This is a genomic window from Burkholderia sp. LS-044, from assembly GCF_004803625.1.
Lineage (GTDB): Bacteria > Pseudomonadota > Gammaproteobacteria > Burkholderiales > Burkholderiaceae > Burkholderia > Burkholderia cepacia.
Map to the genome: position 1 here is coordinate 570,961 of NZ_SSWO01000002.1, position 114,516 is coordinate 685,476.

Consider the following 114,516-nt stretch of genomic DNA (forward strand, 5'->3'; position numbering starts at 1 on the left):
GGCGCTGCTGTTCGTCGGCGGCGTGATGAACGTCGTGTGGATCGCCGCGCTGTCGGTGTTCGTGTTCGCGGAAAAAATCCTGCCCGGCGGCGAGCGCGCCGGGCGCATGCTGGGCGTCGTGCTGATCGCATGGGCCGGTGCGACGTTGTTCGTTTGAGCCGGGCATCCGCGTCGCGGCTTCGATGAACAACGGGAATGTCTTCGGAGCCGCGGGGGGCTGTCGATGAAGACCTGCTTTCACGCGTTCGCCGCGTGGTGCGCGGCGGCCGTCGTTGCGATGCCGGCGTTCGCGGGCAGCGACATGCCTGCGATGAGCATGGGGCGTTCGACGATGTCGGCGCCGGATGCGGCGCTGACCGATGCCGAGGTCAAGGAGATCGATGCCGGGCGCGGGCTGGTCATGTTGAAGCATGGCGCGCTCGACAACGTCGGGATGCCGCCGATGACGATGGCGTTCAAGGTCGGCGATGCGGCGATGCTGACGTCGCTTCATGTCGACGACAAGGTCAGGGTGCGGGTCGAAAGCGTGAACGGCACGCTTACGATTGTGAAGATCGTGAAGCGTCGGTGACGACGCGTGGCATGCGCAATGTGCCGGGACCGGCGGTGTGCGGTCCCGGCCGTTTTTTTGGAGTCGTGCTACGTAACGCCGGATCGGTGTTACGTCGGTGCTGCCGGAACGCACGGTCGGATCGAACGCCGCGGGTGGAGGCGCGGGCGATGTGCTGCGCGGGAGTATGGCGTCGGCAGGGGCGCTGCGGTGCGGCGGCGGGATCGTTACAGGAACCGACGGGTATGGCACGGTAGATGCTTGCAGGAAGGATCGCGCTGAATTGCGGACGGGGGCTTCCATGCAAAATCATTTCATCAAGGCGAACGTTGCGCTCGCCGCCATTGCCGCGGCGTGTGCGCTGGCGGCTTGTGGCGGCAGCGATGTCACGGCGCCGAAGCCGGGTGGTAACAACATCGGAACGAGTACGAGTGGAACGGGCGGGACTAGCGGCACGAGCGGAACTAGTGGCACGAGTGGAACCAGTGGCACGAGCGGCACGAGCGGCACGAGCGGAACCAGTGGCACGAGCGGAACTAGTGGCACGAGCGGAACTAGCGGCACGAGTGGAACCAGCGGCACGAGTGGAACCAGCGGCACGAGCGGAACCAGCGGCACGAGTGGAACCAGCGGCACGAGTGGAACCAGCGGCACGAGCGGCACGAGTGGGACGAGTGGGACGAGTGGGACGAGTGGGACGAGTGGGACGAGTGGGACGAGTGGGACGAGTGGGACGAGTGGGACGAGTGGGACGAGTGGGACGAGTGGGACGAGTGGGACGAGTGGGACCAGCGGCACGAGTGGGACCAGCGGCACGAGTGGGACCAGCGGAACGAGCGGGACGAGCGGAACCAGCGGCACGAGTGGAACCAGCGGAACGAGCGGCACCAGCGGAACCAGCGGCACGAACGGAACCGGCGGCACAAGCGGCACCAGCGGAACCCCCGGCACGAACGGCATCATCAGTTCCGTCGGCGTGGTCGTCATGGATGCCGGCGCCACGATCAGCGGCGTGAGCCCGCCGGGAGTCGGCAAGGGCGTGACCACCGGCCTCGGCAACACGGTCACGGGCGTGGGCACGATCATCAGCGACACGTCGAACGCCGTGAGCAACGGCATCGGCCAGACCGGTTTCACGGCGAACCCCGTCGGCACGACGGTCGCCGGGCTTGGCTCCATCGTCGGCTCGGTCGGCAATCCGGTCGCCGGCCTCGGCGACACGGTGAAGGCGCTCGGCACCGGCCCGCTGTCGCCATTGGCGCCGCTCACGACACCGGTCGGCGGCCTGCTCGACACCGTGTCCGGCGGCATCAAGACGGGCGGCACCATGCTCGGCTCGGCCCTGTCGTCGGGCCCGGTCCAGCAGACGACGCAGGCGATCAGCACGGCGATCACGCCGCTCGTCACGACCGTCGGCCAGGTCACGCAGCAGGTCGGCACGGCGACCGGCCTCGGACAGCCGGTCGCGGGCCTGCTCGGACAGATCGGCGGCGCGATCACGTCGGCGGGATGGAAGGTGACGTCCGCGTCGCCCCAGCCGCTGGTCGGCGGCGTCGGCGGGCTCGTTCGCGCGGTCGGCAACACCGTGACCAACGTGGGCGGCCTCGTGAACCCGAGCGGTGCGAACGGCGCGGTGCCAGTGGCGGGCCTGGTGACGAGCGTGGTCGGCGGCATGCCGGCGACCGTTCGCAACGGTTCCGCGACCGGCGCGGACGGCGGCTCGCCGCTGGGTGCGCTTGCCAATCCGCTCGCGCCCATTACGGGGCTGGTGGGCGGCCTGCTTGGCGGCGTGGCCGGCAAGTAGCCGATCGGTGCGGATCGTCACGGCGGTAACCGGCCAGATGAAGATTGGCCTCCGGTTACCGCCGGCCGGGTTTCTTGATGGTCTCCCGCGGAAAGCGGACCGGGCGGGGCCGCTCGATGCGTCAATCGCGAACGATGTCGCGCGGCGACGGCGGCCGCGCCAATCCGCGTGCGGGCAGCGGCGTCGACATCACGATCGACGTGCGTGTTTCGCCGTACAGGTTGATGCGTTCGATCAGGTGTTCGAGATGGGTCATGCTGATCGCGACGAGTCGCATCACATACGAGTCCGCGCCCGTCACGTGATGGCATTCGACGACTTCGGGAATCGTCTCCAGCAACCGGAGGAATTTCGCTTTCGCCGGTTGCGGCACCGTGATGCCGATCAGCGCGCTGACCGGATAGCCGGCGGCGGCAGGATTGATCCGCGCGGTGTAGCCCTCGACGACGCCGGCCGCTTCGAGGCGCTTCACGCGCTCCGTCACCGCCGGCACCGACAGGTGCACCTGGCGCGCCAGCTCCGTGTAGCTGATGCGGCCGTTGGCCTGCAGCAGCGCCAGTACCTTCCAGTCCAGATCGTCCATCGCGGTGGAATTTTTTAAGGTGAAGCCGCCATTTTTCCTTAAAAACCGCATTCAGCGATGACCGGACTTTCCCTACGATGCCTGTTCAACGCGTCATATGTCGCAAGGAGCAGGCGATGCTGTTCATCAAGTCCGTCGTAATGGGGCTGTCGATCGCGGTGCCGGTCGGCCCGATCGGCATGCTGTGCATCCAGCGCAGCCTGAGCCGCGGCTTTCAGGCGGGATTCGCGACGGGCGTCGGCGCCGCGTGCGCCGATGCGATCTATGGCCTGCTCGGTGCGCTCGGCATCGCGGGTATCGTCACGGCGTTCCCGATGCTGACCGTCGGGTTGAAAATCGCCGGCGGCGCATTCCTCGTGTGGCTGGCGTGGACCATCGCGCGCCAGGCGCCGGCCGAGTCGACGGCGCAACGCGACCTGCCGCGCACGACCGTCCTGCGCGATTTCCTGACGACGTTCGGCCTGACGCTGTCGAACCCGATGACGATCCTGTCGTTCGTCGGGATCTTCGCGGCGCTCGGCCCGCTGTCGGGGGCGCGGGAAGGCGCGATGTGGCCGTCCGTGGCGCTGATGGTCGCCGGTGTGTTCACCGGCTCCGCAACGTGGTGGCTGTGCCTGAGCGGTACGACCGCCGCGTTGCGCACGCGGATGTCGTTCGCGTTCATGCACGGGCTGTCGCGCGTGTCGGCCGCGGTCGTCGCGGGGTTCGGCGTGATTCAGGTGGTCGCGGGCGTGCGCGGCGTCATTTAGGTCGATGCGTCGCGCGCATCGCGCTGCGACCGGATCGCGTCGATAGTCGTCCGGATATGCGCGAGCAACTCGAGTAACACCGCCTTCCTGAAAAACTGGTTCATCCGCGTGCTGACGACGAGATCGGACGGCAACGCGTCGATCGCACGCTGAACCGACAGCAGATCGTCGGCGAGCCGTGCCAGCGCAGCGCGATCGAGCGTGCTCACGGCAACCGCGATCTCGTCCGGCCAGAAACCGAATGCGTCGATGCCGCAGCATGCGGCGACACAGTCCGTCTCCAGTGCATCGATCAACGACATGACCCCGGCCAGACAGGGATCGATCGCGACCGCCTGCGCCTGCCCGCCCGACAGATCGCCGAATTCGATCCAGCGATCCGGGCCGATGCCGATGTCGTCCTTGTGGGGTTTGCCGTTCATCGTCTGACGCTCGACGGATTCAATTCAATGCAGGCAAATGCGCACGCACGAAGCGCGCGATTTCCTGGCCCAGTTCCATGTCCTCGGGTGCACCCATGAACCCGCCATGCGGCATGCCTTCGAACAGGTGAAGCTCGGTCGGCACCTGCGCACGCCGCAATGCGCGGTGCAGGCGGACCGCGTTCGACAGGAACAGGTCGCGTGTGCCGCTCTGGATGAAGGTCGGCGGGAAACCGGCAGCGAAATCGCCGAACAGCGGCGACAGATACGGATGCGCGAGATCGGCGCCGTTCGCGTAGAGCAGGTTGTTCGGCATCAGCGACGTCGGCAACACCACGTCGACGAGGCGGTTGGTTTCGAAGCTGTCGCCGGATTCGGTCAGGTCGACTTCCGGCGACAGCAGCACCAGCGCGGCCGGCAGCGGCAGCCCTTCGTCGCGGGCGCGCAGCACCATCGCGGCGGCGAGGTTGCCGCCCGCCGAGCGCCCGCCGATGACGATGTTTTTCGGTGCGTAGCGCTCCAGCACGTACGCATACGCGGCGATGCAATCGTCGAGTGCGGCCGGATAAGGATGTTCGGGCGGCAGGCGATAGTCGACGCCGTAGCATCGAATGCCGAGCCGGTCGGCTTGCATCTGCGCGCCGGCGCGGCATGCGGCGCCGCCGCCGAGAACCAGCGCACCGCCATGCAGGTCGATGTACGCGCATTCGCCGGAAGCCACTGCCTCGGGCGTGGCGACGTGCACGTCCGCAGCGCCGGCCCGGATCGTCTCCACGCTTGAACGCAGATGACCGCCGAGCTGCTCGATGGCCGCCGCGTAGTGCGCGTCAGCGGCCGCCTTCACGCGCATCCATGCGTCGAAATCGTCCGGGGCAGGCATCACGTGCAGCGCGTTCAGCGGCACGCCGTCGCTGCCGACCAGCCGTTGCAACGCGGCTCGCGCCTCTTCGCTGATCGAGGCCGGGAAGGGGACGACACGGCTCGGCAGGACCACGCCGTCGGGTTGGTCTTTCATCGATTCAGCTCCGTTGGGCGAGTCATGCGGCGCAAGGCCAGTGGCGCAGCATCACGTCCAGCGCATCGAGACTGCGCAACCACGACGCGTCGGAAGCCGGTGCACTGTGCGAGAACCCGCCGGCGCTTTCGAGTGTGACGTAGCCCATGAAAAAGCCGCCGAGCAGGCGGATCGCATGCGGCTGCTCGGCTTCCGGCATGTCGTAGCTGCGCAGCACGGCCGAGGTCATCCTGACGAGCCGGCCGCCGGCGCTTTCAGTGGCGCGCTCGACGCTCAGCGGGTGGCGCGCGGCTGCAAAACGGCCGGGGTGCTCGCGCGCGTAGTCGCGATAGACGTTGGCGAGCGCTGTCAGCGCGTCCTTGGCGGTACGGCCGGCCAGTGCTTCGGTTGCGCGATCGGCGAGTTCCCTCAGCGCGAAGAGTGCGATCCGGCTCTTGAGGTCGTCGAAACTCGGGACATGGGAGTACAGGCTGGCGAGCTTGACGTCGAAGTGACGCGCGAGCGCTGCGCCGGTCAGGTGCTCGAAGCCGGTCTCATCGGCGAGCTGTGCGCCGGCTTCGACGAGTTTGTCCAGAGTGATGCCGGCGCGTGCCATGACGGATGCTATTTAAGTTAGTCAAGCGGCTAATTGTATTAGGTTTGGCGGGATTGTCAATTTCCCGGGCGTGCCGGTTCTGCCTGTGCGCCATTGGGGTGACATGTTCCGGTGCGTCGAAGCGCTATGGCTTCATGTGATCGGGGATGGCCGCTTTGGTCGGGTGTCGTGCGTCAGGAAGCGGAGACAAACATGTGCCGGGCATGTAAGCCATATCCACCCGGCTGTCGCGGCGATCGGGATCTGCGTCGTCTGCGCATCACCCGTTCCGACGGGTGGCCCGTTGATGCCCGCACGATGCCCGTACCTGCCGTACAAGGGCCGTAGAGGGCGGAATTACCCAGCCACGCTTGCTGACGTTGCATCGCGTAGCGACTTGGGCGTCCGCCCTGTTCGTGACGATTACCCCAGCTCGAACGACGTCACCCCGAACACGCGATCGATTGCAATCGGCGGCGCGTTTTTCGTGTACATCCGCGCGGTTTCGAAGACGCTCGTCATGCCGTGCCGTTCCGCCAGCGCGACGGCTGCGGGGTTCGTTTCCGGCACGTCGAGCACGATGACCTCGCCGGGCATGCGCGCGGCCAGCGCGCGAAACAGCCCGGTGGCAACGCCAGCGTCGTCGGCGAACAGCGGGCCGACCTTGCAGCCCGCCTTGCAGCGGCGCACGACACCGTATCCGGCGATACGGCCGGCGTCGACGGTCACGAGCGCCACGGCATCCGGCTGCGCGATCCACGCGGAGACGAAACGCGCGCGTGCCGCTGGAAAGCACTGGCGGTCGTAGGCGAGCAACTGCTCGAACGGTACGTCGGCCGCGGCTGTCACGTGCGCGCACCCGATGCCGTCCACGCGCCCCTGATAGCGGATGTTGCGATACGCGAGCGCGAATCCGGACTTCCGGTAGTTCGCCTGCTGGGCCACGACACCATCGAGCCCGATGTTGCGATCGGCGAGGTAACGCATGCCGTGCTGCCAGATTCGGATGCCGAAGCCCTTGCCGCGAAACCCGGGTTTCACGATGTAGAGGCCGATGAAACCAAAGCGTTCGTCGTAGGCGACGGCGGCGAGGCACGCGACGGGCTCGCCACGCCAGACGCCGACGAAGAACCCGGCCGGGTCCGCTTCCCCGAAACAGGACGGATCATGCAGGCCGGGGTTCCAGCCTTCCGCCGCCGCCCATTCGATCGACATGGCCACCTCGTCGGCCGACATGGTGCGCACGATGAAGTCTTCGTATTGATCCATGATTCACCTCGGTCGCTGCGCTCGGGAATGCGCGTTGCGTTACGTGAACTGCATCGAGGACGCGTGGGCCGGCAGCCCCGTGGCTGCCGGCCGGATCATCATAGTCCGAAGAATGGAACGAGTGTGTGATGACGGATGCCGAGCCGAAGCGGCCGTGATGGGGCATATACCCGACGTTCGGGAAAATCTCCGTCGGTGAAAAATTCATGGATGGAAGGTTTCGCCACGCAGCAGCATGTCGATGAACTCCCCGATTTTGCGCGCCCTTGTTTCGGGCCTTTTGGCATTCTGTATGCGATACAGGATCGCATAGCGGTTACGGCTGTTCAGGGTTGCGAAGAATTTCCTGGCTCCGGGATTGGCGTCCAGAGCCGCCTGCAGGTCGTCCGGCACGGTCGAGTTGCTGGCCGACGTATAAGCAGCGTTCCAGCGGCCGTCCTTCCGGGCTTTCTCGATTTCGCTCATGCCGGGCGGGCGCATTCTGCCTGCGGCGATCAGTGCTTCAGCCCGGTCCTTGTTGAGTTGCGACCACAGGCTTTTTGCGGTGCGTGGGGTGAAGCGTTGCAACCAGTATTGGTCGTTTCCGGCCCGCTTTTGACCATCGATCCAGCCATGGCAGAGGGCGCTTTCCAGCGCCTGTTCGTAGGTGACGGTTCGCTGCCCGGTGCCTTTTTTCGCGAGACGCAGCCATGCGCCGGTTGACGTGCTGCCGTTTTCCCCTAACCAGCTTTCCCATTCGACCTGACTGGAAAACGTTAGCGTGCATTCGGTCATGTCGATGTCCTGAATGGTGAGTACATCCACGGGGATGGGCGTCCGCAGTCTAACAGTGTTGATACGGACATTGACGTCCGTGGCGCGACCGAAAGAACGGCAGATCCGCAGTCACCAGCCTGTCGACGGGTTTGGGTCGCAATACCGTTTCCCATACCCGGTGACGGAAGCATCGAACACCGCTTCCCAACGGGAGACCTTGCCGCCCACCGCGCCGAGGCCTCCCCATCCACCCGTCAGAACGTGTAACTCACCTTCCCGAACGCTGTCCGCCCAAGCGTGTTGTATCCATACGCGGTCATGTACTGCCGGTCGAACAGGTTCGACACCGTCGCCGACACCGTCAGGTGCGAATTGATCCGGTACGACGCGCGCAGGCCCACCGTCAGGTACGACGGCAGATAGGTCGAGTTGGCCGGATCGTCGAACGTCGTGCCGCCGTAAAGCAGCGACGCCCCCGTGCTCAACGCATGCAGGTGGAGTTCATCCCACGTGTGATCGATGTTGACGCTGACCGTCTGGCGCGGGCGGCGGCTGAGCCAGGAGTCGTTGGTCTCGTCCTGCGGATTCAGGATCCCGACCGCGACGCTCACCGGCGTCGAGCGGCCGATCGTCCCCTTGTACGACAGGTCGATGCCGCGAATATGCGCGCGACCGATGTTCATCGGAGAGAACGTCGCCGGGTTGTACGCGATCAGGTTGGTGACCCGCGTGTCGTAGATCGCGGCCGTGAACGTACCATACGACGTGTTCGCATCGACCGCGGCCTCGACCGACGTGTTGCGTTCCGGGCTGAGCCCCGGATTGCCGTAGCCGGGGTAGTACAGGTCGTTGAACGTCGGCAGCTTGAACGCATTGCCGTACGACACGCGCGCCGTATACACCGGCGTGATCGCCCACGACAGCGCCGCGTTACCCGTATTCACCGACTGCCCGGCGATGATTTCATGGCGCCCCGCGAGGAACATCGTCACGCTGCCGAGCGTCGCCGACTGATGCAGCGAGAACGCGGAATCGTTGCGCGTCGGTATGCCGTCCGGAATATCGACCGGCAGGAACGCCTGCTCGCGCGTGAAGTCGTACGCGAGCTTGGTCTCGCCCGACAGCGGCAGCCCGAACAGGTGGAACCCGCGTTCCTGATGCGTCAACGACGTCGACGTGCTGATGCGCTGCGAATTGATCTGGTCGGTCGGGATGCCCGGATCGCTCGCGTAGAGGAACTGTCGATCGTTCGCATAACCGAACGACTGGTCGAACTGCGTGTCGGGCGTGATGTCGAGATGGAACGCGATACCGGTCGTCAGCTGATGATCGAGCTGGCGGTTCGCATAACCGCTGTTGTCGTAGGACAGATCGGACCGGTGATACAGCGCGAACGTCGAGATCGACCAGTTGTCGCGCGCGTAGCCGAGGCGGGCATCGAGATCCTGCGCGTGGTACGGGTTGCGGCCGGCCTCATGGTACGGCAGCACGGGCCGCGTCGAGTCGATGCCGGCCGTGTTGTACGAGCGCAGGCCGAGCGAGTAGGTGAGCCCGCCGAGCGCGGCGAGCGGCCCGGTCGACGGCACCGTGCCCGACGTGCGGAGCTGCGTGTCGAACGTCTTGTTCGACCCGCCGCCGAACGACACGGTCGTCTGGTTCGGCTGGTTGGCGGCGCGGCGCGTGAAGAGCTGCACGACGCCGCCCATCGCATTGGCGCCGAACGACGCGGCAGCCGGCCCCGAAATCACTTCCACGCGTTCGAACGCTTCGGTCGGCAAGTCGGCCCACGGCGCGATGCCGGTGGTCGGCGAGCCGATCCGGATGCCGTCGATGAACACGGCGACCTGGTTGGCCGACGAGCCGCGGATGCTGACCGACGCGGACGAACCGGGGCCGCCGCTCTGCGAGACGGTCACGCCGGGCAGCGTCGCAAGCGCCTGCGTGATGCTCGGGTCGCTCGGCGACAGCCGGTCGAGATCGGTGCGCGTGAGCACCTGGGTCGTCGCATAGCGTTGGTCGAACGACTCGGGCAGGCGCCGCGTGTCGGTCACGTTGATCGTCGGCAGGTCGGTGCCTTCGGCGGCCGGGGCCGGTTGCGAAACCGCGGTGTCGCCGGCGGCGTGGGCGAGGGGCGAGAGAAGCGCGGTCGCGGCGGACGTGGCAAGGAGGTGTCGAATCTTCATGAGGCTGTCGTTGTCGTCGGGCTGCGCTGGCGTCGATCGTGAACGGGCGGCGCGCAGCACCGGTCTTGTTATCGGTGATCGGGTTATCGCGCGACCGGGCCGGGCAGGCCGGTGTCGCGGGCGTCGGCGCGGTGCACGCCGGCGGACGCAATCGATAGGGAACGGCACGCGCGTGCGTGCGGGCCGTGCAGGCCGGCGGCGTGCCGGCGCGGCGCTTCCGGTGCGGAAGCGGATGCGGTAACAATGGACATCGGGCGGATCCTGAGGTCGGGCCGTCCATGCAGCGGGCGACCGCCAACGGCGGTGCCTGGCGCGCCGGGACACCCCGCCCGGTGCGGCTGCCTGGACCTCGGGTCGATGGCAGGTCTCCTGGCTCGCGGGTCGTCATTCGTGCGGGCCTTCCCGGTTTCCCAGTGGCACGCAGTGGCACGAATTCACCGCTCACAGTTGCGGGGGCAGCCGCAGATTCGAGGCATGGCCTCTCCTGCGTTCCCTTTTGATCCCGTCTCCGGGCACCATCAGCGCGCAAGGGTAATGGCGTGCGCGCCGCCGCGTCAAATATCCGGCGACGCAGGGATGCGAAAAAACGTCATTGCCGGGCAAGACCTTTCGAAATCCTTTCTTTCAGGCGTCGGTGCCGCGTTTCATGTCTGATGAAACGGGGCGGTTCGAAGCCGTGCGATCGCGCCTGAACCGGCTCGGCGCGACCCCTGTCCACCGGACGAACGCGCGGCGAAACGCCTCCTCGCCGCCGAACCCGAGATGCGCGGCGACCCGCGCGACCGGCCAGTCCGATTCGCGCAGGCAGCGTTGCGCGGCTTCGGCGAGACACTGCTCCCTCAGCGCGTGATAACCGGTGTGCTCGGCCATCAGCCGCCGCCGCAACGTCGCCTCGCTGACGCCGAGCCACGCGGCCAGTTCGGCGAGCGCCGGCAACGCTTGTTCGTGCGCGAGCGCCGCATCGAGGAAACCGCGCACCTGCTGCGTCCACGACACGACGGCCGGTGCCGCATCGATCAGGCGAAACGGAAAATCGACGAGAAACGCGTCGAGCTCGGCCGGCTGCCGGATCACGCGGCACGCGAGCCGCGCCGCATCGAACGCGAAACCGTAGGTCTTGCGACCCACTTCAACCGGCGCATTGAACAGTCCGAGCAGTGGCATCGCGTCGTCGCGGCGCGGATGGCCGAGCCACACGTCGGTCGGCCGCAACGGCTGCCCGATCAGCCAGCCGAACAACTGCAGGTAGCAGAACAGCCCGGTCAGGTCGACCAGGCACGCGGCCGGGCTGCGCGTACGCCGCAGCGAATCCATCCGGAACAGCGCACGCCCGTCGCGCACCGCAAGCGTCAGGTGACCGGCGCGCGGCTGCAGCATTTCGCAGAACTCGGCCGCACAGCGGATCGCGTCGGCGAGCGTCGCGCAACTCAGCAGGCAGCGGCACATCAGGTCGACTTCGCGCTTGCGCATCGGCGGGTGACCGTCGCCGCGCGCGACCCGCGCCTCGAGCCGCTCGATCGCGTCGCGGTACAGCGCGACGAAATCGCCCGGTGTCGCCGCCGGTCGAGGCGGCTGCGCATCGCGGTCGACCGGCGGCGCGCCGCTGCGCGTGAGTTCGCTCAGCAGGCGCGCGCCGAGGCCCGGCAGGATGCGGCCGCGGGCCGGCATGGCGCGCTGTTTCATGAGTTTCCCGATCTGATCGTTGCGACAGGGGCCGGTGAGCGGGCCGGTAGGGGCCCGCTCATCGCCGCCACGCAAGAATGCTATCCACGCCGGCCGCCCGCGGCCTCGCCGGAACGGCGTAGGCCGGCCGCCGATCCCTGTCACGAACGACCACGGACGACACGCGAATGATCCAGATCGTAGACGAAATCACGCTCGCGCCCGAGCGCATTCCCGACGTGCTTGCGCTGCTGCGCGACCGCTACCTGCCGGGCCACGCGGCACGCGGGCTGACGGCGGCCGGCCACTGGGTGTCGCCGCCCGTCGCGGTGCCGGGGCAGCCGAGCACGCTGTGGCTGACCTGGCACGTGGCCGATGCGCCGGCCTACTACCGGATGCGCGCGCTGACGGATGCCGGTGTGGTCGGTTTCTGGATGGCGGTCGACGCGCTGTGCGACGTGCGCCGCCGCCATGTGATGACGGACGCCGATGCGCCGCTGCCCGCGCTGACGGAGGTCGATCATGCGGCATGACACGGCACAGGTGTTCGTGTCGGCGGATCGCGACGCCGGTGGCATCGAACGCGCGTTGCACGAAGCGGCACACGCGCTGGCCGGGGCGAAACGCGTGGCGCTGGCGCGCAACCAGGACGGCAGTTGGGGCGCGGGCGACTACACGCTCGACGTGCTGCGCGACGATTCGGCGACCGACGGCACCGCGGATTTCGCCGCGCTCGCGCAACTGCCGGGCGTCGTACGCATCGACGGCGCCGTGTGCCGCGCGATCGGCGGCGGCCTGCGCGAACCCGCGCTGCGCGATGGCGTGTGGCGCACGCTGATGCTGCGCGTGCGGCCGCAGGCCGGCGCCGCGCAGGTCGCCGCGCTCGAACGCGAACTGCTGCGCATGCCCGCGTACATGCCCGGCATCCGCAACTGGCGCCTGAGCCGGATCGCGCCCCCCGGCGCATGGACACATGTGTGGCAGCAGGAATTCGCGCGCGTCGGCGATCTGCTCGGCGAATACCTGATGCATCCGTATCACTGGGGCTGGGTCGACCGCCGGTTCGATGCCGAAAGCCCCGACTGGACGGTCGATGCGATCTCGCATGCGTTCTGTCCGCTCGCGTCGAGCCTGCTGGCCGAGACGGCGGCGTGATGCGGCGCGAACGTCAAGCTGACACCACCCCTGGAGACACGAAGATGCGAGCCCTGTTGATCGATCGCGCCGGTCATTCCGACGCCTTGCGGATGGCCGACGTGCCGGCACCGACGCCGGGCCCCGGCGACGTGCTGATCCGCGTTGCCTTTGCGGGCGTCAATCCCGCCGACTGGAAATGCCGCGAAGGCTACCTCGGCGCATTCATGCAGTACACGTTTCCGTTCGTGATCGGCTTCGACGCTGCGGGCGTGGTCGAAGCGGTCGGCGACGGCGTCGACGGTTTCGCGCCCGGCATGCGGGTGTTCGCGCAGACCGACGTCGGCGCGGGGCGCTGGGGCGCGTATGCGGAATACGTGGCGGTGCGCCACGACTCGGTCGTGCGCGTGCCCGACGCGGTGAGCCTCGCGGAAGCCGCCACGGTGCCGACACCCGCGCTCGCCGCGTGGGCCGGCCTGTTCGACGACGGCGGGCTGAAGGCCGGACAGACCGTGCTGGTGCACGGCGGCGCGGGCGCGGTCGGCACGTTCGCGATCCAGCTCGCGGTGCAGGCCGGCGCGCGGGTCGCGGCGACGTGTTCCGCGCGCAACCGCGAGACGGTCGAATCGCTGGGCGCCGCGGCAAGCATCGACTATCGCGCGCGGGACGTCGCGGCGGCGCTGCGCGCATGGGCGCCCGGCGGGGTCGACCTCGTGCTCGACGCGGTCGGCGGCGACACGCTGCCCGACGCGCTCGACCTGCCGGCACCGGGCGGCACGCTGGTGAACATCATGACGCTCGCACCGGGCGACGCGCAGCGGCTGGCCGCGACGGCCGCCGAAGCCGCCCGGCGCGGCCTGCGCACCGCGATGACCTACAGCCGGATGCCGAGCGGCGCCACGCTCGGCCGGATCGCGGCGCAACTCGAGCGGCGCGCGCTGCGCGTGCCGCGCTTCGACCGATTTCCGCTCGAACAGGCGGCCCGTGCCCTCGATCTCGTTCAAACGGGCGAGGCGAAAACGAAGCTGGTGCTTCATGTTGCGGATATCGCCGGTTGAGCGGCCCGCACGCCCATCACAGGAGACAACGATGACCGATATTCGAACCGGCATACTGGCCGGCAAGTGCGCGCTCGTGACCGGCGCAAGCCGCGGCATTGGCCGTGCGATCGCACAGCGCCTGGCATCCGAAGGCGCGACCGTCGTCGTGACGGCGCGCAGCCTCGCGCGATCGGCCACGACCGCCGGCACGCTCGCCGAAACGGTCGCGCTGATCGAGCAGGCGGGCGGTCTCGCGATCGCGCTCGCGGCCGACCTGTCGAACGCGGCCGAGCGCGACGCGCTCGTCGGGCGCGCGGCGCAGGCGGCCGGTGGCCTCGACATCCTCGTCAACAACGCGGGCGTGGCCGACTATGCGTGCGTCGACGCGATGCCGATGACGATGTTCGACACGACGATCGAACACTATCTGCGGATTCCGTTCGCGCTGGCGCAGGCCGCGATCCCGCTGATGCGTGCGCGCGGCGCCGGCTGGATCGTGAACGTCGGCTCGGTGACGGCGCTGCCGCCGCTGCGCCCGTTCGACGATTTCTCGCGTGCGGGCGGCGCGACCGTCTACGCGGCGGCGAAGGCGGCGCTGTCGCGCTTCACGCAGGGGCTCGCGGCCGAACTCGAAGCCGACGGCATCGCGGTGAATCTCGTCGCGCCGAGCACGGCGATCCGCACGCCGGGCGCCGCGCGCTACATCCCCGAAGGCTATCCGACCGAGGATGTCGCGTATCTCGCGGAAACCGCGCTCGCGCTGTGCCGCCTGCCGGCGCGCGAACGCACCGGCCTCGTCACGCACAGCCTGCATTTCCCGCTCGCGCAGCAGCTCGCGGTGCATTCGCTCGACGGCCGCACGGTGCTGCCGCCGCCGGTGATTCCCGCGTACGCGCATCCCCACATCGACCCCACAGGACTCTGATCGACATGACGAACCCGATTCGCTTCGACGGCGGCACCGCCGTCATCACCGGCGCGGCCAGCGGCATCGGCAGCGGGCTTGCACGCCATGCTGCCGGGCTCGGCATGCGCGTCGTGCTGGCCGATCTCGACCCGGCGAAGCTCGACGCATTCGCCGCGACGCTCGACACCGACGTGCTGTGCGTGCCGACCGACGTCAGCCGGCCGGAAGCCGTCGATGCGCTGGCGGAAGCCGCGTGGCAGCGCTTCGGCGGCGTCGACCTGCTGTTCAACAACGCGGGCGTGATGGCGACCGGCTTCAGCTGGGAAATCACGCCGGAGCGCTTCGAGCGCAGCTTCGCGATCAACGTGCACGGCGTGCTGAACGGGATCCGCAGCTTCGTGCCGCGGATGCTCGAACGCAATGTGCCGGCGCGCATCGTGAATACCGCGTCGGTGGGCGGGTTCCTGCCGAGCCCGCTGATGTCGCCTTATTCGGCGACGAAATTCGCGGTGGTCGCGCTGACCGAATCGCTGTACGGAGAACTGAAGATGCTCGGTGCGCCGGTCGGCGTGTCATTGCTTGCGCCTGGCCCCGTGCAATCGGGCATCTTCAACGACCCGTTCGGCGCGGTGCACGACCGGCCCGAAGTGCGCGGCTTCGTCGACACGATGCGCTCGATGCTGAACGCGCACGGGCTCACGCCCGACGCGTTCGCCGAGCGGGTGTTCGACGGCATCCGTGCCGGGCGCTACTGGCTGATTCCGCAACCGGAGACGATCGACGGCGCGCTGCAGCGGCGCACCGACGACATTCTGGCCGCGCGCGATCCGTCGTTGCCGTCGTTCTGAGGGCCGGGCGGCAGCGGCGCCCGGCGCGGGCCGTCACATGTGCGTGCCGGAATGCGTGCGGCCGCTCGGGTCGCCGCCGCGATCGGGGGGCGTATTGTTCTGGTCGATCTTCGCGAGCACGAAGCCGGCGTGCGGCAACGCGGCGGGCGAGCGGTGCGTCGCTTGCGCGATGGCGTCGTGCGGCGACGCGGCGGGAAACCCGGATGACGTCACGCCCGGTTGAGCGAGCGCCGAAAGGGAAGCGGCCGTCAGGGCGGCGGCGACGATCGCGTGCGTTTTCATGGTGGCTCCTTCACGACTGACTGCGCGACGGATTGCGGGACAACGTAATCAGTCTAGGGCGCGAAACTTAACGCGGCGTGAAGGCGTGATGCGGCGGGATGCGGCGCGGAGGACGGAATGGTCATGCGCGCCGCGATGGTCAGGCCGACGCCGACACCAGCGTGCAGAAGTTCTCGAGATCGACGTTGCCGCCGCTGATCACCACGCCGACGCGCTTGCCCTGCAGCGCGTCCTTCATCCGTCGCACGGCGGCGAACGACAGGCAGCCGGTCGGCTCGACCACAATCTTCATACGCGTGGCGAAGAAACGCATGCAGTCGACCAGTTCTGCGTCCGTCGCGGTGAGGATGTCGTCGACGTCGCGGCGGATGATCGGGAACGTCAGGTTGCCGAGGTGCTGCGTCTGCGCGCCGTCGGCGATCGTGCGCGGCGTGTCGATATGCACGATCGCGCCGGAGCGGAACGATTGCTGGCCGTCGTTGCCGGCTTCCGGCTCGACGCCGTACAGCGTCGCGTGCGGCGACAGCGCGCGCGTGGCGAGCGCGGTGCCCGACAGCAATCCGCCGCCGCCGAGCGGCGTGAATACCGCGTCGAGCGGGCCGACTTCGTCGAACAGTTCCTTGGCCGCCGTGCCTTGGCCGGCGATCACGTCCGGGTGGTCGTAGGGCGGGATCAGCGTGAGCCCGTGCCGCGCCGCGAGATCGCGCCCGATCTGCTCGCGATCCTCGGTGTAGCGGTCGTAGGTCACGACCTTGCCGCCGTAGCCGCGCGTCGCGGCGATCTTCGCGGCCGGCGCGTCCTGCGGCATCACGATCGTCGCGGGAATGCCGAGGATGCGCGCCGACAGCGCGATCGCCTGCGCATGGTTGCCGGACGAGAACGCGACGACGCCGTTGCGGCGCTGCTCCGCGTCGAAGCGCGACAGCGCGTTGAACGCGCCGCGGAACTTGAACGCGCCCATGCGCTGCAGGTTCTCGCACTTGAAGAACACCTGCGCGCCGAGCGCTTCGTCGATCGTCCGCGACGTCATCACCGGCGTGCGGTGCGCATGGCCTTCGAGCCGGGCCGCGGCGGCGGCAACGTCGTCGTACGTGGGGAGAGTCGGAGCGTTCATGGTCGTTTGGGGTCGGAAAGGTCAGTCAACAGGGACGCCGCGCGCACGGCGCGCCGGAATCCGGAATCATTTCGCATCGTTGTAGACGGTCGCGCGCGAGACGCCGAGATGCTGCGACACGATTTCCATCGCGCGGCGCACTTCGAGGAAACCGTCGGCCTTCAGCGCCTGCATCAGCTCGCGGCGCTGGTCGGTCTTCAGTTCGCGCGGCGTCGTCGCGAGGCGCATCGCGAATGCGTCGATGCGTTGCCGGATCGCGTCGGCGCCGGCCGGGTCGAGCGTTTCGGCGACGGCTTCGCCGTCCGTGCTGCAGAACTGGTTCAGCATGCCCTGGAAGCCGCGGAACAGCGTGGTGTCGGCGTTCAGGCACAGCGCGGCCACGTAGCGGCCGGTCGAATCCTTGATGCCGATCGACGTGCTTTTCGCGGTGCGGCCGTCGGCGAAGCGGTTCGGGTAGTTCGCGAGCACTTGCGGGAAATCGTCGTCCGCGATGCGGGCGAGGCCGAGCTCGGTCGCGGGATCGCCGACTGCGCGTCCCGACAGGTTGTTGTGGATCGCGAGAATCGCGTGCTTCGGCGTGCGCAGGTCGTGAACCACGACTTCGGTGAACGGCGCGAACATCGCGCCGAGCCCTTCGGCAATGCGCTGCACCTGTTCGATCAGCGATGCCTGCTCGGACGGCGCCTTGTTCCGGGTGGTGGTCATGGTGGTTTCGCGTTCGGGGTTCGGATCGATGCGACGGTGCCAGGAAACGGGCGGCGGGCGGGTTACTCGCCGTTCGCCGCTTGCGGCCGCGTGATGTCGGCGAGCAGCGGCTGCGCGATCCGCACGTAGTCGGCCGCGTCGAGTACGACGGAGCGGTCGAGGCGGCCCGCGTTGAATGCAATCTCGGTGTTGTGTTCGACCAGTGCGGGATCGACGACGAGCGTCACGCCGGCGTCGAACACGAACGGCGGCACGGCGCCCATCACGCAGCGCGTGACGGCGGCCGCGAGATCGGGCGATGCGAGTGTCGCCTTGCGACGGCCGACCGCATCGGCGACCTTGCGGAAATCGATCTTCAGGTGGCCGGGAATCACCGCGAGCGCAGTGGAGTCGCCGCCGTCCTTGAACGTGCACAGCATTGCCTTCGCGCCCTGTTCGGGGCGTGTGCCGCGCAGCGCGGCGATCGCGTCGCATTTTCCTTCGGCCGGATGTTCCAGCACGCGGAATCGTGCGCCGGACGTGTTCAGCAGATCGCAAAGCGTGTCGAAAACGGGGTAGTCGCTCATGTCGCTCCGGGCAGGCGGGGCCGGGGAATCGAGGCGCGCCAGGGGGCGAATGCTTCAGCGTGCCAGTCGATGGATTGTCCAATTATAGACGTTTTGTCATGAGCGTGGCAAAGATGCGTGCGGGCGAGGCGTGGAGGGCGCTACGGGTGGGAAGGGGATCGACAAACAGTTGCGTTGCGCAATGTTGATGAGCGTCGGGGAATTTCCGGCGCGCGGCCCGTTGAAGAATGAGGATTTCGGGCGACGGGAATCGCGACGGGGTTCCGGCGCCAGCGTCATGCCGCCGGCCAGGGCGGGAACGCGCGGATCCTCCGCCGTTACTTCGTCAATCCTCGCTCCTCCCATCGGTCCCAGGTCTTCAGCGCTTGACGGGCCGCCCTGCCGAACAGGAACGACAGCGTGTCGCTCTTCATCGACATCGATTTGCGGTTCACGATCCAGAAGTCCGTCAAGGCCGTTTGCTTCCCGCTCAGCATGTCCGCGATCGTCCGGCCGTTGAGGTGCGTCAGGGCGACGCCGTGACCGAAACATCCACCCGAGTAGATGATGCGTTCGTCGTCGATGAAACCGATCTCCGGAACCATGTCCATCGTCACGGAAACCGGGCCGCCCCATCGATAGTCGATGCGCGTATTCCGTAGCTGCGGGTAGATCCATTTCAGGTGTGCCTCGCAATGCCGCCAGGCGGCGGGCGCGGGAACCTCTTCCATCGAGTCCGTCCGGTAGCTGATCGCGTCCCCGCCTCCCATGAGAATGCGGCCATCGGCCGTCGGCCTGAAATAGTGCAGCATCTGCCGGTTGTCCCCGAAGGACTGCCGCTCCTTCCAGCCGATGCTGTCCCATTGAGCCGCGCTCAAGGGTTCGGTGACGACCTGATACGTCCAGAGCGGATATTGACGCGCTTTCAGGTTCGGAGGGCCGGGAACGTCGCGAGAATAGGCATTCGTCGCAACGACGATCCTGTCTGCCTCGATCCGGCCGTGCGGCGTCGCGATGCGTACCGACCGCGGTGTTCTTTCCAGATTCGTGACGGGTGTCAGCTCGTGAATCGAGACCCCGCTCGACATCGCCAGCGCCTTCAGCGACCGGACCTGCTTACAGGGGTTGAGGTATCCGGTGTCCGACTCGTAGATGCCGCCCGCGAAACGTTCCGAATGGAAGTCCTGCCGGAACTGGTGCGCGCTGCGCCACGCCATGTCCGTGTCGATGCCCAGCTTCTGGAACAATTCGAACGTCTTCTGCATGCGGCCCAGTTGCTGTTTCGTGTAGCTCGCGCGAACCAGGCCGCCATGGCAGTAGTCGGACTGAAAACCGTGTTCGTCGATGAGCTGCCGGGTATGCGCGACGGCGAGCTGCAGGTAGCGATGAGCTTCGATCATCTTTTGCTTGCCCCAGCGCAGCAGGACCAGTTCCGGCTCCAGGCCGAACATCTTCGTGCTGAACCCGGCGTTGCGACCGCTGGCACCGAATCCCACGATGGCGGCCTCCAGCACGACGACTCGAGCGTTGGGATTGTCCCGCTTGAATTGAAACGCGGTGTTCAGCCCGGTGAAGCCGCCGCCGATGATGGCGACATCGACCTTGAGATCCCCGATCAGCGCTGGATTGGGCGAATATTCTCCGTAGGCTTGCTGCCAGAATGACCTGGCCTGAAGCAGGGGTGTTTGATCGAATGCCATCGCGATGCTCGCATGTGGGGAGATCCGGCCGCTGCCCGATGAATGACTGCGAGGGCGAAGCGGCCGATTTCACGGGTGACAGAGGCTCACGCCTGCTGACGCCGGCTATTGATTTCGGAATCCGTAGCTATTCTCTTGTGCTGCTGAATGAACGTGTCGATGCGGCTTGCCAGCACGGCATCGTCACCATTCAACGAGCGCCTCATCATGTCGATCTGGAACTCCTCCTGATCGACCATGTAGTCGAGAAAGTCGCGCGCGTCGGAGGGGCCGATGTCTCGAAGGCGGCGCAACGCTTCGCAGTAGGCGATAGTCTCCGCGTACACGTACTTCAGGAAAGGCTTCAGCAGACACGTCGGGACTGAACTCACTACCCATGCCTTCAGCCGAGTCGCCAGCGTCGGCGAAGCATCCATCCCCCAGCGGGTCGCCACAGCGCGATAAATCGGCGCATTGAACGCTTCCAGCTTCAGATAGGCTGCCCAAAGACGCTGGCGGGGATCGCCGTCGAGGCGCCCCGCCAGTCTTCCGATGGCACGCAGGGCGAACGCGCGGTTCTGGATCTCGTGACGAAATCCGGCGATAAAGGCGTCAGTAGGCATCGAAATTTTCCGCTCGTGTATGGCCGGAGCCCGGCAGGGAAAATCGGTTCCCGGCCATGCAGGCATGTCGATCGCTTCTGGAAATCATGCAGTAATCCTGATAATCAAGGACCGGCTGACATCGACGGCCGGGACAAAAGGGGTTACGTACTCAATCGCTGAACACGCCAGCAGTCCCGCACGCGAAAACGTCCGTGCGGCTTCCCGAGAGGAAGCGATTCTCTGAAGCCCGTTTTAAGCGATGCCGGGCAATCTGCGACGTATGCCGTCGCCGGTGCGTGCAGACGATAATATGTCACATGACCTATTTGCGCAACATCGGCGATGAACGCGCGAGGTGGGCGGCGGATCGCGGCTGCCGCCATCCGGTTCAGCGCTGCGAGGCCGGAGGCGTGGATCGGCAGTTTCGCGAGCAACGTGAGGAAGCGCGCTCGTTGCCACAGCGGGCTGTTTTGCAGGAGAGGCTAGACAAGTGGAAGATGAGCAATGATTCCGCTTGGTATACGGACATCGGGCAGGGAACAGGCCCGCTTGCCGATGGGTACCCTCTCGTCTGCCCGGATTCCCAAACCTGCGTAGAATATCGCCGTCAGGTTCGGCGTTTCGGCCCCCGCCGCAGAGCGGGCGCCGGGAAGCCGGCGGCAAATTCGAGTCGATCGGCGCGATCCGGCGTCGGGTATCGATGCTTTACAAAATCAGGTCGACCAACCTAAATATCCGCTTCCGGTGTATCGAGCGGGGGCGGTTGGTATGCGGCCGGGCATTCGCTCATGGGGCAGCAGGAGGATTTCTTGAAGAGGGCGGCTCTCGATAACGAACGCGTGTTGACCGAACGCGGCAAGAACACGGTGAATAAAATCATGGCCAGCGCGATCGAGATCTTCGTCGTCGAAGGCTATGGTGGGCTGACCATGCGGAAGGTCGCGGCGAAGGCGGGCCTGGCGCTGTCGAACCTGCAACATTACTTCCCCACTCGCGAAGACATCTTCGAGGCCATCCTTTCCGCGACGATGGAGGCCTACGCCAATACGTACGACAGTGTCAGCGCGGACACGTCGCTGACAGCCGAGGGCCGCCTGGAGAAAGTGGTCAGGTTGTTGCTCGAGGACGGCAAGCAGCCCCGGACGCAAAGCCTGTTCGTGAACTTCTGGGCACTGGCGCAGACTCAGGAGTTCGCGCGGAAAATGCTCGAAGAGGGATACGGGTTTCAACGGCGCGTGATCGCCGGATTCATCGAGGCCGTGAACCCGGCGCTGTCGCAAGCCGCGCTCGCGAGGCGAGCCGCGCTGGTTACCGCGCAGATCGAGGGGCTCATCGTATTGATACCGCAAAGAAACCGGTTCCCGTCGGATATCAAGGGAATCGAGGACGATGCGGTGATGGCCGTTCTGGCTTTGGCCAAGGCGCCATGAGTTGAATCGCTGCGATGCGGTTCGACGCCTCTGGCATCGGCTCGAGCGGTCGAAGCCCGTCGAGTCAGGCGCAGAGACATTGACGCGACGAAACTTGCTTGCAACTGGCTGGAAACAGGATCTACGAGGAGAACACGGGCAATGTCGATCGGCATGCGGGAAGCGCGCGGAGATGATTCATCCTTTGGGCGGCGAGACTCACGCGCCCGAAGAAGCAGGAAACTCGACTTTTGCATCCAAACGGTGCTGACGCTCGTCCTGGCGCTGGTTGCGCACTGCGCGTTTGCGTCGAGCAACGTGACCGACGACGAGCAGCAGCAAGCTGCGTTGCGTACCCTGATGGGCATGGACCCGGCCCCGGCAGACAGTGTCAAGGGTGTCGCGCTGTCACCATGGGCGCATGGTCCATCGGCTTCCGGGCCGCTTTGGGTCGTGGCCGCATTGGTCCAGCGCCCGACCGAGACCGTCGACGCGGAGTTGTGGACAGGTGTGCTGACCCGCGACGGGCAAGGGTTCCGCCTGCTCGCGAGCGATCGGAGCGAGCGCGTCGATACGTCACCGATGTTATGGAGTGCCTTCCTGGCCATGGACGTCATTCCCTACCGGATCAGCGCGCAGGAAACGGCCTTTGGCGTGCTCTTCGGCAATAACTACACGTCGACCGCACATAGCGATTCGACCGGGATACTGAGCCTGTATCGTTATCGCGATGGTCGCGTGACGCCCGTCTTCTCCGCGCTAACCGACTGGTCGACCTATGACAAGGACGGGGCTGCGGAATGTGAGGAGAAGAACGACGGAAAACGCGGGAAGCCGGGCGATGCCCGGCGGGATTCCTGTGATGCGGAAAATACGACGGAGACGCATTACGTGCTGTCGTTCAGTCCTCACGTGACGAACGGGCACTACGATCTCCTTGTGCGTCCCAAGGGAAAGGCCGGGTCGGGCAAGTCCGCGCGTTTTACCTGGAACGGGAATACATATCAGCCGCGCCGGTTCACGGGTGACTGACGGGCAAGAGCGGGACGGCCTCGGTCAATTGCATCGGACAGGTGTCGGCCAGGTACGACGGCTTGAACGAGCGCTTCCGTCGCTGGCAATTGATCGCGGTGTTGCCAGGACGTCGTGGCCATCCCAGGAAGACGTCGAGGGTTTCATGCGCGGCCAGGGCCGATGGCGACGGCGATGTTCGCGAGCATCACAATAGCTTTCGCCTTTCATTCGAGAGATCCTTACAAACCATGCAGACGGAAATCGAAGCACCGGGCCCGGCCGGCCCGTTGAAAGGCACGCTGTTGTCCCCGGGTTCCGACGACGCCCCGGTGGTGCTGATCGTGCCGGGCTCGGGCCCGACCGACAGGAACGGTAACGCGCCGAACGGGGTTCAGGCGTCGACCTATCGATTGCTCGCGGAGGGATTGCGCGATGAAGGAATCGCGTCGGTTCGAATCGACAAGCGCGGCATGTACGGCAGCGCGTCGGCGATACCGGATGCCGATGACGTCACGATCGACGAGTACGCGGCCGACGTCCGTTCGTGGGTCACCGCCATTCGCGCGCGGACGGGCGCTTCCCGGGTGTGGCTGTTGGGCCATAGCGAGGGCGGATGGGTGGCGTTGTCGGCTGCCCGGCAAATGGACGACATCGGCGGCCTGATCCTGGTATCGACGGCAGGGCGCCCGCTAGGACCTGTGTTGAGGCAACAACTGCAATCGAACCCGGCAAATGCTCCGATTCTTGCCAATGCAATGTCGATCGTCGAATCCCTGGAGGCAGGTGAACGGGTAGACGCAGCCAGGATCGACCCGGCACTCATGCCGTTGTTCAGGCCGCAAGTCCAGCGCTTCCTGATGAGCGAGTTGATCCTCGATCCGGCAGCGCTGCTGGCCGGTTACATGAAGCCCGTGCTCATCGTGCAGGGGGCGCGGGATATCCAGGTTGCCGTACAGGACGCGGAACTTCTGAAGCAGGCCAATCCGCGGGCCGAAATGGCGCTGATCGCCGACGCCAATCATGTGCTCAAGACGGTTCGCACGTCGGCGCTGCAGGAAAACCTCGCCGCTTATTCGAACCCGGATCTGCCGCTGGCGGACGGCGTGGTGGAGGCAATTTCGGCGTTCGTGCATGCGGCGACAGCGAATCGGCGCTAGTTCCGGTCGAATCCGGTTGATCCGTCAGGGCGGCCTTTATCGAAGCAGGCACCGGTCAAATGACGTCGAGTGTCTGCTGTCGGGATGCGGGCATGGTCACTTCAACCAGCTTCAGTCGAACGCATCGATCAGGCGTCGGCGCAGCACGCGACATTCGACGGACAAACGTCAATCGCCGGCAATCGTGCGCCGTCAACGATTCAGATAATCCGTCACGCGCGCCTGCAAATGCGTGATGGCATCAGTGAGTTGCAGATACGTGTCGACATCCATCAGCGTCCATTCCTGGCCTTCATTGCCGAAACGGATCGCGGTGATTTCCGCAGCGCTCAGCCAACCGGCGAAGAACCAGTGTGGCAGGCGATCGGGTCGGCTCGACGGATAGACCCTGGACCAACCTATCCGGCTGCCCGGTATCGTCAGTCCGAATTCCTCATGGAGTTCACGCAACACGCACGCTTCGGGCGTCTCGTTACCTTCCCTGCCTCCGCCCGGCAGGTCCCACAGGCCGGGAAACGGGATGTCGGGCTTGTCGTCACGTCGATAGACGAGGATGTCCCGGTCCTTGAAGAGCGCAATCTTCGAACCACTGAAGGGGGCAGGCGATTCCATGCATGATCCATATCGTGGAAGCGGGGCTGTCAGTGTAGATTCTCGGGTATCGACGCGTACGCTCGATTTGATATAAGCATCCGCGTGGCACGACAGCGATGTCAGGGCGCGGTACAGCCGCTACCGCCGTTGAACGTTGAAAGCTGGAAATCGAACATGAAGACTTTTGCCATAAGGAACGGCCAATGGGGAATCCGGTATCACGATCTCCCCGGGCAAGGGATACCGACATTCTTCGTTCACGGATTGGGGTGCGCGTCCTCCTGCGATTATCCGGGCGTCATGGCACAGCCTGCTTTGTCGGGGCATCGGGCGGTGCTGGTCGATCTGCCTGGATTCGGGTTCAGCGATCGGCCCGTGGACTTTTCCTACACCATTCAAGAGCATGCCGGAACGATCGTGGCACTCGCTGATCATCTGGCGCTGTCGTCGCTCAACCTGTTCGGTCACAGCATGGGGGGCGCAGTGGCGATCGCCGCATCGATGCAGCTCGGTGAGCGGGTGCGGCATCTCGTGCTGGGCGAGCCCAATCTGGAGCCTGGAGGCGGCTTTTTCAGCAGGAAAATCGCGGCGATGACAGAGGTGGAATATGTGCAAGCCGGGCACGCCGCGCTGATCGCCGAATCCGCCGCCGGCGGCAGCGATATCTGGGCGGCTTCGATGTCGGCCAGTGCTCCGTACGCCGTTCATCGAAGTGCCGTGTCGCTCATCGAGGGCAGTCATCCGAGCTGGCGCGAGCAGCTCCATTCGATGAAGATGCCGAGAACCGTTTTGTTTGGTGCACGCTCGCTGCCCGATGTCGACACAGAACGTCTTCCCGCGGAAGGGGTGAACGTCGGCATCGTGGAAAACGCGGGCCATTCGATGGCCTGGGAGAATCCGGCCGGGCTCGCCTTGGCGATCCGGCAGGCGCTCGAGTAACCGGAAATCCGGCGTCGGCAAGTGTGCCGTCATCGACGCGACCAATACCCGTTCGGCGTGTCCGCTTTCGTAACCGGCTGCGAGCCGTCGTTCGATACCGGGCCACGACAACAGAAAACGAGCCATGACAAACCTGATTCGATTCCGTGTTCGACCGGTATTTCACGGCAGTGATCTGCTGGTCGAGATACTCGATGATCATCGTGCAGCGGATTTTCCGAGCGTCGCCGCGATCCTGCAGGATGCGCTGCACGCTGTCGAGGTTCCGCATCCGCACGGCGTTGATGAACCCGTGGTCGCATTGTTTCACGACCGCTACTTCAGCTATTGGGCCTACGCGCGGGGCCACTATGAAATTGACGACGATATCTGGGGACTGTTCGTGACGGCGTCGATCGACAACTCATCCGTTATCGCGGACATCGAAAGCGCACTCCTGTCGACGGGGAAGTTCGTCAAGGAATACGTGGATTTCCGCAAGTTCGAGTGAGCTGAAGGGGCCGGGAAAGCCGGTGCGGCAATCTCGAACGACAACTCCCGGCGCCGGCAAGGATCGCCCCACGCGATCCCCCGAACTCACCCCCGCACTGCCTTCACCACATACTGGCTCGTCGGTAGCACATCGATCTTGTCGAAGTCGATGAAGCGCCCACAGCTGTCCATCATCTCGGCCACATTGCGCTGGAATATTTCGTCGTCGCCCACCGCATCGAAAAACGCATGCGGATCGGTCATCGCCGCGGCGGGAAAGCATTCCTCGACGATCGCGTCATAACCGGGCGCCGCATGCGTGAGCGCGCGCACGACGACGTTCTGCACGTACAGGAAATTGTCCTGCGTATCGATCGCGACGCGCGTGTGATGCCCGTGCCACACGTCGAGCCATGCTTCGTGCGTGAGGCGCGGCGGCCGCTTCAGGAACGCGAGCTGCGAGAAGCCCGTGGTGCGCTCGCCCGGCCGTGCCGGAAAGCGCGTATTCGGAATCGGCTGCGATTCGGTGACGAGATACGCAGCCATGTGCGGGAGGATTGCACGCACCGCGTCGTCGAACGGCTGGCGGAACATCGCGTTTGCGCTATCGACCCACACCGCGACGATCCCGTCGATGCCCGGGTGCGTGTTGGTCTGCTTCAGGCCGGCGGCCGGCGCGACGTCCGCATCCGCGACGTTCACCTGCACGCCGTGCGCACCGAGGGACAGCAGCTTGTCGGCGAGTTGCGCGCGCACCGTGCGGCTCCACTGATCGGGCGCAGCCCGCGCGTCGCGCCACAACACGTAAATGACTTTCTCCATTGCTCCGGCTCCAGAGGGGAATGACGGGATCGGCGGCGTTGCCGCCGGGGTTCAGGAAGCGGTTTCGGGCGATCCGGCCGACGGGTGTGCGTCCGGCGCGAACCGGTTCGCGGTCAGCGTGAGCGACGGCGGAATCGGGGATGTGACGGTTTCGAACAGGCGCTCGTGGCGCGTCGCGTGAATGCGCCACGCGCCATCGCGTTTCACGTACTGGTCGTCGTAGAACGCAGTGCCGTGCAGCAGGTAGTTGTCCTCGAGATTGATCGCGTGATCCTCGAGAAACCACACGCCGCACGCATGATCGGCCGAGACCAGCGTGAGCTCGGGGTGATGGCCGTGATGCATCGTCAGGAAGGTCGGCTTGCCGATCAGCTCGCGCAGGCTCGACACGAATGCGTCGCGGCCGTCGTACACGTAGCGGCCGCCGTACAGGCGGGCCTCGCAGTCTTCGGTCAGGCAATCCGCGAGCAGCGCCCAGTCGTGCGTGTCGACCGCGCGGAAATACCGGTACTTCAACTGTCGGATCTGCTCGTACTCGTGGAGCGTGCGGGTCGTGTCGTCCATCGCCGGGCCTCGTGGTGGTGTCGTTCGATGGTAGGAACGAAGCCGCCTGCATCACATCGTCTGTTCGGACGAACGCGCCGTCCGCATGCGCCCGGCGCTGCGAGGACGAATCGCCGGTTTCATCCGAACGGGTGATGGCCGACGCATCGCGCGGCGGTAACGTGGCATCGACGCGGCCATCGAACCCCGCCGGCACCGAACAAGGAGACAGGATGACCCTCATCGAATCGCTGGAAGCGCGTGTGCGCCGGCTCGAGGATGCCGACGCGATCCGCCGGCTGAAGGCGCGCTACTTCACGTGCTGCGACCGCAAGGATCCGCAAGGGATGCGCGACTGCTTCGCGCCCGGCCACGTGCACATCGACTACGGCCGCATCGGCACGTTCGACACGCGCGACGCGCTCGTCGACGTATTCGTGCAACTCGGCTGCCATCCGCACATCGTCGAGATGCATCACGGCGTGAATCCCGAGATCGACGTGCTCGACGACGTGCATGCGCGCGGCACGTGGGGCCTGCACTACCAGGTGATCGACACGAACGCGCGAACGCTCACGCAGCTCGGCGCGTACTACGACGACGAATACCGAAAGGTCGACGGCGAATGGAAGATCGCGGGCACGCGCTGCGTCGTCACGTCGACGCTGTCGGCCCGTTACGAAGGCGATGCGCCGGGCGTGCTGTTCGCCGGTGCGCAGCCGCCGGCCGCCTGACGCACGTTAGCGCCGTGCACATGGCGCACATTCCACAGGAGACATCGAACATGACACAGAACCACGATGCGCCGGTCGCCGTCGTGACGGGCGCATCGCGCGGCGCGGGCAAGGGCATCGCGCGCGCGCTCGGTGCGGCCGGCATGACCGTCTACGTCACGGGCCGCTCGCAGAACGAAGGCGATGCGCCGCTGCCCGGCACGATCCACGAGACCGCACGCGAGATCGATGCGCTCGGCGGCCGCGGGATCGCGGTGGCGTGCGACCACGCGGACGACGCGCAGGTGAAGGCGCTGTTCGAGCGCGTCGAACGTGAAAGCGGGCGGCTCGACATTCTCGTCAACAACGCGACCTACCTGCACGATCAACTGATCCAGCCGGGCCCGTTCTGGGAGAAGTCGCTCGACCTCGTCAACATCCTCGATGTCGGGCTGCGCTCGGCCTATGTCGCGAGCTGGCACGCGGCGGCGCTGATGGTGAAGCGTCGCAGCGGGCTGATCGCGTTCACGTCGTCGTTCGGCGCGAGCTGTTACATGCACGGGGCGGCATACGGCGCGCAGAAATCCGGTGTCGACAAGTTCGCGAAGGACATGGCCGTCGACCTGAAGCCGTTCGACGTCGCGGCCGTGTCGATCTGGATGGGCCCGCTGCGCACCGAGCGCACGACGCGCGTGTGGGAAGAACACCCGGATCTGTACAAGGAATTCTCGCTCGTCGCGGAAAGCCCGGAATTCACGGGCCGCGTGATTCACGCGATCCATGGCGATCCGCAGCGCATGGCTTTGTCGGGGCAGGTGCTCGTCGGCGCGGAAACCGCGTTGCGGTACGGCATCGCCGATCTCGACGGCAAGCAGCCGCCGTCGTATCGCGAACTGCTCGGCGGGCCCGTGCAGGCGCATCCGGCGATCGTCGCTTAAGGAGTGCACATGGGCATCCTGAAAGGCAAGGTCGCGCTCGTGACGGGCGCGGGGCAGGGCGTCGGCCAGGGCGTCGCGCAGGCGCTCGCGGCGGAAGGCGCGCACGTCGCGGTAGTCGGTCGTACCCGCGACAAGCTGCTTGCGACCTGCGAGGCGATTCGCGCGCGTGGCGGCGTGGCCGAGCCGTTCGTGTGCGACGTGATGAACGCCGCGCAGATCGTGGCATGCGTCGACAGCGTCGTTGCGCGCTTCGGCGGCGTGCAGATCCTGATCAACAACGCGCAGGTCGTGCCGCTCGGCCGCCTGCTCGACGTAACCGATGCGGATTTCCTCGCGGGGCTCGAGTCTGGGCCGATCGCGACGCTGCGCATGATGCGCGCGTGCCATCCGCATCTGAAGGGCGACGGCGTGATCGTCAATTTCGCCTCGTCGGCCGCGGTGCGCTGGGATGCGTCCGGCTACGGCGCGTACGCGGCGACCAAGCAGGCGATTCGTGCGCTGACGCGCGCGGCTGCTTGCGAGTGGGGCGTGGACGGGATCCGCGTGAACGCGGTCGCACCGCACGCGTTGTCGCCGGGCCTGAAAGGCTGGGTCGATGCGAACCCGCAGGAAGCCGCCGCGTTTTTCCGCACGATTCCGCTCGGCCGCGTAGGCGACTGCGAGCAGGACATCGGCCGCGCGATCGTGTTTCTGGCGAGCCGCGACGCGGCGTACCTGACGGGCGCGACGCTGCCGCTCGACGGCGGGCAGGCGTACTGGGGCTGACGACGGCGGCTGACGGCGGAGGCGCGCGGCACCGGCCGCGTGCCGATCATGATCCGGCAAGTGCGCGCACGCCTGCGCGCGGCGGCCGGCAAACCGGAATCGAAGAGAGGACGACATGGGTCGACTGGAAGGAAAGGTAGCGATCGTCACGGGCGGTGCGCGTGGCATGGGCGCGGCGACGTGCCGGCTGTTCGTCGCGGAGGGCGCGCGCGTCGTGATCGGCGACGTGCTTGATGCGGAAGGCGAAGCGCTCGCGCGCGAGCTCGGCGACGCGGCGCGCTTCATGCGGCTTGACGTCGCCGACGAAGCGAACTGGGTGCGCGTGACCGAAGCGACGGTCGAGCAGTTCGGCCGTATCGACGTGCTGGTCAACAATGCGGCCGTGCTGACGTTCGGCGGCATCACCGAGCTGTCGAAACGCGATTTCGAGCGTGCGGTGTCGATCAACCTCGTCGGCACGTTCGTCGGGATCCGGACGATCGCGCCGCGCATGATCGCGCAGAAGCGCGGGTCGATCGTCAACATCTCGTCGGTGGACGGGCTGCGCGGTGTGAACGCACTGGCCGCGTACGTGTCGAGCAAGTGGGGCGTACGCGGGCTGACGAAGGTCGCGGCGCTCGAACTCGGCCATCAGGGCGTGCGCGTGAATTCGATCCATCCGGGCGGCGTGAACACCGCGATGTCGAACCCGACCGGCGCGCCGCTCGAGGAAATCAACAAGCACTATGCGAACGTGCCGCTGCAACGCGTCGGCCTGCCCGACGAAATCGCGCGCGCGACGCTGTTCCTCGCGAGCGACGAAGCGTCGTACTGCAACGGCGCCGAACTGGCCGTCGACGGCGGGATGGCGGCAGGCGCGTATTACCCCGGATTGCCGGGCGCGCCGTTTTGAGCGGGTGGGCCTGCCGCACGTTCTCGTCGGATGTTTGTGTACGCAACCTAATTCAGGGTTTGCCTGACTAGCGAAAACGTGAATTCGCACGGCCCGCGCGCTCGCTGGCTAAACGCGGGCGCGGCGGGCCGGATTTGCCGCTTCCGCGAAACCCTTGTTGGACGGCCGTCCTGGCCGTTTCGCCCCCCGAAACGCGCGCAATGGCGTTGTAAAAATAATTCACAGGCAACCGGCGTGCCGGGTCGCCGACATGATTGTTTCTTGTTGCAACGCAACGTTTGCCAAATAACGGCGATGGTATGCTGGTCGCCATGGAGTTGTACGGCAGGTTGCTTGCATGGCGAAACTCGCGTTCGCACCTTCTAACGAGACGTCACCTTCTCTCGCACGCATCGCGGCATCGACACGCGCTCCGCTCGCGTGTCCCGTCCTGCGCGCCGCCGCACCCTGCGCTCCAATCGCATCCCCCATCTCGCGGGCTCGCCCCGCATCCCCCATCCTCGCCCAATAATCTGGAGACACCCTCATGTCGCAAAACAATCTGGCCGAAGCGACACACGGCCCGCTGATTGCTCCGCCGGCTTTCGTCAAACATCGCAAGCTGATCGACTGGGTGTCGCGCATCGCGGCGCTCACGGAGCCCGAGCGTGTCGTGTGGTGTGACGGTTCGCAGGAAGAATACGACGCGCTGTGCCAGGCGATGGTCGACCAGGGCACGCTCAAGCGGCTGAACCCGGCGAAGCGCCCGAACTCGTATCTCGCGCAATCCGATCCGTCGGACGTCGCGCGCGTCGAGGATCGCACGTTCATCTGCGCGGCATCGCGCGACGACGTCGGCCCGACCAACAACTGGATCGCGCCCGCCGAAATGCGCGAGACGCTCAACGGCCTGTTCCGCGGCTCGATGCGCGGCCGCACGCTGTACGTCGTGCCGTTCTCGATGGGCCCGCTCGGCTCGCCGATCGCGCACGTCGGCGTCGAGCTGTCCGACAGCCCGTACGTCGCCGTGAACATGCGGATCATGACGCGCATGGGCCGCGAGGTGTATGACGTGCTGGGCGAGGACGGCGATTTCGTGCCGTGCGTGCACAGCGTCGGGCATCCGCTCGAAGCCGGCCAGCAGGACGTTCCGTGGCCGTGCAACCCGGTCAAGTACATCGTGCATTTTCCCGAGACGCGCGAGATCTGGAGTTTCGGTTCGGGCTACGGCGGCAACGCGCTGCTCGGCAAGAAGTGTTTCGCGCTGCGTATCGCATCGACGATGGGGCGCGACCAGGGCTGGCTCGCCGAACACATGCTGATCCTCGGCGTGACGTCGCCGGCCGGCAAGAAATATCACGTCGCGGCCGCATTCCCGTCCGCGTGCGGCAAGACGAACTTCGCGATGCTGATTCCGCCGCAGGGCTTCGATGGCTGGAAGGTCACGACGATCGGCGACGACATCGCGTGGCTGAAGCCGGGCCGCGACGGCCGACTGTATGCGATCAACCCGGAAGCCGGCTTCTTCGGTGTCGCGCCGGGCACGGGCGTGAAGACCAACCCGAACGCAATCTCGACGCTCACGGAAAACGTGATCTTCACGAACGTCGCGCTGACGGAAGACGGCGACGTGTGGTGGGAAGGGCTGACCGACACGCCGCCCGCGAAGCTGACCGACTGGCAGGGCAACCCGTGGACGCCGGAGATCGGCAAGGAGACGGGCCGCAAGGCGGCGCATCCGAATTCGCGCTTCACGGCGCCGGCCGCGCAGTGCCCGTCGATCGACGACGACTGGGAGAACCCGGCCGGCGTGCCGATCGACGCGTTCATCTTCGGCGGCCGCCGTTCGACGACCGTGCCGCTCGTGACCGAGGCGCGCGACTGGGTCGAAGGCGTGTACATGGCCGCGACGATGGGCTCGGAGACGACCGCCGCGGCGGTCGGCCAGCAGGGCATCGTGCGCCGCGATCCGTTCGCGATGCTGCCGTTCTGTGGCTACAACGTCAGCGATTATTTCGCGCACTGGCTGAAGCTCGGCAAGCAGCTCGAAGGCGCCGGCGCGAAACTGCCGAAGATCTACTGCGTGAACTGGTTCCGCAAGGATGCGAACGGCAAGTTCGTGTGGCCGGGCTTCGGCGAGAACATGCGCGTGCTGAAGTGGATGCTCGACCGTCTCGAAGGCACGGGTGGCGGCGGTGAGCATGCGTTCGGCGTGTCGCCGGCATACGAGGACCTGCACTGGGACGGCCTCGATTTCACGCGCGAGCAGTTCGACGCGGTGACGTCGATGAACGCCGACGAATGGCGTGAGGAATTGAAGCTGCATGCGGCGCTGTTCGACATGCTGAAGCTGCGCCTGCCGGCCGAAATGACCGATACGATGAAGAAGATCGAGCAGCGTATCGGCGCCTGACGGCCCGCATCGACGTTGTCGTTCCGACGTCCCGCCGCCGGCATTCGTTGCCGGCGGCGGGACGTTTTTGCATTTCCGCTTGTCGTCATGCACGCCTTTCTTTGTCCGGTGCGGCCGGCGTCGCAGTATCCGTTTCGGCAACCCCAGCCGTATGGGTGGGTGCGGTAACGCACGATTGCCGTCAACCGATCCTGGAAAATCGAAGCGGGTTGTGCTTGTTAGGGCAAGAAGGTCGCTTTATCGAGCCGCAATCAATATCGCCGCAGTCGAAACGAAGACTTGGGCGGCTATTAAATTGGGCGCTCCGTTTCCTTGCCGGTGAACTCGGCGGCAAAACACCAGGCGCCCTGATGAAAACGCATGGGGTGTCTCAATGATCGCCAAAGCAATACATTGGCTCTCGAATGTGGTTAGTGGCGCACTGTCCGCATACCGATATGACCGGCCGCGTTCGGCTTCGACCGGATTGGGGCTGGCCGTGCTTTTCATGGCGATGTTCGTTGGCCAACCCGCGATCGGCCAAACCAATACGCCGGTGCCGGCAATCAACCTGGGCAGTGAAATCAACGACATCATCAACAAGAACGCCAACGATCCAACGCAAGCCATCAACAACTACATGGCCGGTCTCGCGGCGACGAACGCGCGCTGGGTCCGGATCGATATCAACTGGGCGCGGATTCAACCGTCGCAAACCACGATCAACGTCAATGACCCCAACCCCGGGACCAGCAGCGGATTGAACTGGGGAGTGACGGATACGATCATCCGTGCAGCCCGCAACAATGGCCTTCGCGTACTGGGCCTGATATTGCTTACTCCGCCGTGGGCGGCCAGTTCGAAGTGCTCGAGCAGCTATCAACAAGCGAACGGGGTTTCATCCTGGTTATGCGCACCGGATCCGACGTTTTATACCAATTTTGCCCGTGCGGCGGCCAAGCATTACGGTAGCGACAGCTACGGTGGACAAATCGATGCTTGGGAAATCTGGAACGAGCCGAACTGCGGTATCGATTTCATGCCCCACGATCCGGTGCTGTATACGCAAATCCTGAAAAGCGCCTACCCGGCGATCAAGCAGGCTAATCCTGGAGCCTACGTGTATGCAGGGGGAAGCGCGGCATGTACGACATATCCGAACAATACGAGCGGCACGCTGCCGTCGAACGGTGTGGTCGGACTCGTCAACTCGACCAATCCGAGTTATCCCGCGCCGACTCAGTGGGATCCGCGCGACTGGCTGGCCGTGATGTACGCGAGTGGCGCGCACGGGTATTTCGATGCGCTGGCTCATCACCCGTACTGCTATTTCGACGACTGGCAATCGGCTCAGGACCAATGCCCCAGCACGACGCTCAACACCACGTTTCCGCAATACTCGAATGCATTCAACATGATGTGGCACACCTTCCCGTCGCCGTCGTATGCGTGGCCGTCGAGCAGTGGCAACTCGTTTTCGAGTTACACGGGAACGAGCTTGCGCGATCAAATGAATACGGCAGGCGATGCCGCGAAGGCCATCGTTCTCACCGAATTCGGTGCACCCACGACCGGTACGGATGGCGCGACCAATTTCACGGGACAATTGGGCGGCTCGTCGACGCAATACACGAATGCCGATTTTCGGACCATGCAGAATGCGCCATTTCTGACGCAAGCGAACCAGGCGCGCGAATATCGTGCGCTGATGGCATGGATTGCGCAGCAACCGATGGGGGCATACGGACCGGTGTATGCGTACTGCTATTCCGACATGGCGTTGTCATTGCCGAACAGCACGAACATCTACGAGCCGTATTTCGGCATCGTGACGCTTGGCGCTGCGACGGGTTCTAACGGCACGCCTGGTCCAGCGAAAATCGAGGGCACGTCTCAGGTGAAGTCGAGTCAGTACTATCCCGCGTGGCCTGATTTCGGTATTAATGCACGTGCGGCGGCAGCGGGCACTACCGGTTACGCGCCGATTGGCCCGGGCTGGTTCAATGCGTTGGGCAAGTAGGCGTATCGAACCGACCGCAGAGTCGCGCGTCCGGATTCGCACTTCACGACTCCGGACGTGCAGTACCCACTGGCCGAGGTGTCCGACTCGATAACGAAGATTGATCTGTTTATGGGCGCCTGACGATAGGCATCGACGCTTCGATCTCGTCGCCTACCGCGCGCGGCAATGCGCAACGACTTCATCGACCGCACGCTGCACATCGCCGCGCCGGTAGCGCAGCAGCGCGCTGTCGGCGGGATCGGGCTCGTACGACACGACGTTGCCGCGCCCCGTGTAGATCGCGATGTCGGGCAACAGCGGATGCTCCTGGTCGAGCGACGGGACGTCCCGCGGATTGCCCGCCGCGCGGAAGAAGGCCGCGAAGTAATCGGCGAAGCTGAGGTTCTCGTCGCCGACGAGGTAGGCCTTGCCTGCTTCGCCGCGCTGCAGCGCGCCCCAGATCGCTTCCGACAGCGATTGCGTCGAGATGAAGTTGCTGCCGCCGGCCGGCCCGAACACGGGCAGCCCCGCGAACTGGCCTTGCGCATAGCCCGTGTAGGCAGCGAACATCTCGTTGCGCAGCCCCGGCACTGACCCGACGACGAACGGCGCGTTGACGCTGCAGACGGCGAACGACCGCGTCGCGAGCGCGCGGACACGTTCGTCGGCGAGATGGCGCGAGCGCACGTACGGCACCGTGTCGACGAGCGCCGGCGCGACCTGCGGATAGAAGCTGCCGACCAGCACCGCGCGCTGCACGCCCGCGTCGCGCGCGAGCGCGAAAAAGCGCGGCACCGCATCGACGTTCGCGCGCTCCCAGTGCGCGGCTTCGTCCGTGCCGGGCGGCAGGTGGCGAATGTCGTTGCCGGCCGCGAACACCACCGCGTCGAACGGCGCGAGATCGTCGCGCGTGAAGTTGCCGGCCACGTAATCGCGCAGCAGCACGTCGAACTGCGCGAGCGCGCTGCCGGGGGCGGGGGGCTTGCGTGCGGCGAGCGTGACGGGGTTGCCCTGCGCGTGCAGGTGCAGCGCGGCATGGCCGCCGATGAGGCCGGTGCCGCCGACGATCAGGATCTTCATGGTGTCTCCGGTAGCGGCGCGTCCGCGCCGTGTGAAATGAACAGGCGGGCGGTGCCGCTCAGAAATTGAAGCCGTTGCCCGTGACGACGGGCATGTTGGTCCAGAAGCCGTTCGGGTCGCGATACCAGCCGGCCGCCGCGAGCGCGCCGCCGTCGACATGCAGCGTCGTGCCGGTGACCCACGCGGCGAGCGGGCTCGCGAGGAACAGCGCGGCCCCCGCGATATCGCCGGCCGTGCCGAAGCGCCCGAGCGGGATCCAGCGCGGGATGTGCCCGCGATGCTCGGCCGCGACCATCGCGCTGACGGGCACCTGCGGCGTCTCGGTGGTTTCGGGGGCGATCTGGTTCACGCGAATGCCGGCCGGCCCGAGTTCGAGCGCGAGGCTTTTCGTGAAGCCGGTCAGCGCGGCCTTGAACGACGCGTACACGGTGCAGTTCGGAATGGCGCGAAAGCCTTCGATCGACGACACGCCGACGATGCAGCCGCCCGCGCCGCGCTTGCGCAGCAACGGCAGCATCGCGCGCGTGACGACGAACACCTGGCGCAGGTTCGCGTCGAACAGCCGCGCGATGTCGTCGTCGGTGCAGTCGTCGAACGGTTTCGCGATCTGCAGGAAGTCGCCCACATTGTTGACGAGCACGTCGAGGCCGCCGAAGCGCGCGTCGACGGTTCGTGCGAATGCATCGACCTGGTCGCGACGCGTGACGTCCACGGTGCCGACGAGCGCGTCGACGCCCGCCGCCTCGAGCGCCTGGCGCACGTCCTGCGCGCGGGCCGGGTCGATCTCGGCGACCGCGACGCGTGCGCCGGCCGCGCCGAACGCTTCCGCACACGCACGGCCGATGCCCGCGCCACCGCCGGTGACCAGCACGGTCTTGCCGTTGAATGAAATCATCGATGAACTCCTTTGAACGGGAGGGCAGCGCGTCGCGTCACAGCGACGACACCAGTTGCGCGTTGTCGATCCGCAGCTCCGCACCGTTCACGAAACGCGATTCGTCGGACGCGAGGAACAGCACGAGATTCGCGACGTCCCGCGGGTCGCACATGCGTGCCATCGGATCGCTGCCGATGCCGAGCGCGGCCGGATCGAGATCGGGCATCAGCGCCTGCGTCATCGGCGTCCAGATCCCGTCCGGATGGATCGAGTTGCAGCGGATGCGGTAACCGCTGCGCTTGCAATGCACGGCGACGCTGCGCGCGAGCGCCGTCACCGCGCCTTTCGACCCGGTGTATGCGCACATCATCGGCAGCCCGCCGAGCGCGGCGACCGACGACATCATCACGATCGAGCCCGGCGTGTCGTTGCCCTTCATCGCGCCGATCGCATATTTGCAGCCGAGGAAATAGCCGTCGGCGTTGGTGCGCATCACGCGCCGCCACGTGTCGAGGCTCGTGTCCTCGATCGAGCCGACCGGACAGATCGCCGCGTTGTTGACGAGCACGTCGAGGCGGCCGAAGCGGTCGAGCGTCGATGCGATCGCCTGTCGCCAGCCGTCCTCGTCGGCGATGTCGTGGCGGACGAACAGTGCGGCGTCGCCGATCTCGCGTGCGAGCGCGCGGCCTGCGTCCTCGTCGATGTCGGTCAGCACGACACGCGCGCCTTCGGCGGCGAGCAGCAGCGCATCCGCGCGGCCGACGCCGCTTGCCGCACCGGTGACCAGCGCGACCTTGTTTGCGACTCGATTCATGGTCGGTCGTATTCCCTTGACGTTGAAAGAAGGCGGGCGCTCATGCGGCGCCCGGTGCGCGGCCGGCCCTGATCGCGTCGAGCGCGGCCGTGCCGTAGATCTGCGCGATCGTGTCGTCGACGCGCGGGTTGGTGCGCAGTTCGTGGCCGCCGTCGACCGCGAAGCTCTGGCCGGTCACCCAGCCCGACTCGGGGCCCGCGAGATAGCGCACCGCATGCGCGATCGCTTCCGGTTCGCCGAGCGTGCCGAGCGGGATCTGCTCGAGAAAGCTATCGACGAGCGCGCGGTTGTCGAACATCGGCGCCGTTGCTTCGGAGCGCGTGAGGCCCGGGCGCACCGCATTCACGCGGATCTTCGCGCCGGCCAGTTCCTCGGCCGCGCCGCGCACGAGCGCTTCGAGCGCAGCCTTCGCGGTGCAGTACGCGGACAGCCAGCGGAAATTGATCCGCGCGGCCGTCGACGAGATGCAGACGATCGCGCCGCCGCCGCTGTCGGCGAGCCGCGGCGCGGCGTGACGGATCGCGGCGAATGCGCTGTGCAGGTTCAGGTCGATTTCGGCGCGGAAGGTGTCGGCGTCGTGCAGCAGCAGCGGCCGGAAACCCGCACCGCCAACCGTCGGCACGACGATGTCGAGGCGACGGTCGAGCGCCCACGCGCAGTCGAGCGCGGCCTGCAGGTCGCCTTCGTCGCAGGCATCGCCCGCGTGGATCGCGACGCGGCTGCCGGGCACCGCGTCGGTCAGTTGCCGTTGCGTGCGTTCGAGCGCGTCGCGGCGGCGGCCCATCAGCACGACGGCCGCGCCGTCGGCGACGAGCGCGTGCGCGCAGGCCGCGCCGATGCCGCCTGCGCCGCCCGTGACGAGTGCGGTGCGGCCGTCGAGAGGAGCAGCGGTGCGCATCGTTCAGCCCTCCAGCGGCAGGTCTTGCGACCAGTCGACGTGCAGCGTGCGCGCGGCGAAACGCCACGTGCCGCCGTCGAACACGCAGCGGTCGCGATAGCGCAGCCCCCAGTCGAGCTTGCGCTTCACGCCGTCGCGCACGTAGACGTGGCAGGCAACGCCATAGGTCTCGACGTCGGCCTCGCCGCCGTCGAGCGTCACGAGCTGGTTGTGCACGTGATGCTGGGTCGCTTCGTAGCGCTCGATCACGCGCATGCCCGTCACGATCGCGTCGCGGTCGTCGAAGCGGAAGCCGGGGCCGGCGAGCTGCGCATCGGGCGTGAAGAGGACGGTGAGTCGCGGCCAGTCGCGCCGGTCGACGGCTTGCGCGTAGCGGCACGCCAGTTCGTACAGCGCGTGGCGGGGATTCGAATCGGTCATGCAGTGCTCCCGTGGAAGAACGGAAAGAGTCGGCCGCGCCGCGAGTGCGGACGCGGCGGCATTGCGACGTCGAGGCGAAGGTTCGCATCGGACCGATGGCGACTCATCATCCATACGGAGCAGGGCGAGGGTCGGGGAAAACACCGGGGCCGGGCGCCGCGTGCCGCACGATCGCGCAAGGTTGGTGCGGCGCAGCGACCGGCGTGCGACAGGCGTCTGACGATTGGCGCGGCCGGCCGCGACAGGCGCGCAACGCGCCGCGTCTCCTCCGCGTGTGCGAAGCCATCGCGCACGATGCTGCGATGCGACACGCCGGGCGCCCGCCGCTCAGCGTTTGCCCCTAGTCGAAATGGACGATGGCCGGCGGCCGGGCGCTGGCTACCGTGCAGTCATCCGGTGCCGCATGCGATGCACGCCGGACACGAACCGCACCAGCGGACAACCGGAGGGGACGACGATCATGAGACTGACGACTCGCAAGCTGTGCGTACTGGCGATGGGCACGTTCGCTGCCATGGCGATGGCGCGATACGGCGCCGATCAGGTTCCGTCGCCGCCGTATGCGGCCGGCATCCTGCAATGCCGCTCGGTCGACGCGAACGGGCTGCCGGCCGGCTGCGTGCCGATCGATCCGTCGCACTTCGGTTTCGCCGCGCTGCGCGGCATGTAACGTCGGCGCGGCTGCGCGCCGCGCAGGCCGGAAGCCGTGGCGGCGCGATGGCGTACCGACGCCGTTCGCCGCGACCACGTCGGAATGATCGCGCGGGCCGATCCGTTTGACGCGCATCGCGGCTTCAACCGGGCGCGGGACGCGTGCGTCGCGCACACGCACCGTCGCATGCCCGTCCCGGCATCGCGGCGACGTCGGCAACGGGCCGCCTGTCCGGCCCTCGCCGCATCCGCCGCTTTCCATCGCTTCCCTCAGGTTTCCTACACGCTGACCCATTCCTCATGTCATCCGACTATTCCCTGACTCGCCCCCTGAACATTCGCGACGTGCATCGCTGGGATGCCGAACACGATGTCGTGATTGTCGGCTTCGGCGCGGCCGGCGCCTGTGCGGCGATCGAAGCCGCGCGCGCCGGCGCCGACACGCTGATCGTCGAGCGCGCATCGAGCTACGGCGGCACGAGCGCGCTGTCGGGCGGCGAGATCTACCTCGGCGGCAGCGGCGGCACGCCCGCACAGCGGCAGGCCGGTTTTACCGACGACACCGAGGATCTGTACCGCTACCTGATGCTGGCCGGCGGGCGCGACGCCGACGAGGCGAAGATGCGGCTCTACGCGAACGAAAGCCTGGCGCACCACGACTGGCTCGTCGCGCAGGGCCTCACGTACAAGAACACGTTCATTGCCGAGCGGATCGTCGAACCGGAGACCGACGATTGCCTGATCTGGTCGGGCAGCGAGGAAGCCTGGCCGTTCAGCGAGGCCGCGAAGCCGTGCCCGCGCGGGCACACGCCGCAATGGGCGGGCTGGGGCGGCGGGCAGATGCTGATGCGGGTGCTGGCCGAACGCGTGGCGGCGCTCGGCGTCGCCACGCGTTACGACACGCGCGCGCTCGCCTTGATCGTCGACGACGACGGCGCGGTGCGCGGCGTCGTGCTGCGCGCGTATGGCGAGACGGCATGCGTGCGTGCGCGTCGCGCGGTGATCCTGTGCGCGGGCGGTTTCGCGATGAATCGCGACATGGTGCGCCGGCATGCGCCGCAGTTCCTGCGCTCGGATGAACCGATCGGCAGCCCCGGCGACGACGGCTCGGGCATCCTGCTCGGCCAGAGCGCGGGCGGCGCGGCGATCCACATGGACCAGGGCTTCGTCAGCCTGCCGTTCTACGCACCCGAATCGCTGATCCGGGGAATCTTCGTGAACGCGCGCGGCCAGCGCTTCATCAACGAGGACGGTTATCACGGCCGCACGGGCCATCACGCGTTCCACCAGGCCGGCGACCGCATCTACCTGCTCGTCGACCAGGCGACGTACCGCGAGCCGCCCGCGATTGCGCGGATCGGCATCGCGGCGGCCGGCGAAACGTGGGAGGAAGTCGAACGCGACCTGCGGATGCCGGCCGGCACGCTGACGGCGACTGTCGACGTCTACAACCGCCATGCTGCCGAAGGCGCCGATCCGCTGTTCCACAAGGCGGAGAAATGGCTGCAGCCGCTGATCGAGCCGCCGTTCGTCGCGCTCGATTGCCGGATCGACTACGCGTTCTATCCGCACTTCACGCTCGGCGGCCTCGACACGCTGCCGACCGGGCAGGTGGTCGACGCGGCGCGCGCGCCGGTGCCGGGGCTCTATGCGGCCGGCCGCACGACCTGCGGGCTGCCGCGCTGGGGCGCCGGGTACAGCTCGGGGCTGTCGCTGGCCGACGCGACGTTTTTCGGCCGGCAGGCTGGGCGTCACGCCGCGCAGGCGGGGTGCGACGCGCTGCGCAACGCCGCGTAGCGTTGGCTGGGTGGAAATGAACGACGCCCCGGGCAATCGTATTGCCCGGGGCGTCGTCGTTTCGGGCACCGAAGTGCCCAAGTGCTTGAGCGGCCCAGCGGCTCAGCCGCTAAGCGGCCAACCAGGCCAACCAGACCAACCCGCCGTCAGCCGAGGTCGAGCGCGTTCGTGAGATCGCCCGGCGGCGTCGCGCCGCGCGCGGCGAACGCCTTGTTGCGCGCGACCACGCCGTCGAGCGGCGCGAGCCCGTGCACGCGGCTGATGAAGCGCAGGATCGAGTTCGTGTCGTACAGCGTGTGATCGACGAAACCCTTCTTCGCGAACGGCGAGATCACGAGCGCCGGAATCCGCGAACCGGGGCCCCAGCGGTCGCCCACCGGCGGCGCGACGTGATCCCACCAGCCGCCATTCTCGTCGTGCGTCATCACGATCACGGTGTTGTCCCATTGCGGCCCGCGCCGGATATGGTCGATCACCGTCGCGATGTGACGGTCGCCCGATTCGATGTCCGCGTAGCCCGCATGCATGTTCAGGTTGCCCTGCGGCTTGTAGAACGTGACGGCCGGCAGGCGGCCCGCGTCGATGTCGGCGATGAAGTGGTTGGTCGACGGCTCGTCGCCGAGCCCGGCGTCGCGCAGGTGCTTGCTGCGCGCGTCGGTGCCGGGCGCGTAGTTCGCGAAATAGTTGAACGGCTGGTGGTGGTACTGGAAATCGGGCACGGCGCCCGTGTCGCGATGCTCGAGCGCGTACTGCCACGCGCCGCTGTACCACGCCCAGTCGATGTTCTTTTCCGACAGGCGGTCGCCGATCGTCGCATAGCCCTGCGGCGGCATCACGCGATGGTCGGCCGGGTCCGCATACGCGGCGTTGCCCGGGTCCGGCGGCGGCACGTAGCTCGGCTGGTACGGCGGCGCCATCGTGTTCACACCGTAGCCGTCCGGCGTCAGCGGGCCGTCGCCCGCGAACTTCGGCGGGCCGTCGAGCGCGGACGCGGGCGAATCGTCGGCGAGCTTCAGGCGCGTGCCGGCCGGATCGTCGCCTTCGACCTTCGACAGCAGTTTCGCCGCATGCGGATGCTTGTGCGCGTCCGGATACAGCGGCGGCTGCGCGGAGATCAGGAACATGTGGTTCATCCACGAACCGCCGAAGGCCGCCATGAAGAAGTTGTCGCACAGCGTGTACTGCCGCGCGAGGTTCCACAGCCGCAGCGTGTCGGCCGAATTGCGGTAATGGCCCATCACGAGGCCGCCCGAATCGGCCCACGCGGCGAACTGGTCGTTGCGGCCGCCCGCGATCTGCATCTGGTTCTGGTAGAAGCGGTGCCACAGGTCGCGCGTGATCACGCCGTTCGGCAGCGGCTTGCCCTGCGCGTCCGCGATCCGGAACGGCGCATTCGGCAGCTTGTCGATGTCGCGCTCGGCGATCGCGTAGCGCTTGCCGTCCACTTCCTGCGCCTGCGGCACGAGCCCGCCCCAGATCTTCGGCAGCACGGGCAACGGCGTCTTGCCGTCGCGATCGAGCTGCTGCGCGTGCTCGGGCCGCACCTCGCTCAGCGGATGGCTTACGCCCGGGAAATCGCCGTACAGGTTCGCGAAACTGCGGTTTTCCGCATAGATCACGACGATGTGCCGCACGCGCTGGCGCAACGCCTCGTCGACGCGCAGGTCGGCGGCGGAACGCGGCGCGCCGGTGGTTTCGCAGCCGCTGAGCGCGACACCCGCACCGAGCGCGGCAAGGCCGCCGAGCACGCGGCGGCGGTCGGGATCGGCGGGAAGGTCGTCGGGGCGATCGGGGGTGTCGTTCACGTCGTGGGTTCCTCGAATGGGCGGGTGGACGGGGCGTGATGCACGGCGGTGCCGCACAGGCTGCCGTGCCGCAGGATGGAAGGCAACGGCCCGTGTGGGGTATCGGCGCGTGCGATGCGTTTGTCACAAAAGTGTCACGAACGCGACTATAACGCGGCAACGGGGGCGGATGAAAGGTGTTTGTCGGACGATTCCCGTCGCGCCGCGGGCAATGCGCGACGCACTCGCGCGAACTAGACTTGATTCAGGGGCGGCGCGTCGCGGCGTGCCGCCCGGGCGAGGATTGCCCGGCGATGCCGGCCGACGGCGTTGTCGCGGCATCGTTGATGCGCAGGAGCGAGGCGAGATGGCACGCATGTATACCGCTGCCGCATGGCCGCCGATGCCGCGCGCGGGCTGCGCGCGTAGCCACGCACGTCCGCCGTGCCGCGGCAGCGCAGCGTAGCGCCGCGCGCACGTCCGGCCGGATGCCATGGACAGGAAATTCGACTACCCGGGATTGCTGATCGCCGCGGGCTTCTTCGTGCTGTTCGCCGCGCAGTTGCTGATGCTGCGTCCGTCGTCGGCGTCGATCGCGTACAGCGATTTCCACCGGCTCGTCGCCGCACGGCTCGTCGACGATCTCGAAGTCAGCCCCGCATCGATCTCGGGCACGCTGAAGATGCCGCAGGCCGGCGCGATGCTGCCGGCGTCCGACGCCTCGGCCGTGCAGCAGGCCGGTGCGCCGTGGCGGTTCACGACCAACCGCGTGAGCGACGAACACCTGACCGACACGCTGACCGCGGCCGGCATCCGCTATCACGGCGCGCCCGACACGAGCTGGATGGCATCGCTTGCCTCGTGGCTGCTGCCGCTCGTGCTGTTCGTGTTCATCTGGAACATGATGCTGCGCAAGCGCGGCGGGCTGCAGGATTTCACCGGGATGGGCAAGAGCCGCGCGCGCGTGTACGTGCAGCAGGAAACCGGCATCACGTTCGACGATATCGCGGGCATCGACGAAGCCAAGGCCGAGCTGCAGCAGCTCGTCGCGTTCCTGCGCAACCCCGACCGCTACCAGCGGCTCGGCGGCAAGATTCCGAAGGGCGTGCTCGTCGTCGGCGCGCCGGGCACCGGCAAGACGCTGCTCGCGCGCGCGGTGGCCGGCGAGGCGGCCGTGCCGTTCTTCTCGATCAGCGGCTCGGCGTTCGTCGAGATGTTCGTCGGCGTCGGCGCGGCGCGCGTGCGCGACCTGTTCGAGCAGGCGCAGCAGAAGGCGCCGTGCATCGTGTTCGTCGACGAGCTCGACGCGCTCGGCAAGGTGCGCGGCGTCGGCCCGATGTCGGGCAACGACGAGCGCGAGCAGACGCTCAACCAGTTGCTCGTCGAGATGGACGGCTTCCAGGCGGGCTCCGGCGTGATCATCATGGCCGCGACGAACCGGCCGGAGATCCTCGATCCCGCGCTGCTGCGGCCGGGCCGCTTCGATCGCCACATCGCGATCGACCGGCCCGACGTGAACGGCCGCCGGCAGATTCTCGGCGTGCATGTGAAGCGCGTGAAGCTCGCGGCCGACGTCGATCTCGGCGAGCTGGCGTCGCGCACGCCGGGCTTCGTCGGTGCCGATCTCGCGAACGTCGTCAACGAGGCCGCGCTGCATGCGGCCGAACTCGGCAAGCCGGCGATCGGCATGGCCGACTTCGACGAGGCGATCGATCGCGCGCTGACGGGCCTCGAACGCAAGAGCCGCGTGATGAACGCGCAGGAGAAGCTGACCATCGCGTATCACGAGGCCGGCCATGCGCTCGTCGCGGAAAGCCGCGCGCATTGCGATCCGGTGAAGAAGGTGTCGATCATTCCGCGCGGCGTGGCGGCGCTCGGCTATACGCAGCAGGTGCCGACGGAGGATCGCTACGTGTTGCGCAGGAGCGAACTGCTCGACCGGATCGATGCCTTGCTCGGCGGGCGCGTTGCGGAGGAACTCGTGTTCGGCGATGTGTCGACGGGCGCGCAGAACGATCTCGAACGCGCGACCGCGATGGCGCGCCACATGGTCATGCAGTACGGGATGAGCGAGAAGATCGGGCTCGCGACGTTCGACGACGGCGATGTGCGCCAGGGCATGCCCGGCGCATGGCATGCGGGCGACGGGCGCTGCAGCGAGCACACCGCGCGGATGATCGACGACGAGGTGCGCACGCTGCTCGCCGACGCGCATGCGCGGGTCGCGATGACGCTCGGCGAACGCCGCGATGCGCTCGAACGCATCGCGCGACGGCTGCTGCAATCCGAGGTGCTCGAGCGCGAAGCGCTGCAGGCGCTGATCGACGGGCGCGTTGAGCCGGCCTCCGCGACGCAGGCTGCACCGGCACCGGACGACGAAGCCGGCGCACGCGGCGGCGCGATCGAAACGGAGCACGCGTCCGCGGTCGAGCGCGATTTCGTCGCATACGGGCCGCCACGCGAGCCCGAGCGCTGAAGGTGCCGCGAACCTGCGGGCGGCACGCATCGATGCGACTGCGTGCCGGCATTCCTTTCCCAGTTGATCTGCGCGGAGTCGCCATGAGCGAGGCGCACATATCGGTCGATGTCGCGCAGCAGGCGCGCTTCTGTTTCGAAGTGGTGTTTGCCGGCACGACGCTGTCGCCGGTCCTCACCGACGAACCGCCGCCGCTCGGCGAAGGACGCGGGCCGAACCCGATCCGGTTGCTGGCCGCGGCGGTCGCGACCTGTCTCGCGGCGAGCCTGCTGTTCGCGCTGGAAAAGCAGCATGTCGATCCGCAGCCGATTGCCGCACGCATCGATGTCGACATGGTGCAGAACGAAGCGGGCAGGGTGCGCGTGGGCGCGATGTCGGTACGGCTGTCGATCGGCAGGACGTGGGCCGATCTCGCGGCGGCGACGCGCGTGCTCGATCAGTTCGATGCGTATTGCGTGCTGACGGAGAGCCTGCGAGAAGGCATCCCGGTGTCGGTCGACCTGTGCGATGCGAGCGGCACGGTGCTCGGATACGCGGCGACGGACGCGTGAGCGCGCGTCAGGGTTCGGTCGCGGCCGCGACTTCGGCCGCTTCGGCGAGCGCGTCGAGAAAGCGCGTGCGCCACCAGTGCACGTCGCTCTTGCGCAAGATCGCCATCAGCGCCGCATGACGCTGGCGGCGCTCCTCGAGCGGCATCGCGAGCGCACGCTGGATCGCCTGCGCGGTGCCTTGCGTGTCGTACGGATTGACGAGCAGCGCCGACTTCAGCTGCTCGGCCGCGCCGGCAAAACGCGACAGCACGAGCACGCCCGGATCGGCCGCGTCCTGCGCGGCGAGAAATTCTTTCGCGACGAGGTTCATCCCGTCGCGCAGCGGCGTGACGAGCGCGACGCGGCTCGCGCGATAAAGGCCCGGCAAGCGCTTGCGCGCGACGGTGCGGTGAATGTAGCGCATCGGCATCCATTCGAGTTCGCCGTAGTCGCCGTTGATCGCGCCGCACAGGCTGTCCATCTCGCGCCGCAGGTCGTCGTACGCGCCGAGATTCTCGCGGCTCGGCGCGGCGATCTGGATCAGCGTCGCGCGGTCGCGGTTCTCCGGATACTGTTCGAGCAACTCGCGGAACGCATGCACGCGCTGCGGCAGGCCTTTCGTGTAATCGAGCCGGTCGACGCCGACGAGCAACTGGCGCCGCGAATATTCGTCGCGCATCCGCTCGAACATGTCGAGGCCGTCGCGGTCGCGCGCGAGCGCCTCGAACTCGTCGACGTTGATGCCGATCGGGAACGCGCCCGCCGACAGCGTGCGGCCGAATGCACGCAGCCGGCCGTCCGGCAGCCGCGCGGCGCCGGCTTCCGCTTCGACGTAATGCTCGAAGTGGAGCAGATCCGACTCGGTCTGGAAGCCGACGAGATCGTATGCGAACAGCGAGCGCATCAGCCATTCGTGTTCCGGGATCGCGGCCATGATCGGCGGCGGCGGCATCGGGATGTGCAGGAAGAAACCGATCGGATTCGTACAGCCCATCGCGCGCAGCTCGGCGGCGAGCGGAATCAGCTGGTAGTCGTGGACCCAGATGGTGTCGTCGGGACGCAGCAGCGTGCGCAGCTTGCGCGCGAACAACTGGTTCACGCGCCGGTAGCCGTCGGCGAAGCGGCGGTCGAACTGCGCGAGATCGAGCCGGTAGTGAAACACCGGCCACAGCACGTTGTTCGAATAACCGAGGTAGTAGGCGTCGTAGTCCTGCGGGTCGAGATCGATCGTCGCGAGCTGGATGCCGCCGACGTTCTGGATCTGCACGTCGTCGCCATGCGCGGGCTGGTCGTCGCTGCCGCGCAGCCTTCCGCTCCAGCCGAACCAGACGCCGCCGGATTCCTGCAGGCTGTCTTTCACGGCAACGGCGAGCCCGCCGGCCGCGGTTTTACGGGGATCTGCAATGCGATTGGATACGACGACGAGTCGGCTCACCAGCTCTCCTGACGATTGTTGGGGGAAGGTTCGTGCGGCCGTGGCGCGAGAAGCGGACGCCGCCATCGGCACGCGGTGTGCGAAGCGATGGGGCCGCAATACGATCGGACGGGAGTCAGGGCACGCGATTCGCCGTCCGAACGCGGAGTGCTTTTTTAAGCATACTCGTCATTCGTTCGTTTTAAAAGTCTGCGTCGGCGAGCGATGCGCGGGCGAACGCTGCGTTATCTCCATGTCGCCGGTGTGGCAACGCGCGATACATGGCCGGGATCGAAACTTGCGCAACGCTGCAAACGCGGCGTGCGCGATGGCATGCGGAGGACGGGCATCGCGCGCGATCGTCCGTGACGATGCGCATTGCCGGACACGCGCACGATGCCGCGCCGGTCGGTAGAAACGACCGGCGACGACGCGGCTACGCCGACGGGCGAGCTACACGCACGCGTGCCGCGAATCGGAGAGGAGACGCGCGACGGCGCGCGTGCGAACGGTTCGAGCCGGACGGCGACGATGCACAGCGCATCGCGCGGTATGCGCAAGCGTGACGCAGGCGAACCGGCGAAACCGCGTGCGCATCGTCGTCTCCTTGCGGTATCCGTTACGCGGCGGCCGGTTGCCAGTGATGCGCGGCGGGTTCCTGCGCGTGCGCGCCCGACGACGTCACGTGCGTGCCGGACGGCATCCGGAACGCGGCGACCGTTTCGGACAGCTCGCGACCTTGCGCCTCGAGCGACTTCGATGCGGCCGCGGCCTGCTCGACGAGCGCCGCGTTTTGCTGGGTCGTCTCGTCCATCTGCGTGATCGTCAGGTTCACCTGGTCGATGCCGCGGCTCTGCTCGGCCGACGCGGCCGCGATCTCGCCCATGATGTCGGTCACGCGCGCGACAGCCTGCGTGACGTCCGACATCGTCTTGCCGGCTTCGCCGGCGAGCGCCGAGCCGTCGCGGATCGTCTGTACCGACGCGTTGATCAGTTCCTTGATCTCCTTTGCCGCCGTCGACGAGCGTTGCGCGAGACTGCGCACCTCGCTCGCCACGACCGCGAAGCCGCGGCCCTGTTCGCCCGCCCGAGCCGCTTCGACGGCCGCATTCAGCGCGAGGATGTTGGTCTGGAACGCGATGCCTTCGATGATGCCCGTGATGTCGGCGATCTTCGACGAGCTATGGCCGATTTCCGTCATCGTGTCGACCACGCGGCCGACCACCGAGCTGCCGCGATGCGCGACATCCGACGCATTCGCGGCGAGCGCGCTCGCCTGTTGCGCGTTCTCGGCATTCAGTCGCACCGTCGACGTGAATTCCTCCATCGTCGCGGCGGTTTCCTGCAGCGACGCGGCCTGTTCCTCGGTGCGCTGGCTCAGGTCGAGGTTGCCCGACGCGATCTCGCTCACGGCATGCGCGATGCTGTTCGACGAATCGCGCACACGGCCGACGATGCCGATCAACCGCTCGTTCATCGTCCGCAGCGCTTCGAGCAGGTCGCGGGTCTCGTCGTTGCCGCTGACGTGGATGCGGCTGCCGAGATCGCCGTTCGCGACCGTGCGCGCGACGTCCACGGCCGAGCCGATCGGCACCGTGATCTTGCGTGTCAGCCACAGGCCGCCGCAGGCCGCGACCGCGACCGCGATCAGGCAGATGCCGGCCAACAGGTTGCGCTCCATCGCATAGCGATCCGCGAATTGCTGGGCGATCGCGAGTTCGCGTTCATGCGTATAGCTCGCGTAGGCATCGGTCGCGCGCACGAGCTGCGCGAGCAGCGGGCGGCAGTTGTCGTCGATGTCGGCGGTCGCCTCTTCTTTCTTGCCGGCTTGCGCGAGCCCGACGATACGCAGCGCGACGGGCCCGTAGCTGGATTCGATGCGGGCGATGTTGCCCACCAGTTCGCGCGCGCGATCGGAGGTGTCGGTCGCGTTCGCCATCATCTCCTTGAGCTTCGCGAGATGCTCCTGCACGTCCTTGTGCGCCTGGTTCACCTCGGCCAGTTCGAGCTCGAGATCGGACGGTCTGGTCACGAGCACGATGTTGCGCGCCGCGATCGCGCGCCGGTCGACCGCGGTTCGGATTTGCGCGGACTGGTTCGCCCGCGCGTTGATGCCGTTCATGTAGCGGGAAAACTCGGCGTTCGTATCGGAGAGTGCCTTGAGTGCCACGCCCGACACGATCACGACGACCGCGGCGAGCAGGCCGAAGCCGCCAAGGAGTTTTGTCTTGATGCTCATTCTGGCGATATTCACGTTGTGCCCCTGCGCGTGTGGTTGGCAAATTGAATTTATTGTTCGACCAGATACGGGCTCGTGCCGGCATTAACGGGTATACCGAATGATTCTTTACCCTTCGAAAACCCTGATATTAGTTTTTTTAGCGCTGGAATCCTTTTCGGGCGGGTTTGATGGAACCCGATCAGAAAGAGTCGAGGCGCCCGTGATTCAAAGGTTTATACGTGAAATTTGAAACCGGTTTTATGGGGCGAGGCAAAAGAGATCTTTTTGCTAATAATCGTCTGATGAATTTGTTTTTATTTATGGGTGAATAAAGTGGAATTCCCTTGCGCCCTGATTGGGGAGGGAACCGGTGCGCGTCGTCGGTATGTGTCGCGCGATGGGCGGTAATGTCCGGAAAGCGGAAATTCGTGGCGGAGCGGGGGCGCCGCAAAGCGGCCCGCGGCGGGCGCCGCGGGCCGTGAGAGGGTCAGAACGTGGTGCGCAACCCGGCCATCACGCTGCGGCCGCCTTCCGGCGCGAGGCCGCGCACGACCGAGGTCGAGTAGCGGATTTCCTGGTTCGTCAGGTTGTCGCCGCGCAGGTACGCGAGCCAGTGGGTCGCACCGACGCGGAACTTGTAGGTCAGCATCACGCCGAGCGACGTGTAGCCGTCCGTCGAAAAGTCGTTGTCGGGCACGCGATGCTGCGACCACGCATGCGTGACCTGCGCGCGCGCACCGAACGGGCCGTAGCCGTAGTCGGCCGCGAGCGTCGCGCGCAGCGGCGCGATGCGCGGCAGCGGCTGGCCCGTATCGACGTTGCGTGCGTGCGTGTAGTCGGCCGTCAGCTCCAGGTCGACCGTATGGCCGCGCCGCGCGAAGGCGCGCCACTTGCCGTCCAGCTCGATGCCGTAGAACTCGGCGCGCACGCCACGGTAGATCGCCTCGTTGAGCGAGCCGTCGGTACCGGGCGCGACCGGTTCGCCGTCGTCGTCCACGACGCGACCCGTGTTGTACTCGGTCAGGTAGTTCGAGAAGCGGTTGTAGAACACGCCGACGCTGCCGCGATTCGGCCCGCTCGCGTAGCGCAGCGACAGGTCGGTCGACACGGCCTTTTCCTTCGACGCGTTCGGGTTGCCGATCAGGAACTGGCCGGTCGCATCGTGCGGGCCGTTCGAATACAGCTCGTAGAAGGTCGGCGCGCGTTCGGTGTATGCGACGTTGGCCGCCACCGACCACACGGGCGTCAGCGAGAACAGCGCGCCGGCCGAGACACTGCCGGCATTGAAGTCGCGCGGCTGCGCTCCCGCGAATTTCTCGACGCCGGCCGGATCGGGATCGACCTTCACGTGCTCGAAGCGCCCGCCGAGGCTCAGCTTGAGCGCCGGGACGACCTGCCATTCCTCGAGGCCGAACAGTGCGACGCTGTTCGTGCGCGTGGACGGCACGAGCAATTCGTCACCGAGCGCGGAGAACGTGTTCTGGCCGAACTGCACGCCGATCGCGCCTTCGAACGGGCCGATCCTGCGATGCCGCGCCTCGATGCGCGCCTCGTAGCCGCGGTTGCGGAAGGTGGTGGCCGTCTCGCCGTTGTCGACTTCCTTGTGGCGATAGTCGGTGTACGCGAAGTCGAATTTCAGCTTCGTGAACGGCCCGCTCAGGTTGCGTATCTCGGAGGCGAGCGCGAGCCGTTCCTGGCGCATCCGCAGGCGCACGTCGTCCTCGGCGACGGAGCCGTAGTTCGACTCGTAGCCGCTGTACGACAGGCCCGCGAAACCGTCGGCCCACGTGTACGACGCGCCGACCGCGCCGCCATGCACGCGGCCGTCGCTGTTCGGCACGTTGCCGTACGGTTGCGGCGTGTCGGGGCCGTCGATCGCGCGTTGCTGGCTGCTGCGCGCATAGCCGGGAATCCGCAGCTTGCTCGTTTCGCGGTCGAACGCGTCGACATGGAACGCGAAGTGGCCGTTGCCGCCTTCGACCTGCGCGGCGCCCGCGCGTACCGAATTGGCGCCGCCGTAGCGCGCGTCGAGCGCGCCCGTCACGCCTTCGATCGCCTCGCGCGGAATCCGGTTGTCGATCGTGTTGACGACGCCGCCCACAGCATTGCCGCCGTACAGCAGCGCGGCCGGCCCGCGCACGATTTCGACGCGCTCGATCGACAGCGGATCCTGCGGCACCGCATGGTCGTATGACAGCGACGACGCGTCGTAGGCCGCGACGCCGTTCTGCAGCAGCCGGATCCGGTCGCCGTCCATCCCGCGGATGATCGGGCGGCCGACCATCGGCCCGTAGGTGGTGGTCGATACGCCGGGCAACCCGTTCAGCGTCTCGCCGAGCGAATCGGCCTGGCGGCGCGTCAGCGCGTCGCCGGACAGTTGCGCGGTCGGCGAGATCAGGTCGGTGTCGCCGAGCGGGTTCGCGGTCACGAAGATCGGCGCGAGCGCAGTGGTTTGCGTCGGTGCAGACGAGGCGGGCGTATCGGCCTGCGCGTGCGCGACGGCGGCGAACAGCATCAGCGAGACGGGCGAGAGCGGGCGAAGCGGTAGACGAGGGAGGTCGCGCATGGTCGGTGAATCAATTGGAATGGGTTGGAATCCGATCGGAAGGCGAGCCATGCGGGTCACGGCTGGATACGATATATTGTTGCGTCTGCGGCGCGCAGTGACCCGTCTGGATATGACTCGGCGTAACCCGGCCACCGGGATGAAACGGCTTCAGGTGGGCGAGAACGCAAAATGATATGTTATATCATTTCAAATTCCAAGCAAAACGGCGGCCGGCCACAGGGTTTCCGACAAACGGCTGAAATGGCTGCGAAAGCAGAGGCGGGCCGTCGACCCGGCGGCGCAGCGGCGGCTTGCGCGAGACGTCCCGCCGTGAATTCGCCACCGGCGCGCACGATTCCTGCCCCGTTGACGCGTATCAATGCGTTCCGGGTTCGAGCCCGGATACTGGTGCGCTCATCGACCAGACAGGAGCGACGCATGACTCAAACCATGAAAGCGGCCGTGGTGCACGCGTTCGGCGAGCCGTTGCGCATCGAGGAAGTGCCGATCCCGACGCCGGGCCCCGGCCAGATCCTCGTCAACATCAAGGCGTCGGGCGTCTGCCATACCGACCTGCACGCAGCCGACGGCGACTGGCCCGTGAAGCCGTCGCTGCCGTTCATTCCCGGACACGAAGGCGTGGGCGTCGTCGCGGCGGTCGGCGCGGGCGTCACGCACGTGCGCGAGGGCGACCGCGTCGGCGTGCCCTGGCTCTACACGGCATGCGGCCACTGCGAGTACTGTCACACCGGCTGGGAAACCCTCTGCCACGGGCAGCAGAACACCGGCTATTCGGTCAACGGCAGCTATGCGGAATACGTGCTGGCCGATCCCGATTATGTCGGCCATCTGCCGGCGCAGGTCGCGTTCGACGAGATCGCGCCGATCCTGTGCGCGGGCGTCACGGTCTACAAGGGCATTCGCGTCACCGATACGCGTCCGGGCCAGTGGCTCGCGATCTCCGGCATCGGCGGGCTCGGCCACGTGGCCGTGCAATACGCGCGCGCGATGGGCCTGCACGTCGCGGCCGTCGACATCTCGCCCGACAAGCTCGCACTCGCGCGCGAGCTGGGCGCGCAGCTGACGATCGATGCGTCGATCGACGATCCCGCGAAAGTGATCCAGAAGGAAATCGGCGGCGCGCACGGCGTGCTCGTCACGGCCGTGTCGCGCAGTGCGTTCGCGCAGGCGCTCGGGATGGTGCGGCGCGGCGGTACGGTGGCGCTCAACGGTTTGCCGCCGGGCGATTTCCCGCTGCCGATCTTCTCGAGCGTGCTGAACGGCATCACGGTGCGCGGGTCGATCGTCGGCACGCGGCGCGACCTGCAGGAGTCGCTCGATTTCGCGGCGGACGGGCTGGTGCGCGCGCATATCCATCGCGACCGGCTCGGCAACATCAACGACATATTCGCGCGGCTGCGCGAAGGGAAAGTCGACGGTCGCATCGTGCTCACCGACATGCACTGACGCGCATTCGGGCCCGCTGCCGCGACGCGACGGACGTCGCGGCAGCGCTGCGCTCACGCGTGCATCACGGCGCGAAGAACACGTCGGTGCGGTTCGTCAGGTTGCCCGCGCTGGTCTGCACGAAGAACGGGTGGAACGACGATGACGGCATCACGTCGAGCCCCTGGTAGTCGCCGATGAAGAAGCCTTCCGCGTTCGGCGCGAGCTTCATGTCGAACGGGCCGCCGACGCGCCGCTCGTCGGCGAACGTCGTGCCGCCGTCATGCGAGATCTTGCGCCAGAAACCGGTCGGCAGCGTCGTCGTGTTGCCGGCCTGCAGGTCGCGGAAGTCGTAGTAGGTGACCATCACGGCGCCCGTGTTGTCGACGCGCACCGACGGATTGAACGCGGGGCGCCCGGTCGGCGTGTTCAACTGCTGCGGCGTGCTCCACGTCGCGCCGCCGTCCTTCGACGTCGATACGGCGATCTCGTCGTACGTGCCGCCGTTGAAGCGGCTGTCCTGCCACACCACGTAAAGCTGCCCCGAGGCCGGATCGATCGCGGGTTCCGGAATGATGTCGCCGGTGCGCACGGGCTCGCCGGTGTTCGGATCGGTGACGCCGACCGTCTGCAGCCCCGCGATCACCTGCGGCTTCGTCCACGTCGCGCCGTCGTCGGTCGACTTGATGAACGCGACCTTGCCGGCTGCCTTGCTGAACGGCGGCTGGATCAGGTCGAAGAAGTCGTAGAGCGTGCCGCTTTTCGGATCGACGACGATCTGGTTGCCGATCGTCTGCTGACGCGACGGTACGTTGACGATCACCTTCGGGGCGCTCCACGTCTTGCCGCCGTCGACCGTCTTCGAGAACAGCGTCGGCCCGCGGAACGCCTGCGTATGCAGGTTCGCGTACGGGTTGCCGTTCGGCAATTCGAGGCGGTCCCATACCGCGTAGGCCGTGCCGGCCTTCACGGGGTTCGCCGTCACCGATTCCTTGTCGTTGAAGAACTGCGTCGTCGGTTCGTCGTTCGCGATCAGCACGGCCGGGCTGCTCCAGGTCTGCCCGCCGTCGGTCGACACCGACGCGGCCACCGCGTTGGCATTGTTCGACTGGTTGAAGGAGATCGATACCGAATACGCGGTACCGTCCGGCCCGAACGATACCCACGGATCGGACGCGCGCTCGTACTTCAGCCCGCCCGGCGCGCATGCGCTGAACGGCTGCGGCGTGCGGGCCCAGGTCGCGCCCGCGTCGAACGTGTAGCCGGCGACGAGCCCGTGGGCGCCGCCGTTCGACCAGCGGTCCTGCTGCCACACGCCGATCATGTTCATCGGGTTCGCCGGGTTGACCGACAGCCACGGTTCGACCTCGGCGTTCACGTAGTTCGTGCCGGGGCCGCCGATGGTGCAGGCGGCAAACGGGCTCGGGCCGGACACGACCACGGGGTCGGCATGCGCGGCCGCGGCGGCGGCCATTGCCACGGCCGTCGCGGCGGACAGGCGGGTGAGGCCGGTGATAAGCGAGTGGGATACGGTCGAACGTCGCATGGACTGCTCCTCGTTGACGTGCGGCGGCGATGGCGCGGAGCGGCACGTCGCGTACCGGTACGCGGCGGCAACGGATGCCGTGCCGCGCGTCGGATCGTGTCGTTCAGGAAGCCGTTTCGGTCATCGCAATCCGCGTGTGCTGGATGCCGCCAGCACGTCGGTCAAGACACCTCTTGGTTTTCATTGCTTGTCGGGTGCGTCCAGGGAGGCGGACGCGACGGGAAGGCCAGTCCGTGCATACGGCGAATGCGTCGAAGTGGATTGAATGTAGGCGATCGGTATGCGGCGCGGGAGGCAATTTTTTGTAACAGTACGTAGCCGGAAAGCGTTGCCGAAACAGCGCTTCCGGGACGCAAGATTTTCCGCCGGAAAGTTCGGAAACCGAATCGAAAGCACGAATCGGAATCGCTATCGATTACGCGGATTCGTGCCGATGCGGTGCGCGGTCGGCGCGGTTCAGCGTTCGGCAGGAAAGCGATCCTGCAACGCATGCAGCCAGCGCGCGACGACGTCGAGTTCGGCGTCGGAAAACCCGTCGCACAGCTTGCCGTTCAGCTCGCGCAGCAGCACGCGCGCGCGCTTGAGCGCCGCTTGGCCGTCGTCGGTCAGGTACAGCCGCGTTGCGCGGCCGTCGTCCGAATCGGCGTGACGCGTGATGAGGCCGGCCTTTGCCATGCGGTCGGCGAGGCCCGTCATCGCGGACGGCGCGAGCTGCAGCGCGGCGCCGACTTCGCCGATCAGCGCGCCGTCCTGCTTCGCGAGACAGAACAGTGCACCGGCCTGCGCGGCGCTCGCGCGCGTCTCGGTTTCGGCCTTGCGGTCGATCCAGCGCTGCACGCGCCGCTGGCCGATGTTCAACATGAAAAACAGTCGTCGGTCTTCGCTCAAGCTGGGTTCCCGGCTGCAATGGAAAGGGAGGGACGGCCCGCGGTGCGTGGTGCGTCGAGTGCCCGCGCGAGCCAGTCGGCCACGTCGGGCCACAGCACGGTGCCGGTCCGACTGCGAAAGAAGCCCATGTGCCCGACCGGGCCGCTGCCCGCCGCGCGCGGATCGATCTGGCAGCGTTCGACCTGCGCGCGGGTCAGATAGCTTACCAGCAGGCCGATCGCGGCCGGGTTCGCCCACGGATCGTCGTCGAAGCCGAGCGCGAGAATCGGCAACCGTTGCTTCGCGAAGCGCTCGGCCGCGCCGAGCGTCGGATCGTCGAAGAAATAATGCGGCAGCGTCGTCCAGCGGCTCCATTCGCGGAACACGCCGGCCGGCATGTCTTCGCCGAGCCCGAGCCGCTTGCCGGGCACGTAGCCGAGCAGCGCCGACATCAGCGGGCCGAGCACACGCAGGATCAGCCGCACCTTCAGGCGCTCGACCGCCTGCGTGATCAGTCGCGTGCTGCCCGCATGCGCGGCGACGAGCACGGCCGCGCGCAGGTGCGGCGTGGCGGCGGACAGGCCGATCGCGTGCCCGCCGACGCTGTGCCCGACCGCCAGCAGCGGCACCCCTTCATACGCCTGCCGTGCCCATGCGGTCGCGGCACCCACGTCGAGCTCCATCCAGTCGCGCATGCGGGCCCGCAGCGCACCCAGGCGCGCGGGCCGCGATGCACCGATGCCGCGATAGTTGTAGGTGAGCGCCGCGAAACCGCGCTCGGTCAGGAAACGTGCGAAGGCCGCATACAGCCGCTCCGGCACGGCCGTCGCCGGATGGATCAGCACCAGCGCGCGCGGCGCCGCGTCCGGCGACCACAGCGTGCCGTGCAACGCGTAGCCGTCGGCGGCGGAAAACTCGATGGGTTGGGAGGTCATGGCCGTCCTCGTTCCGGATGGTTATTTCGTATGCGAAATATAGTTCGGGATTTATTTCGCGCACGAAATATCTGTCGAGGATTCATTCGAACCGGGTTCCCGGACGGGCGGCGGGCGGCATCCGGCGATACCGGTCACGTCATAAAACATTTGCATCTTTGCATAGAAGAATATTGCGTTTGTTTCATGGTGCGGATCGACGTATCTTCACCGGTTCCATCCGTTCCGCCGGCCGCCGGGCACGGCGGATCACGTGGCGCCGCCATCGCGCGGGCGCCCGCCAACCTTCCGGGAGATCACGTTGCTGAGCCGAATCGTCACGGCACTCTTGCTGGCGCTTGCCGCGCAGCCAGGCATGGCCAAAGACACCGTCACGCTGCGCGTCGGTGAACAGAACTACTTCAACATCCAGGCGTCGATGGAGGCGTCCGGCGTGCTGAAGGACCTGCCTTACACGATCGAGTGGAAGCACTTCCAGGCCGCCGCGCCCGTCGCCGAGAGCCTGAACGGCAATGCGATCGACGTCGGTTTCCTCGGCGATTCCGCGCTGCTCACGCTGGCCGCGCGCGGCGCGCCGGTGAAAGTCGTCGCGGTGTCGCGGCAGAGCCTCGACGGCGTTGCGATCCTCGTGCCGAAGAACTCGCCGGTGCGCACCGTCGCCGACCTGCAGGGCAAGACCATTGCCGTCTGGCGCGGCGCGTGGAGCCAGCAGCTCGTGCTGCGCGCGCTCGAACACGCCGGCCTGCGCGCGGATTCCGTCAAGTACGCGTACCTGATGCCGATCGATGCGACCAACGCGCTCGCGAACGGCTCGGTCGACGCCGTGTCGCTGTGGGAGCCGTTCGTCAGCACGCTCGCGCTGCGGCAGGGCGCCCGGCCCGTGACGACCGCGCAGGGGCTGATGCCCGCGCTGAGCTTCGTCGCCGCGAACGAGCAGGCCGCAACGGGCAAGCGCGCCGAGATCACCGATTTCCTGAAGCGCGTGGTGGCCGCGCGCCAATGGGTCGACAGCCATCCGCGCGAGTATGCCGACCTGTGGGCGAAGCGCGCGAAGCTCGAGCCGGACGTCGCGTACCGCTGGCTCAACAATGCGCACCAGCGCGTGGGCCCCGTCGACGACACGGCCGCGAAGGATGCGCAGAACACCGCCGACTTCCTGCACAAGGCCGGCGTGATTCCGACCGCGTACGACACGGCGAAGCTGCTCGACCGCTCGTATGCGGGCGCGTTCGCCGCGCCCGCGCAGAAGACGGCCGCCGCGCAGTGAGCGTGCCGCAACGCGCAGCCATTTCCGATCGACAACGAGAAGGACCATCGACATGCCCGTCGACATCATCGGCATGATCACCGCGACGCCCGGCGCGGAGGTCGACGTACCGGGCGGCGCCGCCGTCCAGCCCGACTACGCGCGCCGCTTCGCGCAGGCGCACGAGGCCGCCGGCTTCGACCAGATTCTGGTCGGCCATTTCAGCAACGCGGCGGACGGCTTCATCGTCGCGTCGTTCGCGGCCGCCGCGACCGAACGCATCCGCATCCTGCTCGCGCACCGGCCCGGCGTGATCGTGCCGTCGGCCGCCGCGCGGCAGATCGCGACGCTCGACGTGTTCAGCGGCGGCCGGCTCGCGCTGAACGTCGTGTCGGGCGGCGACGATGCCGATCTTCAGCGCGACGGCGATTTCGTGCCGCACGACGCGCGCTATTGCCGCACCGGCGAGTATCTCGACGTGCTGAAACGGATCTGGCAGGCCGACGCGCCGGTCGACCACGATGGCGCGTTCTACCGGTTGCGCGGCGCGTCGCCGCTCGTGAAGGGCGCGCAACGGCCGCATGTGCCGATCTATTTCGGCGGCTCGTCGCCGGCCGCGCTGGCGGTGGCGGGCGAGCATGCCGATGTCTACATGACGTGGGGCGAGCCGCTCGCGTCGGTGCGCGAGCAGATCGCGCGCGTGCATGCGGCCGCCGAGCCGTTCGGGCGTGCGCCGCGCATCAGCGTGTCGTTCCGGCCGATCGTCGCCGATACCGAGGCGGCCGCGTGGGAGAAGGCCGAGGCGATCCGCGAGCGCGTGCGCGCGGCGCGGCTCGCGAACGGCCAGCCGATCGACGGCCACGCGCCGCAAAACGCGGGCTCGCAACGGCTGATGGCCGCCGCCGCGCAGGGCGACGTGCTCGACGAGCGGCTGTGGATGGGCGTCGCGAACCTGACCGGCGCGCGCTGGAATTCGACCGCGCTGGTCGGCACGCCCGAGCAGGTTGCGCGTGCGCTCGGGGCGTATTACCGGCTCGGCGTATCGACGTTCCTGATTCGCGGGTTCGATCCGCTCGACGATGCGCTCGATTACGGGCGCCACCTGATTCCGGCGATTCATGCGCAGGTCGCGGAGCTCGACCGACATCACGCGGCGGTGTCCGCGTAGGCGCATCGCGTCGTTGCAACGCAGGAGGCTGCTTCGATTCGCCCCGGCATTCCCGTTGCGGGATGCCGGGGCGATGTCATTCGGGTGGTCGACGTATCGATGGCCTTCAGAACGACGGCAATCCCGGCGGATTGGTTTCCGCACGCGCGATCGCCTCGCTCTGCAAACCCCAGCGCGCGAGCGCCTGTCCGTAGCGGCCGCTGCCGATCAGCGCGTTCGTCGCCAGCGTCAGCGCGGGCGCGAGCCCGCTGCCGCGCCGCGTCGCGATCGCCACGTCGGCGTTGGCCGGCCAGCCCGCATTGACGACGCCGACACGGCGGATCTTGCCGGTGCGCGCGGCCTCGTACGCGAGCGACGCGTTCGGGTTCAGCTCGGCATCGGCGCGGCCCGACAGCAGCGCGACGCGCGCCGCCGCATCGTCGTCGAAATATTGCAGCTCGGCCGGCTTCAGCCCCAGTGCCACGTTGCGCTTGTTCCACTCGAGCAGGATGCGCTCCTGGCTCGTCCCCGCGCCCGTGATGATGCGCAGGCCGGCGATGTCCTTCGGCTCGGCGATCTTTGCGATCGGGCTGCCGGTGCGCACGTAGAAGCCGTGCAGCCCGAGCCGGTAGGTCGTGAAATCGTATTTCTCCTTGCGCTTCTCGGTCACGCCGACGTTCGAGATCACCGCGTCGTACTTGCCGGACGTCAAACCGAGCGGCCAGTCGGCCCATGCGATCGGCACCAGCACGAGCGTGCGGCCGAGCGCGTCGGCGACGAGCTGCGCATAGTCCGGATCGGCGCCGACCACGGTGCGCGCGTCGGTCGCGTAGGTCGACACGGGCGGCGCGTGCGGTGAAATCGCGACCGTGAATGCGCCGTCGTGCACCCAGCGGTAGCCGGCTGCCGCGCGGATCGCCGCGTCGTCGCGTTCGGCACGTACGCGGCCCGCCTGGCGCGGGTCGAGGTCGGCCGTCGCGGCGGCCGCATGCGCCGCGCGCCACGGCAAGCCCGCTGCCGCGACCAGCGCGGCGGTCATGAACTGGCGTCGGTCGGTCATCGTGCGGCCCCTCGGGAATCGGCAGCGGCGCGCATCACAGCACCCGCGACAGGAACGCGCGCGTGCGCGCATGCGTCGGCGCGTCGAGCACGACGGCCGGCGGCCCGGATTCGACGATGCGCCCGCGCTCCATGAACAGCACGTTGTCCGCGACTTCGCGCGCGAAGCCGATCTCGTGCGTGACGATCACGAGCGTCGTGCCCGAGCGCGCGAGTTCCTTGATCACGTCGAGCACCTCGTTCACGAGTTCCGGGTCGAGCGCGGAAGTCGGTTCGTCGAACAGCAGCACCTTCGGGCGCAGCGCGAGCGCCCGCGCGATCGCGACGCGCTGTTGCTGGCCGCCGGAGAGCTGGCGCGGATAGGCATCGGCCTTGTCCGCGAGACCGACGCGAGCGAGCAACGTGCGGGCGATGCGCTCGGCGGCGTCGCGCGTGACGCCGCCGACGGCGACCGGTGCCTCGATCAGGTTCTCGAGCACCGTCAGGTGCGGGAACAGGTTGAAGTTCTGGAACACCATCCCGACGGCCGTGCGCCGTGTCAGCACGTCGCGCTCCTTCAGCTCGTAGAGCACGTCGCCGTCGCGGCGATAGCCGATCAGTTCGCCGTCGATGTCGATGAAGCCGTCGTCGACGCGTTCGAGATGGTTGATCGTGCGCAGCAGCGTCGACTTGCCCGAGCCCGACGGCCCGACGATCACGGTCACGCTGCCGCGCGGCGCGACGAACGAGACGTTGTCGAGCACACGCTGCATGCCGAACTGCTTCGATACGCCATGCACGGCCACTTCGCCGCCGGCGCGTGGCGCGACGGCCACCGTATCGGCATTGCCATCGGCGCGCACGAGCGAATCATCGCGGCTGGACCTGACACGTCGCCACAGCACGCCGAGGCGCGCGAGCGCGAACGTGACGACGGACGGCGGCGGGTTGCGCAGCGCGCCGCGCGCATAGTGGCGCTCGACCTGCACCTGGATCGCCGACAGCACGGTCAGGATGATTAGATACCAGACGGTCGCAACCATCAGCAGCGGAATCACCTCGAGATTGCGGCGATAGATCACCTGCACCGTATAGAACAGCTCCGGCATCGCGAGCACGTAGACCATCGACGTGCCTTTCGCGAGCGAGATCAGGTCGTTGAACGCGGTCGGCAGGATCGCGCGCATCGCCTGCGGCAGCACGATCCGCGTGGTCTGGCGGCCGCGCGGCAGGCCGAGCGCGGCCGCCGCTTCGAGCTGCCCCTGGTCGACCGCGAGAATGCCGCCGCGAATCACTTCCGCGGAAAACGCCGCGTGGTTCAGCGTGAGGCCGAGCACGGCCGCGAGGAACGGGCTGATCAGGTCGGTGGTCGGCGTGTCGAACCACACGATGCTGGTGAACGGCACGCCGAGCCGCACATGCTCGTACAGGTAGCCGAGGTTGTTCAGGATCAGCAGCAGCACGATCAGCGGAATCGAGCGGAACAGCCACACGAAGGCCCACGCGCTTGCCGACAGCAGCCGCGAACGCGACAGCCGGGCCAGCGCGACGAACGCGCCCAGCACGAAGCCGAACACCGCGCCGAGCAGCGTCAGCACCAGCGTGCGCGCGAGCCCCGACAGCACCGGCGGCGACAGGAACCATTCGGCGAACACCGGCCAGCCCCATTGCGGGTTGCCGAGTATCGAATGCAGGACGATCGCGATCAGCGCGACGGCGAGCACGGTGCCGGCCGTGCGCGACCGGTGGCGCGCGGGCACGATCCGGAAACGCGTGCCGGCGTCGCGCGCGCCGGGGGAAGAAAGCGGCGGCAGCGCGCCGCCGAGGTGGGTCGTGTCGCTCATGTCGGTGGAAATCCTCGAATCGGTCGGGCGGACGCGCCGCGCACGGGCGGCGCGGCGGCGGGTGTCAGGCGTGCGCTTCGGCCGCCGTTTCGGGCGACGCGTCAGGCACCGCGTGACGGCTTGCCTTGCGCGGCAGGCCGAGGTGGTCGCGCAGCGTCGCGCCGGGCAGGTCGCGGCTGTAGCGGCCGCGCGCCTCGAGCGCCGGGATCACGAGCTCGACGAAATCGTCGACGCCTTGCGCCTGCACCGCGAAGCCGAGGATGAAGCCGTCGCCGGCGCCCGCGTCGTGCCAGCGGATCAGCTCGTCGGCGACATGCTCGGCCGTGCCGATGAAGTTCGGGCGCGGCGTGGCGACCGCGAGCGCCGTCTCGCGCAGCGACAGGCCTTTCTGTTTCGCGTCGGCCTTGATCCGGTCGGTGGTCGAGCGGAAGCTGTTGCGGCCGAGCTCGCCGAGTTCCGGGAACGGTGCGTCGAGCGGGTACTGCGTGAAATCGTGGTGATCGAAATAGCGGCCCAGGTAGGCGAGCGCCTCGTCGATCGTCAGCAGGTCGCGGATCGCCTGGTATTTTTCCTCGGCCTCGGCGGCCGTGCGGCCGACGATCGGCCCGATGCCGGGGAAGACCTTCACGTCGCTGCCTTGCCGGCCGTGCTCGATCGCGCTCTGCTTCACGCGCCGCGTGAACGCGGCCGTTTCGTCGAGCGACGGCGAATGCGTGAACACGGCGTCCGCGTACTTGCCGGCGAGCCCGATGCCGGTGTCGGAGGAGCCGGCCTGGAAGATCACCGGCTGCCCCTGCGGGGACCGCTGGATGTTCAGCGGGCCCGCGACCTGGAAGAAGCGGCCGTGGTGATCGAGCGTGTGGAGCTTGTCGCGATCGAAGAAGCGGCCGGTCGCGCGGTCGCGCACGAATGCGTCGTCGTCCCAGCTGTCCCACAGGCCCTGCACGACGTCGAGGTATTCGTCGGCGATCTCGTAGCGCAGCTCATGATCGGGATGCACCTTGCCGAAGTTCTTCGCGGTGCCCTCGAGCGGCGTCGTCACGACGTTCCAGCCCGCGCGCCCGCCGCTGATCGCATCGAGCGACGCCAGCTGGCGGGCGACCGTGAACGGCTCGCTGTACGACGTCGAGATCGTGCCCGCGAGCCCGATCTTCTTCGTCGCGACCGCGAGCGCCGACAGCACGGTCAGCGGCTCGAAGCGGTTCAGGAAGTGCGGGATCGACTTCTCGTTGATGTAGAGGCCGTCCGCGACGAACGCGAAGGCGATGCCGGCGGCTTCCGCCTTGCGGGCGACGCCGATCGCGAAATCGAGGTTGATGCTCGCGTCCGGCGGGTTGCTCGGGTGCCGCCATGCGTTCATGTGGCTGCCTGCGCCTTGCAGCATCAGGCCGAAAGGAATCGATCGTCGGGTCGTCATGGGAGCGTCACGCGTTCTGGTCAGGGGAAAGGGAGCGGTCGGCCGCGAGGGCCGCCTGCAACGGCGTGCTCGACAGCGCGCCGGCGAGCCATTCGGCCGATGCGAGCCGCGCCGCGTAGTCGGTCACCGGCGAATCGATCACGAACGCGTCGACGTCGAGCCGCCGGCTCAGCGCATCGAGCGCGCGGTGCACGCGCTCGGGGGTATCGGCCAGCACCGTCGGGCGCAGCTCGTCGACGCGGTAGTCGGACGCGCCGCTCTGCCGCGCGAATTCGGCGGCCGCCTGCGCACTGGGGAGGTTGAAGCTCTGCCCGCCCGCGAGCTGCAGCTTGAAGATCTTCAGCGGCCCGATCAGTTGCTCGGCCTCGTCGCGCGTCGGCGCGGCCACCGCGTACAGCGCGACCAGCGGTCGTGTGCCGCCCGCGCTGCGATACGCGTCCAGCGAGCGTTCGATGTTCGCGTCGTCGCCGTTGAAATGCCCCGCGTAGCAGAAGCGCCAGCCGTTGCGCGCGGCGAGCGTGCCGCTGTCCGGCGAGCCGCCGAGCAGGATGCGTTCGGGCGCCTGCGGCGGCACGGGCAGCGCGACCGCGCCGGCGAGCGGGTGATCCTCGGCCACGCCCCAGCCGAGAAACGCGTCGAGTTCCGCGAGCTGGCCCGCGAAGTCCGGCTTGCGCGCCTTGTCGTGGAACCACTGCAATGCGCGCGTGGACAGCGGCAACCCGCCGGGCGCCTTGCCGATGCCGAGGTCGACGCGGCCCGGCGCGAGCGCAGCCAGTACCTTGAACGTCTCGGCGACCTTGAACGGGCTGTAGTGCTGCAGCATCACGCCGCCCGAGCCGACGCGGATGCGCGACGTGTGCGCGAGCAGGTGCGCGACGACGATCTCCGGCGCGGAGCTCGCGAAGGCCTGCGTGCCATGATGCTCGGCGACCCAGAAGCGCTCGTAGCCGAGCTGTTCGGCGCGCTGCGCGAGCGTCGTGGTGAAGCGCAGCGCGTCGGCGGCGTTCGCGCCGTCGGCGATCGGACTCTTGTCCAGCAACGAAAGCGAGTAAGACATGGTGGGCGGCGTTCCTGCGTGAGCGTGAAGTAAGCGTGACGGGACGAAGGGCGGGCGTGGCGCTCAGCTCTTCGGCAGCCCGGGCGGATTCGTGCGCGACTGGTCGATCGCCTCGGACGCGAGGTTCCAGCGGTCGAGCACCTGCTGGTAGCGGCCGTTCCTGATCAACCCGTTCAGCGCGACGGTCAGCGGATCGGCGAGCCCGCTGCCGCGGCGCGTCGCGATCGCGATGTCGGCCGTGCGCGGCCAGCCGCCGCTGATTGCGCCGACGAGCCGCGTCTTGCCTTGCTGCGCGCTCTGGTACGCGAGCACCGAGTTCACGCTGAACACGGCATCGGCACGGCCCGACTGCACGGCGACGATGCGCATCGCCTGGTCGTCGTAGTACTGGATCTGCACGGGTTTCAGCCCGTGCGCGACGTTCTCGCGGTCCCACGCGAGCAGGATCTTTTCCTGGTTGGTGCCGGCGTCGGTCACGACACGCAGCCCCGCGACGTCCTTCGGCTCGCGGATCGCCTGGATCTTGCTGTCGTTGCGCACGTAGAAGCCGACCTGATCCTTGCGGTAGGTCGAGAAATCGAACTTCTGCTTGCGTTCCTCGGTGACGGTGACGTTCGAGATCACCGCGTCGACTTTTCCGGATTCGAGCGCGAGCGGCCAGTCGGCCCACGCGAGCGCGACGATCTTCAGCTTGCGGCCGAGGCTGTCGGACACGAGCTGGCCGACGTCGGCGTCGAAGCCGATCACCGTGCGAGCATCGGTTGCATACGAACTGATCGGCGGCAGGCTCGGTGCGATGCCGATCGTCAGCGTGCCGGGTTCGGCGAACTTGAACGACGCGGGCACCGCGCGCTCGACTGCCGCATCGGCCACGCCGCGCGGGCGCCCGCGCTGTTCGGGGCTCAAGTCGAACGTGGCGGCGGCCGCGGCCGCGGCCGCGGCGAACGCGGTCAGGCCAATCAACGCGGTGGCCAGCGTGCGCGCGGCACGGGAAGAGAACGGTACGGCTCGTTGCATGAAAGCGTCCTGTGGTGGCAAGCGGTAATCGGAGGAAGGCGAGGGCGCGGCGGCGGTCAGCGCGGCAGCGCCGGTTCGGGCACGGGCGCCCACAGGTCGGCCAGCGTCGACGTGCGCGACGGATCGGCGAGATCCTTGCCGAACCGCAGGTGGTAATGCACCTCGGGGGCGATCGACGAATCGAACAGCCGCGTATAGCCGGTGCGGTCGTACAGCGCCCATGCTTCGGGCTGGCGAAAACCGGTAGTCAGGTAGATGCGGCGATAGCCCTGCTGCGCGGCGCGCAGTTCGAGTGCCTCCACGATGATGCGTGCGAGGCCCTGACGGCGCAGGTCCGCGCGGGTCCAGATGCGTTTGAGCTCGGCGGTCTGCGCGTCGTAGCGCTTGAACGCGCCGCCGCCGATCGTCTCGCCGTCGCGCAGCAGCAGCACGAAAGCGCCTTCGGGCGGCGCGAACAGTTCGGCCGGATAACGCGCGAGCTCCTCGCGTGCGGACGCGTGGCTGTCGGGGCGATACGCGTTGTAACGGGTCGAATACTCGTCGATCAGTGCGTCGATCAGCGGTTGCGCGCGGACGTCGAGCGGCGTCGTGTCGATGATGCGGTCGGTCGTGGCCATGGGCATCGCGAAGGGCGCGCGATGCGGACGTTCCTGGCGGGGTGCGGGCACGCGGCCCGTCCGGTCTGTTCCGTTATCGCGACGCGGTTGTCGTGATGGCGGCGGCCGGTGCGTGTCCTGCTGGGATGCAGATGGCGGGCCGCCGCCGTTTTGAACACGTTAGCGGCGCGACCGGCAAAGGCGAACGAAGCAATTTCGATAAGGATTTCGCGGCGGACGTCAGAAGGCTCGCAGCGGGAGTGGGGTGGCGATGACGCGGTGCATGCGCATGCATCGAAGCCGATGCACGCGCCTGCGCGATGCCGACATGCGAGCGCCTATGCGGCCCGGACTTCGGCGAGCAGATCGGGGTGACGATCGAGGATCTTCAGCAGTTTCACGAGGGCAAGCGGCGGATTCGTCTTGCCTGTTTCGTAACGGGAGAACGCATTGACGCCGCCGCCGAAAAGCTCGGCCGCCTCGCGCTGGTCGAGCTTCAGCTTCTTGCGCACCTTCGCGATGTAATTCGGGTCGACGATGGTGGCGTTCACCTGCTTGTTGAACTCGCTGATCGCTTCGCCGAGACGGGTCGCTTCGTCGAGATCCAGTACCGATTCCCCGCAGGCCGGGCAGAACTCGCCGGTGACAGCGCGGACGACGGTCGACCGGCCCTTGTAGGTATAAGGGATGTCGCGCGTGTCGTGGACCAGCTTCGCGGCACCGCATGCAGGACATTTCATTTTCATCGCTCCTTGAAAGACACGATCAGCACATCGTCGATCACCGTCAGTTTCAGGTACACGTCGCCACGCACCGTCAACGGCCGGTAGACGTCCTGCCAGATCGTGTGGTCGGCGTACGTCGTCATGCTCTTGTGGAAGTCGAGGTCGGTCAGCGACATCACGACATCGAGCGCCTCCCGTTCCGTGAAACCCAGCTGCCGCGCGCCGAGTACCGCGCTCGCGGTCAACCGGACCTGGCCGGATTCGACCAGCGCCTTGACGAGGGTCAGCTTGCAATGAGGCCTTCTCTTTTCCATTCGCGATATTAACCAAGTAAGTTAATTTGTCAAGTTGGTTAATGGTGAGCGCATGCCGTCCGCCATGACTGGCAGACCGCATGGAAAGGAGATGGATCCGGTTTTAGGCCGTCTGGCCGATGCTCGGCGGGGCCGACAATTCCGCCAGCTGGAACAGGCAATCGCCGCGCTGCACCTGCGCGGGCACGCGCTTGCACACCACTTCGCCGTCGCCCTTGAAGCGGTGCAGCACCGGCTCGCGCAGCGGCGTATCGGGGAAGTGCACCCACGCGGCCGGCTGCCCGGCCTTCACCTGGTCGCCGAGTTCGACGAGCGGTTCGTACAGCCCGCGCTCGTACGCATAGACGAAGTGGCGATCGCCGTCGACACGCATGAAGCGCGTGACGGTGGGCGGCGCGTCGGGCACGAGCGCGCCGCGCAGCAGGCCGATGTAACCGAGGTAGTGCAGCAGCCCGTGGCGACCGAGCCGGATCAGCGACGGGTCGGCCATGCCGGCACCGCCGAGTTCGGTCACGATCGAGATCGCGCCCTGGCGGCGCGCGGCCGAGGCCGAGTGCACGGGATTCGGCGCGTGCAGCAGCGCGTTCTGCAACCCGAACGCGACCAGCAGCCCGTTGAGCTTCGCGGCTTCGTCGGCGTCGAGCGGGTCGATCGCGAGCATGTTGCCGCCCTGGTACAGCAGCGAGCTGCCGCCCGAGTGCAGGTCGACCAGATACTGCGAGCGCGCCAGCAGGACATGCTCGATGTAGTGGGCGATCATCTGCGTCGGCGTGCCGGCCGGGTCGCCGGGGAAGCTGCGGTTCAGGTTGCCCTGGTCGAGCGGCGACACGCGCAGGCCCGCGTCCGCCGCCGGGAAATTCGCCATCGGCAGCAGGATCAGCTGCCCGCTGACCATCCCGGGCTCGATCTCGCGCATCAGTTGCGACACGATGATCTGGCCTTCGTACTCGTCGCCGTGGTTGCCGGCCATCACGAGCGCGACCGGGCCGTCGCCGTTGCGAATCGACGCGATCGGGATCGGCAGCCAGCCGTACGCCGAGCGGTGTACGGAATGCGGCAGCCGCAGGTAGCCCGCGTGCTTGCCTTGTGCGTCGAGATCGATTTCGCAGTGGATGGGATTGCGGTGTGAGGAGGAGGCGGTCATGGCGGCATCGTTCGATGAACGGAATCTGCCATCTTATCGGGAAACGACCGCTGCGCGCCGCGCCCGGCGCGAGCAGCGCCGAACGCCATCAGCCGGCAAGCGCATGGAGGCATGCGGGTGAGTTGCAAAGCCGATACGCGGAACCCGGTGCGATGTTGCGGCGGTGAACGCATGCCGGCATGCCGGCCGGCCGCATTCGGGCCTGGTGTTTCGCGCCGGCCCTTGCCGCGACGGGGCCGGCGTGCAAGGCCGGCTTACCGGCCCGATGTTTCAGCTTCGAGACGTCCTTCTTCCCACAGTGCCCAGAAACGGCTGCCGGCGCGATACGGATTCGCGCGGCGCGCGGCGTGATCGGCGATGCCCTGGCGAAACGCGCCGTACAGCGTCAGCGGCGGATTGTCGACGCATCGGGCTTCGCGTGCGGCCGGCATGCGGCGCTCGGAAACGAGCCGGCGGATCAGTGACGCGCCGTCGATCACATCCAGTTCGTCGATGGTTTCGCTGCGGCTGAGGACTTCGACGGTATTCATGTTGGGTCTCCCTGACCACCTGTTTCCCTGACAGGGAGCAATAAGAGTGCCAGGTTCGAAAAGCCCTGCGCTGCCTCGATCGTGCAGGCTTCTGCAGCCAACGTGACGGGTGGCGGGCGCCGATGTTACGGAACACGTCACGTGACACGCGAGCGCGCGACGCCACGTGCGGTCACGTAAAGCGTTTCGGAATTGAATCGCCGGGAGGCGTCGACGCGGGAGAAAGAGGGCTGCGCGGCCGGGTCAGCTCGCGGTGGCCGGGGTGACCCGGCTGCTGCCGCTCGAATAGAAGCGGTAGATGCCCTTGCCGGCCGATTTCGCGTCGTACAGCGCGCTGTCGGCCTGCCGGATCAGTTCGTCGGGGGAGCCGTGCCCGTCGTCGAGTGCGATGCCGATGCTGATCCCCAGGATCACGGTCTCGCCGATCGACAGCGTGTACGGCGCCGAGATCTGCCGGATGATGCGCGCGGCGAGGAGCGAGCACGCGTGCATCGTCACGTCGTCGATCGCGACGACGAATTCGTCGCCGCCGATGCGCGCGGCCAGCTCGCCGGGCGGCAGCGTCTTGCCGAGCCGCTCGGCGACCTGCGTCAGCACGTCGTCGCCGGCCTGGTGGCCGAACCGGTCGTTGATCGCCTTGAAGCCGTCGAGGTCGAGATACATGACGGCGAGCCCGGAATCCGGCGTGTGTGGCCGGCTCGCGAGCATCCGCTTGAGTTCCGCATGCAGCTCGTGGCGGTTCGGCAGACCCGTCAGTGCATCGTGCCGCGCGAGATGCCGGATGTGCTGTTCGGTCTGGCGGCGCGCGGTGACGTCCTCGACGATGATCACCGCGTTGCCGTCCGGCACGAGATGGCGCGTCAGTTCGAGCTGGCGGCCATCGGCGAGCACCAGGTCGAGCGGCGCGGGTTCGTCGCAGGTCAGCCAGATCTCGCACTGCGCGGCGAGACGGGCGCCGCCGGGATCGATCGCGTCGTTCGCGCCGAGCGCCGCGACGACGGCGGGCAGCGGCGTTTCGAGCATGATCTGGCGCGGCGAGCCGAACAGTTGCGCGGTACGCCGGTTCGCGACGATCACGCGGCGCTCGCCGTCGATCATGCACAGGCCGTGCGGCATGTAGGTGAGCGCGGCGTCGAAGCGCGCGACGAGTTCGGCGTTGCGCTGGCGCGCGGCAATCAGCGCGACGAGCACGCGATAGTGACGCTGGACGACCGTTCGCATCGCGGCGAGGTAGATCACGAGCGGCGGCAGCAGCAGCCATGCCCCCGGCCGGTGGGCCAGCAACGCGCCGATGCCGATCGGCAGCACGCCGACCGTGACTTGCGACATCGCGAGCCGGGGTAGCGCCGAATTGCGCGACGCGATCCCGCCGAACACGCCGCCCGCGACCATCACCGACAGCGTGCCGAGCTCGACGTCGACGGCCTGCACGCAGCCCATCACGCCGAGACCGAGCACGAAGCACGCGACGAGCGACACGGGCGCATAGCGCATCGCCCAGTATTCGGCGCGGTCGTCGCCGCCGTCGCGTTGAACCGTGTACGCACGCACGATCGAGAGCCGCGCGATGAGCAGGCCGACGTCGACGATCAGCCACGCGAGGCACCAGAGCTGCTGCAGCCGGATCAGCGCGACGGCCGCGACGAAGCCGCTCGCGAGCCCGGAGAGCGCCATCGGTCGGACGTCCTCGAACAGGGTAACGAGCATCGACGGGCGCAGCGCGGCCGTCACACGGTGGTTGCCGGAGGGGGGAGTGGCGAGAACGGAGTGCAGGAGAGATGCCCTGACTGCCATGGTTTTTGACCTCGACACGATGTCGCTTGATATCGCGATGGCTGGCGGCACCCGCACGGCACGTGGCGGAAGCCCGGCCAAGCCGGATGCGCACGACATTACCATGAAATACGGGCGGCGCGGGTCACCCGGCGGACCCGCGTGCCGCGTCGGCCACCGGTCGTGAAACCACGCCCACGAAAGTCTTGCGCATTCGCCGGCGCCGGGGCAGCATCGTCGCGAACCGAACGAGGCTCGGCGATCGACAGGAGACAGGCGCGTATCCGCCGGGCGCGGTCGACACGAACGAAACCGCCGCAAGCGGGCAGTCGATGCGACCGGATCGCCACCCGCGACCGGCTGTCGCAGCCCGGCTGAACACCGTTATAAGAAATTCAATAAGTATTTCATGCGGGAAATACTATAGGCGATATATCAAAAACAATGCCAGAATGCGCGCCGCTCCGAACGTCGCGACATCCGATCGCCGTCCGAGCCGTATCAGGAGGTTCCCCCCAATGAAAAACCACGGCCTGTCACGGCGGGGTTTTCTGAAAGCCAGCGTGCTGGCGGGCGTCGCGGTGTATGTCGCGCCCCTGGGCAGCCGCGCGTTCGCGGCGCTCTTCGAAGAAAAACTCCTCACCCCCGTCAAATGGGATAGCGTCACCGGCATCCCCCAATTCCGCATCGACGGCATCGCGAAGGTCACGGGCTCGAAAGTGTTCGCCCGTGACGTGCGCGCAGCCGACATGCCGCACTGGCCGCAGCAGCAGTCTCATGCGCTGATCCTGCGCGTCACGCAGGCCGACCGCACGTACGAAGGCTTCGACCTTTCGCTGCTGGGCGACGAACTGAAACCGGACCGCGTGGTTACGGCCGACGATCTCGTGCGCGACGGCGTCGCGTTTCCGGCGTTCTACGGCGACGACATGCTGCTGCCCGCCGGCAAGACGCCCGCGTATCTCGGCCATGCGGTCGCGATCCTCATCTACCACGACTTCGCGCGCTTCCGCTTCGCGAAGAACGCGCTCAAGTTCCGCGACGACGTGATCCGCTACGGCGCGGTCACGGGCCCGCTCGAGCGCGATCCGTGGGGCACCTTCCGCTACGTGCGCGTGGGCGGCAAGACGGCCTACGACGACGATGTCTATTCGAGCCTGAAGGACGCGCCGATCTTTCCGAGCATGATGCGCAAGCACCTGCCGGTGTGGCCGGACGGCAAGGAGCACGGCAAGCTCGACGAGCAGGGCATGTTCCTGGCCGGGCAGATTGCCGACGAGCTCGACCATCCGTCGGCCGACTGGCTCGTGTTCGACCGCGAGTACAACACGCAGTCGGTCGACACCGCCGCGCTCGAACCGGACAACGCGAACTGCTGGTACGACGCCGCGACGCAGTCGCTGCACCTCGTCGTGCCGACCCAGTCGCCGCTCGAGGTGGCGGAGAACGCGGCCGCGATGGTCGCGAAGTGCCGCTTCCCGGTGAAGAAGCTGTTCGTGCACCCGTGCTACACGGTCGGCTACGGCTCGAAGGATCACTTCAACGTGCCGTTCTACGGCCTCGTCTGCGCGCTGTACGCGGACGGCCGCCCGGTGCGTTTCGCGAACGACCGCTACGAACAGTTCCAGACGTCGCTGAAGCGTCACGCGTTCAAGATGCATTACCGGATCGCGGTGGACCGCAACACCGGCCTGCTGCAGTCGTTCAAGGGCGACTTCGAGGCGAACGGCGGCGGGCGCTCGAACTTCTCGCCGTCGGTCGCGATGGTCGGCGCGACGGCCGCGCAATCGATCTACTACTTCCCGAAGAGCGACCTCGCGGCCGTGGCGATTGCATCGCGCGCGATCGATGCCGGTTCCGCGCGCGGCTACGGCACGCTGCAGAGCATGGCGGCGACCGAGATGGCGGTCGACGAGATCGCCGCGCAGCTGAACATCGACCCGATCGATTTCCGCCTGCGCAACGCGCTGCGTTCGGGGATGAAGAACACGCAAGGGGCGATTCCCGCCGGCGCGCTGCGCGTCGACGAGGTGCTCGAGCGCTCGAAGCAGCATCCGCTGTGGACGCGCCGCGCCGCGCGCAAGGCCGAATACGAGGCGGCGAACCCGGGCAAGCGCTACGGCGTCGGCTTCGCGTGCGTGCAGAAGGACTTCGGCACGGGCGCGGAAGCGTCGTTCGCGAAGGTCGAATTCGACGAGAACGGCAAGGTGTCGCTGCGCCACACGGCTGCCGAGATCGGCACCGGGATGTCGACGTCGCAGGCTGTGGCCGTCGTGAAGTGGCTCGGCCGTCCGGCGACGGACGTGCAGGTCGCCGTGACCGAATGGCCGGACCTGCCGGTCGAGACCAGCGGCGATCCGTACATCATGTCGCAGGCCGACCAGGATCGCCTGAGCGCGAACCCGCGCTGGTCGCCGAGCTATGCGTCGCCGTCGAGCGCGACGAACTCCGCGTACTACTTCACGCACAGCACGCGCGAAGCCGCGCGCGCGGTGTTCCGCTACGGCCTGTGGCCGGCGGCGATGTCGATCTGGACGCGCGGCCTCGGCGGCGGCCAGGCCGCGCCGTACACGATCCGCATCGAGGACGCGCGCTGGGTCGACGGCAAGCTGACCGCCGACGGCCTCGAGCCGCTGTCGTTCGAACAGCTCGCGAAGCAGGCGCATGCGCTCGGCCTGCCGACCGGCGCCGTCGTGCATGTGTTCAACCGCTGGCAGTGGACCGACGCCGAGTTCGAAGTGGGCGGCGTGGTCGATCGTTTGCCGATCGACGGGCTGTCGCTGCGCGTCGGCGCACCGAAGACGGGCGACAACGGCCCGGTGCCCGGCACCGCCGCGCCTGCCGGCGCGACCGCGATGCGCGGCACGCTGGCGCCGACCGCGAACGGCTACCGCGTGCTGGACCGCAAGCGCGTGTTCATCCCGCCGACGAGCCGCAACAACGCGGCCGTCACGTACTACACGGCGGTCGGCACGCTGGTCGAGCTGGCCGTGCACGAAGCGACCGGCAAGGTCGAGCTGCTCACGCATCACTCGATCATGGAATGCGGCAACCAGATTTCGCCGCAGCTCGTGTCGGGCCAGTTGCAGGGCGGTCTCGCGATGGGTATCGGCCACGCGTTGCACGAATACCTGCCGCTGTATGAAGACGGCCCCGGCAACGGCACGTGGAACTTCAACCGTTACCAGCTGCCGCGCGCGTCCGACGTCGCCGTCTGGACGCAGACGGGCGACGTGCTGCCGCCGCTGTCCGAGACCGATCCGCCGAAGGGCGTCGCCGAAGTGGTGATGATCCCCGTCGTCGGCGCGATCGTGAACGGCATCGCGCACGCGATCGGCCATCGTTTCACCGACCTGCCGGTGACCCCGCAAAAGATTCAGGAGGTGCTCGCATGACGACCGCCCAAACCGCGGCTTCGGCCGCGAGCGCCAGCGCCGCTGCGACCGGCGCTTCCGCACCGGCCCAGGCTTCGGCCGTACCGGCTTCGGCAGTACCGGCTTCGGCACCGGCACCGGCCCCTGCCCCGGCTGTGCCGGCATCGGCACCGGCCGCCGTCGAGCGTCCGCTCGTCCGGTTCCAGTCGAAACCGCTGTCGATCAACATCAACGGCAAGTCCGTCGGCCCGATGCAGGTGCCGGAAGGGCTGATGATGATCGAGTTCCTGCACGAATACGCGGGCCTCACCGGGTCGCGGCTCGGCTGCGGGCAGGGCATCTGCCACGCGTGCGTCGTGATCGTCGACAAGCCGGACGGCACGAGCGAGGAAATGCGCACCTGCATCACCGGCGCGCATTTCTTCCACGGCCGCACGATCCGCACGATCGAAGGCCACGCGAAGCGCAACGAAGCCGGCGAAGTGGTCGAGCTGTCGCCGATCCAGCAGAAGTTCCTCGAGCACTTCAGCTTCCAGTGCGGCTATTGCACGCCGGGTTTCGTCAACGCGGCGACGGTGCTGATCGAACGCCTGAAGCGCGAGCCGGTTGCGAAGGCCGACGTCGAGCGCACGATCACCGAGGCGCTCGATGCGCACCTCTGCCGCTGCACGGGCTATGTCCGCTACTACGAAGCCGTCAAGGACGTGGTGCTGACGACGCCGGGACTCGTGAAGGACGCCGCATGAAACGCACATTCGCTCATCGTGTCGCGCGGGCCGCGGGCCTCCCCGTGCTCGCGGCGGCTTGCGCGCTGCTGCTCGCCGCATGCGGCGGCCACGACGCACCGGCCTCGAACGCCGCTTCCGGCGCGCCCGGTGCCGACCCGGTCGCGCGCGGCCGCTATCTCGTCAAGGCCGCCGACTGCGCGGCCTGCCACACCGCGAAGGACGGCGCGCCGTTCGCCGGCGGCGCGCCCCTCGAATCGCCGTTCGGCACGTTCTACGGCTCGAACATCACGCCGGACAAGGATCACGGGATCGGCAACTGGAGCGCGGACGATTTCTACGCCGCGCTGCATGACGGCAAGGCGCCGGGCAAGCGCCTGTATCCGTCGATGCCGTACACGTCGTACCGGCAGCTCACGCGTGCCGATTCCGACGCGATGTACGCGTACCTGAAGACCGTCAGGCCGGTCGCGCAGGAAAACCGCGAGCACGAGCTGAAGTTCCCGTACAACCTGCGTTTCGGGATGGTCTTCTGGGACATGGTGTTCCTGAAGGACAGCCTGCCCGATGCATCGACCGGCCAGTCTGCCGACTGGCAGCGCGGCCGCTATCTGGCGGGTGCGCTCGGCCACTGCGCGGAATGCCACACGCCGCGCGCGTTCACGGGCCAGCTCGACAGCGCGAAGCCGTTCGCGGGCGCGGCGCTCGGCCGCGTGGCCGCGCCCGACATCACGCCGGCCGGCCTTGCCGCGCGCGGCTGGACGGGCGCCGACCTGCAGACGTTCTTCGGCGTCGGCATCGCGCCGCAAGGCTCGGCATTCGGCGAGATGTACCCGGTCGTGCACCTGAGCACGCAGTACATGACGAAGGACGACCTGCGTGCGCTGTCCGTGTACCTGCTGGGCGATACGCCGCCCGCGCCGCAACCGGTGAAGCCGGTGTCAGCCGACGCCGCGCAGTTCGCGGCCGGCCGCTCGGTGTATCTCGCGGTCTGCGCGGGGTGTCACGGCTTCAACGGCGAAGGCAAGCCGCACGTGGCGGTGCCGATGAACGGCAATTCGACGGTGCGCCAGGGCGACCCGCGCAACCTGCTGGTCGCGATGCTCGACGGCATCGGCGAGCAGAAGTTCGCCGGGTTCGAGAACCTGCAGCCGATGCCCGGTTTCGCGCACACGCTGAGCGACGACGAACTCGCGCAGCTCGCGAACTACCTGCGTGCGACGTGGGGCGGCCAGAGCGCGAGCGTCACGCCGGCCGACGTGAAGGCCATGCGTTAAGTCGTGCCGCCGGGCGGGGCGTCGCGCGCGATTCAGCCGGTTTCCGGTGCTCGTGCGCGACGCGTCGCCCGACTGCTCGCGGCGGTTCTTCAGTAGCCGCTGCCTCCTCCGCCACCGCCCGTACCTCCCGCGCCACTGCCGCCGTACCGGCTCATGCCCGGCCCTTGCGGCGCGCCGCCACCCGACGTACAGCCTGCCGACAGCACGAGCACCAGCGCCGCGACCAGCGCCGCGGCCAACGTTGCGGATCTCATTTCCACCTCCTTGCGACGCGCAGGCCGCGGGAAAGGCCGGTTCGCATGAACCGTGCGTCTGCGCGCTGAAGAAACGTTTCGGGCGGGCCGTTTATTCCATGCCTTTTGCGGATCGTCGAATGCGAGGGGGGCGGATCGGTGTCATCGCACGGCGTGTTGATACACTGCGGCACGCCGCCATTCCGGTTCCGACCACGAAAAACATGAGTGCCGCCGCTGAACGTCCGTCGTCGCGTCCGTTTCGTCCCGCCGTGCTCGGTTGCGTGTCGTTTGCCGTCGGCGGCCCGCTGGTCGCATCGCTCGTCTGGCCGGCCGTGATGCTGGTCGGGTGGTCGTTGATCGACGGCCCGTCGTGGGAGGAACTGAAAGTCAGCGCCGGCATGGTTCCGCTGATCTTCTTTGCGTCGTTCCTGTTCGGCTATTTCCTGCCGGCGGCCGTGACCGGCGGCATCATGGGCGCAATCGGCACGCGGCTGCGGCGGCGCTGGTTCGTGCTGCTGGGGATGGTCGTCGGCGCCGGCGCGATGATCGGTTTCGTCGAACTCGAGGGTTACCTGATGAAAATCGACCAGTTCAGCGACATCGACGCGATCGCCACGCTCGATGCGATCGTGACGTCGGCCGTGATGTCGCACTGGCTGCATCGCCGGCTCGATCGCCGGCGTTGAGCACGAAGCGTTGCGCGATCGGTCGCCTTCGCGTCGATCGCGTGCATACGGCGGGCAGGGGCGGCCCCGCGCGGTGCGCTTGCGCGACCAGCGGGCTGCCATGCCGTTCCTGAAGCGAATGCCGCCGTCACGGCGGCCCGGGATCAACGGTAGACGAGATCCGCGCGGCGGTTCTGTGCCCAGGAATCCTCGTCGTGGCCGAGCGCGACCGGCTTTTCCTTGCCGAGGCTGACCGCCTCGAGTTGCGTGGCTTGCACACCGAGCGTTTCGAGCGCGCTCAGCACGGCCTGCGAACGGCGTTGGCCGAGCGCGAGGTTGTATTCGGACGTGCCGCGTTCGTCGGTGTTGCCCTGGATCAGCACGTGCCGCGCCGGATGGCTGCGCAGGTAGTCGGCGTGTGCCTGCAGCAGCGACTGGTATTCGGGCTTGACGGAGTACTGGTCGAAATCGAAGTAGATGCTGCGCTTCGCGAGCGGGCTGTTCGGATTGTTGAGCTCGTCGGCCGTCACCGTTGCGACGGCTTCGCTCGAGGGCGCGGGCTCCATGCCGGCATTCTCGGGTGTCTTGGCCGCATGGTGGCAACCGGCCAGCAGTACGACGGTTGTCAGGACCGCAAATCGGTTCGTTTTGCTCATCGTTCGTCTCCAGCGGTTGACTGCATTGAACGCGTGGGGCGTGCGATCGGCACGCCCGTATCCGGCCGAACGGCGCGAAAGATCCGGCATCTACGACGTGAATCGCGTTCGTAAGCCGGTGGTGCGCCATATGAAAGAGTGTTGCGGCCGGAACGCCAAATTTCGGCGTCGCTGCAAACAGATTAGGAAAAATGTCACAGCGTGACCAGTTTCTCCGCATTTTTTTGCGTCGGCGCGACAGACCGGGCGGCATTCGTGCCGTCACGCGGCGCGCTGCCGTTGCGCAAAGGCCGCGCACGGGCACGGTCTTTGCGGCTCGGAGCATGACGATCGAGCGGTGCCGAACGCATGCCCTGCGCGGACGGCGTGGCGACGCCGTGCTTCGTCTTCAGAACTTGTGCCGCAGCCCCAGTGCGACGACGACCTGGTTGCTGTTCGCCGACGGCGTCAGCGTCCAGACGGTCGCGTTGAACGCGGGGTTGCCGTTGCCGCCGCTCACGCTCTGGTAGACCCCCTCGAGATACGCGTCCGTGCGCTTCGACAGCGCATAGTCGGCTTGCGCGACGACCTGGTTCCATTTCGGCCGCGTCTGGCCGGTGCGCGTGTCGAAGCGGCCCATCGTGTACGTGTACGCGGCCGAGAGGCTCAACGCACGCGTGACGGCGAAGCGCCCGTCGACCGAGAAGTTGTCGAACACCAGCGATTCCCCCTTCAACGGCGTGATGCCGCTGCCCTGGAGCACGCCCGCCACGCCGTCGGTGGTCGAGTGCGACCACGCGGCGCCGACCGAATGCGGCCCGAACGCATAACGGCCGGCCGCGGCCCAGATCTGCTGGTTGCCGCCCGTGATCGTCGCCGAGCCGTCGACCGTGCTGAGCGCACCGTTCGGGTTCGGCGCATTGCGGTCGCGGCTGATCTTCAGGTAGCCGGCGCCGAGCTTCAGCGGCCCGTTCGCGTACGACACGCCCGCGCTCCATGCCGCGTTGTTGGCGAACTGGCCGGCCGTGTTCGAGAAGCCGTACATCGCGCCGAACCTCAGCCCGCGATACGTCGGGCTCGTGTACTTCACCGCCTGGTTGATGCGGAGGTTGCGGTTCGAATCGTCGTTGTCGTACGGATGAACCGCGAGGTTGCCGCCCCAGCCGGGGCCGGACGCGCCGAGCGGCGTCACGAAATCGAGGATCAGGTCGTACTGGCGGCCGAACGTGAGCTCGCCGGCCGTCTTCGAGCTCACGCCGACCCATGCCTGGCGGCCGAACATGTCGACGCCTTTCTGCGACAGCGCGCCGGTGGTGCCCGAGAAACCGTTCTCGAGCCCGAAGATCGCGGCCATCCCGCCGCCGAGATCCTCGCGGCCGCGCAACCCCCAGCGCGACGCGTTCAGGGCGCCGCTCGTCATCGCGACGGTGCTGCTGCCCGGCGAGCCGGCGCCGTGCGTGCGCTGGTTGGTCGCGTAGGTGATCGACGTGTCGATCAGGCCGTACAGCGTCACGCTGCTCTGCGCGTGTGCGCCGTCCGACGCGAAGGCGGTCAGGCAAGTGGCAATGGCGGTCCCCGCGAGTCGCCTGCTGGCGTGTTTATTCATCTTGTAGGAATGCAAAGAAGTTTTTTATCAATTTACCGGCGCGGTGGCCGGCGGATCGAGCGGCCATTATTGGAGATCGCGCGGCGGTCGATTAAGGCGTTGCACAGGAAAGGTCCTCTGCGAAATCGCGTGGAATCGCGGCGGGACGAAGGCGGGGAGGGGGCGGTTCGGCGGGAAACCCGTCGCCGGGTTTGCGATGCGTTCGAGGGTTCGACGGGAAGTCGGGTGATTCAGTTGACCATCGCGTGATCGTCCGTCGGGCGATGGCCGACGGGGAGCCTAGCGGCGGGCAACCTGCAGCGCAGCTTCGATGCCACCGCCGCGATACGCGGCACGAACGGCGACCGCCCTGGCTTCGAGTGCTTCCGGTGAGAGCCAGGGCCGCAAGCGGACCGCGACGCGCGGCAACGCGGCAAGCTGATCGCGCAGGCGCACGATCGACCGGCAGCCACGGAATGCCGACGACCCGGCGTCGGGGCCGCACGCGGCTTCCGCAAGCTCGGCTGCCCACTCGACGCCGCGGTGGCGCCTGACTTCGTCGAGGTGCGGCAGATGGCGCGCATCGCCCGATAACGCGATCAACAGCGCGGCCCAGTGCGCGCCGCGCCATCCAGCGTTCATGTCGGCCGTGAGGTCGGCCAGCAGCGTGTCGTCCAGCACGGACAGGCTTTGCTGGCACAGGTAGTGGAAGTCGAGCGGCTGGTAGCGGACCTGCGGGTAGTCGCGCAGCACATGGCCGAGTTCGGCGCCGGTCTCGACAGCAGCGGCCAGGAACCGTTCGGCCGGCGCCGGGCGGTTCAGCAGCAGCGTCGGTACGCTCCGGTAGAGCCGGTAGATGTCGTCGGGGTGATAGTGCATCGCGAATGTCGGGGTGATCGACCGGCGCACGCGGCGCGCGGTTCAGGTTTTCTGCTGATCGCCGGGCAGCAGCGCCGTATGACGCCGCTGCATTTCATCGTGCTCGACCGCTTCGATCGTGGGCCCGATCGGCCGATCGTAACCGAACGGGTCGCGAATCTTGCCGGGGCGCTCACGTCGGGTTGTCTACGATTCCCCCGTGGGGCGAAAGCGATCGCGGTATGCGCCGGGGCTGAGGCCGACCTTGTCCTTGAACAGTCGGCAGAACGAGCTGGTATCGCTGTATCCCACCTGGGCCGTAATCCGCTCGAGGCTGAGATCGCCGGCCTCCAGCAAGCCGCGCGCGGCTTCGATGCGCAGGTTCTGCAAATACCGCAATGGCGGCTGATTCAGCGCTGCGCGGAATCGGCGGATGATCGTGCGCTCGCTGACGCCGAGCTCATGCGCCATCTCCGACATCTTCACGTCCTTCGTCATGTGCTTCTGCAGCCAATACTGCGCGCGGTGAACCAGCGAGTCGGCGTGTTCCTTGTCTGCCAGCAACGGGAGATACGGCAACTGCTTCGTCTGGCTGACGTCGATCAGCATCGTCTTCGCGCACTGCGCGGCGATGGCCGCGCCGCAGAAGCGCTCGATGACATGGATGGTCTGCAGCAGGTAGGACGCCGATGCCCCGGCACAGATCAGGCGGTCGGCTTCGGTGACGACGGGTTCCAGCTGAAGGTCGACGCGGGGAAACCGGCTGCGGAACTGATCGGCCAACCACCATGTGGTCGTCGCGGGCCGTTCGTCCAGGAGGCCGGTTCTGGCCAGGACGAACGTGCCGGTGCAGTTCGCCGCAAGGTAGGCCCCCGCGTTCCATTGCGAAACCAGCCAGTCGCATGCGGCCGACTGTCGTGCCAGCAACCGGTCGAAGGCCTTGCCGCTTGCGTAATGCGCGCTGGGAATGAAAACCAGGTCGAACTTCTCGCGCGGCCGGATCGGCTCCGTGTTCAGTTGCAAGCCGTTGCTCGCCATGACCGGCTTCCCCGTCGGAGAAACGAACCGCCATTCGAACTGCGCATTGCCATCGCCCCTTTGCCGCCGCCAGTGCGCGTTCGCGATCTGCAGGATGTCGGCGAACCCGCCCAGGCTGGACGCGTAGCAATCGTCATACGCAAGAATGGCGGCGCGGGGCATGATGTGTCGGATCTCGCATTCGATGTGTCAGTTTCGCCAATGTACGGCAGTTCGGCCCGCGAGGAAACTGGTCGTGTCAACCTGGCGCCGGTTGGCGGGCAGCGACAGAATCGCCATGCGGCCGGCAGCGCGGGGGAGGCGGCATCGTGTGCCGTCCGGGTCGCGAGAAGGCCAATGTGGCCGCCCCCGGGTACCGCCAGGCGCCTCCGTTGCCCGGCAGCGTGGATTTCCGTCGGCTTCGCACCGCCGATTCAGTCGCGCAGTGACGCGCGTCGGGGCCGCAGCGTGCCCTGCATGCGAAGGCGCTTTCGTCTCAACCTGAACCGCAAACATCATGAAAACCAGGATCACCGAACTCTTCGGCATCGACTATCCGATCATCCAGGGCGGCATGCACCATGTCGGGTACGCGGAGCTGGCCGCAGCAGTCTCCAACGCCGGTGGACTCGGCATCATCACCGGCCTGACCCAGCGCTCGCCGGCCGATCTGGCCGCTGAAATCCGGCGTTGCCGCGAAATGACCGACAAGCCGTTCGGCGTGAACCTCACGTTCCTGCCGACCGTCACGTCCCCCGACTATCCCGGCTATATCCGGGCCATCGTCGAAGGCGGGGTCAAGGTGGTCGAAACGGCCGGCAACAACCCGCAGCCCTACCTGGCCGCGCTCAAGGAAGCGGATATCAAGGTGATCCACAAGTGCACGTCGATTCGCCACGCGCTGAAGGCCGAGTCCATCGGCTGCGATGCGGTCAGCGTCGACGGATTCGAGTGCGGCGGCCATCCGGGCGAGGACGACATTCCGAACTTCATTCTGCTGCCACGCGCCGCCGAGGAACTCAGGATTCCGTTCGTGGCCTCCGGCGGCATGGCGGACGGCCGGTCGCTGGTTGCGGCACTTTCGCTCGGCGCGGACGGCGTCAACATGGGAACGCGCTTCGTCGCCACCCGCGAGGCGCCGGTGCACGAGAACGTGAAGCAGGCGCTGGTCGCGGCCTCCGAACTGGATACACGCCTGGTCATGCGCCCGTTGCGCAATACCGAGCGCGTGCTGCGCAATGCCGCGGTCGATCGCATTCTCGAAAAGGAAAGCAGGCTCGGCGACGGCATCCGGTTCGACGATATCGCCGAAGAAGTCGCCGGCGTGTATCCGCGCATCATGAAGGAGGGCGCGCTCGATGCGGGCGCGTGGTCGTGCGGGCTGGTCGTCGGCCTGATCCGCGATATCCCGACCGTGAAGGAACTCGTCGAGCGCATCGTGAGCGAGGCGACGGAGATCATCCGCAGCCGCCTGGCACGTATCGCGGTTTGATCCGGATCGGCGACACGGGATGCCGCCGGCGCGATGCCGGCGAGGATTCGTGCGGGATGTGGTCGACGAGGGCCAACCGGGGGACCGCGGCGATGACCGAAAGCGTGCGGTTGGTGGTCACTGTGTCGATGTAGAGTCTGTCGCGTCGTCGGTTCAAGTCGCCTCGCGGCGCGACCGGGCTCGGGCACCTATGTCCGTCGTGACCTGAATCACTTCACGACGGCCGGGTGCTCGTGTGTTCAATGACTTCCCCTTGTCGAATCGGGTAACCCGGGTTGCCTGATTCCGCTTTCCCCTCGGGTAGCGCCCCCCGGACATCATCCGGATTCCAGCCTGGCCGACGCCACCGCGTTGCGCCACGCGAGCCCGATGCGGTTTCTCCCGGGCTCGACGCGTTGCAGGCCGGTTCGCCGTCGAACTGGGGCAGCATTCGCGAGCCCGATGCGCTGTCGACGCTCGACGAAATCTCGGCGAGCGAGTTGATCCGCGATCTGGAGGGGATGCGGGAGTAACACGTGACATCTGGGTTGATGCGTCGGGGCGAACGGGTGTGGCGATCGCGGGTGTCGACACCGCCCGGTTTCTCGCAAATCAAACTGATCGGGTGTGGTGCAGATTCTCGTTCTCCGGAGATCAAAGGCGGAAACCAGAGCAGGGACGTGGCGAATGCGTAAGCGGAGGACGGCATCTCCCGCGCACGCAATAGCGTCCAGATCTCGAGTTCCGGAATGCGTTGCCGATCCGGCGTGATTGCCTTGCCCTGCGGCGTGACGCCCTGACGCTCCATTTGAAGCTGGCGCACCCAGCGGCTCAGTACCGTCTCGCCGACGCCCACCGAGCGACTCGTCTCCATATGGCCATAGCCCTGGTCGAGCACCAGACACGCGGCCTGCTGTTTGAAATCCGGTGAAAACGTACGACGTCGTTTGGCATCTGACGGCGCATCCATCCGAGTCGGGCGACGGCGACCTCCGACCAGTCAAGGGGACCGGATCTACCGTGAAGACATGACCTTTCCAGAATCAACTGGGGGCATTCAATCGCGGCACGCATGCCTGGAATCGATAATAAAAATAAGTAAATATCCTCAAAATATCGGGTTTGCCCGATGGTGCGGTATCGTACAAAGGGAGTCCGAAAAGTGACCGATCATTGGTTCGTCGGATTCGGCGCTGTAAAAATCTCAGAGGTGAAATCTGATGTCGATCATCCAATCAACGACGTTTAGTTGATTAGATGAACGGCATTTAGCACGCAATTATTATCGGGCGCGGGCTCGATCGGGCAGTCGTTCTCGTTGAAATTTCGTACTCCGTGGCATGCGGGCACCGCGACATCCATGCGCGGAAGCACTTGCACGTCCATTGCCCGGCGTCTTTCAGTGGGACGCCCGCCGAGGCGATGACTGCTCGCATATCGCCGCTGAATGGCCGACGTCGAAAGGCCGATCAATTCATCTCGGTCGACGGGGTTTTATGCGCTTTTTGAGCAGGATTGAATGCATTGGTTTGATTTTGCTCGAGCGATGGATGCGCCGAGTCGTTAAAAGTTTAAATGTATTTAACGTGTTGATCTGCGCCGCAATTGCGGCGTTGTTCGATGCCCCGCTAGATGGATTATCTAGCATTTTGAAACTGGAGAAATGCAATGCAAGAACTGAATCAACAGCAAATCGCACAAGTTTCCGGCGGCTACTACAGCGGCCCGGGCATCCCGTCCGCGTTGGGCAACATCATCGAATGGGGCGGCAGCACCGCGGAGAGCATCGGCAATGCGCTGACGTTCGGCATCTTCGCCGCACCGGTCAAGCAGGCATACAACATCGGCGAGACGATCACGACCGCCGCGGTGAACCTGCTGGACGGCCTTTTCGGCGGCCCGCAGTACTGAGTTGCCTGCATTGAGGCGACGCGGTAGCCGCCGCGTCTCCCGATGATGGAACTGACGATCCGGTATGCACGGGTCTTCTTTGTATACCGGATCGCTTTTGCCTGTTCCGACGCGTGGAAGCGGAATGGACGCCGATACCGATATTGGGCGACATGTTGTTTGGCGACACGTTGGTGAAAATGGAGTTCGGTCTCTTTCGTTCTGAAGCGGCACAGGCTCGGCGCATGCGGGTGCTGGGCGACATCGTGCTGGTGCACCCGCTGTCCATGACGCTGCTGACGGTCGTCGCGATGGTCATGGCCACCTGCGTGGTGCTGTTCTTCGCGTTCGGTACGTATACGCGGCGCACGACGGTCTCCGGCGTGGTGATGCCGGATGCGGGGCTGGTCAAGGTCTATGCATTGCAGCCGGGCATCGTCGTCGAGCGCGACGTGAAGGAAGGGCAGCGCGTGACGCGCGGACAGACGCTCTATACGGTATCGACCGACTTGCAAAGCGCCGCGCAAGGCGCGACGCAGGCCGCATTGATCGCGCAGGCGCGGCAGCGCAAGGCGTCACTGCTCGCGGAAATGGACAAGACCCGCAGCCTGCAGCAGGACGAGCGCGACACGCTGCGCGCGAAGATCGGGAACCTGAAGGGCACGCTCGCGCAAATCGACGACCAGCTCGCGGCCCAGCGGCTGCGTACCTCGATCGCGGCCGATGGCGCAACGCGCTATCGCGGCCTGCTCGCGCAGGATTACATCTCGAAGGACCAGGCGCAGCAGCGCGAGGCCGATCTGCTCGACCAGCAGTCGAAGCTGAACGGGTTGCTGCGCGACCGTGCATCGACGCTCCAGTCGCTTACCGAGGCGAGCAACGAACTGTCGGGGCTCGGCTTCAAGCAGCAGAACCAGCTCGCGCAGATCGACCGAAACGTGATCGACGTCGACCAGAACCTGATCGAAAGCGAGGCGAAGCGCCGGATCGTCGTCACCGCGCCGGAGGCGGGCATCGTCACGGCCGCGATCGCCGACGTCGGCCAGTCGGTCGATACGTCGCGGCCGCTCGCGAGTGTCGTGCCGGGCGGCGCGCGCTGGCAGGCGCACCTGTTCGTGCCGAGCACGGCGATCGGCTTCGTGCGGGTCGGCGAGCCGGTGCTGGTCCGCTATCAGGCGTTTCCCTATCAGAAATTCGGCCAGTACGGGGCCACGGTCGTGTCGATCGCGCGCACGGCGCTGTCGGCGGCCGAACTCGCGAACGACGGTGGCCCGGCGGCGACGCCCGGAGAGGGGCGCGACGCGACTTTCTACCGCGTGATCGTCGCGCTCGACGCGCAGCACGTCACCGCGTACGGCGCGCAGCAACCGTTGCAGGCCGGCATGACGTTGCAGGCGGACATCCTGCAGGAACGCAGGCGCTTGTACGAATGGGTGCTCGAGCCGCTTTACAGCCTGACCGGCAAACTCTGACGGGCGCACGCATGCGATTACTCGATCGACTCTCGTTCGGCCTCGGCCGCAAGCTGCCGATGGTTCTGCAGACCGAAGCGGCCGAATGCGGCATCGCGTGCCTCGCGATGATTGCCGGCTATCACGGCCATCACGTGGATCTCGCGACGCTGCGCACACAGTTTCCGGTCTCGCTGAAGGGCGCGGGCCTCGGGCGCGTGATCGAGATCGCGCAGCGCCTGTCGCTCGGCACGCGTGCGTTGAAGCTCGACATGGCGCAGCTCGGCCAGTTGCGCCTGCCGTGCCTGCTGCACTGGAATTTCAACCACTTCGTCGTGCTGGAGGCAGTGAACGGCAAGACCGCGACGATCCACGATCCGTCGCACGGCATTCGCAAGGTGTCGCTCGCCGACGTCTCGCGCGGGTTCACCGGCGTCGCGCTGGAGCTGTGGCCGAACGCCGGCTTCGCGCCGCGCGCGGCGCGGCCGGCGGTCAGGCTGCGTGAACTGCTGGGCCCGGTGTCGGGGTTGTCGCGTTCGCTCGCGCAGATCCTGGTGCTGGCGATCGCGCTCGAGGTCTTCATGCTCGTGCAGCCGTTCTTCCTGCAATGGGTGATCGACGAAGTGATCGTCAGCGCCGATCGCGACCTGCTGACGGTGCTCGCGCTCGGCTTCGGCCTGCTGCTGCTGATGCAGCAGGCGACCGGCGCGATTCGCGCGTGGGCGCTGATGTATGTCGGCGTCACGCTCAACATCCAGTGGCGCGCGAACGTGTTCACGCATCTGCTGAGCCTGCCGGTGCGCTATTACGAACGCCGCCATCTCGGTGACGTCGTGTCGCGCTTCGGCTCGATCGACACGATCCAGCAGACGCTGACCACGTCGTTTCTCGGTGCGGTGATCGACGGACTGATGACGCTCGTCACGCTGGCGATGATGTTCGTATACAGCCGCACGCTCGGCCTCGTCGCGCTGGCGACGATGGCGTTGTACGCGCTCGTCCGATGGATGTGGTACGGCCCGTTGCGGCGCGCGACGGAGGATCAGATCGTGCACGCCGCCAAGCAGCAGAGCCATTTCCTCGAGACGGTGCGCGGCGTGAAGACGATCAAGCTGTTCAACCGCCAGATCGAGCGGCGCGCGAGCTGGATCACGCTGCTGGTCGAGCAGGTCAATGCGAGCCTGCACGTGCAGAAGCTGCAGATTTTCTATCAGCAGCTCAACGGGCTGCTGTTCGGCATCGAGAACGTGCTGGTCATCTGGCTCGGCGCGCGGATGGTGATGGACGGCCAGTTCACGGTCGGCGTGCTGATGGCGTTCAACGCGTACAAGAGTCAGTTCGACAGCCGGGTCGGCAGCCTGATCGACAAGTATTTCGAGGTCAGGATGCTGCAGTTGCAGGGCGAGCGGCTGGCCGACATCGTGTTCGCGGAAGCGGAACCCGACGCGAGCCTGCGCAGCGTGCCGGGCGAAGTGGACTCGCTCGACCCGAGCATCGAGATCGACGGGCTGTCGTTCCGCTACGCGGACGGCGAGCCGCTGGTGCTGGACGGCGTCAATGCGACGATCGCGGCCGGCGAATCGGTCGCGATCGTCGGGCAGTCCGGTTGCGGGAAGACGACGCTGATCAGCGTGCTGCTCGGGATTCACGAGCCGACGGGCGGCGCCGTGCGCATCGGCGGGCTCGACGTGGCCAGGCTCGGCATCGAGCGGCTGCGCGCGCTGGTCGGCACGGTGCTGCAGGACGACGTGCTGTTCGCGGGGTCGATCGCGGAGAACATCAGCTTCTTCGATCCGGAAGCGGACCCGGACTGGGTCGCCGAATGCGCGCGCATCGCGGCCGTGCACGACGACATCGCCGCGATGCCGATGGGCTACAACACGCTCGTCGGCGACATGGGCACCGTGCTGTCCGGCGGCCAGAAGCAGCGCGTGCTGCTGGCGCGCGCGCTGTACAAGCGGCCGCGCATCCTGGTGCTCGACGAAGCGACGAGCCATCTCGACATTCAGCGCGAGATGCAGGTCAATGCGGCTGTCACGCAGCTCGCGATGACGCGGCTCATCGTCGCGCACCGGCCGGAGACGATCGCGTCCGCGCAGCGCGTCATCATGCTGCAGGGCGGGAAGGTCGTGCTCGATCAATCGACCGCGGCGATGCGCGCGGCGGTCGCGGCGAAGTCGCGTGGCGGCGAACCGGCCGCGACCCGGCCGGCGCCGCACGATGCCGGTCCGGTTGCCGGTCCGGTACAGCCGGTGGCGGGGCGCTAGATGATGAAGCGACCCTTCGCCGTCGTGCTGACCGCCGTTGCGCTGGCCGCCGCGCTGCCGGCGGGCGCGCAGATGCTCGACGTCTATCGCACGCGCGACGACGTCGCGGCGACGCAGGCCGGGTCGATGGCATCGGCCACCGCGTGCGGCGCACGGCGCCTCGACGACCGGCCGATCGCGCTCGAGGACGCGATCCTGCTCGCGATCTGCTCCCATCCGCAACTGAGCCGCACGTGGGCGGACGCGCGCGCGGCGACGGCCGAGGTCGGCGTGTCGAAGGCCGCATACCTGCCGACGCTGAACGCGACGGCCGGGATCCAGCGCGACAACGTGAACACGACCTATACGGGCGGCTTTTCCGGCGATCAGCGCAGCACCAGCCGCTACGGCATGCTCAACCTGAGCTGGGTGCTGTTCGATTTCGGCAAGCGCGGCGCGAACCTCGACCGCGCGCGTGCGTTGCTGCGCGCGGCCAATGCGGCGCACGACGACGCGTTGCAGAGCGTCTTCTACGACGCGGCGCAGGCGTTCTATGCGCTGCGCGACGCGCAGGCGGCGCTCGAGGCGGCCCAGGCGGTCGAACGTGCCGCGCAGGAGAGCCTGGCCGAAGCGAGCGCGCGACACGACGGCGGCGCAGGCACGCTCGGCGACGCGTTGCAGGCGCAGACGACCTATCGCAAGGCACTGCTCGATCGCGTGAGCGCGGAGGGCGACCTGCAGAACGCGATCGGCACGCTCGCGACGACGCTCGGCGCCGACGCCGACACGTCGCTGCGCATCGCCGATGCGGAACCGTCGCCCGATCGCGACGATTTCACGCGCGGCGTCGCGAACCTGATCGCCGAAGCCAAGCGCGATCACCCGAAGCTGATCGCCGCGCGCGAGCGGCTCGAAGCGGCGCGCGACCAGATCCGCGCGGTGCGCGCCCAGTCGCTGCCGACGATTTCGCTGATGGGCAGCCTCACGCGCAACAACCCGTCATACCAGCAGCAGCCGTCGCTGTTCCAGTTGCAGAGCAGTCACAGCAACTCGATCGGCATCCAGATTTCGATTCCGCTGTTCGAGGGCTTCGCATCCGGGTATCGCATCGCGGAGGCGAAGGCGCAGGCCGATGCGCAGGAAGCCGACGTGCGCAATACCGAACTCAAGGTGTCGCTCGACGTGTGGAAGAGCTACCAGAGCCTGCAGACCGACACGACGAACCTCGACAACTCGCAGCATCTGCTCGACACCGCGCTGCATTCGCTCGAGATCGCCCGCGGCCGCTACAAGGCCGGGGTTGGCACGTTCACGGAACTGCTGAATGCGCAGTCGGCGCTCGCGGATGCGCGCCGGCAGCGCGTGCTCGCGGTGTCGAGGTGGCGGACCGCGAGACTGAAGCTGGCCGAGAGCCTTGGGAGATTGGGATTATGGAACGACGCAGGTTGAACGGCACCGGGCCGAACGCGGGCGACGCGCAAGCGCACGGCTGCGCGTTCCTGTTCCCGGGACAAGGGGCGTTCTATGCGGGCGCGTTGCGGCAACTCGGACACGAACACCGCAGCGTACGGCAGACGCTCGACACGATCGACGCGGTCGCGAGCGAGCGGCTCGGCCATCCGCTGACCGGCTCGCTGTGGCGCGACGACGCGGGGCTCGATACGTGGCTGCGCGACGCGCCCGACTTGTTGCAGCTCGGGATCTTCGGCGCATCGGTCGGGATGTTCGGCGTGCTGCGCGAACGCGGCATCGTCCCCGACCTGCTGATCGGACACAGCTTCGGCGAAATCGCGGCGCTGGTGTGCGGCGGGATGTATTCGATCGAGCAGGGCGCGCGGATCGTGTGCGACAGGATTGCATCGTTGCAGGCCGCGGCACCGGCCGACGGCATGATGGCCGCGATTTCGGCCGGCGCCGACGCGACACTCGCGCTGATCGACGCGAGCGCGCTCACGCACGGGGTGCGCAACGTCTGCATCGCGGTCGAGAACCATGCGTCGCAGACCGTCGTGTCCGGCCCGCGCGACGCGCTGGAAGATTTTGTCTCGGCCTGCGCGGCGCAAGGCGTGACCGCGCAGACGCTCCGGTCTCCGTATGGCTTTCATCACCCCGACCTGGCCGGCGCGCGCGCACAGTTCGCCGCGCGGCTTGCCGCATATCGGCCCGGCGCGCTCGCGATTCCGGTGTATTCGCCGATCCTCGGCCGCCGCTATAGCGGCGCCGACGATCCCGGCATGCGGCTCGCGTCGCATTTCGTGATGCCGGTGCGCTTCGCGGACGCGATTCGCGCCGCGCGCGCGGACGGCATCGACCGCTACGTCGAGTGCGGCGGGCTCAATGCGCTGGCGCGCATCGTCGTGCGCATCGTGGGGCCGGGCGCGGTCAGGACGTTCGGCGGCCCGTCGAACGTGGCAGAGGAATCGAGCGTCGTCACGACGATCACCCGTTATTTCCAGGAGGACACCATCATGAAAGACGATATTCGCATCGGTAACGCCGGCTCCGGCTTCGACGCGTTCTGGCACGCGCGCGGACCGCACATCGTCGACTGGCTCAAGGGCGAACTGCGCCACGCGTTCGACGCGGCGGGCGCGGTGCCGGCAGGGGCCGCACCGACGGCGACGCCGTTCGCGCCGCAGCCGGAACCGATCGTCGCGCCCACGCCGCGCCTCGCGGCAGTGGGCGGGGCCGCGCTGGCGCCTGCTCCGGCGCCGGCGGTGCTGCATGCTCCGGGTGAGCCGGTGACGGCGCCCGCGGCGGTTGCAGCGGCGCGGCCCGCGCACGTGCCGCGCGAGCGGCTGTTCTCGGAGCTCGTCGATATCTACGCGCAGGCGATGGAATATCCGGCCGAGGTGTTCTCCGAATCGATCGAGCTCGAAGCCGAACTCGGTATCGACTCGGTCAAGCAAACCGAGATCATCCAGCGCATCACCGCACGTTATGCGTTGCCGCCGCTGCCCGCGAATTTCCGCAGCGGCGACTTCAAGGCGATGGGGCAGATCGTCGATTTCGTCTACGAGAACCAGGGAAAGGCGCACGCCTGACGGCCGTGGGCCGAAACGTTGGTCGGCAGGGGGGGGCCCTGCCCGTAATGACAAGTTCTCGATAGGCAGGCGATCCATGTCGAATACCAGCATGCGCGGCAAGCTCGTTCTCGTGACGGGCGGTGCGAAAAACGTGGGCAAGGCAATCTGCAGGCGTTTCGCCGAGCAGGGCGCGCACGTGATCCTGAATTTCTTCCATTCGCTCGACGCGTCGAAGGAGACGGCCGAGGAACTGCGCGCGCTCGGCGCGACCGTCGACGTGATCCGTGCGTCGGTCGCGCAGCAGACGCAGGTTGACCGGATGTTCGACGAGATCGAACGGCGCTACGGCCGCCTCGACGTGCTCGTCAACAATGCGGCGTCCGGCGCGCTGCTCGGCGTCGACGAGATCGGCGCCGAGCATTTTGATCGCGCGCTCGACACCAACCTGAAAGGCGCGTTCTGGTGCGCACGCCGCGCCGCGGCGCTGATGGTGCGTTCGGGCGGCGGCGCGATCGTCAATGTGTCGTCGGTGGGCGCGACGCTCGTGCCCGCGAACTATCTCGTCGTCGGCACCGCGAAGGCGGCGCTCGAATCGTTGACGCGCTATCTCGCGGTCGAGTATGCGGGGCGCCAGATCCGGGTGAACGGCGCATCGTCGACGCTGATCGACGGCGACGTCGCCGCGCAGTTTCCGGACCCGGAGAACACGAAGCGCTCGAGCATCGCGGCGACGCCGCTGAAGCGGCTCGCGCGCGCGGAGGATCTCGCCGATCTCGTCGTGTTTCTCGCGTCGGATGCCGCACGCTGGATTACCGGACAGGTGGTCGTCGCGGATGGCGGGTTGTCGCTGTGCAGCGAGGGATTGTCGCCGCGCGCCGAATGGGCGAACGCCGGGCAGGATGCGGGCGCCGCCGCGGCCGTCGCGCAACCGGCCGCGCCGGCCGACGACGCATCGGAGCGCGACGCACCGGACAGCGACGACATCGCCGTGGTCGGCATGGGTCTCGCATTGCCCGGTGCGAGCGATCCGGACGCATTCTGGCGCGCGCTGCTGGACGGCCCCGAGCTGTTCGGCAACGTGCCGCCGGATCGTTGGGACTACCGGTCGTTCTACTCGCCGGATACGTCGGCGGAAGACAAGAGCTACCAGTCGCGCTCGGTCTTCATCGAACAGTTCGAGCCGTGCTCGACGGTGCGCGCCGAACTCGACGCCGGCACCGCGCCGCGCGAGCTCACGACGCTGTGGCTGCGCCACGCACTGTGCCAGGCGCTCGACGGCGTGACGCTGCGCGATGCCGACCGCGTCGCGTTCCTGGTCGGCTACACGGCGGACGGCAGCCAGCATCTCGAGGAAGGCATGGTGCTGGCCGCCGCGCGCGAGCGCCTGAACGCGGTGCTGGCCGACGCGGGCGTCGACGCGGCCGAGCGCGCGCGCCGCGTGGCCGCGATCGATGCGGTGCTGAGCGCGCGTTATGCGCGCGGCGCGGGCGATCTTGCGTCGTTCTTCCCGCATCGGGTCGGCCTGAATGCGATGAAGGGCGTGCTGCCGGACGACGCGGAGTACATGATGGTCGACACCGCGTGTTCGTCGTCGCTGTATTCGATCGATCTCGGGATCAAGGCACTGCTGCTCGGCAAGCAGGACGTGGTCGCGTGCGGCGGCGCATTCGCGCTCGCACCGCGCGGCTCGATCCTGTTTTCGAAGCTGCACGGGCTGTCGCGCAGCGGCGAGGTGCGGCCGCTCGATCGCAACTGCGACGGCGTGCTGTTCGCGGACGGCGCGGGTGTCGTGATCCTGAAGCGCCTGACGCGCGCGCGGGCGGACGGCGACCGCATTCTCGGCGTGCTGAAGTCGTTCGGCTCGTCGTCGGACGGGAAGGGCAAGGCGATCTACGCGCCGAATTCGGCCGGCCAGCGCATCGCGATCGACCGCGCGTATGCGCGCACCGCGACGGTGCCCGCCGACGTCGACTGGGTCGTGGCGCATGCCACCGGCACGCCGGCCGGCGATCTCGCCGAATTCCAGAGCCTGCGCGATGCGATCCGGCGCGATCGCCCGGTGCAGGTGACTTCCAACAAGTCGCTGGTCGGGCATACCGGCTGGGCGGCCGGCGTCGTATCGGTGATCCAGGTGCTGCTCGGTTTGCGCCATCAGGTGATTCCGCCCCAGCATCGCTTCAGCGAACCGCCGCCGGAATTCGATCTCGACGGCACGAACCTGCGGATCCCGGTGGCACCCGTCGAATGGCCGGCCCGGCGCGATTCGGCACGCGTCGCGGCGGTGTCCGGGTTCGGCTTCGGCGGCACGAACGGCCACCTGATCGTGTCGGAGTACCGCGCCGATCTGCCGGCCGGCGGCGCGAGCGGCCGCTTCCAGCGCGAACCGCTGGCGATCGTCGGGTGGTCGGCGAAGTTTCCCGGTCTCGACGGCGACGCCGAGGTCGCGGCCTGGCTGCGCGGTGAAGGCCGCGCGCCGGACGCGAGCTTCGGGATCGGCTATCCGCTGCCGAGCTTCGCGCGCGTGAAGATGCCGCCGGCCGTGTTGCGCGCGCTCGATCGCTGCCAGCTGATGGCGCTCGATGCCGCGCACGACCTGCGCGAACGTCTCGGCACGTTCTGGGGCGAGCATGCGGACACGATCGGGCTCGTGATGGGGCACATGGGGCCCACGCGCAACGCGGCGCTATATGCGAGCCGCTGCTATCTCGACGACATCGCGGCGGCGGTGCTCGACGCGACGCTGCCGGACGAGCGTGCGACGACCGAACGCCTGCTGGACGGCCTGCGCGAGGCGACGCGGCGGCTCGTCGCGCCGACCACCGAAAACTCGTTTCCCGGGATGATGCCGAACGTGATCCCGGCGCGCGTCGCGAATTATCACGATCTGCACGGGATGAACATGACGGTGGACGCAGGCCACGCGTCGACGCTCGCCGCGTTCGAGGCGGCCGAGCGTTTCCTGTGCAGCGGCGAGCTCGACATGGCGATCGTCGGCGGGATCAACGGCAACGCCGCGGAGGAGGTGGGGCCGGCATTCGGGCTGCCGCTCGCGGAGGGCATCGTGCTGTTCGCGGTGACGACCGTGCGGCACGCGCAGGCCGAAGGGCTGCCGGTGCTCGCGGTGGTCGGCGGCGGCGACGCGCGGGCCGCGGTCGAGCCGGCCGCGCCGTGCGATGCGACGGGCCGCGCGGTCACGTATGCGGGCGCCGATGCGGCGATCGACGTGCTGCGCGCGATCGTTGCGCGTACCCCCGACGTGACGCTGGCGCGCGACAGCGGCGGCGACCGGCCGCGCTATGCGCTGCACGTCGCCTGCGAGCCGGCCGCCGCGCAGGCGGCCGCCCCGCGCGAACCGCAAGCCGGAGCCGGAGCCGTGCCGGTGCAGGCCGTGCAGCCTGCGCCTGCGCCGGTTGCCGCGCCCGTCGGGCCCGGTACGTTGCTGCCCGGCGCGTTGCGCCGGACCGGCGTCGCGGCCGACGGCGAGCCGCTCGGCGTCGCACGATACCGGATCGAATGGCGGGATGCGCCGTGGCGGCCCGCGGGGCGGTCGACGCCGTTCATCGCGCCGCGTTGCGTGATCGTCACCGACATGCCGGAAGCGCTCGCCGCGCAGGCCGATCCGGGCCCCGGCTGCGTGGTGCTGTCGACGCGTCCGTTCGCCGCGAACCGGCCGGGCTGGCACTGGATCGAGCGAATCGACGAAACGGTACTCGCCGGGCTGCCCGACGACATCGGCCACGTACGCGTGCTGACGTCGCTCGATGCCGGCACGCTCGCGCCAGGCGCCGCGGCGCCGGCCGCGCCCGCGCGGCTCGCGCTGCACGATCTCGCGTTTCTCGCGATCAAGCATTGCCATGCGGCGCTCAAGCGCGACGGCAGCTTCGTCGTGCTGCTGCTCGATGCGCTCGCGGGCGAGGTGCCGCATCCGGATGCCGGGCTCTACACCGGTCTCGTGAAGGCGCTTGCGATCGAGATGCCGGAAGCGCGCCCGGTGGCCGTGCTGACCGACGCCCGCTCGCTGCCCGACGCGCTGCGCGATGCCGAGCGCGAAAGCGGCGCACAACACTGGCTGCCGGTCGTCGCGCTGGGCGGCGGGCGTCGCCGCACGCCGCGCGTGATCGAGGACGCGGGCGAGCTGCGCGCGGACGAGCGCCTGGCGCTCGGGCCCGACGCGGTCGTCGTCGCGGTCGGCGGCGCCCGCGGGATCACCGGTGAACTGATGAAGACGCTGGCCGCGCATGTGCGCCCGACGCTGTACCTGATCGGCAGCAGCGCGCTCGACGAGGTCGATGCAGACCTGCTCGCGATGGACGACGAGGCGTTCGCGAAGAGCCGCCCCGATTACATCCGCCAGCAGAAGGCACGGCATCCGGAGCGGCCGCTGCCGGCGATCATCCGCGCGTTCGAGCGGCGCGCGGACGCACGCACGGCGTGCATGAACATCGAGGCGATGCGCGCATTCAGCGGCGCGCATCGCGTGACGTACCTGCGCGCCGACGTGCTGGACCCCGACAGCCTGCGCACGGCCGTCGACACGATTCTCGCGCGCGAGCCGCGCGTCGACCTGCTGGTCAACGCGGCCGGATTGAACCGTTCCGCGTCGGTGCTCGTGAAGTCGCTGGACGACTTCGTCGCGGTGCGCGACATCAAGGTGCGCGGCTACTGGAACCTGCGCGACGCGTTCGGCGCCCGGCAGCCGCGCCTGTGGTGCAACTTCGGGTCGTTCATCGGCCTGACGGGCCAGGCCGGCGAAACCGACTACGCGTCGGGCAACGACTTCCTGAACACGCAGGCGTCGTATCACCGCGCGGCGCTCGGCCACGACGAATTCACGATCGGCTGGACGCTGTGGCGCTCGGTGGGGCTCGGCTCGAATCCGGTCACGCGCGCGTTTCTCGAGAAGAGCGGCCTGTTCACGAGCATGCGCACCGCGGAAGGGCAGCATCATTTCATGCGCGAGCTCGGTCTCGGCGAGCGCGCGGCGATGTCCGTGCATCTGGGCGAGGCCGAGCGACGGGCGATCGAGACGCACCTGCCCGGCTACTTCGATCTCGACGACGCTGAAGCGGTGCCCCGCGTCGCCACGCCGCGCGATCCGGATTTCTATCTCGGCCGCGAGCTGGCGCGCACGGACGACAGCGTGACCTTCGAGCGGGTGTTCGATCTCGAGCGCGACGCGTACCTGCGGCATCACGTCGTCAACGGTTTTCCGACGCTGCCGGGCACGTTCGTGCCCGAAGTGGCCGCCGAAGCCGCGCTGCGGCTCGTGCCGGGGCTCAAGGTCGTCGGATTCGCGGACGCGGCGTTCCTGCACTTCCTGCGCGTCTACGACGCGAAGCGGCCGAGCGTGAAGCGCATCCACGCGAGGATCGCCGCGCGCGACGGCGACGCCGTGCTCGTGCACGTGCGGATCTCCGGCGACGTGCTGGCGCCCGCCGGCCAGGTTCTCGTGCGCGACAAGCCGCACTTCGAGATCACCGTGCGCCTGGCCGCGGCCTACGCGCCGGCACCCGTATGGAACGAACCGCCGGGCGGGACGTTTGTGCCCGTCGCCGATCCGTATCACTTCGACGCGGCGCCCGTGAGACTGACCGGCATGTTCGTGTCGACGACCGACACCGGCATGAGCGAAACGGGCAAGCAGGCGCGCTTCCGGCTGAACGTGCCGGACGGCGATCCGGTGTTCTCGCGCTTCGTGGTGCCGAGCATCCTGCTCGACGGGCTCGCGCGCGTGGCGGCGCTCGATCATGTCGCCGGCGACTACATCCCGCTCGCGGCGCCGATGTCGATCGGCCGCATCGACCTGTACGAAGCCGGCAACGACTGCGAGCTGGCCGCCCGCCACGCGTCGATCGCGCTGCGCGTGACGCCGCGCGCCTTCGCGCTCGAAGGGCCGGCGAGCAGCGGCAACCGGTTCGTCGCGGTGCGCCCGGACGGCCGCATCCTGATGCAGATGCGCGACGTGACGGGCATCGTGACCGGCTACGTGCACCGCGTGACCGGCGCGTTCGCCACGCGCGGCGAGATCGACGCGCGGCTCGCCGCGCACGCGGCTTCCGAGCAGGTGTCGGCATGAGCACGAAGCGTCTCGCGCCCGGCCCGCGCGGCAGCGTCGTGATGGGCAACCTCGCGGAATACAAGCGCAATCCCGTCACGATGCTGCTGAAGCTTCAGCAGCAGTACGGCGACATCGCCCGCAACCGGCTGGGCCCGTTCCTCACGCATGCGCTCGCGCATCCGGACGGTGTCCAGCACGTGCTGCAGGACAATCACCGCAACTACGTGCGCGGCCGCTTCTACGACAACTTCAAGATGTTCTTCGGCGACGGCCTGCTGACGACGGACGGCGAGTTCTGGCGGCGTCACCGGCGGGTCGTGCAGCCGCTTTTTCACCGCAAGCAGGTGGAATCGCATACGGCGGCCGTCGGCGACGCGGCGCTCGCGCTCGTCGAGCGCTGGCTGAAGCGGCCCGCGCATGCGCCGTTCGACGCGGTCGAGGAGATGATGCGCGTGAGCCTGCGCATGCTCGGGCTGATGCTGTTCAACGCGGACATCTCGCGGCATGCGGACGAGGTCGGGCCGGCGGTGCGCTTCGGCATCGAGGCGATGATGCCGCAGGGCAACATGAACGATTTCGTGCCGCGCTGGATGCCGACGCCGTTCAACCGCCGGATCGCACGTGCGCGCCGCGGGATCGACACGATCGTCGATGCGATCGTCGCCGAGCATCGCGCGGGACGCTGCGAGACGAGCGACGTGATCGCGCTGCTGCTCGCCGCGCGCGACCCCGACACGGGCGCGCCGCTGACCGAGCGCGAGGTGCACGACGAGGTGATGACGGTGTTCCTGGCCGGCCACGAAACGACCGGCAGCGGGATGGCGTGGGGGCTCTATGCGCTCGCGCAGCATCCGGACGTGCTGCGCCGGCTGCGCGAGGAGCTCGATGCGGTGCTCGGCGGTCGCGCGCCCGCGGCCGACGACATCGCGCGCCTGCCGTATCTGGTGCAGACCGTCGACGAGATCCTGCGGCTCTATCCGCCGATCTGGGGCTTCACGCGCGACCTGGTCGACGACGACGAGATCGGCGGTTATCACGTGCCGGCCGGCTCGTCGGTATTCATGTCGCCGTACGTCACGCATCGTCATCCGGCGCTGTGGGCCAACCCGGACGCATTCGATCCGGAAAACTTCGGGCCGCACGCGCCGACGCGGCACAAGTACGCGTACTTTCCGTTCGGCGGCGGGATGCGCAAGTGCATCGGCTATCAGACCGCGCTGCTGCAGATCCGCGTGCTGATCGCGGTGGTCGCGCAGCACGTCGATCTGAGCGCGGTGCCCGGTCGTTCGCTCGACACGGGCGCGACGATTTCGCTGCGCCCGCGCGACGGTATCCAGCTGGTCGCCCGGCCGAGATCGCGCGAGCACACGAGCGCCGCGCCTGCCGGGCGCGATGCGCGCGTGCCGGCTTCGCGCGGCGCGGCGTGTCCGTTCACGGGTGCGCCGGCCGCGACGGCCGGCGGCGAACGGGCGGCAAGCGTGGCGACGGCGGCCACGCCCGGGCCTGCCGTCGGGCCGACGCTGGCGCCCGACGTGCTGGCGTTTCTGCAACGCGACGCGACGGCGTCCGAAGCACGGCGTGACGCCGGCGTCGACACGGACGACGCACCAACTCACCGCTTCACGTGGCGGCCGGTCGAGATCGAACCGCTGCCGGAACGGCCGGCGGCCGAACTGAGCGGCAAGCGGATCGCGATCGTCAACGGCCTCGGCCGCACGGTCGAGCGCGTGGTGGCGGCGCTTGCGCGCGCCTGCGCGAAGCCGGCGGTGTTCGCCCCGGCCGACGGCGTCGATCCGGCGGCGGCCGCGAACACGTTCGTTGCACAGTCGGGCCCGTTCGACGGGATCGTCGATCTCGGCGTCGAGGCGCCGTTTTCGCTCGACGCGCGCGATCAGTGGGAAGCGCCGCTGCGCCGCACGGTCGCGTTGCTGCAGGCGTGCTACGGCGACTGGGTGCAGGAGGAAGCGACGTCGCGGCTGTTCTATCTCGCGCTCACCTGGCAGGACGGGCTGATGGGATACGGCGACGATGCGCTCGTGCAGCCGCTCGGCGGATTGTGGGCGGGGCTCGCGAAGACGCTGCCGCAGGAACTGCCGAACTGCAACGTGCGCGTGCTCGACATCGCGCCGGACGAAACCGGTCGCGTCGACGGGTTGATCGCACGCGAGCTGTATCGCTGGGGGCGCTTCGAGGTCGGCCATCGCGGCGGGCGCCGCCACACGCTCGTCGCGACCCGCGACGACCTGCCGGCGCAAGCGGCACCCGACTGGGGGCCCGACGACGTCGTGCTGTTCTCGGGCGGCGCACGCGGCATCGGGTTCCTGGCCGCCTGCGAGATCGCGAAGCGGTATCGCTGCACGGTGATCGTCACCGGGCGCGACGCGCCGCCGGCCGGCGACGAGCCGTGGCTCGCGCTCGACGATGCGGGCTTCAGGCGCTACGGGCTCGACCTGCTGCGCCAGGCGACGCCGGAGCGGCCGCCCAAGGCGATCCGGCACACGCTGCAGCAACTCGAACGGCGCCGCGAGCTGAAGGCGTCGCTCGACGCCGCGGCCGCGCTCGGCCTGCCGGTGCGCTACCGGGTATGCGACGTGACCGATGCGAACGCCGTGCGCGCGCTGTGCGACGCATTCGGCGCGCGGTTGCGCGGCGTGATCCATAACGCCGGCATCGACCAGCCGGTGCGGTTGCCGCGCAAGTCCGCGGACGAATTCGTCGGCACCGCGCGCGTGAAGGTGCTCGGCTTCATGAATCTGTACGCGGCGGTGCGCGAGCGGCCGCGTGTCGGCTGCTTCGTCAACGTCGGCTCGCTGACCGGCCGCTGGGGCGGCATGACGGGCGAGACCGACTACGCGGCCGCGAACGAGGCGCTCGCGCGGCTCGGCTGGTGGGCGCGCCGCGATGCGCCCGGGCGCAACGTGAAGACGCTCGTGTGGCCGACGTGGGACGGCGTCGGCATGATCACGAACCTCGCCGTCACGCGGCGTTATGTGACGCCGATGCGCATCGCCGACGGCGTGCGGCACTGGCTTGCGGAACTCGCGCAGCCGGCCACGCCCGCGGCGTCCGGCGGCGGCGAACCGATGTACATGGGCGCCGTCGGCCGTGCGCTGACGCCGATCCAGCTGCGCGGCTTCGATGCGGTCGACGGCTTGCCGAATCTCGGCGAACTCGCGACACGCCGGCACCACGCGGGCGAGCCGCGGCGATTCCGGCCGTTCGCGTTTTTCTCGACGCGCTATCGTGCGGCCAACGCGCCCTATACGCGCGCATTCCGCTTCGGCGGCCGCGCGGCGGTGCCCGTGTCGCTGCTGCTCGAGCACGCGCGCGTCGTGGCCGACTGGGTGGCGCCGCCCGATGGCGAGCGCGCGTACCTGCATGAAGCCGTCGACGTGACGGTCGCGCTCGATGCGCTCGCCGACGCGCTCGACGCCCACGGCGATCTCGCGCTCGACACCGACGTGACCGGCCGCACGGCCGGCGACGGCTGGCACGTGACGGTGCGGTGCGCCTCGCTCGCCGGCCGCGTGCTGCTCGATGCGACGTTCGTGTACCGCAGTCATCCGCCCGCGGGTGCGACCGTGCCGCTGCCGCACGACGGGCAGGACGATGCGGTCCGGCCGGCCACGTGCGCGATCTGGCGCGGCGACCTGCTGCCCGACGCGGACTGGCGCGGCGGCATCGCGCAGGTCAGGGCCGCCGACGCCGATGCGTTGTGGCGCGCGCCGGGCGAGGGCGACGCGCGCGGCGCGGCGCCGTGCCCGCAGATCTGGCTGCCGGTCAATCATCTGGAGAACGTGTTGCGCGTGCTGCTCGGCGCGTGGCCCGCAGACGGCGAACCGCCGCGCACATGGCGCATCGGCGGCATCGCGTTCGGCGCCGCGCGTGCCGCCGACGCCGAATTGCTGCTGTGCTACCCGGACGGCCGCTTTGCGATCGCCGATCGCGGCGGCGCATCGATCGCCGATCTGCGCGATGCGCGGCTGGCCGGCGCGACCGGCACGCAGGCCGCGCCGGTTCTTTGAACGGAAAGGGGAAATCCACCATGACGGAGCGCAACGACGGCGCGCGGTACTGCATCATCGGCGCGGGCGCGGCGGGGATCACCGCCGCGAAGAACCTGCTCGCGGCCGGAATCGGCTTCGACGTGATCGAGCGCGAGGACGACGTCGGCGGCAACTGGTACTACGGCCGGCCGAGCGGCGCGGTGTATCGCTCGATTCACATGATCAGCTCGAAGCGGTTTTCGGAGTACACCGACTTTCCGATTCCCGACGACTACCCGACGTATGCGCGCGGCGACCAGGCGCTCGCGTACCTGCGGGCGTATGCGCGGCGCTTCGGCGTGTACGACCGGATCGAGTTCGGCCGCTCGGTGCTCGAGATCGCGCCGGTTGCCGGCGGCTCGGGGTGGCGCGTCGAGCTGGACCGCGGCGAAGTGCGCACCTATCGCGGCGTGATCGTCTGCAACGGGCATCTGTCGCATCCGCAACTGCCGGACTATCCGGGCCGCTTCGACGGGCTGCAACTGCATTCGTCGCAATACCGCACGCCGGAGATCTTTCGCGACCGGCGCGTGCTCGTGGTCGGCGCGGGCAATTCGGGCTGCGACATCGCGGTCGAGGCGTCCCACCATGCGCGCGCGGTGTTCCACAGCACGCGGCGCGGCTACTACTACTGGCCGAAATTCCTGTTCGGGATACCGGCCGACCAGTGGGCTGAATGGCCGCTGCGGCTGCGCATGCCGCTGTGGGCGCGCCGCTTCTTCGGCGAGCGGCTGCTGCGGCTGACGACGGCCGGGCAGCCGGAGGACTACGGGCTGCGCAAGCCGGACCACAAGCTGTTCGAGTCGCATTTCATCATCAACTCGACGCTGTTCTACCACCTCGGCCACGGCGATCTCGATGCGCGGCCCGACGTGCGGGAACTGAAGGGCGATCGCGTCGTGTTCGCCGACGGCCGCGAGGAGCCGGTCGACGTGATCGTCTACGCGACCGGCTATCGACCAAGCTTTCCGTTCATCGACCAGGCGCATCTGCAATGGCGCAAGCAGCAGCCGTCGCTGTACCTCAACATGTTCGACGCACAGCATCGCGACCTGTTCTTCATCGGGCTGTTCCAGACGTCGACCGGCAACTGGCCGCTGATGGACTACCAGGCGCAGTTGCTCGCGCGCTATCTGCATGCCCGCGACGCGGCGCCGCGCAAGGCCGCGCACATCGACCGGCTGATCCAGCGCGGAAAGTCGGACTGGAGCGGCGGCATCGCGTTCCATCGCACGCCGCGGCACGTGATCGAGGTCGAGCATTTTGCCTACCGGCTGCAGTTGCAGCGGCTGATACGCGGCCTGCCGGCCGTGCCCGGCGCGGCAGGCGCGGCAGGCGCGGATGCGCGCGCCGCGCAGGCAGCGCAGGCAGCGCAGGCAGCGCAGGCAGCGCAGGCAGCGCCGGCGGCGCCCGTGCGCGCGGGAGGTGCATCATGAGCCTCGTGAGCGTCGAACACCTGTCGAAGACCTACCTGCTCGACAGCGTGCGCGTGACCGGGCTCGCCGACGTGTCGGCGACGCTCGAGGCCGGGCGCTTCACCGTGTTGAGCGGGCCGTCGGGCAGCGGCAAGACGACGCTGCTGAACATGATCGGCTGCATCGACCGCCCCGACAGCGGGCGCGTGACGATCGCGGGCCACGATACCGCGTCGCTGTCCGACGATGCGTTGTCCGATTTCCGTGCGCGCCATGTCGGCCACGTGTTCCAGACGTTCAACCTGCTGCCGGTGCTGTCCGCGTACGAGAACGTCGAGTATCCGCTGCTGATGGCGGGCTGGCCGCCGGCGCGGCGCGCGGCGCGGGTGCGCGACCTGCTCGACGCGGTCGGGCTGGCCGACAAGGCGCGGCACCGGCCGAGCCAGCTGTCGGGCGGCCAGCGGCAGCGGGTCGCGATCGCGCGGGCACTGGCGGCCGAGCCTGCGATGGTGCTGGCGGACGAACCCACCGCGAACCTCGACAGCGCCACCGGCCACGCGATCATCGCGCTGATGCGCACGATCCAGCGCGAGCGCGACGTGTCGTTCATCGTGTCGTCGCACGACCCGCAGGTGGTGAGCGTCGCCGACGAGGTGATCCGGATTCTCGACGGCCGCATCGTCGGCCGGGAACGGGCCGGCGAAGGCGCGGCGGCACAGGAGGTGGGCCGATGATCCATACGCTGATGCTCGCGCTGCGCAACCTGCAGCGCAACCGCCGGCGCTCGCTGACCACGCTGCTCGCGATGATCGTCGGCGTCAGCGCGATCCTGCTGTTCGGCGGCTTCAGCCGCGACATCACGCTCGGGCTGCAAACCGACTTCGTGCAGCGCAGCGGTCACCTGCAGATCCAGCGGCAGGGCTATTACCTGTACGGCACGGGCGATCCGGCCGCGTACGGGATCCGCCGCTATGCGGCGCTGATCGACCTCCTGCGGCGCGACCCGCAGCTCGCGCCGATGCTGCAGGTCGTCACGCCGACGCTGCAGTTCGGCGGCATCGCCGGCAATTTCGCGGCCGGCGTGTCGCGCACCGTGATGGGATTCGGCGCGATTCCCGACGACCAGTACCGGATGCAGCAGTGGAACGCATACGGTTTTCCGCTGCGCCCGCGCGCGTTCGCGCTGCGCGGCAGCGCCGACGATGCGGCGGTGGTCGGGCTCGGCGTCGCACGCGTGCTGCACCTGTGCGGGCCGCTGCACGTGGCGGATTGCCGCGATGCGCCGCCGGGGCCGGCCGCGCCCGCCGCCACCGGCCCGGACGCGAGTGCCCCGGCGGACGTGCTCGCGCTCGCGCAGGGCGAGGCCGGCTCGCAGCCGGCCGGCGACGGCGCGACCCACATCGAGGTGCTGACCGCGAGTGCGGGCGGCGCGCCGAACGTCGGCCGCTTCTCGGTCGTGAAGGCGGAGCAGCAGGGCGTGAAGGAGCTCGACGACGTGTATCTCGCGGTGCGTCTGCCGCAGGCGCAGCGGCTCGTGTACGGCGGCGCCGAGCCGCGCGCGACCGCCCTCGAGATCCAGCTCGCGCGCACGGCCGATCTGCCGGCGGCGCGCGCGCGCATCGAGCAGCTGCTGCGCGGCGGCTTCGACGGCCAGCCGCTCGACGTCGTCGATTTCGCGACGCTGAACCCGTTCTACGACCAGACCAACCGGATGTTCTCGGTGATCTTCGGTTTCGTGTTCGTGCTGATCAGCGCGATCGTGCTGTTCGTGATCAGCAACACGATGAGCACCGCGATCATCGAGCGCACGGTCGAGATCGGCACGCTGCGCGCGATGGGCATGCGGCGCGGCGGCATTCAGGCGCTGTTCGTCTGCGAGGGCGCGCTGCTCGGCGTGGCCGGCGCATCGCTCGGCGTGCTGGCGGCGCTCGCGATCGCCGCGGCCGTCAATCACAGCGGGCTGGCCTGGACGCCGCCCGCGCGCATCGACGCGGTCGCGCTGACGGTGCGCGTGTGGGGCGAGTGGCGAACCATCGCCGTCACGTTCGCGGGGCTCGCATGCGTGGCCGGGCTGTCCGCGTGGCTGCCGTCGCGGCACGCGGCGCGGCTGTCGATCGTCGATGCGCTGCGGCACGTATGACGCCGTGCGGATGCGGTCTTTTTCGTTCATTTCACTTTCGGGGAGAGCGCACGTGCGTCGCCTGTTCGTTTCATGCTGTCTGAGTCTTTCATTCCTGGCCGGCGCCGCGCACGCGCAGCCGGCGCCCGATCCGCAGAAGGTGCTCGCGGCGAGCGACGCGATCCGCGCGCCCGCGAAATCGTTCGTGCTGACCGCGACGCTGATCGAGTATCGGTCGGGCAAGCAGGTGGACGGCAATACGTTGTCGATCTATTCGAAGCCCGACGCGCCGGGCGGCGCGTTCCGCACGCTGGTGCGCTTCGTCGCGCCGGCGCGCGACACGGGCAAGCTGATGCTGAAGAACGGCAACGACCTGTGGTTCTACGATCCCGCGAACCAGGCGAGCGTGCGGATCTCGCCCGACCAGCGGCTGCTCGGGCAGGCCGCGAACGGCGACGTCGTGACGGTCAATCTCGCGCACGACTACACGGCCGAGCTGAAGGGCGTCGAGGACATCGCCGACGGCGACCGGCAGACCCGCCGCGCATACCGGCTCGCGCTCACCGGCCACGGCGACGGGCTGACGTACCGCCGCATCGAGATCTGGATCGACGCGGCGAACAACCGGCCGCTGAAGGCGCGCTTCTATTCCGAGAGCGACCGGCTGCTGAAGACCGCGTTCTACCGGCGCTACACGATGCAGCTCGGCGTCGAGCGGCCGACGGAAACGGTCATCATCGACGGGCTCGACAGCAACTGGGTCACGGTCATGCGTTTCTCCGACTACGCGTGGCGCGACATTCCCGATGCATGGCTGCAGCGCGACTACCTGTCCCGCTTCCAGGCGCAATGACGGTGCGGCGTCGATGCCGGGTTGCCGCGCTCGCGTTCGTGCTGCTGCCGGCGCTCGCGCGTGCGGCGTCGGCCGGCGCGGAGGCGACGGGCGGTGCAGGCGGTGCGGGCGGCGTGGATGCGGCCGATGCCGCGGCGCTCGATCTCGCCGACCGGTCCGCCGCGGCGCCGGCCGATACCGCGAAGCCGTGGAAGCTCGACGTGCAGGACGCGTTGCGCGCGAGCCGCTATCGCGACGGCGCGCACGCCGGGCGCAACCAGCTGTCGGTCGAATTCGAGTACGGGCAGTGGCTGACGCCGACGTTCGCCGCGCACTTCTCGATGCGCTTCGACCGCTTCGATCCGCTCGGGACGTCGCGCACGTCGTCGCGCGACGTGACGCTCGTGAAGGAGGCGTACGCCAGCTGGCGCGCGGCGCCGACGTTCGTCGTCGACGCGGGGCGCGTCAACGAGCGGCTCGGCGCGGCGATCGGCTACAACCCGACCGACTTCTTTCGCGCGGGCGCGGTGAGCCTCGACGTGCCGCCCGATCCGGACAGCCGCCACACGAACCGGCTCGGTACGGTCGCGCTGCGCGCGCAGCAGGTGTGGGACACGGGCTCGCTCGCGGCGCTGCTGTCGCCGCGGCTCGAGCGCCGCAGCCTGCCGGGCGATCCGGCCGCATCGTCCGACCTGCAGCGCACCAACGGCGTCGATCGCTGGATGCTCGTCGCGAGCCAGCGGCTCGCCGCGACGATCCAGCCGCAATGGATCGTCTACGGCGAAAGCGGGCAGGCGCCGCAGTTCGGCCAGAACCTGAGCGTGCTGCTCGGCAACTCGGTGGTCGCCTACGTCGAATGGGCGGGCGGCTACCGGCGCTCGCTGATCGCGCGCGCGACCGGCGCGGCCGGCGACAGCGCGTTTCGCACGAGTTCGTCGGTGGGCGCGACCTGGACGCTGCCGATCGACCTGTCGCTGAGTGCCGAATTCCAGAGCAACGGCGGCGGCGCGGACGCGTCGCAATGGCGCGCGCTGCAGCGCGCGAACCCGGCGGCCTGGGGCAGCGCGGTGCAGACGTCGATCGCCGCGCAGGAGCTGCAAACCCGTCACGGCGTGTTCCTGATGGCGACATGGCGCAATATCGGTGTGCGCCGTCTGGATCTGTCGGGTTTCGTGCAGGCCGATCTCGGCGGCGGCCGGCAATACTGGCTCGAGCTGCGGCGGCGCTTCGACCGGTTCGACATTGCGCTGCAGTGGCTGCATCAGGGCGGCCCGTCGTGGAGCCGCTTCGGTGCGATGCCGGAGTCGGCCAGCGTGCAGGTGCTGGGCATTTTCTATCGATGAAGCAAGGAGAGTTCGAATGAGCAAACGCGCGCTTCAGGCGGCGACCGCCGTGCTTGCGCTGGTCCCGTCGATCACCGGGGTGCTCGGCATGATGGGCATCCACGATCCGTTGTACGCGTCGCTCGGCATCGCGCTGCCGGCCGACGCGACGCTGGACGGCAACCTGCGCTTCTACGCGGGCGTCTGGCTCGGGCTCGGCCTCGCGGCGTTCTCGGTGATCCCGGGGATCGAGCGCCAGGGGCGGCTGTTCGCGACGCTGTGGACGATGATCTTCCTCGGCGGCATCGGACGGCTGATTTCGCTCGCGACGCTCGGCCTGCCGTGGCCGCCGTTCGTCGGCTTCACGGTGCTCGAAGTCGTCGGCGCGCCGTTGTTCATCGCGTGGCAGCGGCGCGTGGCCGCTCACGCAATCTTGGGGAACGCGCATGCATGACATCGACATCGATATCGCGAGACGCGCCGCGCCGGTGCGACGCCTTTGGCGCGCGTGCGCGCGCCTCCTGGCCGGTGCCGCGCTGCTCGCCTGCGTCGGCCTGGCCGCACCCGCGGCCGGCGCGCAGACGGCGGCCGCCGCCGCGCTCGACGACTACGCGGCGACCCGCTATCCGATCATCCTCGTGCACGGCCTGACCGGCACCGACGACTATTTCGGCGTGGTGCCGTACTGGTACGGCATGCAGGCCGACCTGCAGCGGCATGGCGCGACGGTCTACGTCGCCGACCTGTCGGGGTTCCAGAGCGACCTCGGCCCGAACGGGCGCGGCGAGCAACTGCTCGCCTACGTGAAGCAGGTGCTGGCGGTCACGGGTGCGGCCAAGGTGAACCTGATCGGGCACAGCCAGGGCGGGCTGACGTCGCGCTACGTCGCGTCGGTCGCGCCCGCGCTCGTCGCGTCGGTCACGACGATCGCGACGCCGCACCGAGGCTCGCAGTTCGCCGACTTCGTGCTCGCCGCGCTGAAGCTGGACCCGACGGGCATCTCGACGCCGGTGTTCGGCGCGCTCCTGAACCTGTTCGGCGTCTTGACCAGCGACACGCACAACACGAACCAGGATGCGATCGCCGCGCTCGATGCGCTCGGCACGGCGCGAACCACGCGGTTCAACCAGTTGTTCCCGAGCCCGGGCCTCGGCGCCGGTGCCTGTCGCACCGGCGCGCCCGCCGAGACGATCGGCGGCAACGTGCATCTGCTGTATTCGTGGAGCGGCGCCGCATACCAGCCGGTGTCGCTGCTCGGCATCGTGACGAGCGCTGCCGACACCAGCGTGATTCCGGTCATCGATCCGGCGAACCTGCTGGATCCGTCGACGCTCGTGTTCCTGACCGCCGGCAGCGTGATGGCGCTGGCCGGTGCGGGGCCGAACGACGGCTTCACGTCGACCTGCAGTTCGATGTTCGGCACGGTGATCTCGACGCGTTACCACTGGAATCACTTCGACGCGATCAATCAGTTGCTCGGCATCCGCGGCGCGTACGCGGAAGACCCGGTCGCCGCGCTGCGCGTGCATGCGAACCGGCTGAAGCTGCAGGGCGTTTGAGCGATGACGGTCCGGACGATGCTGTCTCGCGCCGCGCTCCATGGCGCCGTCGGCACGCTCGCGGCCGCGGCGGTATGGCATGCGCTCGACCGGCCGGCGGCGTCGGCGCAGGCCGTCGTGCTGCCTGCCGCGCGCGCCGTGGTGCCCGACGCGGCGGTGCCGCGGCCCGTGCCTGCGTCCTCCGACGTCGCGCCGCCCGCGTCGCTGGCGGGGTCGCGCGCGCCGCGCCTGCCGGTCGGGCCGGACGGGCGTCTCGCGAAACGACGGGCGGTGCGGGATTTCTTCGATTACTTCCTGCTCGCGCAGCACGACCTGACGCCGGCCGCGCTCGACGCGCTGGTCGCGCGGGAGGTCGCCGCGCAGCCGATCGGCGCGCCGGCCCAGCGCGAAGCGCTCGACCTGTGGCCGCGCTATCGCGCGTGTCTCGCCGCGCTCGATGCGCAGCCGGGCACCGTGCAGCCCGGCACGCGTATCGATCCGGATGCGATCGCGGGCGAGCTCGAACGACGGGCGGCACTCGCGAGCCGCTGGCTCGGCGATTGGAGCACACCGTTCTTCGCCGACGCGTTCCGGCAGCAGCATGACGACCTCGACCGGATCCGGATTGCGCGCGATCCGGCATTGAGCGACGCGCAGAAGCGTGAACGCCTTGCGGCGCTCGACCAGGCGCTGCCGCCGGACATGCGCGACGCGCACGAGCAGCTCGCGCGGCAGCGCGAGGCGGTCGCGGCGGTTGCACGGCTCGACGCGCGTCGCGCGACACCCGATGCGCTGCGTGCGCAGCTCGGCGCCGACGTCGCCGCGCGCGTCGTGCGGCAGCGGCAGGACGACGATGCGTGGCAGGCGCGCTATCGCGACTATGAGGCCGAACGCGAGCGGCTCGTCGCGCAGCAGCTTGCGCCCGATGCGCGCGATGCCCAGCTCGCGCAATTGCTGCAGCGCGATTTTCCGGATCCGGCGGACGCATTGCGTGCGGCGTCGCTGGGCGCGGACCGCGCGGACATCACCGCTCGCCAGCGCGCGCGGTAGCCGCCCGGCGCCGACATCCCCGGCAAGCGCCGTCATGGATATTCCACGTTCGCCATTGGAGAAGTGTGGGATATGTCACTCAGTCCGCATTATTTCGATGGAGGAATGATTTTTATTTTCAGGATTAACTACATTCCGTCGCATTGGCCGCTATTCGTAATTTTCAATGATTCACCGGGACGGCACCTTTGCAAGGGCAATATTTAAATCGCCGATAATTGATTGACCATGCAAATATCTCAGAGTAACGCCTGAAACTGTCAAATTACTTCATGTAACAAAGCCGGAGTGGCGCGCACGACGGGGCTGCGTGATATCTTTTTGTCCAATTAGACCGTAAGGAAAACGGCAAAACCGGAAAACCGGTTCGTTTCAACGCTGCATGAAGATTCGGTGGCCGAGGGGCAGGAATACAACGTACGAGGTGCACCGTGATACATCAGGCCGACAATGTCATCGAGTTGCCGCATGCGCTTGGTGCCAATCAATTCCTGGCTGCGCTCGACGGAATTAGCCGTGCGGAATTGGCGCCTCATTTGATGCTTTCGAATCTCAAGACCGGCCAGGTGCTGTGCGATGCCGGCGAGAATCTGGAGGCCGTTTATTTTCCGGTGACGGCGGGTATTTCCCTCCAATACACGACAGGCAGCAAGACGACGCTCGGCGTGACGGAAATCGGCCGCGAAGGCATCGTGTGCGACGACGTCATCGGCAGCACGACGCAGCGCCGCGTCGTCGTCTATCACGGCGGATTCGCGTATCGGCTGTATGCGCGCCGTTTCGCCGACGCGTGCGACGCATCGCCGGCGATCAGGCGGCAGGTCTTCGTGCGGATGCAGCTGGTGCTGGCCCAGGCGTCGCAAGTCATGTTCTGCAGCCGCCATCACGTGATGCGGCATCAAGTGAGCCGCTGGCTGCTGATTGCCTACGAGCGCTCGCGCAGCATCGAAATCCCGGTCACGCACGGCATGCTGGGCCAGATGCTCGGCGTGCGCCGCGAGACCATCACCGATACCGCGCGACAGCTCCATGAGCTTGGCGTGATCCATCAGCATCGCGGCGCCATCGTGCTGACGGATCTCGCCCGTCTCGCGGGGCAGGGCTGCGACTGCCATCGGGTCATCCGCGACGAAACGTGCCGCATTCTCGCGATCGATGCCGGTACCGAGGCCGGCGCCGGGTTGTCGCGACGCGTCCGGACGACCTAGTTGCCGGAGCATCCTGCCGCGCGGCCGGCACCGGCGTGCCGCCGCCGCTGAATGAGCGCCGGCGCGCCGCGCGCATGGAAGGGGAGCGGTCCGAACGCAAGACGCGTCGCGACGCGGCTGGCCGGCGGCATCGAGAAGAATCAGAAAAGCAGTCAATCGGGTATGGAAAACATTTCGAAGCTCCAGAGTCAGCGCAGCTCGTTTCACGTGTGGCCATGGAGTCCGGCGCTCGGCATCCTGCCGATCGTCGTCGTGATCGTCGCGCTGGCCGGGTTCGTCGCCGTCAGCCTGATCGTGATCATGTCGCTGCGCGTGTACGTCGGCGGAGAAAGCAGCTGGTCGAAGGCACAGAAGGACGAGATCATCCTGCTGTCCCGCTACGGACAGACCGGCGACGAAAAGCTGTTCGACGATTACCTGGCGGTTGACCGCACCCTCACGTTTCTCGGCGTTGCCCGCCGCGCGATGATCAGCGTGCCGCCGGATCACCGCGTGGCGCGCCAGGCGCTGATCGAGGCGGGCATCAATCCTGTCGATGCGGTGGCGGTGGTGTGGTTCTATCCGATCCTGAGCAGCTTCGCGCGCCTGAACGCAGCGTTGCAATACTGGGAGGACGCGGACCGGCAACTGGTCAACCTGCGCGCGATCGCCAACGCGTTGCGCGATTCCGTGCAGGCGGGCGACGTCCGGCGCACGAGTCGCCTGAACCGCGCGATCTGGGACTTCAATTCGCACATCGAGCCGCTGCCGAAGCGCTTCTCCGACGAACTGAGCGCCGAATTCCGCTCGGCCGTCATCCAGCTGTTCCTGTCGTACGTCGTGGCCTCGCTGCTGATCCTCCTGCTGTCGGTGCGCTGGGCGAGCCGCGCGCAGCGCCAGCAGGCGTCGATGCAGACCGAGCTGGACCGTAGCCAGGCGTTCGCGGAAGCGGCGCTGCGCTCGGTGGCCGACGCGATCGTCACGATCGGCCTCACGCGCAGCATCGAGACCGTCAATCCGGCGGCCGAGCACCTGCTCGGGTCGCCGTCGCGCCTCAGCGTCGGCAAGCCGATCAACGACGTGCTCGACCTGATCGATACGTCGACCGGCATGTCGATCAAGCTGCTCGCGTCGCTCAGCAACAGCGGCGATCACACGTTCACCCGCGATCTCGACCTGATCCGCGTGTGCGGCTCGGCGGTATCGGTGCGCGCGTCGCTGTCGAGAATGGACAACGCCGCGGGCCGCTGCGTCGGTTACGTGCTGATCCTGCGCGACATGACGCGCGAACACCAGTTGATCGAGAAGCTGACCTGGCAGGCGTCGCACGATGCGCTGACCGGCCTGATCAATCGCACGGCGTTCGAGCAGCGCCTGGGCGACGCGCTGACGCACCGCGGCGGCGGGACGTTGATGGTTCTCGACCTGGACGGATTCAAGGAAGTCAACGACGTGTGCGGGCACGCGGCCGGCGATGCGCTGCTGCGCGACGCGACCGCGGTGTTCGCGCGCTGTCTCGATGACGACGACGTGTTCGGCCGGCTGGGCGGCGACGAATTCGGCATCCTGTTGCCGGCCGGCCGCAACGGCGTGCCGGACGACGGCAAGGCGGAGCGCATCCGGGCGTGTCTCGAGGATTTCACGTTCCTGTGGGAAGGCGAGCCGTTCAAGATCAGCGTGAGCATCGGCGTGCTGGATCTCGCCTGTCGGCCCGAGAGCGTCGAGAAGGCGATGCAGATGGCCGACATCGCGTGTTACATCGCGAAGGACCGCGGCCGCAACCGCGTGCATGTCGCCGATTCGCGCGACATGAACTCGGGACGCCAGGCATATCACATGCAGTGGAGCCGCCGCGTGAAGACGGCGCTCGAAACGAATTCGTTCCAGTTGTATGCGCAACGGATCGTGCCGATCCAGCCGGCGCACGGCGCGCAGGAGCGCGCGGAGATCCTGCTGCGCATCCCGGACGCCGACGGCAAGCTGATCTCGCCGGTCTTTCTGCCGGCCGCCGAGCGCTACGGCCACATGACGATGATCGACCGCTGGGTCGTGCGTAACGTGATCCGGCGGCTCGCGCGGCTCGAACAACGCCAGTACGTCGAATACAACGTGAACCTGTCGGCGATGTCGATCACCGACGAGCGCTTCGTGGAGTTCGCGATCGCCGAGCTGTCGGCGTCGGGGCTGGACCCGGCGCTGCTGTGCTTCGAAATCACGGAGACGAGCGCGGTCCGCAACCTGGAGGTCGCGTCGCGTTTCATGTACGAGCTGCGCGACCTCGGCTGCCGCTTCGCGCTCGACGACTTCGGCGCCGGCATGTCGTCGTTCTCGTATCTGCGCCAGTTGCCGATCGATTACCTGAAGATCGACGGCGGCCTCGTGGCGACCATGACGTCCGACAGCATCAAGCGCGGCATCGCGTCCGCCATCAACGACATCGCACACGTGATGCAGTACCGCACCGTCGCCGAGCACGTCGAGGATGCGGCGACGGCCGAGATGCTTCGCGCGCTGGGCGTCGACTATTGCCAGGGCTATTACTTCAGCCGCCCCGCGCCCTGGCAGGAAGGGGGATTCCATTGAACCAAGCGAGGAACGAACGCATGAGTGCTCCATTTGAACTGACCGGCGACCTGATGGACCTGGCGAGCTATCCGGCCTGGCTGCGCGACGTGGTCGGCGCGACCGACGAGCTGAAGGCGCGAATCCGTGCACATCCGGTGTTCGCGGCGATGAGCGGCGGGACGCTGCGCGCGTCGCAACTGCGCGCGTTCTTCGTGACCGGCTGGGCGGTGGTCAGCCAGTTTCCGGAGTACATGGCGATGAACCTGGTGAAGACCGCTGCCTATCGGTCGCGCGGCGAAGAGAAGGCGCGGCGCTATCTGATCCGCAATATCCGCGTCGAGCAGAACCACGTCGATCACTGGGCCAACTGGGCTGCGGAATCGGGCGTGACGATCGACATGCTGCTGCACGGCGATGCGCCGCTGGCCGGATTCGCGCTGAGCCACTGGTGCTGGAAAAGCAGCAGCACCGACGCGCTCGCGCCGAGCATCGCCGCGACCAACTACGCGATCGAAGGCGTGACCGGCGAGTGGAGTGCGTTGCTGTGCGCATCGCCGTATGAACAGCAGTTCGACCCGGCCGTGCGGCATCGCGCGATGCGCTGGCTCAAACTGCATGCCGACTACGACGACCGGCATCCGTGGGAGGCGCTCGACATCGTCGCGACGCTGCTCGGCCAGTCGCCCGCGGCCCGCGACGTGCGGGACGTCGAGACGTCGA

General features: G+C 67.7%; 97 protein-coding genes, 2 pseudogenes and 1 riboswitch (2 of these 100 cut by a window edge). Of the genes and pseudogenes, 50 read left to right on the forward strand and 49 right to left on the reverse strand.

The features are described from left to right. Together E9536_RS07745 and E9536_RS07750 are read left to right on the forward strand one after the other, a co-directional pair. Positions 1-157: the final stretch of a DUF2182 domain-containing protein gene (locus E9536_RS07745; protein ID WP_136469627.1), read on the forward strand. Its footprint begins 635 nt before the window's first position; only the last 157 of its 792 coding nucleotides appear in the window; its start codon lies beyond the left edge, outside the window; the stop codon is at positions 155-157. Between the two features lie 66 nt (positions 158-223). Next, the gene (locus tag E9536_RS07750; RefSeq protein WP_027791699.1) at positions 224-571 is read left to right on the forward strand and encodes a copper-binding protein; all 348 of its coding nucleotides are present in this window, start codon (positions 224-226) and stop codon (positions 569-571) included. A gap of 288 nt (positions 572-859) precedes the next feature. Here the strand turns inward: E9536_RS07750 and E9536_RS42040 are convergent, their stop codons facing one another. Continuing rightward, positions 860-1,537: a hypothetical protein gene (locus E9536_RS42040; protein WP_247873422.1), complete on the reverse strand. Its 678-nt coding sequence runs from the start codon at positions 1,535-1,537 to the stop codon at positions 860-862. Between E9536_RS42040 and E9536_RS42045 the strand changes: the two genes are divergently transcribed. After that, complete coding sequence (locus E9536_RS42045; RefSeq protein ID WP_247873423.1) at positions 1,536-2,354, forward strand: collagen-like triple helix repeat-containing protein; 819 nt, start codon at positions 1,536-1,538, stop codon at positions 2,352-2,354. The two genes, E9536_RS42040 and E9536_RS42045, sit on opposite strands and share 2 nt — an antisense overlap. Positions 2,355-2,475: 121 nt before the next feature. Here the strand turns inward: E9536_RS42045 and E9536_RS07760 are convergent, their stop codons facing one another. Then, entirely contained in the window at positions 2,476-2,937 is a 462-nt protein-coding gene (locus E9536_RS07760) for an Lrp/AsnC family transcriptional regulator (RefSeq protein WP_060319358.1), read from the reverse strand. A 116-nt stretch (positions 2,938-3,053) separates the two neighbouring features. Here E9536_RS07760 and E9536_RS07765 point away from each other — a divergent pair, with 116 nt between their 5' ends. Further along, complete coding sequence (locus E9536_RS07765; RefSeq protein ID WP_136469629.1) at positions 3,054-3,686, forward strand: LysE family transporter; 633 nt, start codon at positions 3,054-3,056, stop codon at positions 3,684-3,686. On the opposite strand, the gene E9536_RS07770 is transcribed toward E9536_RS07765, so the two are convergent. From E9536_RS07770 to E9536_RS07800, 8 genes are all read right to left on the reverse strand, one after another. Continuing rightward, a complete protein-coding gene (locus tag E9536_RS07770) occupies positions 3,683-4,108 on the reverse strand; it encodes a DUF6331 family protein (protein ID WP_059683668.1) in 426 nt (141 codons plus the stop codon). The two genes, E9536_RS07765 and E9536_RS07770, sit on opposite strands and share 4 nt — an antisense overlap. Positions 4,109-4,127: 19 nt before the next feature. Continuing rightward, complete coding sequence (locus E9536_RS07775) at positions 4,128-5,123, reverse strand: alpha/beta hydrolase (protein WP_136469630.1); 996 nt, start codon at positions 5,121-5,123, stop codon at positions 4,128-4,130. Positions 5,124-5,145: 22 nt separating this feature from the next. Further along, positions 5,146-5,718, reverse strand: a complete 573-nt coding sequence (locus E9536_RS07780) for a TetR/AcrR family transcriptional regulator (protein ID WP_021164256.1) — start codon at positions 5,716-5,718, stop codon at positions 5,146-5,148. Positions 5,719-6,120: 402 nt separating this feature from the next. Continuing rightward, the gene (locus E9536_RS07785) at positions 6,121-6,966 is read right to left on the reverse strand and encodes a GNAT family N-acetyltransferase (protein ID WP_136469631.1); all 846 of its coding nucleotides are present in this window, start codon (positions 6,964-6,966) and stop codon (positions 6,121-6,123) included. Between the two features lie 204 nt (positions 6,967-7,170). Beyond that, positions 7,171-7,740 (reverse strand): YdeI/OmpD-associated family protein, encoded by a 570-nt coding sequence (locus tag E9536_RS07790; RefSeq protein WP_136469704.1) that lies wholly within the window; start codon positions 7,738-7,740, stop codon positions 7,171-7,173. A gap of 236 nt (positions 7,741-7,976) precedes the next feature. After that, positions 7,977-9,905: a TonB-dependent receptor gene (locus E9536_RS07795; protein WP_136469632.1), complete on the reverse strand. Its 1,929-nt coding sequence runs from the start codon at positions 9,903-9,905 to the stop codon at positions 7,977-7,979. Positions 9,906-9,988: 83 nt separating this feature from the next. After that, positions 9,989-10,156 (reverse strand): hypothetical protein, encoded by a 168-nt coding sequence (locus E9536_RS41355; RefSeq protein WP_168799509.1) that lies wholly within the window; start codon positions 10,154-10,156, stop codon positions 9,989-9,991. A 90-nt stretch (positions 10,157-10,246) separates the two neighbouring features. Then, a riboswitch (cobalamin riboswitch) is annotated at positions 10,247-10,440 on the reverse strand. Positions 10,441-10,529: 89 nt separating this feature from the next. Then, the gene (locus E9536_RS07800; protein ID WP_136469633.1) at positions 10,530-11,588 is read right to left on the reverse strand and encodes an AraC family transcriptional regulator ligand-binding domain-containing protein; all 1,059 of its coding nucleotides are present in this window, start codon (positions 11,586-11,588) and stop codon (positions 10,530-10,532) included. Positions 11,589-11,755: 167 nt separating this feature from the next. Between E9536_RS07800 and E9536_RS07805 the strand changes: the two genes are divergently transcribed. The 5 genes from E9536_RS07805 to E9536_RS07825 are packed head-to-tail and all read left to right on the forward strand — an operon-like array spanning position 11,756 to position 15,496. After that, entirely contained in the window at positions 11,756-12,100 is a 345-nt protein-coding gene (locus E9536_RS07805) for a hypothetical protein (RefSeq protein ID WP_134255826.1), read from the forward strand. Then, positions 12,090-12,722: a Dabb family protein gene (locus E9536_RS07810; RefSeq protein ID WP_136469634.1), complete on the forward strand. Its 633-nt coding sequence runs from the start codon at positions 12,090-12,092 to the stop codon at positions 12,720-12,722. The genes E9536_RS07805 and E9536_RS07810 overlap by 11 nt, the downstream gene beginning before the upstream one ends. A 44-nt stretch (positions 12,723-12,766) precedes the next feature. Next, positions 12,767-13,759: an NADP-dependent oxidoreductase gene (locus E9536_RS07815; RefSeq protein ID WP_136469635.1), complete on the forward strand. Its 993-nt coding sequence runs from the start codon at positions 12,767-12,769 to the stop codon at positions 13,757-13,759. A gap of 31 nt (positions 13,760-13,790) precedes the next feature. Next, on the forward strand, positions 13,791-14,666 hold the full coding sequence (locus tag E9536_RS07820) for an SDR family NAD(P)-dependent oxidoreductase (RefSeq protein WP_136469636.1): 876 nt from the start codon (positions 13,791-13,793) through the stop codon (positions 14,664-14,666). A 5-nt stretch (positions 14,667-14,671) separates the two neighbouring features. After that, positions 14,672-15,496: an SDR family NAD(P)-dependent oxidoreductase gene (locus E9536_RS07825; RefSeq protein ID WP_059677260.1), complete on the forward strand. Its 825-nt coding sequence runs from the start codon at positions 14,672-14,674 to the stop codon at positions 15,494-15,496. A 33-nt stretch (positions 15,497-15,529) separates the two neighbouring features. Here the strand turns inward: E9536_RS07825 and E9536_RS07830 are convergent, their stop codons facing one another. From E9536_RS07830 to E9536_RS07855, 6 genes are all read right to left on the reverse strand, one after another. Next, positions 15,530-15,778: a hypothetical protein gene (locus E9536_RS07830; protein ID WP_136469637.1), complete on the reverse strand. Its 249-nt coding sequence runs from the start codon at positions 15,776-15,778 to the stop codon at positions 15,530-15,532. 139 nt (positions 15,779-15,917) lie between these two features. Continuing rightward, on the reverse strand, positions 15,918-16,892 hold the full coding sequence (locus E9536_RS07835) for a threo-3-hydroxy-L-aspartate ammonia-lyase (RefSeq protein WP_027791681.1): 975 nt from the start codon (positions 16,890-16,892) through the stop codon (positions 15,918-15,920). Positions 16,893-16,958: 66 nt separating this feature from the next. Next, entirely contained in the window at positions 16,959-17,597 is a 639-nt protein-coding gene (locus E9536_RS07840) for a PAS domain-containing protein (protein WP_021162168.1), read from the reverse strand. A gap of 62 nt (positions 17,598-17,659) precedes the next feature. Then, positions 17,660-18,163, reverse strand: coding sequence for a YbaK/prolyl-tRNA synthetase associated domain-containing protein (locus E9536_RS07845; RefSeq protein ID WP_136469638.1), 504 nt, complete (start codon positions 18,161-18,163; stop codon positions 17,660-17,662). 317 nt (positions 18,164-18,480) lie between these two features. Next, entirely contained in the window at positions 18,481-19,842 is a 1,362-nt protein-coding gene (locus E9536_RS07850) for an FAD-binding oxidoreductase (protein ID WP_136469639.1), read from the reverse strand. A gap of 86 nt (positions 19,843-19,928) precedes the next feature. Beyond that, positions 19,929-20,444 carry a hypothetical protein gene (locus E9536_RS07855; RefSeq protein ID WP_059492184.1) on the reverse strand — a complete coding sequence of 172 codons (516 nt, stop codon included), beginning with the start codon at positions 20,442-20,444 and terminating at the stop codon, positions 19,929-19,931. Between the two features lie 770 nt (positions 20,445-21,214). Between E9536_RS07855 and E9536_RS07860 the strand changes: the two genes are divergently transcribed. The 3 genes from E9536_RS07860 to E9536_RS07870 all read left to right on the forward strand — a co-directional run bounded on the left by E9536_RS07860 (position 21,215) and on the right by E9536_RS07870 (position 24,006). Beyond that, positions 21,215-21,856, forward strand: coding sequence for a TetR/AcrR family transcriptional regulator (locus E9536_RS07860; protein WP_136469640.1), 642 nt, complete (start codon positions 21,215-21,217; stop codon positions 21,854-21,856). 141 nt (positions 21,857-21,997) lie between these two features. Further along, positions 21,998-22,867, forward strand: a complete 870-nt coding sequence (locus tag E9536_RS07865) for a hypothetical protein (RefSeq protein ID WP_136469641.1) — start codon at positions 21,998-22,000, stop codon at positions 22,865-22,867. A 230-nt stretch (positions 22,868-23,097) separates the two neighbouring features. Beyond that, complete coding sequence (locus E9536_RS07870) at positions 23,098-24,006, forward strand: alpha/beta fold hydrolase (RefSeq protein WP_136469705.1); 909 nt, start codon at positions 23,098-23,100, stop codon at positions 24,004-24,006. A gap of 192 nt (positions 24,007-24,198) precedes the next feature. Here E9536_RS07870 and E9536_RS07875 read toward each other — a convergent pair whose 3' ends face one another. Then, positions 24,199-24,618, reverse strand: a complete 420-nt coding sequence (locus E9536_RS07875) for an NUDIX hydrolase (protein ID WP_136469642.1) — start codon at positions 24,616-24,618, stop codon at positions 24,199-24,201. A gap of 156 nt (positions 24,619-24,774) precedes the next feature. Between E9536_RS07875 and E9536_RS07880 the strand changes: the two genes are divergently transcribed. Both E9536_RS07880 and E9536_RS07885 read left to right on the forward strand, forming a co-directional pair. Continuing rightward, positions 24,775-25,539, forward strand: coding sequence for an alpha/beta hydrolase (locus E9536_RS07880; RefSeq protein ID WP_136469643.1), 765 nt, complete (start codon positions 24,775-24,777; stop codon positions 25,537-25,539). 124 nt (positions 25,540-25,663) lie between these two features. Next, entirely contained in the window at positions 25,664-26,029 is a 366-nt protein-coding gene (locus E9536_RS07885) for a hypothetical protein (protein ID WP_136469644.1), read from the forward strand. Between the two features lie 86 nt (positions 26,030-26,115). Here E9536_RS07885 and E9536_RS07890 read toward each other — a convergent pair whose 3' ends face one another. Continuing rightward, the gene (locus E9536_RS07890) at positions 26,116-26,832 is read right to left on the reverse strand and encodes an EthD domain-containing protein (RefSeq protein WP_136469645.1); all 717 of its coding nucleotides are present in this window, start codon (positions 26,830-26,832) and stop codon (positions 26,116-26,118) included. 51 nt (positions 26,833-26,883) lie between these two features. Continuing rightward, entirely contained in the window at positions 26,884-27,396 is a 513-nt protein-coding gene (locus tag E9536_RS07895) for a nuclear transport factor 2 family protein (RefSeq protein WP_059697292.1), read from the reverse strand. Positions 27,397-27,608: 212 nt separating this feature from the next. Here E9536_RS07895 and E9536_RS07900 point away from each other — a divergent pair, with 212 nt between their 5' ends. From E9536_RS07900 to E9536_RS07930, 6 genes are all read left to right on the forward strand, one after another. After that, positions 27,609-28,109 (forward strand): nuclear transport factor 2 family protein, encoded by a 501-nt coding sequence (locus E9536_RS07900; RefSeq protein WP_136469646.1) that lies wholly within the window; start codon positions 27,609-27,611, stop codon positions 28,107-28,109. 50 nt (positions 28,110-28,159) lie between these two features. Next, on the forward strand, positions 28,160-29,026 hold the full coding sequence (locus E9536_RS07905) for an SDR family NAD(P)-dependent oxidoreductase (protein WP_136469647.1): 867 nt from the start codon (positions 28,160-28,162) through the stop codon (positions 29,024-29,026). Positions 29,027-29,035: 9 nt separating this feature from the next. Next, positions 29,036-29,791: an SDR family oxidoreductase gene (locus E9536_RS07910; RefSeq protein ID WP_136469648.1), complete on the forward strand. Its 756-nt coding sequence runs from the start codon at positions 29,036-29,038 to the stop codon at positions 29,789-29,791. 115 nt (positions 29,792-29,906) lie between these two features. Further along, the gene (locus tag E9536_RS07915) at positions 29,907-30,683 is read left to right on the forward strand and encodes a glucose 1-dehydrogenase (RefSeq protein WP_059697289.1); all 777 of its coding nucleotides are present in this window, start codon (positions 29,907-29,909) and stop codon (positions 30,681-30,683) included. A 526-nt stretch (positions 30,684-31,209) separates the two neighbouring features. Next, positions 31,210-33,075: a phosphoenolpyruvate carboxykinase (GTP) gene (locus tag E9536_RS07925; RefSeq protein ID WP_136469649.1), complete on the forward strand. Its 1,866-nt coding sequence runs from the start codon at positions 31,210-31,212 to the stop codon at positions 33,073-33,075. Positions 33,076-33,562: 487 nt separating this feature from the next. Continuing rightward, on the forward strand, positions 33,563-35,074 hold the full coding sequence (locus tag E9536_RS07930) for a cellulase (protein ID WP_185735178.1): 1,512 nt from the start codon (positions 33,563-33,565) through the stop codon (positions 35,072-35,074). A gap of 153 nt (positions 35,075-35,227) precedes the next feature. Here E9536_RS07930 and E9536_RS07935 read toward each other — a convergent pair whose 3' ends face one another. From E9536_RS07935 to E9536_RS07955, 5 genes are read right to left on the reverse strand one after another with little or no spacing between them, the layout of a single operon-like run. After that, positions 35,228-36,136, reverse strand: a complete 909-nt coding sequence (locus E9536_RS07935) for an NAD-dependent epimerase/dehydratase family protein (RefSeq protein WP_136469650.1) — start codon at positions 36,134-36,136, stop codon at positions 35,228-35,230. 58 nt (positions 36,137-36,194) lie between these two features. After that, the gene (locus E9536_RS07940; RefSeq protein ID WP_136469651.1) at positions 36,195-37,031 is read right to left on the reverse strand and encodes an SDR family NAD(P)-dependent oxidoreductase; all 837 of its coding nucleotides are present in this window, start codon (positions 37,029-37,031) and stop codon (positions 36,195-36,197) included. Positions 37,032-37,068: 37 nt separating this feature from the next. Further along, complete coding sequence (locus tag E9536_RS07945; RefSeq protein WP_027791663.1) at positions 37,069-37,827, reverse strand: SDR family oxidoreductase; 759 nt, start codon at positions 37,825-37,827, stop codon at positions 37,069-37,071. A gap of 40 nt (positions 37,828-37,867) precedes the next feature. Then, complete coding sequence (locus tag E9536_RS07950) at positions 37,868-38,725, reverse strand: SDR family oxidoreductase (protein ID WP_136469652.1); 858 nt, start codon at positions 38,723-38,725, stop codon at positions 37,868-37,870. Positions 38,726-38,728: 3 nt separating this feature from the next. Next, a complete protein-coding gene (locus tag E9536_RS07955; protein ID WP_060061709.1) occupies positions 38,729-39,145 on the reverse strand; it encodes a nuclear transport factor 2 family protein in 417 nt (138 codons plus the stop codon). Between the two features lie 460 nt (positions 39,146-39,605). On the opposite strand from E9536_RS07955, the gene E9536_RS07960 reads away from it, so the two are divergent. Next, entirely contained in the window at positions 39,606-39,815 is a 210-nt protein-coding gene (locus E9536_RS07960; RefSeq protein WP_027791660.1) for a hypothetical protein, read from the forward strand. 281 nt (positions 39,816-40,096) lie between these two features. After that, positions 40,097-41,593, forward strand: a complete 1,497-nt coding sequence (locus E9536_RS07965) for an FAD-dependent oxidoreductase (RefSeq protein ID WP_136469653.1) — start codon at positions 40,097-40,099, stop codon at positions 41,591-41,593. Positions 41,594-41,739: 146 nt separating this feature from the next. Here the strand turns inward: E9536_RS07965 and E9536_RS07970 are convergent, their stop codons facing one another. Next, a complete protein-coding gene (locus E9536_RS07970; protein ID WP_027791658.1) occupies positions 41,740-43,398 on the reverse strand; it encodes an acid phosphatase in 1,659 nt (552 codons plus the stop codon). 472 nt (positions 43,399-43,870) lie between these two features. On the opposite strand from E9536_RS07970, the gene ftsH reads away from it, so the two are divergent. Both ftsH and E9536_RS07985 read left to right on the forward strand, forming a co-directional pair. After that, positions 43,871-45,853: an ATP-dependent zinc metalloprotease FtsH gene (ftsH, locus tag E9536_RS07980; protein ID WP_124917670.1), complete on the forward strand. Its 1,983-nt coding sequence runs from the start codon at positions 43,871-43,873 to the stop codon at positions 45,851-45,853. Positions 45,854-45,936: 83 nt separating this feature from the next. Continuing rightward, positions 45,937-46,404: an OsmC family protein gene (locus E9536_RS07985; protein ID WP_136469654.1), complete on the forward strand. Its 468-nt coding sequence runs from the start codon at positions 45,937-45,939 to the stop codon at positions 46,402-46,404. Between the two features lie 7 nt (positions 46,405-46,411). Here E9536_RS07985 and otsA read toward each other — a convergent pair whose 3' ends face one another. The 3 genes from otsA to E9536_RS08000 all read right to left on the reverse strand — a co-directional run bounded on the left by otsA (position 46,412) and on the right by E9536_RS08000 (position 52,584). Further along, positions 46,412-47,818, reverse strand: a complete 1,407-nt coding sequence (gene otsA, locus E9536_RS07990; protein ID WP_136469655.1) for an alpha,alpha-trehalose-phosphate synthase (UDP-forming) — start codon at positions 47,816-47,818, stop codon at positions 46,412-46,414. Between the two features lie 598 nt (positions 47,819-48,416). Further along, positions 48,417-50,036: a methyl-accepting chemotaxis protein gene (locus tag E9536_RS07995; RefSeq protein ID WP_136469656.1), complete on the reverse strand. Its 1,620-nt coding sequence runs from the start codon at positions 50,034-50,036 to the stop codon at positions 48,417-48,419. Between the two features lie 469 nt (positions 50,037-50,505). After that, positions 50,506-52,584, reverse strand: coding sequence for a TonB-dependent receptor (locus E9536_RS08000; protein ID WP_247873425.1), 2,079 nt, complete (start codon positions 52,582-52,584; stop codon positions 50,506-50,508). Positions 52,585-53,004: 420 nt separating this feature from the next. Between E9536_RS08000 and adhP the strand changes: the two genes are divergently transcribed. After that, entirely contained in the window at positions 53,005-54,033 is a 1,029-nt protein-coding gene (gene adhP / locus E9536_RS08005) for an alcohol dehydrogenase AdhP (RefSeq protein WP_059683610.1), read from the forward strand. Between the two features lie 64 nt (positions 54,034-54,097). Here adhP and E9536_RS08010 read toward each other — a convergent pair whose 3' ends face one another. From E9536_RS08010 to E9536_RS08025, 3 genes are all read right to left on the reverse strand, one after another. After that, a complete protein-coding gene (locus E9536_RS08010; protein ID WP_136469657.1) occupies positions 54,098-55,558 on the reverse strand; it encodes a sialidase family protein in 1,461 nt (486 codons plus the stop codon). A gap of 456 nt (positions 55,559-56,014) precedes the next feature. Next, positions 56,015-56,446, reverse strand: coding sequence for a MarR family transcriptional regulator (locus tag E9536_RS08020; RefSeq protein ID WP_027791650.1), 432 nt, complete (start codon positions 56,444-56,446; stop codon positions 56,015-56,017). After that, positions 56,443-57,360: an alpha/beta hydrolase gene (locus tag E9536_RS08025; RefSeq protein WP_136469658.1), complete on the reverse strand. Its 918-nt coding sequence runs from the start codon at positions 57,358-57,360 to the stop codon at positions 56,443-56,445. Before E9536_RS08025 ends, E9536_RS08020 begins: the two co-directional genes overlap by 4 nt. Before the next feature lie 355 nt (positions 57,361-57,715). Here E9536_RS08025 and E9536_RS08030 point away from each other — a divergent pair, with 355 nt between their 5' ends. Together E9536_RS08030 and E9536_RS08035 are read left to right on the forward strand one after the other, a co-directional pair. Further along, complete coding sequence (locus E9536_RS08030; RefSeq protein ID WP_049117255.1) at positions 57,716-58,627, forward strand: ABC transporter substrate-binding protein; 912 nt, start codon at positions 57,716-57,718, stop codon at positions 58,625-58,627. Between the two features lie 52 nt (positions 58,628-58,679). Next, positions 58,680-59,774 carry an LLM class flavin-dependent oxidoreductase gene (locus tag E9536_RS08035; RefSeq protein WP_136469659.1) on the forward strand — a complete coding sequence of 365 codons (1,095 nt, stop codon included), beginning with the start codon at positions 58,680-58,682 and terminating at the stop codon, positions 59,772-59,774. Positions 59,775-59,880: 106 nt separating this feature from the next. On the opposite strand, the gene E9536_RS08040 is transcribed toward E9536_RS08035, so the two are convergent. The 11 genes from E9536_RS08040 to E9536_RS08090 form a co-directional block, all read right to left on the reverse strand. Beyond that, positions 59,881-60,813 (reverse strand): ABC transporter substrate-binding protein, encoded by a 933-nt coding sequence (locus E9536_RS08040; protein ID WP_136469660.1) that lies wholly within the window; start codon positions 60,811-60,813, stop codon positions 59,881-59,883. Positions 60,814-60,847: 34 nt separating this feature from the next. Continuing rightward, positions 60,848-62,635, reverse strand: a complete 1,788-nt coding sequence (locus E9536_RS08045) for an amino acid ABC transporter permease/ATP-binding protein (RefSeq protein WP_136469661.1) — start codon at positions 62,633-62,635, stop codon at positions 60,848-60,850. A 64-nt stretch (positions 62,636-62,699) separates the two neighbouring features. Next, positions 62,700-64,052 carry an LLM class flavin-dependent oxidoreductase gene (locus E9536_RS08050; RefSeq protein WP_136469662.1) on the reverse strand — a complete coding sequence of 451 codons (1,353 nt, stop codon included), beginning with the start codon at positions 64,050-64,052 and terminating at the stop codon, positions 62,700-62,702. 7 nt (positions 64,053-64,059) lie between these two features. Then, positions 64,060-65,109 (reverse strand): LLM class flavin-dependent oxidoreductase, encoded by a 1,050-nt coding sequence (locus tag E9536_RS08055; protein WP_136469663.1) that lies wholly within the window; start codon positions 65,107-65,109, stop codon positions 64,060-64,062. Between the two features lie 63 nt (positions 65,110-65,172). Beyond that, a complete protein-coding gene (locus E9536_RS08060) occupies positions 65,173-66,126 on the reverse strand; it encodes an ABC transporter substrate-binding protein (protein WP_136469664.1) in 954 nt (317 codons plus the stop codon). Positions 66,127-66,182: 56 nt separating this feature from the next. Further along, entirely contained in the window at positions 66,183-66,743 is a 561-nt protein-coding gene (locus E9536_RS08065) for a GNAT family N-acetyltransferase (RefSeq protein WP_027791642.1), read from the reverse strand. A 317-nt stretch (positions 66,744-67,060) separates the two neighbouring features. After that, entirely contained in the window at positions 67,061-67,462 is a 402-nt protein-coding gene (locus E9536_RS08070; protein WP_060170811.1) for a type II toxin-antitoxin system MqsA family antitoxin, read from the reverse strand. Positions 67,463-67,464: 2 nt separating this feature from the next. After that, positions 67,465-67,761: a type II toxin-antitoxin system MqsR family toxin gene (locus tag E9536_RS08075; RefSeq protein WP_060085317.1), complete on the reverse strand. Its 297-nt coding sequence runs from the start codon at positions 67,759-67,761 to the stop codon at positions 67,465-67,467. Between the two features lie 103 nt (positions 67,762-67,864). Continuing rightward, on the reverse strand, positions 67,865-68,905 hold the full coding sequence (locus E9536_RS08080; protein ID WP_027791639.1) for a succinylglutamate desuccinylase/aspartoacylase family protein: 1,041 nt from the start codon (positions 68,903-68,905) through the stop codon (positions 67,865-67,867). Between the two features lie 254 nt (positions 68,906-69,159). Next, a complete protein-coding gene (locus E9536_RS08085; protein ID WP_027791638.1) occupies positions 69,160-69,435 on the reverse strand; it encodes a hypothetical protein in 276 nt (91 codons plus the stop codon). Between the two features lie 243 nt (positions 69,436-69,678). Continuing rightward, positions 69,679-71,229: a sensor domain-containing diguanylate cyclase gene (locus E9536_RS08090; RefSeq protein WP_136469665.1), complete on the reverse strand. Its 1,551-nt coding sequence runs from the start codon at positions 71,227-71,229 to the stop codon at positions 69,679-69,681. Positions 71,230-71,726: 497 nt separating this feature from the next. Here E9536_RS08090 and E9536_RS08095 point away from each other — a divergent pair, with 497 nt between their 5' ends. The 3 genes from E9536_RS08095 to E9536_RS08105 are packed head-to-tail and all read left to right on the forward strand — an operon-like array spanning position 71,727 to position 76,584. Continuing rightward, positions 71,727-74,603 (forward strand): molybdopterin cofactor-binding domain-containing protein, encoded by a 2,877-nt coding sequence (locus E9536_RS08095; protein ID WP_136469666.1) that lies wholly within the window; start codon positions 71,727-71,729, stop codon positions 74,601-74,603. Continuing rightward, positions 74,600-75,328, forward strand: a complete 729-nt coding sequence (locus tag E9536_RS08100; protein WP_136469667.1) for a (2Fe-2S)-binding protein — start codon at positions 74,600-74,602, stop codon at positions 75,326-75,328. Before E9536_RS08095 ends, E9536_RS08100 begins: the two co-directional genes overlap by 4 nt. Further along, complete coding sequence (locus tag E9536_RS08105) at positions 75,325-76,584, forward strand: cytochrome c (protein WP_136469668.1); 1,260 nt, start codon at positions 75,325-75,327, stop codon at positions 76,582-76,584. Before E9536_RS08100 ends, E9536_RS08105 begins: the two co-directional genes overlap by 4 nt. 89 nt (positions 76,585-76,673) lie before the next feature. Here E9536_RS08105 and E9536_RS41360 read toward each other — a convergent pair whose 3' ends face one another. Then, positions 76,674-76,838, reverse strand: coding sequence for a hypothetical protein (locus tag E9536_RS41360; RefSeq protein WP_168799511.1), 165 nt, complete (start codon positions 76,836-76,838; stop codon positions 76,674-76,676). A 203-nt stretch (positions 76,839-77,041) separates the two neighbouring features. Here E9536_RS41360 and E9536_RS08110 point away from each other — a divergent pair, with 203 nt between their 5' ends. Next, entirely contained in the window at positions 77,042-77,506 is a 465-nt protein-coding gene (locus E9536_RS08110) for a hypothetical protein (protein WP_060170820.1), read from the forward strand. 143 nt (positions 77,507-77,649) lie between these two features. On the opposite strand, the gene pal is transcribed toward E9536_RS08110, so the two are convergent. From pal to E9536_RS08140, 5 genes and pseudogenes are all read right to left on the reverse strand, one after another. Beyond that, positions 77,650-78,141, reverse strand: coding sequence for a peptidoglycan-associated lipoprotein Pal (pal, locus tag E9536_RS08115; protein WP_027791632.1), 492 nt, complete (start codon positions 78,139-78,141; stop codon positions 77,650-77,652). Positions 78,142-78,529: 388 nt separating this feature from the next. After that, positions 78,530-79,726, reverse strand: a complete 1,197-nt coding sequence (locus E9536_RS08125; protein WP_136469669.1) for a porin — start codon at positions 79,724-79,726, stop codon at positions 78,530-78,532. 279 nt (positions 79,727-80,005) lie between these two features. Continuing rightward, positions 80,006-80,584 (reverse strand): hypothetical protein, encoded by a 579-nt coding sequence (locus E9536_RS08130; RefSeq protein WP_136469670.1) that lies wholly within the window; start codon positions 80,582-80,584, stop codon positions 80,006-80,008. 42 nt (positions 80,585-80,626) lie between these two features. Then, positions 80,627-80,758, reverse strand: a pseudogene (locus E9536_RS42050) (VOC family protein); the annotation flags it as partial. A 12-nt stretch (positions 80,759-80,770) separates the two neighbouring features. Continuing rightward, complete coding sequence (locus E9536_RS08140) at positions 80,771-81,763, reverse strand: helix-turn-helix domain-containing protein (protein ID WP_027791629.1); 993 nt, start codon at positions 81,761-81,763, stop codon at positions 80,771-80,773. A gap of 334 nt (positions 81,764-82,097) precedes the next feature. Here E9536_RS08140 and E9536_RS08145 point away from each other — a divergent pair, with 334 nt between their 5' ends. Next, positions 82,098-83,072, forward strand: coding sequence for a nitronate monooxygenase family protein (locus tag E9536_RS08145; protein WP_136469671.1), 975 nt, complete (start codon positions 82,098-82,100; stop codon positions 83,070-83,072). A 715-nt stretch (positions 83,073-83,787) separates the two neighbouring features. On the opposite strand, the pseudogene E9536_RS41800 reads toward E9536_RS08145, so the two are convergent. After that, positions 83,788-84,021, reverse strand: a pseudogene (locus tag E9536_RS41800) (transposase); the annotation flags it as partial. 698 nt (positions 84,022-84,719) lie between these two features. Between E9536_RS41800 and E9536_RS08155 the strand changes: the two are divergent. The 18 genes from E9536_RS08155 to E9536_RS08240 form a co-directional block, all read left to right on the forward strand. Continuing rightward, positions 84,720-84,962, forward strand: a complete 243-nt coding sequence (locus E9536_RS08155; protein WP_059522764.1) for a hypothetical protein — start codon at positions 84,720-84,722, stop codon at positions 84,960-84,962. A 179-nt stretch (positions 84,963-85,141) separates the two neighbouring features. Next, positions 85,142-86,413: an HlyD family efflux transporter periplasmic adaptor subunit gene (locus tag E9536_RS08160; RefSeq protein ID WP_059697765.1), complete on the forward strand. Its 1,272-nt coding sequence runs from the start codon at positions 85,142-85,144 to the stop codon at positions 86,411-86,413. An 11-nt stretch (positions 86,414-86,424) separates the two neighbouring features. Further along, positions 86,425-88,659 (forward strand): peptidase domain-containing ABC transporter, encoded by a 2,235-nt coding sequence (locus E9536_RS08165; protein WP_136469673.1) that lies wholly within the window; start codon positions 86,425-86,427, stop codon positions 88,657-88,659. Continuing rightward, positions 88,660-90,087 carry a TolC family protein gene (locus E9536_RS08170; protein WP_136469674.1) on the forward strand — a complete coding sequence of 476 codons (1,428 nt, stop codon included), beginning with the start codon at positions 88,660-88,662 and terminating at the stop codon, positions 90,085-90,087. It abuts the gene before it with no gap. Further along, positions 90,069-91,682, forward strand: a complete 1,614-nt coding sequence (locus E9536_RS08175; RefSeq protein ID WP_136469675.1) for an acyltransferase domain-containing protein — start codon at positions 90,069-90,071, stop codon at positions 91,680-91,682. Before E9536_RS08170 ends, E9536_RS08175 begins: the two co-directional genes overlap by 19 nt. 76 nt (positions 91,683-91,758) lie before the next feature. Then, positions 91,759-97,740, forward strand: coding sequence for an SDR family oxidoreductase (locus E9536_RS08180; RefSeq protein WP_136469676.1), 5,982 nt, complete (start codon positions 91,759-91,761; stop codon positions 97,738-97,740). Further along, entirely contained in the window at positions 97,737-101,747 is a 4,011-nt protein-coding gene (locus tag E9536_RS08185; RefSeq protein WP_136469677.1) for a cytochrome P450, read from the forward strand. Before E9536_RS08180 ends, E9536_RS08185 begins: the two co-directional genes overlap by 4 nt. Before the next feature lie 20 nt (positions 101,748-101,767). Further along, positions 101,768-103,204, forward strand: a complete 1,437-nt coding sequence (locus tag E9536_RS08190) for an NAD(P)-binding domain-containing protein (RefSeq protein WP_136469678.1) — start codon at positions 101,768-101,770, stop codon at positions 103,202-103,204. Further along, entirely contained in the window at positions 103,201-103,917 is a 717-nt protein-coding gene (locus tag E9536_RS08195; RefSeq protein ID WP_124532085.1) for an ABC transporter ATP-binding protein, read from the forward strand. Before E9536_RS08190 ends, E9536_RS08195 begins: the two co-directional genes overlap by 4 nt. Continuing rightward, complete coding sequence (locus E9536_RS08200) at positions 103,917-105,323, forward strand: FtsX-like permease family protein (RefSeq protein WP_124544170.1); 1,407 nt, start codon at positions 103,917-103,919, stop codon at positions 105,321-105,323. Before E9536_RS08195 ends, E9536_RS08200 begins: the two co-directional genes overlap by 1 nt. A 52-nt stretch (positions 105,324-105,375) precedes the next feature. Continuing rightward, on the forward strand, positions 105,376-106,155 hold the full coding sequence (locus E9536_RS08205; RefSeq protein WP_034190065.1) for an outer membrane lipoprotein-sorting protein: 780 nt from the start codon (positions 105,376-105,378) through the stop codon (positions 106,153-106,155). Next, positions 106,152-107,477 (forward strand): hypothetical protein, encoded by a 1,326-nt coding sequence (locus E9536_RS08210; protein ID WP_136469679.1) that lies wholly within the window; start codon positions 106,152-106,154, stop codon positions 107,475-107,477. Before E9536_RS08205 ends, E9536_RS08210 begins: the two co-directional genes overlap by 4 nt. Before the next feature lie 16 nt (positions 107,478-107,493). Next, positions 107,494-107,910, forward strand: a complete 417-nt coding sequence (locus E9536_RS08215) for a DUF4345 domain-containing protein (RefSeq protein WP_060195724.1) — start codon at positions 107,494-107,496, stop codon at positions 107,908-107,910. Further along, a complete protein-coding gene (locus E9536_RS08220; RefSeq protein WP_136469680.1) occupies positions 107,903-109,015 on the forward strand; it encodes a triacylglycerol lipase in 1,113 nt (370 codons plus the stop codon). Before E9536_RS08215 ends, E9536_RS08220 begins: the two co-directional genes overlap by 8 nt. An 18-nt stretch (positions 109,016-109,033) precedes the next feature. Further along, on the forward strand, positions 109,034-110,044 hold the full coding sequence (locus E9536_RS08225) for a lipase secretion chaperone (RefSeq protein ID WP_247873426.1): 1,011 nt from the start codon (positions 109,034-109,036) through the stop codon (positions 110,042-110,044). 431 nt (positions 110,045-110,475) lie between these two features. Then, complete coding sequence (locus E9536_RS08230; protein ID WP_060195728.1) at positions 110,476-111,252, forward strand: Crp/Fnr family transcriptional regulator; 777 nt, start codon at positions 110,476-110,478, stop codon at positions 111,250-111,252. 162 nt (positions 111,253-111,414) lie between these two features. Further along, entirely contained in the window at positions 111,415-113,814 is a 2,400-nt protein-coding gene (locus E9536_RS08235; protein WP_136469682.1) for an EAL domain-containing protein, read from the forward strand. 20 nt (positions 113,815-113,834) lie between these two features. Beyond that, on the forward strand, positions 113,835-114,516 hold the 5' portion of the coding sequence (locus E9536_RS08240) for an iron-containing redox enzyme family protein (RefSeq protein ID WP_136469683.1). 56 nt of this gene lie beyond the right edge of the window; 682 of the gene's 738 nt are visible here — the first part of the coding sequence; its start codon is at positions 113,835-113,837; the stop codon falls past the right edge of the window.

What these genes read in the sequence shown, in the direction of transcription:
- E9536_RS07750 (WP_027791699.1), top strand. Translation starts at nt 224, where the DNA reads ATGAAGACCTGCTTTCACGCGTTCGCCGCGTGGTGCGCGGCGGCCGTC.
- E9536_RS42045 (WP_247873423.1), top strand. Translation starts at nt 1,536, where the DNA reads ATGGATGCCGGCGCCACGATCAGCGGCGTGAGCCCGCCGGGAGTCGGC.
- E9536_RS42040 (WP_247873422.1), bottom strand. Translation starts at nt 1,537, where the DNA reads ATGACGACCACGCCGACGGAACTGATGATGCCGTTCGTGCCGGGGGTT.
- E9536_RS07760 (WP_060319358.1), bottom strand. Translation starts at nt 2,937, where the DNA reads ATGGACGATCTGGACTGGAAGGTACTGGCGCTGCTGCAGGCCAACGGC.
- E9536_RS07765 (WP_136469629.1), top strand. Translation starts at nt 3,054, where the DNA reads ATGCTGTTCATCAAGTCCGTCGTAATGGGGCTGTCGATCGCGGTGCCG.
- E9536_RS07770 (WP_059683668.1), bottom strand. Translation starts at nt 4,108, where the DNA reads ATGAACGGCAAACCCCACAAGGACGACATCGGCATCGGCCCGGATCGC.
- E9536_RS07775 (WP_136469630.1), bottom strand. Translation starts at nt 5,123, where the DNA reads ATGAAAGACCAACCCGACGGCGTGGTCCTGCCGAGCCGTGTCGTCCCC.
- E9536_RS07780 (WP_021164256.1), bottom strand. Translation starts at nt 5,718, where the DNA reads ATGGCACGCGCCGGCATCACTCTGGACAAACTCGTCGAAGCCGGCGCA.
- E9536_RS07785 (WP_136469631.1), bottom strand. Translation starts at nt 6,966, where the DNA reads ATGGATCAATACGAAGACTTCATCGTGCGCACCATGTCGGCCGACGAG.
- E9536_RS07790 (WP_136469704.1), bottom strand. Translation starts at nt 7,740, where the DNA reads ATGACCGAATGCACGCTAACGTTTTCCAGTCAGGTCGAATGGGAAAGC.
- E9536_RS07795 (WP_136469632.1), bottom strand. Translation starts at nt 9,905, where the DNA reads ATGAAGATTCGACACCTCCTTGCCACGTCCGCCGCGACCGCGCTTCTC.
- E9536_RS41355 (WP_168799509.1), bottom strand. Translation starts at nt 10,156, where the DNA reads ATGTCCATTGTTACCGCATCCGCTTCCGCACCGGAAGCGCCGCGCCGG.
- E9536_RS07800 (WP_136469633.1), bottom strand. Translation starts at nt 11,588, where the DNA reads ATGAAACAGCGCGCCATGCCGGCCCGCGGCCGCATCCTGCCGGGCCTC.
- E9536_RS07805 (WP_134255826.1), top strand. Translation starts at nt 11,756, where the DNA reads ATGATCCAGATCGTAGACGAAATCACGCTCGCGCCCGAGCGCATTCCC.
- E9536_RS07810 (WP_136469634.1), top strand. Translation starts at nt 12,090, where the DNA reads ATGCGGCATGACACGGCACAGGTGTTCGTGTCGGCGGATCGCGACGCC.
- E9536_RS07815 (WP_136469635.1), top strand. Translation starts at nt 12,767, where the DNA reads ATGCGAGCCCTGTTGATCGATCGCGCCGGTCATTCCGACGCCTTGCGG.
- E9536_RS07820 (WP_136469636.1), top strand. Translation starts at nt 13,791, where the DNA reads ATGACCGATATTCGAACCGGCATACTGGCCGGCAAGTGCGCGCTCGTG.
- E9536_RS07825 (WP_059677260.1), top strand. Translation starts at nt 14,672, where the DNA reads ATGACGAACCCGATTCGCTTCGACGGCGGCACCGCCGTCATCACCGGC.
- E9536_RS07830 (WP_136469637.1), bottom strand. Translation starts at nt 15,778, where the DNA reads ATGAAAACGCACGCGATCGTCGCCGCCGCCCTGACGGCCGCTTCCCTT.
- E9536_RS07835 (WP_027791681.1), bottom strand. Translation starts at nt 16,892, where the DNA reads ATGAACGCTCCGACTCTCCCCACGTACGACGACGTTGCCGCCGCCGCG.
- E9536_RS07840 (WP_021162168.1), bottom strand. Translation starts at nt 17,597, where the DNA reads ATGACCACCACCCGGAACAAGGCGCCGTCCGAGCAGGCATCGCTGATC.
- E9536_RS07845 (WP_136469638.1), bottom strand. Translation starts at nt 18,163, where the DNA reads ATGAGCGACTACCCCGTTTTCGACACGCTTTGCGATCTGCTGAACACG.
- E9536_RS07850 (WP_136469639.1), bottom strand. Translation starts at nt 19,842, where the DNA reads ATGGCATTCGATCAAACACCCCTGCTTCAGGCCAGGTCATTCTGGCAG.
- E9536_RS07855 (WP_059492184.1), bottom strand. Translation starts at nt 20,444, where the DNA reads ATGCCTACTGACGCCTTTATCGCCGGATTTCGTCACGAGATCCAGAAC.
- E9536_RS07860 (WP_136469640.1), top strand. Translation starts at nt 21,215, where the DNA reads ATGGGGCAGCAGGAGGATTTCTTGAAGAGGGCGGCTCTCGATAACGAA.
- E9536_RS07865 (WP_136469641.1), top strand. Translation starts at nt 21,998, where the DNA reads ATGTCGATCGGCATGCGGGAAGCGCGCGGAGATGATTCATCCTTTGGG.
- E9536_RS07870 (WP_136469705.1), top strand. Translation starts at nt 23,098, where the DNA reads ATGCAGACGGAAATCGAAGCACCGGGCCCGGCCGGCCCGTTGAAAGGC.
- E9536_RS07875 (WP_136469642.1), bottom strand. Translation starts at nt 24,618, where the DNA reads ATGGAATCGCCTGCCCCCTTCAGTGGTTCGAAGATTGCGCTCTTCAAG.
- E9536_RS07880 (WP_136469643.1), top strand. Translation starts at nt 24,775, where the DNA reads ATGAAGACTTTTGCCATAAGGAACGGCCAATGGGGAATCCGGTATCAC.
- E9536_RS07885 (WP_136469644.1), top strand. Translation starts at nt 25,664, where the DNA reads ATGACAAACCTGATTCGATTCCGTGTTCGACCGGTATTTCACGGCAGT.
- E9536_RS07890 (WP_136469645.1), bottom strand. Translation starts at nt 26,832, where the DNA reads ATGGAGAAAGTCATTTACGTGTTGTGGCGCGACGCGCGGGCTGCGCCC.
- E9536_RS07895 (WP_059697292.1), bottom strand. Translation starts at nt 27,396, where the DNA reads ATGGACGACACGACCCGCACGCTCCACGAGTACGAGCAGATCCGACAG.
- E9536_RS07900 (WP_136469646.1), top strand. Translation starts at nt 27,609, where the DNA reads ATGACCCTCATCGAATCGCTGGAAGCGCGTGTGCGCCGGCTCGAGGAT.
- E9536_RS07905 (WP_136469647.1), top strand. Translation starts at nt 28,160, where the DNA reads ATGACACAGAACCACGATGCGCCGGTCGCCGTCGTGACGGGCGCATCG.
- E9536_RS07910 (WP_136469648.1), top strand. Translation starts at nt 29,036, where the DNA reads ATGGGCATCCTGAAAGGCAAGGTCGCGCTCGTGACGGGCGCGGGGCAG.
- E9536_RS07915 (WP_059697289.1), top strand. Translation starts at nt 29,907, where the DNA reads ATGGGTCGACTGGAAGGAAAGGTAGCGATCGTCACGGGCGGTGCGCGT.
- E9536_RS07925 (WP_136469649.1), top strand. Translation starts at nt 31,210, where the DNA reads ATGTCGCAAAACAATCTGGCCGAAGCGACACACGGCCCGCTGATTGCT.
- E9536_RS07930 (WP_185735178.1), top strand. Translation starts at nt 33,563, where the DNA reads ATGGCGATGTTCGTTGGCCAACCCGCGATCGGCCAAACCAATACGCCG.
- E9536_RS07935 (WP_136469650.1), bottom strand. Translation starts at nt 36,136, where the DNA reads ATGAAGATCCTGATCGTCGGCGGCACCGGCCTCATCGGCGGCCATGCC.
- E9536_RS07940 (WP_136469651.1), bottom strand. Translation starts at nt 37,031, where the DNA reads ATGATTTCATTCAACGGCAAGACCGTGCTGGTCACCGGCGGTGGCGCG.
- E9536_RS07945 (WP_027791663.1), bottom strand. Translation starts at nt 37,827, where the DNA reads ATGAATCGAGTCGCAAACAAGGTCGCGCTGGTCACCGGTGCGGCAAGC.
- E9536_RS07950 (WP_136469652.1), bottom strand. Translation starts at nt 38,725, where the DNA reads ATGCGCACCGCTGCTCCTCTCGACGGCCGCACCGCACTCGTCACGGGC.
- E9536_RS07955 (WP_060061709.1), bottom strand. Translation starts at nt 39,145, where the DNA reads ATGACCGATTCGAATCCCCGCCACGCGCTGTACGAACTGGCGTGCCGC.
- E9536_RS07960 (WP_027791660.1), top strand. Translation starts at nt 39,606, where the DNA reads ATGAGACTGACGACTCGCAAGCTGTGCGTACTGGCGATGGGCACGTTC.
- E9536_RS07965 (WP_136469653.1), top strand. Translation starts at nt 40,097, where the DNA reads ATGTCATCCGACTATTCCCTGACTCGCCCCCTGAACATTCGCGACGTG.
- ftsH (WP_124917670.1), top strand. Translation starts at nt 43,871, where the DNA reads ATGGACAGGAAATTCGACTACCCGGGATTGCTGATCGCCGCGGGCTTC.
- E9536_RS07985 (WP_136469654.1), top strand. Translation starts at nt 45,937, where the DNA reads ATGAGCGAGGCGCACATATCGGTCGATGTCGCGCAGCAGGCGCGCTTC.
- E9536_RS07995 (WP_136469656.1), bottom strand. Translation starts at nt 50,036, where the DNA reads ATGAGCATCAAGACAAAACTCCTTGGCGGCTTCGGCCTGCTCGCCGCG.
- E9536_RS08000 (WP_247873425.1), bottom strand. Translation starts at nt 52,584, where the DNA reads ATGCGCGACCTCCCTCGTCTACCGCTTCGCCCGCTCTCGCCCGTCTCG.
- adhP (WP_059683610.1), top strand. Translation starts at nt 53,005, where the DNA reads ATGACTCAAACCATGAAAGCGGCCGTGGTGCACGCGTTCGGCGAGCCG.
- E9536_RS08010 (WP_136469657.1), bottom strand. Translation starts at nt 55,558, where the DNA reads ATGCGACGTTCGACCGTATCCCACTCGCTTATCACCGGCCTCACCCGC.
- E9536_RS08025 (WP_136469658.1), bottom strand. Translation starts at nt 57,360, where the DNA reads ATGACCTCCCAACCCATCGAGTTTTCCGCCGCCGACGGCTACGCGTTG.
- E9536_RS08030 (WP_049117255.1), top strand. Translation starts at nt 57,716, where the DNA reads ATGGCCAAAGACACCGTCACGCTGCGCGTCGGTGAACAGAACTACTTC.
- E9536_RS08035 (WP_136469659.1), top strand. Translation starts at nt 58,680, where the DNA reads ATGCCCGTCGACATCATCGGCATGATCACCGCGACGCCCGGCGCGGAG.
- E9536_RS08040 (WP_136469660.1), bottom strand. Translation starts at nt 60,813, where the DNA reads ATGACCGACCGACGCCAGTTCATGACCGCCGCGCTGGTCGCGGCAGCG.
- E9536_RS08045 (WP_136469661.1), bottom strand. Translation starts at nt 62,635, where the DNA reads ATGAGCGACACGACCCACCTCGGCGGCGCGCTGCCGCCGCTTTCTTCC.
- E9536_RS08050 (WP_136469662.1), bottom strand. Translation starts at nt 64,052, where the DNA reads ATGACGACCCGACGATCGATTCCTTTCGGCCTGATGCTGCAAGGCGCA.
- E9536_RS08055 (WP_136469663.1), bottom strand. Translation starts at nt 65,109, where the DNA reads ATGTCTTACTCGCTTTCGTTGCTGGACAAGAGTCCGATCGCCGACGGC.
- E9536_RS08060 (WP_136469664.1), bottom strand. Translation starts at nt 66,126, where the DNA reads ATGCAACGAGCCGTACCGTTCTCTTCCCGTGCCGCGCGCACGCTGGCC.
- E9536_RS08065 (WP_027791642.1), bottom strand. Translation starts at nt 66,743, where the DNA reads ATGGCCACGACCGACCGCATCATCGACACGACGCCGCTCGACGTCCGC.
- E9536_RS08070 (WP_060170811.1), bottom strand. Translation starts at nt 67,462, where the DNA reads ATGAAATGTCCTGCATGCGGTGCCGCGAAGCTGGTCCACGACACGCGC.
- E9536_RS08075 (WP_060085317.1), bottom strand. Translation starts at nt 67,761, where the DNA reads ATGGAAAAGAGAAGGCCTCATTGCAAGCTGACCCTCGTCAAGGCGCTG.
- E9536_RS08080 (WP_027791639.1), bottom strand. Translation starts at nt 68,905, where the DNA reads ATGACCGCCTCCTCCTCACACCGCAATCCCATCCACTGCGAAATCGAT.
- E9536_RS08085 (WP_027791638.1), bottom strand. Translation starts at nt 69,435, where the DNA reads ATGAATACCGTCGAAGTCCTCAGCCGCAGCGAAACCATCGACGAACTG.
- E9536_RS08090 (WP_136469665.1), bottom strand. Translation starts at nt 71,229, where the DNA reads ATGGCAGTCAGGGCATCTCTCCTGCACTCCGTTCTCGCCACTCCCCCC.
- E9536_RS08095 (WP_136469666.1), top strand. Translation starts at nt 71,727, where the DNA reads ATGAAAAACCACGGCCTGTCACGGCGGGGTTTTCTGAAAGCCAGCGTG.
- E9536_RS08100 (WP_136469667.1), top strand. Translation starts at nt 74,600, where the DNA reads ATGACGACCGCCCAAACCGCGGCTTCGGCCGCGAGCGCCAGCGCCGCT.
- E9536_RS08105 (WP_136469668.1), top strand. Translation starts at nt 75,325, where the DNA reads ATGAAACGCACATTCGCTCATCGTGTCGCGCGGGCCGCGGGCCTCCCC.
- E9536_RS41360 (WP_168799511.1), bottom strand. Translation starts at nt 76,838, where the DNA reads ATGAGATCCGCAACGTTGGCCGCGGCGCTGGTCGCGGCGCTGGTGCTC.
- E9536_RS08110 (WP_060170820.1), top strand. Translation starts at nt 77,042, where the DNA reads ATGAGTGCCGCCGCTGAACGTCCGTCGTCGCGTCCGTTTCGTCCCGCC.
- pal (WP_027791632.1), bottom strand. Translation starts at nt 78,141, where the DNA reads ATGAGCAAAACGAACCGATTTGCGGTCCTGACAACCGTCGTACTGCTG.
- E9536_RS08125 (WP_136469669.1), bottom strand. Translation starts at nt 79,726, where the DNA reads ATGAATAAACACGCCAGCAGGCGACTCGCGGGGACCGCCATTGCCACT.
- E9536_RS08130 (WP_136469670.1), bottom strand. Translation starts at nt 80,584, where the DNA reads ATGCACTATCACCCCGACGACATCTACCGGCTCTACCGGAGCGTACCG.
- E9536_RS08140 (WP_027791629.1), bottom strand. Translation starts at nt 81,763, where the DNA reads ATGCCCCGCGCCGCCATTCTTGCGTATGACGATTGCTACGCGTCCAGC.
- E9536_RS08145 (WP_136469671.1), top strand. Translation starts at nt 82,098, where the DNA reads ATGAAAACCAGGATCACCGAACTCTTCGGCATCGACTATCCGATCATC.
- E9536_RS08155 (WP_059522764.1), top strand. Translation starts at nt 84,720, where the DNA reads ATGCAAGAACTGAATCAACAGCAAATCGCACAAGTTTCCGGCGGCTAC.
- E9536_RS08160 (WP_059697765.1), top strand. Translation starts at nt 85,142, where the DNA reads ATGGAGTTCGGTCTCTTTCGTTCTGAAGCGGCACAGGCTCGGCGCATG.
- E9536_RS08165 (WP_136469673.1), top strand. Translation starts at nt 86,425, where the DNA reads ATGCGATTACTCGATCGACTCTCGTTCGGCCTCGGCCGCAAGCTGCCG.
- E9536_RS08170 (WP_136469674.1), top strand. Translation starts at nt 88,660, where the DNA reads ATGATGAAGCGACCCTTCGCCGTCGTGCTGACCGCCGTTGCGCTGGCC.
- E9536_RS08175 (WP_136469675.1), top strand. Translation starts at nt 90,069, where the DNA reads ATGGAACGACGCAGGTTGAACGGCACCGGGCCGAACGCGGGCGACGCG.
- E9536_RS08180 (WP_136469676.1), top strand. Translation starts at nt 91,759, where the DNA reads ATGTCGAATACCAGCATGCGCGGCAAGCTCGTTCTCGTGACGGGCGGT.
- E9536_RS08185 (WP_136469677.1), top strand. Translation starts at nt 97,737, where the DNA reads ATGAGCACGAAGCGTCTCGCGCCCGGCCCGCGCGGCAGCGTCGTGATG.
- E9536_RS08190 (WP_136469678.1), top strand. Translation starts at nt 101,768, where the DNA reads ATGACGGAGCGCAACGACGGCGCGCGGTACTGCATCATCGGCGCGGGC.
- E9536_RS08195 (WP_124532085.1), top strand. Translation starts at nt 103,201, where the DNA reads ATGAGCCTCGTGAGCGTCGAACACCTGTCGAAGACCTACCTGCTCGAC.
- E9536_RS08210 (WP_136469679.1), top strand. Translation starts at nt 106,152, where the DNA reads ATGACGGTGCGGCGTCGATGCCGGGTTGCCGCGCTCGCGTTCGTGCTG.
- E9536_RS08215 (WP_060195724.1), top strand. Translation starts at nt 107,494, where the DNA reads ATGAGCAAACGCGCGCTTCAGGCGGCGACCGCCGTGCTTGCGCTGGTC.
- E9536_RS08220 (WP_136469680.1), top strand. Translation starts at nt 107,903, where the DNA reads ATGCATGACATCGACATCGATATCGCGAGACGCGCCGCGCCGGTGCGA.
- E9536_RS08225 (WP_247873426.1), top strand. Translation starts at nt 109,034, where the DNA reads ATGCTGTCTCGCGCCGCGCTCCATGGCGCCGTCGGCACGCTCGCGGCC.
- E9536_RS08235 (WP_136469682.1), top strand. Translation starts at nt 111,415, where the DNA reads ATGGAAAACATTTCGAAGCTCCAGAGTCAGCGCAGCTCGTTTCACGTG.